The 97,094-nt window shown below is 52.6% G+C and carries 87 protein-coding genes (1 of these 87 only partly in view); 71 read left to right on the top strand and 16 right to left on the bottom strand.

All coding sequences use genetic code 11. The annotated features are described in order from the left end of the window. Positions 1-345 precede the first annotated feature (345 nt). The 3 genes from HY282_07635 to HY282_07625 all read right to left on the bottom strand — a co-directional run bounded on the left by HY282_07635 (position 346) and on the right by HY282_07625 (position 3,353). On the bottom strand, positions 346-1,482 hold the full coding sequence (locus tag HY282_07635; protein MBI3803621.1) for a M20/M25/M40 family metallo-hydrolase: 1,137 nt from the start codon (positions 1,480-1,482) through the stop codon (positions 346-348). Positions 1,483-1,525: 43 nt separating this feature from the next. Further along, complete coding sequence (locus tag HY282_07630; protein MBI3803620.1) at positions 1,526-2,251, bottom strand: dienelactone hydrolase family protein; 726 nt, start codon at positions 2,249-2,251, stop codon at positions 1,526-1,528. 91 nt (positions 2,252-2,342) lie between these two features. After that, positions 2,343-3,353 carry a hypothetical protein gene (locus tag HY282_07625; protein ID MBI3803619.1) on the bottom strand — a complete coding sequence of 337 codons (1,011 nt, stop codon included), beginning with the start codon at positions 3,351-3,353 and terminating at the stop codon, positions 2,343-2,345. Between the two features lie 252 nt (positions 3,354-3,605). Between HY282_07625 and HY282_07620 the strand changes: the two genes are divergently transcribed. After that, on the top strand, positions 3,606-4,124 hold the full coding sequence (locus HY282_07620) for a gamma carbonic anhydrase family protein (protein MBI3803618.1): 519 nt from the start codon (positions 3,606-3,608) through the stop codon (positions 4,122-4,124). A 34-nt stretch (positions 4,125-4,158) separates the two neighbouring features. Next, positions 4,159-4,524, top strand: a complete 366-nt coding sequence (locus HY282_07615; GenBank protein ID MBI3803617.1) for a phage holin family protein — start codon at positions 4,159-4,161, stop codon at positions 4,522-4,524. A gap of 125 nt (positions 4,525-4,649) precedes the next feature. Here HY282_07615 and HY282_07610 read toward each other — a convergent pair whose 3' ends face one another. Genes HY282_07610 through HY282_07600 form a run of 3 tightly spaced genes read right to left on the bottom strand, consistent with a single transcriptional unit; the run spans position 4,650 to position 5,862 of the window. Continuing rightward, complete coding sequence (locus HY282_07610) at positions 4,650-5,186, bottom strand: DUF3341 domain-containing protein (GenBank protein MBI3803616.1); 537 nt, start codon at positions 5,184-5,186, stop codon at positions 4,650-4,652. A gap of 12 nt (positions 5,187-5,198) precedes the next feature. Beyond that, complete coding sequence (locus HY282_07605; GenBank protein MBI3803615.1) at positions 5,199-5,606, bottom strand: BON domain-containing protein; 408 nt, start codon at positions 5,604-5,606, stop codon at positions 5,199-5,201. A 16-nt stretch (positions 5,607-5,622) separates the two neighbouring features. Continuing rightward, a complete protein-coding gene (locus HY282_07600; protein MBI3803614.1) occupies positions 5,623-5,862 on the bottom strand; it encodes a hypothetical protein in 240 nt (79 codons plus the stop codon). A gap of 371 nt (positions 5,863-6,233) precedes the next feature. Between HY282_07600 and HY282_07595 the strand changes: the two genes are divergently transcribed. From HY282_07595 to HY282_07525, 15 genes are all read left to right on the top strand, one after another. Continuing rightward, positions 6,234-8,126, top strand: coding sequence for an ATP-dependent metallopeptidase FtsH/Yme1/Tma family protein (locus HY282_07595; GenBank protein MBI3803613.1), 1,893 nt, complete (start codon positions 6,234-6,236; stop codon positions 8,124-8,126). A gap of 9 nt (positions 8,127-8,135) precedes the next feature. Beyond that, the gene (locus HY282_07590; GenBank protein MBI3803612.1) at positions 8,136-8,564 is read left to right on the top strand and encodes a hypothetical protein; all 429 of its coding nucleotides are present in this window, start codon (positions 8,136-8,138) and stop codon (positions 8,562-8,564) included. A gap of 69 nt (positions 8,565-8,633) precedes the next feature. Then, positions 8,634-9,080 carry a DUF1284 domain-containing protein gene (locus tag HY282_07585; GenBank protein MBI3803611.1) on the top strand — a complete coding sequence of 149 codons (447 nt, stop codon included), beginning with the start codon at positions 8,634-8,636 and terminating at the stop codon, positions 9,078-9,080. A 7-nt stretch (positions 9,081-9,087) separates the two neighbouring features. Beyond that, positions 9,088-9,645 carry a DJ-1/PfpI family protein gene (locus tag HY282_07580; GenBank protein ID MBI3803610.1) on the top strand — a complete coding sequence of 186 codons (558 nt, stop codon included), beginning with the start codon at positions 9,088-9,090 and terminating at the stop codon, positions 9,643-9,645. Between the two features lie 35 nt (positions 9,646-9,680). Beyond that, entirely contained in the window at positions 9,681-10,463 is a 783-nt protein-coding gene (locus HY282_07575) for a hypothetical protein (GenBank protein ID MBI3803609.1), read from the top strand. A 1,095-nt stretch (positions 10,464-11,558) separates the two neighbouring features. After that, a complete protein-coding gene (locus tag HY282_07570) occupies positions 11,559-12,335 on the top strand; it encodes a hypothetical protein (GenBank protein MBI3803608.1) in 777 nt (258 codons plus the stop codon). Then, complete coding sequence (locus HY282_07565; protein ID MBI3803607.1) at positions 12,332-12,976, top strand: hypothetical protein; 645 nt, start codon at positions 12,332-12,334, stop codon at positions 12,974-12,976. Before HY282_07570 ends, HY282_07565 begins: the two co-directional genes overlap by 4 nt. A 7-nt stretch (positions 12,977-12,983) precedes the next feature. Next, positions 12,984-16,403 (top strand): UvrD-helicase domain-containing protein, encoded by a 3,420-nt coding sequence (locus tag HY282_07560; protein ID MBI3803606.1) that lies wholly within the window; start codon positions 12,984-12,986, stop codon positions 16,401-16,403. Positions 16,404-16,578: 175 nt separating this feature from the next. Beyond that, a complete protein-coding gene (locus tag HY282_07555) occupies positions 16,579-17,100 on the top strand; it encodes a hypothetical protein (GenBank protein MBI3803605.1) in 522 nt (173 codons plus the stop codon). Next, positions 17,097-17,570, top strand: a complete 474-nt coding sequence (locus HY282_07550; GenBank protein ID MBI3803604.1) for a hypothetical protein — start codon at positions 17,097-17,099, stop codon at positions 17,568-17,570. Before HY282_07555 ends, HY282_07550 begins: the two co-directional genes overlap by 4 nt. Further along, on the top strand, positions 17,518-18,036 hold the full coding sequence (locus HY282_07545; GenBank protein MBI3803603.1) for a Mov34/MPN/PAD-1 family protein: 519 nt from the start codon (positions 17,518-17,520) through the stop codon (positions 18,034-18,036). Before HY282_07550 ends, HY282_07545 begins: the two co-directional genes overlap by 53 nt. Before the next feature lie 11 nt (positions 18,037-18,047). Then, positions 18,048-19,433 carry a thiamine biosynthesis protein ThiF gene (locus HY282_07540; protein ID MBI3803602.1) on the top strand — a complete coding sequence of 462 codons (1,386 nt, stop codon included), beginning with the start codon at positions 18,048-18,050 and terminating at the stop codon, positions 19,431-19,433. 276 nt (positions 19,434-19,709) lie between these two features. Further along, complete coding sequence (locus HY282_07535) at positions 19,710-20,846, top strand: hypothetical protein (protein MBI3803601.1); 1,137 nt, start codon at positions 19,710-19,712, stop codon at positions 20,844-20,846. Between the two features lie 325 nt (positions 20,847-21,171). Next, a complete protein-coding gene (locus tag HY282_07530) occupies positions 21,172-22,896 on the top strand; it encodes an N-6 DNA methylase (GenBank protein ID MBI3803600.1) in 1,725 nt (574 codons plus the stop codon). Further along, positions 22,893-25,958: an N-6 DNA methylase gene (locus HY282_07525; protein ID MBI3803599.1), complete on the top strand. Its 3,066-nt coding sequence runs from the start codon at positions 22,893-22,895 to the stop codon at positions 25,956-25,958. The genes HY282_07530 and HY282_07525 overlap by 4 nt, the downstream gene beginning before the upstream one ends. 120 nt (positions 25,959-26,078) lie before the next feature. On the opposite strand, the gene HY282_07520 is transcribed toward HY282_07525, so the two are convergent. Beyond that, positions 26,079-27,089 (bottom strand): hypothetical protein, encoded by a 1,011-nt coding sequence (locus HY282_07520; protein MBI3803598.1) that lies wholly within the window; start codon positions 27,087-27,089, stop codon positions 26,079-26,081. Positions 27,090-27,758: 669 nt separating this feature from the next. Between HY282_07520 and HY282_07515 the strand changes: the two genes are divergently transcribed. The 17 genes from HY282_07515 (at position 27,759) to HY282_07435 (ending at position 48,378) form a co-directional block, all read left to right on the top strand. Continuing rightward, on the top strand, positions 27,759-29,759 hold the full coding sequence (locus tag HY282_07515; GenBank protein MBI3803597.1) for a S9 family peptidase: 2,001 nt from the start codon (positions 27,759-27,761) through the stop codon (positions 29,757-29,759). Continuing rightward, positions 29,689-31,842 (top strand): TonB-dependent receptor, encoded by a 2,154-nt coding sequence (locus tag HY282_07510; GenBank protein MBI3803596.1) that lies wholly within the window; start codon positions 29,689-29,691, stop codon positions 31,840-31,842. The genes HY282_07515 and HY282_07510 overlap by 71 nt, the downstream gene beginning before the upstream one ends. After that, positions 31,842-32,816, top strand: a complete 975-nt coding sequence (locus HY282_07505; GenBank protein MBI3803595.1) for a hypothetical protein — start codon at positions 31,842-31,844, stop codon at positions 32,814-32,816. The genes HY282_07510 and HY282_07505 overlap by 1 nt, the downstream gene beginning before the upstream one ends. Further along, on the top strand, positions 32,813-34,357 hold the full coding sequence (locus tag HY282_07500) for a HAMP domain-containing histidine kinase (protein ID MBI3803594.1): 1,545 nt from the start codon (positions 32,813-32,815) through the stop codon (positions 34,355-34,357). The genes HY282_07505 and HY282_07500 overlap by 4 nt, the downstream gene beginning before the upstream one ends. Then, complete coding sequence (locus tag HY282_07495; protein ID MBI3803593.1) at positions 34,350-35,729, top strand: sigma-54-dependent Fis family transcriptional regulator; 1,380 nt, start codon at positions 34,350-34,352, stop codon at positions 35,727-35,729. The genes HY282_07500 and HY282_07495 overlap by 8 nt, the downstream gene beginning before the upstream one ends. A 237-nt stretch (positions 35,730-35,966) precedes the next feature. Next, entirely contained in the window at positions 35,967-36,353 is a 387-nt protein-coding gene (locus HY282_07490; protein MBI3803592.1) for a hypothetical protein, read from the top strand. 492 nt (positions 36,354-36,845) lie between these two features. Then, entirely contained in the window at positions 36,846-38,219 is a 1,374-nt protein-coding gene (locus HY282_07485) for a sigma-54-dependent Fis family transcriptional regulator (protein ID MBI3803591.1), read from the top strand. 84 nt (positions 38,220-38,303) lie between these two features. Beyond that, a complete protein-coding gene (locus tag HY282_07480; GenBank protein ID MBI3803590.1) occupies positions 38,304-39,173 on the top strand; it encodes a hypothetical protein in 870 nt (289 codons plus the stop codon). A 57-nt stretch (positions 39,174-39,230) separates the two neighbouring features. Further along, on the top strand, positions 39,231-39,782 hold the full coding sequence (locus HY282_07475; GenBank protein MBI3803589.1) for a hypothetical protein: 552 nt from the start codon (positions 39,231-39,233) through the stop codon (positions 39,780-39,782). 2,322 nt (positions 39,783-42,104) lie between these two features. After that, positions 42,105-42,452 carry a hypothetical protein gene (locus HY282_07470; GenBank protein ID MBI3803588.1) on the top strand — a complete coding sequence of 116 codons (348 nt, stop codon included), beginning with the start codon at positions 42,105-42,107 and terminating at the stop codon, positions 42,450-42,452. Then, positions 42,449-42,631 carry a hypothetical protein gene (locus HY282_07465; GenBank protein MBI3803587.1) on the top strand — a complete coding sequence of 61 codons (183 nt, stop codon included), beginning with the start codon at positions 42,449-42,451 and terminating at the stop codon, positions 42,629-42,631. The genes HY282_07470 and HY282_07465 overlap by 4 nt, the downstream gene beginning before the upstream one ends. Before the next feature lie 610 nt (positions 42,632-43,241). Beyond that, complete coding sequence (locus HY282_07460; GenBank protein MBI3803586.1) at positions 43,242-43,391, top strand: hypothetical protein; 150 nt, start codon at positions 43,242-43,244, stop codon at positions 43,389-43,391. 34 nt (positions 43,392-43,425) lie between these two features. Continuing rightward, the gene (locus HY282_07455) at positions 43,426-43,737 is read left to right on the top strand and encodes a hypothetical protein (protein MBI3803585.1); all 312 of its coding nucleotides are present in this window, start codon (positions 43,426-43,428) and stop codon (positions 43,735-43,737) included. A gap of 327 nt (positions 43,738-44,064) precedes the next feature. After that, the gene (locus HY282_07450) at positions 44,065-44,478 is read left to right on the top strand and encodes a hypothetical protein (GenBank protein MBI3803584.1); all 414 of its coding nucleotides are present in this window, start codon (positions 44,065-44,067) and stop codon (positions 44,476-44,478) included. A 292-nt stretch (positions 44,479-44,770) separates the two neighbouring features. Then, on the top strand, positions 44,771-46,981 hold the full coding sequence (locus HY282_07445; GenBank protein ID MBI3803583.1) for a vitamin B12-dependent ribonucleotide reductase: 2,211 nt from the start codon (positions 44,771-44,773) through the stop codon (positions 46,979-46,981). A gap of 275 nt (positions 46,982-47,256) precedes the next feature. Further along, entirely contained in the window at positions 47,257-47,925 is a 669-nt protein-coding gene (locus HY282_07440) for a hypothetical protein (protein ID MBI3803582.1), read from the top strand. A 147-nt stretch (positions 47,926-48,072) separates the two neighbouring features. Further along, positions 48,073-48,378, top strand: a complete 306-nt coding sequence (locus tag HY282_07435) for a hypothetical protein (GenBank protein MBI3803581.1) — start codon at positions 48,073-48,075, stop codon at positions 48,376-48,378. 82 nt (positions 48,379-48,460) lie between these two features. Here the strand turns inward: HY282_07435 and HY282_07430 are convergent, their stop codons facing one another. Further along, on the bottom strand, positions 48,461-49,543 hold the full coding sequence (locus HY282_07430) for a phospholipase D family protein (GenBank protein ID MBI3803580.1): 1,083 nt from the start codon (positions 49,541-49,543) through the stop codon (positions 48,461-48,463). A 1,648-nt stretch (positions 49,544-51,191) separates the two neighbouring features. Here HY282_07430 and HY282_07425 point away from each other — a divergent pair. The 23 genes from HY282_07425 (at position 51,192) to HY282_07315 (ending at position 77,479) form a co-directional block, all read left to right on the top strand. Beyond that, positions 51,192-52,739, top strand: a complete 1,548-nt coding sequence (locus HY282_07425) for a hypothetical protein (GenBank protein MBI3803579.1) — start codon at positions 51,192-51,194, stop codon at positions 52,737-52,739. A gap of 63 nt (positions 52,740-52,802) precedes the next feature. After that, positions 52,803-53,831 carry a toprim domain-containing protein gene (locus tag HY282_07420; protein ID MBI3803578.1) on the top strand — a complete coding sequence of 343 codons (1,029 nt, stop codon included), beginning with the start codon at positions 52,803-52,805 and terminating at the stop codon, positions 53,829-53,831. Further along, a complete protein-coding gene (locus HY282_07415) occupies positions 53,797-55,677 on the top strand; it encodes an ATP-dependent helicase (protein MBI3803577.1) in 1,881 nt (626 codons plus the stop codon). Before HY282_07420 ends, HY282_07415 begins: the two co-directional genes overlap by 35 nt. Before the next feature lie 38 nt (positions 55,678-55,715). Beyond that, positions 55,716-56,138, top strand: coding sequence for a hypothetical protein (locus HY282_07410; GenBank protein MBI3803576.1), 423 nt, complete (start codon positions 55,716-55,718; stop codon positions 56,136-56,138). Between the two features lie 143 nt (positions 56,139-56,281). Then, on the top strand, positions 56,282-56,662 hold the full coding sequence (locus tag HY282_07405) for a DUF2384 domain-containing protein (protein MBI3803575.1): 381 nt from the start codon (positions 56,282-56,284) through the stop codon (positions 56,660-56,662). Beyond that, complete coding sequence (locus HY282_07400; GenBank protein ID MBI3803574.1) at positions 56,662-57,228, top strand: RES family NAD+ phosphorylase; 567 nt, start codon at positions 56,662-56,664, stop codon at positions 57,226-57,228. The genes HY282_07405 and HY282_07400 overlap by 1 nt, the downstream gene beginning before the upstream one ends. An 89-nt stretch (positions 57,229-57,317) precedes the next feature. Then, complete coding sequence (locus HY282_07395) at positions 57,318-57,785, top strand: JAB domain-containing protein (GenBank protein MBI3803573.1); 468 nt, start codon at positions 57,318-57,320, stop codon at positions 57,783-57,785. A 20-nt stretch (positions 57,786-57,805) separates the two neighbouring features. Beyond that, complete coding sequence (locus HY282_07390) at positions 57,806-58,936, top strand: hypothetical protein (protein ID MBI3803572.1); 1,131 nt, start codon at positions 57,806-57,808, stop codon at positions 58,934-58,936. A gap of 122 nt (positions 58,937-59,058) precedes the next feature. Further along, entirely contained in the window at positions 59,059-59,700 is a 642-nt protein-coding gene (locus HY282_07385) for a hypothetical protein (GenBank protein ID MBI3803571.1), read from the top strand. 90 nt (positions 59,701-59,790) lie between these two features. Next, positions 59,791-62,376 (top strand): hypothetical protein, encoded by a 2,586-nt coding sequence (locus HY282_07380; protein ID MBI3803570.1) that lies wholly within the window; start codon positions 59,791-59,793, stop codon positions 62,374-62,376. Between the two features lie 113 nt (positions 62,377-62,489). Further along, positions 62,490-64,142, top strand: a complete 1,653-nt coding sequence (locus HY282_07375; GenBank protein ID MBI3803569.1) for a hypothetical protein — start codon at positions 62,490-62,492, stop codon at positions 64,140-64,142. Between the two features lie 107 nt (positions 64,143-64,249). Beyond that, a complete protein-coding gene (locus HY282_07370) occupies positions 64,250-64,537 on the top strand; it encodes a hypothetical protein (protein MBI3803568.1) in 288 nt (95 codons plus the stop codon). A 13-nt stretch (positions 64,538-64,550) separates the two neighbouring features. Continuing rightward, positions 64,551-64,775, top strand: coding sequence for a hypothetical protein (locus HY282_07365; protein ID MBI3803567.1), 225 nt, complete (start codon positions 64,551-64,553; stop codon positions 64,773-64,775). 95 nt (positions 64,776-64,870) lie between these two features. Then, positions 64,871-66,046 (top strand): hypothetical protein, encoded by a 1,176-nt coding sequence (locus HY282_07360; protein MBI3803566.1) that lies wholly within the window; start codon positions 64,871-64,873, stop codon positions 66,044-66,046. After that, entirely contained in the window at positions 66,010-66,819 is an 810-nt protein-coding gene (locus tag HY282_07355; protein MBI3803565.1) for a hypothetical protein, read from the top strand. Before HY282_07360 ends, HY282_07355 begins: the two co-directional genes overlap by 37 nt. 51 nt (positions 66,820-66,870) lie before the next feature. Further along, positions 66,871-69,462 (top strand): ParB/RepB/Spo0J family partition protein, encoded by a 2,592-nt coding sequence (locus HY282_07350; protein ID MBI3803564.1) that lies wholly within the window; start codon positions 66,871-66,873, stop codon positions 69,460-69,462. A gap of 41 nt (positions 69,463-69,503) precedes the next feature. Then, a complete protein-coding gene (locus HY282_07345) occupies positions 69,504-70,031 on the top strand; it encodes a hypothetical protein (protein MBI3803563.1) in 528 nt (175 codons plus the stop codon). A 24-nt stretch (positions 70,032-70,055) separates the two neighbouring features. Continuing rightward, a complete protein-coding gene (locus HY282_07340) occupies positions 70,056-70,442 on the top strand; it encodes a PRTRC system protein C (GenBank protein ID MBI3803562.1) in 387 nt (128 codons plus the stop codon). Positions 70,443-70,486: 44 nt separating this feature from the next. Continuing rightward, positions 70,487-71,428, top strand: coding sequence for a hypothetical protein (locus HY282_07335; GenBank protein MBI3803561.1), 942 nt, complete (start codon positions 70,487-70,489; stop codon positions 71,426-71,428). After that, positions 71,421-72,188, top strand: coding sequence for a PRTRC system protein B (locus tag HY282_07330; protein ID MBI3803560.1), 768 nt, complete (start codon positions 71,421-71,423; stop codon positions 72,186-72,188). Before HY282_07335 ends, HY282_07330 begins: the two co-directional genes overlap by 8 nt. After that, on the top strand, positions 72,127-72,759 hold the full coding sequence (locus tag HY282_07325; protein MBI3803559.1) for a PRTRC system protein A: 633 nt from the start codon (positions 72,127-72,129) through the stop codon (positions 72,757-72,759). Before HY282_07330 ends, HY282_07325 begins: the two co-directional genes overlap by 62 nt. Further along, positions 72,759-73,562, top strand: coding sequence for a PRTRC system ThiF family protein (locus HY282_07320; GenBank protein ID MBI3803558.1), 804 nt, complete (start codon positions 72,759-72,761; stop codon positions 73,560-73,562). The genes HY282_07325 and HY282_07320 overlap by 1 nt, the downstream gene beginning before the upstream one ends. 86 nt (positions 73,563-73,648) lie before the next feature. After that, the gene (locus HY282_07315; GenBank protein MBI3803557.1) at positions 73,649-77,479 is read left to right on the top strand and encodes a hypothetical protein; all 3,831 of its coding nucleotides are present in this window, start codon (positions 73,649-73,651) and stop codon (positions 77,477-77,479) included. 95 nt (positions 77,480-77,574) lie between these two features. Here the strand turns inward: HY282_07315 and HY282_07310 are convergent, their stop codons facing one another. From HY282_07310 to HY282_07290, 5 genes are read right to left on the bottom strand one after another with little or no spacing between them, the layout of a single operon-like run. After that, positions 77,575-78,054: an arsenate reductase ArsC gene (locus HY282_07310; GenBank protein ID MBI3803556.1), complete on the bottom strand. Its 480-nt coding sequence runs from the start codon at positions 78,052-78,054 to the stop codon at positions 77,575-77,577. Next, positions 78,051-78,719: an MIP family channel protein gene (locus HY282_07305; GenBank protein MBI3803555.1), complete on the bottom strand. Its 669-nt coding sequence runs from the start codon at positions 78,717-78,719 to the stop codon at positions 78,051-78,053. Before HY282_07305 ends, HY282_07310 begins: the two co-directional genes overlap by 4 nt. After that, entirely contained in the window at positions 78,716-79,129 is a 414-nt protein-coding gene (locus HY282_07300) for an arsenate reductase ArsC (protein ID MBI3803554.1), read from the bottom strand. The genes HY282_07305 and HY282_07300 overlap by 4 nt, the downstream gene beginning before the upstream one ends. Positions 79,130-79,178: 49 nt before the next feature. Next, complete coding sequence (locus HY282_07295) at positions 79,179-79,580, bottom strand: VOC family protein (protein ID MBI3803553.1); 402 nt, start codon at positions 79,578-79,580, stop codon at positions 79,179-79,181. Between the two features lie 16 nt (positions 79,581-79,596). Then, positions 79,597-80,157, bottom strand: coding sequence for a MerR family DNA-binding protein (locus HY282_07290; protein ID MBI3803552.1), 561 nt, complete (start codon positions 80,155-80,157; stop codon positions 79,597-79,599). Between the two features lie 16 nt (positions 80,158-80,173). On the opposite strand from HY282_07290, the gene HY282_07285 reads away from it, so the two are divergent. The 14 genes from HY282_07285 (at position 80,174) to HY282_07220 (ending at position 94,423) form a co-directional block, all read left to right on the top strand. Then, the gene (locus HY282_07285; protein MBI3803551.1) at positions 80,174-80,500 is read left to right on the top strand and encodes a YnfA family protein; all 327 of its coding nucleotides are present in this window, start codon (positions 80,174-80,176) and stop codon (positions 80,498-80,500) included. Between the two features lie 487 nt (positions 80,501-80,987). Then, entirely contained in the window at positions 80,988-82,241 is a 1,254-nt protein-coding gene (locus HY282_07280) for a TolC family protein (protein ID MBI3803550.1), read from the top strand. Then, positions 82,238-83,461 carry an efflux RND transporter periplasmic adaptor subunit gene (locus tag HY282_07275; GenBank protein ID MBI3803549.1) on the top strand — a complete coding sequence of 408 codons (1,224 nt, stop codon included), beginning with the start codon at positions 82,238-82,240 and terminating at the stop codon, positions 83,459-83,461. The genes HY282_07280 and HY282_07275 overlap by 4 nt, the downstream gene beginning before the upstream one ends. Before the next feature lies 1 nt (position 83,462). Continuing rightward, positions 83,463-86,645, top strand: a complete 3,183-nt coding sequence (locus HY282_07270; protein ID MBI3803548.1) for an efflux RND transporter permease subunit — start codon at positions 83,463-83,465, stop codon at positions 86,643-86,645. Continuing rightward, on the top strand, positions 86,632-86,982 hold the full coding sequence (locus HY282_07265; protein ID MBI3803547.1) for a P-II family nitrogen regulator: 351 nt from the start codon (positions 86,632-86,634) through the stop codon (positions 86,980-86,982). Before HY282_07270 ends, HY282_07265 begins: the two co-directional genes overlap by 14 nt. Before the next feature lie 9 nt (positions 86,983-86,991). After that, positions 86,992-87,510, top strand: a complete 519-nt coding sequence (locus tag HY282_07260; protein MBI3803546.1) for a DUF2231 domain-containing protein — start codon at positions 86,992-86,994, stop codon at positions 87,508-87,510. After that, positions 87,494-88,402, top strand: a complete 909-nt coding sequence (locus tag HY282_07255; protein ID MBI3803545.1) for a cation transporter — start codon at positions 87,494-87,496, stop codon at positions 88,400-88,402. Before HY282_07260 ends, HY282_07255 begins: the two co-directional genes overlap by 17 nt. 124 nt (positions 88,403-88,526) lie before the next feature. Next, positions 88,527-89,135: a cation transporter gene (locus tag HY282_07250; GenBank protein ID MBI3803544.1), complete on the top strand. Its 609-nt coding sequence runs from the start codon at positions 88,527-88,529 to the stop codon at positions 89,133-89,135. A gap of 221 nt (positions 89,136-89,356) precedes the next feature. Beyond that, entirely contained in the window at positions 89,357-90,316 is a 960-nt protein-coding gene (locus tag HY282_07245; GenBank protein ID MBI3803543.1) for a cation transporter, read from the top strand. A 52-nt stretch (positions 90,317-90,368) separates the two neighbouring features. Next, entirely contained in the window at positions 90,369-90,773 is a 405-nt protein-coding gene (locus HY282_07240; protein ID MBI3803542.1) for a hypothetical protein, read from the top strand. Positions 90,774-90,993: 220 nt separating this feature from the next. Next, entirely contained in the window at positions 90,994-92,820 is a 1,827-nt protein-coding gene (locus HY282_07235) for a copper resistance system multicopper oxidase (GenBank protein ID MBI3803541.1), read from the top strand. A 20-nt stretch (positions 92,821-92,840) separates the two neighbouring features. After that, entirely contained in the window at positions 92,841-93,626 is a 786-nt protein-coding gene (locus HY282_07230) for a copper resistance protein B (GenBank protein MBI3803540.1), read from the top strand. A gap of 66 nt (positions 93,627-93,692) precedes the next feature. After that, positions 93,693-94,214 (top strand): DUF2231 domain-containing protein, encoded by a 522-nt coding sequence (locus HY282_07225; GenBank protein ID MBI3803539.1) that lies wholly within the window; start codon positions 93,693-93,695, stop codon positions 94,212-94,214. An 11-nt stretch (positions 94,215-94,225) separates the two neighbouring features. After that, positions 94,226-94,423, top strand: a complete 198-nt coding sequence (locus tag HY282_07220; GenBank protein ID MBI3803538.1) for a DUF1232 domain-containing protein — start codon at positions 94,226-94,228, stop codon at positions 94,421-94,423. Between the two features lie 10 nt (positions 94,424-94,433). Here the strand turns inward: HY282_07220 and HY282_07215 are convergent, their stop codons facing one another. From HY282_07215 to HY282_07205, 3 genes are all read right to left on the bottom strand, one after another. After that, positions 94,434-94,718 (bottom strand): MerR family DNA-binding transcriptional regulator, encoded by a 285-nt coding sequence (locus HY282_07215; protein MBI3803537.1) that lies wholly within the window; start codon positions 94,716-94,718, stop codon positions 94,434-94,436. 116 nt (positions 94,719-94,834) lie between these two features. Next, positions 94,835-95,131, bottom strand: coding sequence for a FixH family protein (locus HY282_07210; GenBank protein MBI3803536.1), 297 nt, complete (start codon positions 95,129-95,131; stop codon positions 94,835-94,837). Positions 95,132-95,190: 59 nt separating this feature from the next. Continuing rightward, positions 95,191-97,094 carry the 3' portion of an efflux RND transporter permease subunit gene (locus HY282_07205; protein MBI3803535.1) on the bottom strand. 1,369 nt of this gene lie beyond the right edge of the window, so only the last 1,904 of its 3,273 coding nucleotides appear in the window; its start codon lies beyond the right edge, outside the window — the gene reads right to left on this strand; its stop codon occupies positions 95,191-95,193.

Genomic DNA, 97,094 nt, shown 5'->3' with positions numbered 1-97,094 from the left:
CAAATCAGGTCACCTGTCGAAGTACCATCCGCGGTGCTCTTCCGCGCGTGGTACAAGTTGTGACCGTAAGGGGGGAGCGGGGGGGATCTCCCCCCGGCTGCACGGGGAGGCCGGAGGGGGCCGGGCAGTCGGCCCCCACGGTGGGGGGTGGGGTAAAACCCCACGACCTTAAGGCAGTCAGGTCAAGAGCAGCGCTTCATTCCAATGCCCTTGCCCCAATGAACAGAGATCAAATTTTCTTCTGCCCGCTTCAATATTACGTCTGATAGAAAGAACCCAGAGAGAAAGAACCCCAAGCCGCGACGCGCAAGCCTCTCTCGCTGGGCCTCTCATTAGGAGAGGGTCCTAACATTGCTGGAGGGTTTCGAGGACGATTTGGGCGGCTTGGGCCATTTCATCGATGGCGAGCCACTCTTTGACCGTGTGGATGTCGTGCATGCCGGTGCCGAGGTTGGCGACGGCGATTCCTTTTTTGTTGAAGACGTTCGCGTCGCATCCGCCGCCGGTCGCCTTCGTCTGGACCGAATAGGAGAGGGCCTGGGCGGCGCGTTTCACCGCCTGAACGATCGGGGCGCTCTCGGGGACGTTCATCCGGTCGTAGTCGCGCCAGACCGCCGCTTCGACCCGTCCGGTGATCCGCTTCCCTTCCAAGTCGATAAAAAACTTCTCGGCCGCTTTCTGGAAACAGTCGCGCATATGTCCGGTCTGCGCTTCGAGCTTCTCTTCGCTGTGGCTTCGCGACTCCCCTTTAATATAGACGTAGTTCGGGATGATGTTGGTCGCCGCGCCTCCCTGGATGATCCCGATATTCGCCGTCGTCTCCGGATCGATCCGGCCGAGCTTCATCCGGCTGATCGCCTCGGCGGCGATCTGAACGGCCGAGACCCCCCGCTCCGGGCAGACGCCGGCATGGGCTTCAAGCCCATGGACTTTAAACTCCAGGCGGTCGGAGGAGGGAGATTGGGTGAAGAGGATGTTGACGTTGTCGCAGTCGAGGACCAGCCCGTCGCGCGCTTTCAGCTGCGCGAAGTCGAGGTGCTTCGCGCCGAGCAGGCCGAATTCTTCGCAGATGGTAAAGGCGATTTCGATCTCGCCATGGGGCCGCTGCTGCTCTTGAAGGGTACGGAGGACCTCCATGATGATCGAGATTCCCGACTTGTCGTCGCCGCCGAGGATCGTCGTTCCGTCGCTCCGGATTTTTCTCCCGTCGATCCGCGGCTTGATCCCTTCGCCGGGGACGACGGTATCCATGTGCGCCGACAGAAGCAGCGGCCGACGCGACCGGTCGGTGGCAGGAAGCCGGGCGATCAGGTTGCCGATCTCGCCGCCGACCGCTTTGTCGGCGTCGTCGAACGTTACCTTCGCCCCGAGCGCTTCGAGCTCTTTTTGGAGGACGAGCGCCACCGCCTTCTCCTTCTTGGAGAGGCTGTCGATCTGAACGAGCTTCATGAAGTGGTCGGTCATTCGTTCGGTATTCAGCATGGGAACCTCGCGTCAGAGAATCTTCCGTCTGCTTCGTTTCGTTTCATCCCGTCCTTAAATATTTGTCGAAGAAGGCGAGGGTCTTCTTCCAAGCATCTTTCGCCGCCTGGGGATGGTAGACCTCCCGGCGGGCGTCGTTAAAGAACGCGTGGGGTGCGTTGGGGTAAGTTTTGACCGCGCCCGCTTTTTTAAACTTCTTCAGGGTCTCTTTTAAACGCTGAACATCCTGCTTTTGGATCCAGCCGTCTTCTTCGCCGTGGAAATAGAGAAGCGGGACAGCCAGTTTTTCAATCTCCGAGTCGGGAGGGATCTCGCCATAAAAGGCGACCGCGCATTGAACCTCCGACGTCCGGCTGGCGAGCTGGAGCGCATAAGCGCCGCCGACAGAGAAGCCGACGAGGCCGACTCTCTCCGGCGCCACCTCCGGCGCTCCCTTGAGGAAACGGAGCGCCCCGAGCAGGTCGGCGAGGGTTTGATCCGCGTCGAGGGCATCGGCCAGCTTGGCCGCCTCCGCCCCATTTTGGGTGACGACATGGCCGAGCCGGGAGTAAAGATCGGGGGCGAGCACGACCAGGTTCTCCTTGGCGAGCCGTTGGGCGACCCCTTTGATCTGATCGTTCAGCCCCCACCACTCCTGGATCAGAATCAGCCCCGGATAGCGGCCGGGAGGCTTGGGACGGCAGAGAAAGGCCGACAGCGCTTTCCCTTCCACCTCATATTCCACCATCGTGGAGTTAAGGTCGTCGTCGGTCAAGATCTCGGTTACCATGATCGGCTCCTTGCGGTTGGGCGTTGCTGCGGTTGCTTCGGGAGATCCTTCCTGGATTCTCCCTGGAACGGTGCGGGGGCGATGCGTCTCGTCAATGTGATTCGCTCGGTGATTCGCTCGGCGATTCGTTCGTCGATTCGTTCGTCGAATCGCCTGAATCGCTCTCGCGCGATTGGAGATGTTCCAGAACGAGCCGGAGGACCTGATCGGGGGAGAGGCGGCTCAAGGCGCGGTGTCCTTCGTCGTCGACATATTTCAGCGCCGAGGTCATCGACTGGCCGGGATAGCCGCCGGTCATCCATTTTCCGACCCGGAGACCTTCGTGCCGGTTGAGGTGCTCGGCGAGCCGCTCCATCGGGATCGGCTGAATCGGAGGGCGGGTGACCGTGTCGGCCCAGGCGTAATAGCGGTATTCGAGCTCATAGCCGAATCCTCCCTCTTCCCGCTCCCGGTCTTCAATGACGAGGAAGAGGTTTCCCTGACAATGGTGATCGATCGCCTGCCGGGCCGGCCGCTGCTCGTCGATGATGACGGAGAGCCCTTCCGGCTCATGCTCTTCGACGCCGATGGTTCCTTTTTCAAACAGCTCCATCGATTGGACGATACTGTCGTACGATTCCCGCCAAAGCCCCCGGTACTCGTCTTTTCGACGAAAGAGATCGGGGAGCATCGGAAGAATCATTTTATAAAGAAAGGTCTCCTTCGGCCCGGTGTACGCTTCCCGCTGGCTGTACAGGGGGCTCTCCTTCGAGCCGGCGAGCGCCTCGATTAAGAGATTCATCTGGACCCCCTCTTCCGAGGAGAAGGAGGCGAAGTCGCCCGCTTCGGCGGCGGCGATCAGCCGGCCCGCCATCGGCTCGGCCTTTTTCGGATTGAGCAGCGCCCAGACGGAGAGGAGCCCGTCGGTGTCGAAGTGGTTATTGGTAATAATGCTCACCTGCGGAAAAAACTGCTTCGGGTTCGGATGGGCCAGATAGCGAAGGACGATTTCAGTCGAGGTATCGGCCTTCAGGGGAGGGGGCGTCTGGTTCCCCTTCCAGTGGCTGAGGTGATGGCTTTGGGGGACCAGTCCGTCGACCGAAATCTTGGGAACCCCTTTCATTGCTTCTTCGTAAAAATAAAAAACCATAGTCCTTAATGAGGTGGTGTCTGGCCGCTGTTCGAGAATCCGGTGGTAAGGGAGTGGCGCACCCGCTGTTCGACCGGCTGTCTGCCTACCATAAAACAATCGGTTTACTATATCAAAATTCGTTCAATATTTCAAAACCTCTTGCCAGGGGAAAAAGGGGCGTGTTATCCTGAGGTCCACGCCGGGGAGAAGGGTCTCGCCGCGGAAAAGAATTTCGGAGCCGAAATGATCCATCCTTTTCAAGAAAAGGTTCCCAAGCTCTCCTTGGGCGTTTTTATCGAAGCGTCGGCGCAGGTGATCGGCGACGTCGAGATCGGGGAGTATGGCTCGATCTGGTTCGGCAGCGTGGTCCGCGGTGATGTGAATTACATCCGGATCGGCGCGCGAACGAATATTCAAGATCTCTCCGTCCTCCATGTGACCCGGCGGACCCATCCGCTGATCATCGGGAACGAGGTGACGGTGGGACATCGGGTCACGCTGCACGGCTGTACGGTGCGGGACCGGGTGCTGGTCGGGATGGGGGCGATTCTGCTCGACGGCGCCGAGATCGGTGAAGGGTCGATTGTCGGGGCCGGCGCGCTGGTGACCGAGGGGGTGAAGATCCCGCCCGGTTCGCTGGCGGTCGGAATGCCGGCCCGGGTCAAGCGTCCGCTCACCGCGGAGGAGAGCGCATTTCTCGCCCAGTCGGCGCGGAACTATGTCGATCTGGCGCAGGTTTATTTGAAGTCAAACCAGACCTAAAGTAACTCTTTATAGAGATAAAAGGGAGATGGGGATGCGGGGGCTTTTAATCCGTTGGCTGATCAATGCAGTTGGATTGATCCTGATTTCCTATACGATCCGGGGAATCGAGGTCGATGGGATCGGTCCCGCGCTGGTGGCGGCGGCGGTTCTCGGGATCATCAATGCCGTCATCCGGCCGATCCTTCTGATCTTGACCCTTCCGATTAATATCCTCACCCTCGGCCTCTTTACCTTCATTATCAACGGGGCGATGTTCGCGCTGACCGCCAAGGTGGTCAACGGCTTTGTCGTCTCCAGCTTCTGGTCGGCGGTCCTCGGAGCGCTGCTCCTCTCCATTCTCAGCGGCCTCCTCTCTTTCATCATCGCCGACGCGGGCCGTCCGAATTCAGCTTATTAATCAGTTTCGGCAAAAAAAGGCGGGCCGGATTTTCCGGCCCGCCGGGACACCGCCGCATCGCTCGGGGAAAGTCGATTGTGGGGGGAATCGCCTTTCGGGGATGGATGAACGATGCGGCAGCACCACTAGGCTGCTTCGCTTTTCGATACTCCTTCTTCGCCGGTGGAGGAGATGTCCCTCGCGCCGCTTTGCTTGAAGATCTCTTTCGCCCGGCTGACCTGATCCGAATCGTCACAATGGACCGAAACGAGGATGCCTCCTTCTTTGACCTTGGCTTCGTACTGTTTCGCCTCGTATTCGGGGATGCCGAGACCGATCAACCCACCGGCGACACCGCCGGCGGTCGCACCGATGGCGGCTCCGCCGAGCGCCGCTAAAATCGGACCGGCTGCAATGAACGGGCCGACCCCCGGGATGGCGAGCGAGCCGATGCCGACGAGCCATCCGGCGATGCCGCCCAGCACCCCGCCGGTGGTCGCGCCGGTGGCCACCCCTTCGGGCGCCTTGGTCGCTTTTTCATGGATAAAGTCGCGCATCCCCTCTTTGTCGGGGGTTAAGACCGAGATATCGGTCGGAAGAAATCCCGCATAGCGAAGACGGTCAAGACAGTCTTCCGCCTGGAAGGGATTGTCAAATATGCCGATGACTGCTCTTTTTGCCATTCGTTTTCTCCTTTATCGGGTGACAGCGCCCTTGACTTCAAGCTCGTTTTGGACCTTGCCGGCCCCGGCGATCTGTTCCGCTTTTTTAGAAATATTATTCTTCTCCTCGGGGCTGTTCACCGGTCCGCGAAGGGTGACTTTTCCCTCCTGCGTGATAATTTTCACATTCTTTGCGAGCACCGATAAGGAATCATCCGACGTAATCTCTTTCCGAATTTTTCGCGTCAGCTCTACATCTCCCGGATCGTTGCTCTGCTTCTCCGCCGTCTTGGCGGAGGGGTGCTCATCCCGCGTGTTGATTTTGCTGTTGTCGGGCGCGACCGCAGGAGGGCTTCCTCCCTGCTCGTCGTGCGTCCCGGCGGCATAGGCGATCCCGCCGGCGAACAAAAATATTGCAACCATTGAGACAAATCGTTTCATTTTATCTCCCCCTCCATTAGGATGAGCGGAACGGTTTAACGAGGACATTCCCGATCTGCTCGGCCTTCTGGCTGATGACTTGGACCCCCTGCTCAATGGCCTTCGCACCTTGGCGGAGCATCTTTTTAGCCGCAGGGGTCACCTTCTTAAGCCGCGATGTGGTCCGCTTTGCATTGATCTTCGGACGCGATTTCTTTAAGGCCGGCGACCGCTTTGCACTTTTCTCTGAAGCCGACCGATTGTTTTTTCGTGGCATGGTGTCCTCCTTCATGTTTCAACGGTTCAATGTTTCTCCATCCCTTGCCCCTGTAGAAAAGTTTGCAAGTCCCGGACCCGCCGGAGTGAAAGTAATCAGGGCTACAGAAGACGACCGAAGAGAATTTCCATCGCGCGCGTTGAGAGGGTGTATATATTTTTCCCAGAAAGAGCTGTTACATTTCCTATTGAGATAGAACCGTTCTGCCGTTGAGGTCAAGGAGGCGCGATTTGGGAAAAAAAGGAACAATCCGGCTGTGTCATGAGCCGATCCGCAGCCACATGAATTGCTTAAATCATCTATGTTATAATGAGCTATCCAAAAAACAGGCTCCTTCCCGCACCGCTTTCTATTATTACGGAGGCCGCTTCATGGCTCAGAAAAAGGAATTCCCTGGCTGGATTCTCTTCATGATCCTCTTTATGATTACCGTCCTTCCCTTCTTTTTTTTCTCCCCTCAGAACCATCAAACCTCCTATAGCGATTTTAAGCGGCTTCTCCGTGAGGGAAAGGTGAAGGAGGTGGTGATCTCCCGAGAGACGATTCAGGGGACCAAAACCGAATCGACCGGGCCGGAGGCCGGGAAAGAAGAGCCGTTCAGCACCGTCCGCGTCGACGATCCGAATCTGATCTCCGAGCTGCAAGCAAAGAATATCCGCTATACCGGCGAGATACAGAATCATTGGCTGAAAGATCTGGTCCTCTTCTGGGTCTTGCCTGCGATGGTGATCTTTTTTATCTGGAGTCTTTTTGCCCGGAGAATGTCGGGCGGCGGCGGACAGGGCTTCATGGCCTTCGGCCGCGCCCGTGCGAAGGTCTTCGCCGAAAAAGAGGTTCAGGTGAGCTTCAATGACGTGGCGGGCGCCGACGAGCCGAAAGAGGAGCTGATGGAGATCGTCGAGTTTTTGCGCCAGCCGAAGAAGTTCCAGCGGCTCGGCGGACGGATTCCGAAGGGGGTCTTGCTCGTCGGACCGCCCGGCACCGGCAAGACGCTGTTGGCGCGCGCGGTGGCGGGCGAGGCGCGGGTCCCCTTCTTCTCGATGAGCGGATCGGAGTTCGTCGAGATGTTCGTCGGGGTCGGCGCGGCGCGGGTGCGCGACCTCTTTGCGCAGGCGCAGGAGAAGGCCCCCTGCATCATTTTTATCGACGAGCTCGACGCGCTCGGCCGGGCGCGCGGGCTGGGCATGCTCGGCGGCGGGCATGCGGAGCAAGATCAAACCCTCAATCAGCTTCTCGTCGAGATGGATGGATTCGATCCCCGAAAGGGGGTGATCATCATGGCGGCGACCAACCGTCCGGAAATTCTGGATCCCGCCCTGTTGCGGCCCGGCCGTTTCGACCGCCAAGTCCTCGTCGATCGTCCCGACGTCCGCGAGCGGGAGGAGATCCTCCACCTTCATACCAAGAGTGTGAAGCTCGATCCGAAGGTCGATATTAAGCTGCTTGCGGCCCGCACGCCGGGGTTCGTCGGGGCCGATCTCGCGAACGTCGTCAATGAGGCGGCGTTGCTCGCCGCGAGAAAAAACAAAGACCAGGTGGAGATGGAAGATTTCGAAGAGGCGATCAACCGGGTGACGACCGGGCTCGAAAAGAAAAAGCGGGTGATGAGCAAGAAGGAAAAAGAGTTCGTCTCCTACCATGAGTCGGGACATGCGCTGGTCGCCGAGCTGGTCCCGAACGCCGATCCGGTCCACCGGATCTCGATCATCCCGCGGGGGATTGCCGCCCTCGGCTATACGCTTCAGCTCCCGACGGAGGACCGCTATCTGATGACCAAAAGCGAGCTGCAAGACCGCCTCGCGGTCTTATTGGGAGGGCGGGTCGCCGAAGAGATTATCTTCGGCGAGATCTCGACCGGCGCGCAGAACGATCTGACGCGGGCCACCGATATCGCCCGGAGCATGGTCCGGGAGTTCGGGATGAGCGAGAAGCTGGGGCTCGTCTCCTTTGAACGGTCGGGTGGACGGATGCCGGGCGACGGCGTTCCCCCCGGCGCGAAGGACTACAGCGAGGACCTGGCGAAGGCGATCGATGAAGAGGTGAAGGAGATCATCGACAAGACCCACGTCCGCGTCCGCTCCTTGCTTCAGAAACACCGGGAGACGCTGAAAGTGCTGGCCAAACTTCTTCTGGAAAAAGAGGTCGTCGAAGGGGAGACCCTTCGAAAAATCGTCCATGGAGACAGCCGCCCCCGGAAGGGGGAGCCGCGGCACGAAGTCGATCTCCACTTTCCGGAGGAGCCGCGGCGGGCCGTCGGAGAATAAGGGGAGAGAATGGATCCGCATCGGATGGAAGCGCTCCTCCGGGAGCTCCTCGCGGGAGCGCGGGCGCTCCATCAAGCCTATGTCGATTATCTCCCGCTGCTCCGTCCCCTCCTCCTGCGGGAGAAGCTGCAGCCCGGGGTCGGAGAGAGCTGGAAGGAGATCGAGGCGCTCGAAGGGGCGCTGCAGCGGAGGGGGATGGCGCCGGATCGGACCCTGCCTTCTCCGCGGGAGATTCCGAAGAAAGCCGGGAGCCATGCGCTGCTCGATCTCTTTTTTCAGACCGAGGAGTGGCTCTACTACCGCTACCGCGACGGACTGAAGGAGATAGATGAGAGAGAAGAGGGGCCGCTCCGCGCCCTTCTGCAGTCGCATCTGAACGATCACAAGCGACGCATCTCGGTCATTCAATATCTCTATGCAGACTTTTTATATTATTGAGCGGGCCGATCTACGCCGCTCTTTGCCGCTCTTTTTGACAAACCATCCCGTCGAGACTAAAATTCGCTCATGCCTGTGGGAAATGTTGCTGTTCCAATCATCATTCGGGGTCACACGCTGCTCTGTCTCCAAGGTTTCCGCGGGGAGGGATACAACGCCGCCTTTATTGAGGTGATGGCGGGTGCACACCGGGAGCTCGCCGCCTTTCCCGAAACGCCGGTGCAGGTGGTCGCAAGAGCCGATCTCTTCTGCCGTGCCTGTCCGAATCTCGCCTCCGACGGCTGCCGTCTGAAAGGGGAGGGGTTTGAGGGGGCGATGCAGCGCCAAGATCGGGCGGTGATGGCGCGATTGCGGATCGCGGAAGGGGAGGTTCTCCCTTGGCGCGAGATTCTCCTTCGGATCTCCCGGCAGGTGAGCGGGGAAGATCTCGACGCGATCTGCGGCGCCTGTCCCTGGCTGCCGCTCGGCTATTGCCGCGAGGGGATCAACGCTTTAAACGTCGTTCCGCACAACTGAGGAGAGGATGAAAAAAGCAGTGGTTCTCTTGGCGCCCGGATTCGAGGAGATCGAGGCGGTCACCGTCGTCGACCTTCTGCGGCGGGCCGGCATCGAGGTGACGGTCGCCGGAACGGTCGAGGGCCCGATCGAAGGGGCGCGCAAGGTGAGGCTCCTCGCCGATCTCTCGATTGAGAAGGTCTCCGGGAGCGATTATGACATGGTGATCCTCCCCGGCGGCCAGCCGGGGACGAACAACCTGGCCGCCGATGCGCGGGTGAAGCGGATTTTGGAGGAGGCGCAGGGCGATCGGAAATATATCTCGGCGATCTGTGCCGCCCCGTCGCTCCTCGCCTCCGCCGGATACCTCACCGGGAAGAGGGCGACGAGCCATCCGTCCGTTCGGACGAAAATGGAGGGGGTCGACTACTCCGAGGCGCGGGTGGTGGTCGATGGAAGGTGGGTGACGAGCCGCGCTCCCGGCACCGCGATGGAATTTGCCTTTGCCCTGATTCGGATTTTGGTCGGGGAGGAGAAGGTGAAAGAGGTCAATCAAGGGGTGATGGCAGCGATTTCATCAGAATAAAACTGCGTCGACGGCGCGCATCGAAAGAGGATCGGATGTTCGTAGAGGCCTATGTGGCGAAGGTCCTGAGTGAGTATCTGGAGATGATGCAGCCGGTCATCCTGATTTTTCACCTCGCCTATCTGGTTCTGGTCAATCGCCTGGTTCTCTTCGGAAATGAATTCCGCACCCGCTTCGAGCTGTTCGTCACCCTCCACTATATAATGTTCCTTTTTTTCCCGTCGGGTTATCTCTGGGTGCAGCTCAGCAAGTTGGGCCCCGCGGCCTTCGCCCGGACCATCGATAACGGCATTCCGCTCTGGCTCCCCGGCCCGAGCTTCGCCCTCTCCGGCGTTCAGTTTATCCTGACGATGTTTCTCAGCTTCCTCTGGTTCTCTGAGGCGCGCGCCCCGCAGAACGACTATGACTTCCGCAAAATCCGCTGGTGGAGCTATGCGGTGGTCCCGGTGATCCTTTGGGGATTCGTCTATCCGTTTCAGCAGACGGCGGAGCCGGGGCGATTCATCTTCCTCGGATTCTCGGGGCTCTGGAGCTCGCCGTTCGGCGTCTTGCTCACCCCGACCTCGACCTTCCTCTTGGGATTGTTGACCCTCATCTATCCTCGCGTCAACTTCCGCCTTTTTATCGGAAGCGCATCGGCGCTGCTCCTCATCGCGCTGATGGCGGCCCGGAGCTCCCCCTTTGATTGGCCGCTGGTCGTCCTGGCCGGATTGAATCTGATTCTGGGAATGGTGTATCTGCTGATGCGGCGGGCGAAGCGGCAGCCGACCGAAAATGCCGAAACGATTTCCGATCCCCATCCCGATCCGCGCCCTTGATTCATCGATTGAACTGTGGCACAATCTGCCGACGGTCGCGCCTACAAATCCTCTAGTCCGTTATCCCGGCGCGACCCCCTTCCTCTTCAAATGCCCCCGTAGCTCAGGTGGATAGAGCAGCGGTTTCCTAAACCGAAATAAAGCTCTTCCAACGATCATCATAAATACTTGTAAAACGAATAAAGTTTAGATTTTATAAAGAGTTGTGGCGTTTCCTCAAGTTGGCCCCAGTTGGGTAGAGTTGGGTCAAGATTGGTTGAGATGGTTACAAAATGGTTACAGTCCAAAAGAGAAAGTTTCATATTAATATCCCCAGTGATAAAGGCATCAGTGTCTTGATACCCAATTAATCCCTTCTGGATATCCCCACTCATTTGAAGTGGAAGCGTGGAGTCCGATTTTTGGTCTGAAGACTTCAAGTCGGAATTCTGATAATACTAAAAAGGTATTAAAATCCTGATTATTGCCGGTAAGATCCATTACCGGCAATAAGAAGTATTGACCCTAAGGGCCCCGGAAGCGTATTTTAGGGCAAGAATTCGAGCTCAAATCCTGGGTCCCAACCGATGAAACAGGACACAAACGGCTCAATCGAATCAAAGGTCGCAGCTGAGGGGCACGATCTGGAGGTGGAATCCCTCCGGAGTGGCCCCTTAAAGAAGTCGATCTCTGCACCTCCGTCTCACATTTGGATACTGGAAAAGGAGGGGGCGTTAGCGAAATCAACCATCGAGAGTTGCAAAAAGGTCCTCTCCTGGTTCGTGGCCGATTGGGAATGCCCCCGCCTAGATCCCCTTTTCATTCGACAGTACGCGCTTAAGTTCGAGCGTTTCCATAAGCTTTCCGTGGCGGCTACCCACGCGTCCTTCTTAGCCGCAACAACTGCATGTGGTTTCTAGCCAACACGAAAGATAGTGAGCTTGCCTCCGATTTGGAATTTCCTCTTGTTCTGGGGATATTTAACCACAAGGTGGCCCCGCGCCAATTTTTTTTAATTTTCTCTTTCCGGGTTGGGCCGCCAACATCGATTAGAGGAGTAGCCCCGGCGGCATTTAGCGACCGGGAAATGCTTGATGCCGCACTAAAGGGGGAAAAATGATTCGACCTCTTGTTAAGACTAAACGCGATGGAACGCTCTATGTTCGACCACCAGAAATCGAGACGGAGATCCATGCGGTTCTTAATCAAGACCTCAACCTGTTAGTCCGCCGTGCCGAAATTCGTGATTGGAAAGCTAGTGATTTTCTTTCCTCGGAGTGCCTAGTCCACCTAATTCGCGAGGCACTCCGCCGCGGTCACGAGGAGATGTATGACAAACTATTACCTCTACTTCTCGAGCGGTGTGCGATCACTCTGCGTTCCAAAGTAGATTGGAAAATTGCTACTGCGCCCCAATTATGCCAGGAAATAATTAGCGATTTTTCAGAACTCTTTGCTGCCGATAATTCGCCGCATGGCCTGAATGAGCTCGACTTCTTTGAAGTGCGATTCAACTTAGCATTTCAAACCTTCCGAATTACACGGGTTCGGCTAGAAATTGATCGTTTGAATAGAGAAAAAGCATTACCTGACCCAGAATTTCCTGATGATCCAATCGACGAAGAGGTCTTGAGGTGCCTTTCAGACCTTTACCTTGCCACGACTGATCCCGAGCAGGTAATTTTCCGGAAGCAGGTCTATGCTGCGATTATGGCATTACCACCGGACGAGCGCAGGGCGCTGATTCTCTGCTATTATCTTGGCTTCAAGGAAGAATCCGAGGATCCAAATGAAAGGACTGCCGCGACGATATGTGGCGTCACAGGTCGTACCATTCGAAATCGCTTGGTACGGGCGATTGCTAAGGTTTCTCGCCTGAAGGAGGCTCAATGAATACCAAAAGTAACAGAGACAATAGAGTTCTTTCCGATGCATTTTATGAGCTGTCACTAGCGCAACCTGTGCCCGATGCAGCGGTGCTCGACGAACTGGTCCGCCGTTATCCTGATTATGCTGCGGAGTTGACTGAGATGGCGATCGAGCTTGCGCTCGATGCGCTCGTCCACGATGAGACCGATGAAATTTCTTCGGCGACACCAGAGGAAGGGATTATGGTTTTAAAGGCGATGAGTCGCTTTCATAATCGGCTGTATGCTGTCAAAGCGGAACAACGTGGCTCAGAAAAGACAGTTACGAACAGGGAACCATTAAATCCATTTTCATCTTTGGACAGGGCCGGAATGCGCGCATTAGGCCAGCGTTTGCACGCAAACACGGTTTTTGTCTTAAAACTTCGCGACCGACTAATAGACGTCGAAACGATGACGGAGGGATTCAAAAGACGGGTCGCGGATGAGTTGAAGGTATCGCTCGATACTGTTGTTGCGCACTTCTCGGGTCAAGCGAGCCTCGCTGCGCCCGCACACTACAGAGCTGAACAAAAGCCCGTGACCGCTATTAAACAAACATTCGAGGAAGCCGTACGAAGCTCAGGATTTACGAAAGAGCAGCAGAGCTATTTACTATGCCTGTGAGGATTCTATGGATGCGTTTGAGCCAGTGCGCGTTGCTGCCTTACAATTGCACGCCGAGCTGCTTACTAAAGGTGCTGATTCTAACCAACTTATGGAATTAGTGCATATAGCGGTAAGGCATCTTGAGATCGAGTTGGCATGGCTTCCTGCCGGTGATCCAGCGTTGAAAGGAGCGCGTGCGCTATTTGATGAGCAGGCTGGTCTCATCTGTTGCGTTGATGAAGGTGACCCTGGGGTGCGGGCTTGCCTGGTCGCGCATGAACTTGGGCATGTTTGCGTTCATGCTGGTTCCGGCAAGTGCAGGATTGAGGACATCGACCCATCACGCTCGACAGAGGCTGCCCCGGTTGGACTGCAGCGTGTCGAAGATTACGGTGTCCGCGAACGCCGCGAGCTGCAGGCCAATGTTTTTGCGCGCGAACTCCTCCTGCCCCGAGACGTGGCGCGTCACCGGTATCTGGCCGGTGAAAACGCTTCCGCCATCGCTCAAGCGTTAAAACTGCCGAAAGACATTGTGCGCCAACAACTCTTGGATGCGTTGTTGCTTCCTCCCGCACCGCAGGAAGCGAGGCGAGTTCCGGAAAAGCAAGCGCGACCCGATCCTTCGCAGGATCGCGCCTCGGAGCATCGCGGCTCCGCTTTCCAACTCCAGGCCGGACCTGGTACGGGCAAGACCCGTACTCTTGTAAAGCGCGTGCTCTCCCTCCTTCGCGATGGGGTCGATCCGAATTCCATTCTTGTGCTGACCTTTTCGAACCGCGCCGCTGGAGAATTGTCAGAACGATTGACTGCTGTTGTACCGAACGAGGCGCCAAAGCTCTGGATCGGGACCTTTCACGCTTTCGGCCTTGATCTAATCCGCCGCTATCATGATAAGCTCGATTTACCACAGGACCCCCCTCTGTTTGACCGAAGTGACGCGATCGAAGTCTTGGAGGAAGTGCTCCCTACGCTGCCTCTCGTTCATTATCGCAACCTTTGGGACCCGGCGTTCGAGTTGCGCGACATCGTTGGCGCTATCTCGCGCGCCAAGGATGAGATGGCAGGCGCTGATCGTTACTACGTGCTGGCTCAAGCGATGCTGGATCGTGCGACCGACCCGGACAGCCAAGAGCAAGCTGCAAAAGCCCTCGAAGTTGCGCATGTCTATAAAATCTATCAGGACACGTTGCGTTCTCACCAGGCGGTGGATTTCGGCGACTTGATTATGCTTCCGACTCTCCTCTTGGAACGTGACGAAGCTGTGCGCACCTCGATCCGCCTCCGCCACCGCCACGTGCTCGTCGATGAATACCAAGATGTGAACCGTGCGAGCTCCCGCCTTTTGCGCGCTATCTCGGGCGATGGACGACGCCTCTGGGTCGTCGGGGATGCCCGCCAATCGATTTACCGTTTCCGCGGCGCCTCCTCGATCAATATGACTCGTTTCACGGAAGAATATCCGGACGCTGTCGTTGACCGTCTTACCGTGAATTACCGCTCTAGCAAGGAAATCATCGATGCCTTTGAGGCGGTTGCGCTCCATATAGGAGCTTCAGAAGGTATGCTTTCGCTTGAGCTCGATACGGAGGCCGGTTTCTCCGGAATTCATCCTCAACTCCGAATTACTGATACCCTGGACGACGAAGCGGCGGGCATTGCCGCCAGTATTCGCGAGTTGGAAACCAGGGGTGTTCGCCTTCGTGATCAGGCGGTGCTCTGCAGAACAAATTCACGCCTAAATGACATCGCCATGGCGCTGGAACTGTGCGGAATTCCGGTCCTTCACCTCGGCAGTCTGTTCGAACGGGACGAAGTCCGCGACCTGCTCACCTTGCTCACGTTAGCAATTGACCCATTCGGTGACGGGCTTGCCCGCGTCGGCGCCATGCCGCGCTATGATTTGCCGCTGCAGGACATCCAAACTGCTATCAGGCTCTTGCGCGAACTTCCCGGTACCGCTGTGGGCAAGATCCATGAAATTGCAAATGATTCAGCGCTCTCTCCGGAGGGCAAGCAGGGATTTTCCCTGCTTGCCGCTGATCTTGCAGGAATTCCGGCTGCGGCTTCCCCTTGGGAGTTTCTTGCGACCTACCTGCTCGACCGTACTGATCTACTTGCGCGCCTTGTTGTATTGGACGGTGTCTCCGACCGCATGCGCACGGTGGCTATTTGGCAATTCCTGAATTTTGTGCGGGATCGCAGCCCAATTGGAGCCGGCGCGCCGTTCCAACGCACCCTGGATCGGGTGCGTCAACTTGTGCTACTCGCTGAGGAACGTGACCTGCGCCAAATCCCGGCAGGCGCGCTACATATGGATGCGGTTCGCCTAATGACTGTCCACGGCAGCAAGGGCCTCGAATTCGAGGCGGTGCATGTACCCGGGCTGACCGTGGCGAGCTTCCCTTCTTCAAATAGAAGACAGGGCTGCCCACTGCCTGCGGGCCTGATTGAAGGGATGGAAAATCTCGATGGGTCGGAAGCGGCGTCTAGGGCTCAGACGATGGAAGAAGAGTGCCTGTTTTTTGTCGCACTATCGCGGGCGCGGAACCATCTCCACCTTTATTGTGCTCGCAAACAATCAAACGGAAACAATCGAAACCCGTCGCCATTCCTGGACTGGTTTTCGGAATCTCTTGTTACGAGAATTCTGCAACCGCCCAAACTGCCCTTGCCTCCCGATGCGTCACGGCCCAAGCCGATCCCCGTGACTTGGGGGAAGAATTGGAAGGTCACCGACTCGCTCTTGCGCAGTTATGAAAAGTGTCCGAGGCGGTTTTTCTACACGCATGTTCTCGGATTGGGCAGCGCGCGAAAGAAAACCGCGTTCGGCCAGACGCATGATTGTCTTTACGAGCTGATACGTTGGCTCGCCGGAGCGCGAAGTGAAGGCAGCGGAAGTCACGCCGAAGCCTCACTAGAGTTTGAACGACTGTGGCGAGCTAAGGGACCGGTCGATCATGCCTTTGCTGTGGATTACCGCCGGCTCGCCAACCGGCTGGTTGACGCGCTGGTCCGTTCTGGCGCAGGTCACCATTTTCGTCGCGCCGAGCCGCTTGCCATCGACTTTGCCGGAGGACGGGTCATCGTCCAACCCGACGAGACGAGAGAATTGCCAGACGGTACCGTCGTCCTGCGCCGAGTTCGCACTGGTTATAGACGTAAAGAAGAGTATGACGAACTCGAATATACGCTTTATCACTTAGCCGGACGCGCTCGGTATGGAGCTTCTTATTCCGTCGAAGCGTTGCATTTGACAGACGAGATCTTTGAGCCAGTATCTGTTACTCCCCAGAAAATTAAAAACCGAAGGGATAGGAGCGAAGCAATGGTGGCCAGCATCGCTGGAGGCCATTTCCTCCCGAAACCCGACGCCATTACGTGTCCGCGCTGTCCTCACTTCTTCGTGTGCGCCGCAGTGGGAGGCGGTCCCATCTCCCTCACTTAATTTTCCAATCTGCCTTTCCGGTTTACTACACTGTCACGATTAATAGAGCAAGGACGAACGTCATTGACTCGGATTTGGAAAGAGCCTTTCCGGGTTGGCCGTGCCGTTACGATTAACGTGGTATGGGACGCCTCGAGCATAATGCCAGAGCGCCGCTCCTTAGGAGACCAAAAACATGGAGACATTGGACATCTTTTACCAGGGTTATGGCATCAAAGAGATGGAACATATTGAAGTTAAACCGGATCATACCGTTGCGATGATCAAGAAAATCCTTTTCGAGAAACATGGCTGCGAAGCTGGAACCTTGATTTTTCTCGAGGACAACGAGAACCCCCTTGAGGACCACATCATAATAAAGGAGTTATCCGGTCCGGCCGGCGCCAAAATGCACCTGCATCGTTGTCGTCATATTGAGGTCGCGGTCACATTTGGGGGCGACACCGTGCACCACCGATTCCCTCCTGGGGCGACCGTGGCGCGTATAAAGGTTTGGGCTGCGGTCACAAAGTTTGGTATGACCGAGGTGGAAGCGGGTGAGCATCGGTTGCAGATCGGCGGTACGCAAGAACGCCCGGCTCCGGGTATCCATGTCGGCACACTCGCGTCCTGTCCGGATTGCCAAGTCCGATTCGACCTAGTGCCCGACGAGCGGGTCAATGGCGCGCCACCCAACTCCAATAGCGGATTCTGTTGATGGCGCCTGACGAAAACGCCCTGCGGGCGGACGTGGCCAAGGCCACGTTCCGCCTGGGCGCAGCTGAAAAACGCTGGAGGCTTCTCAAAGTCGAGTGGCCGTATGTTTTCATCGCGATTACGGCAAAGGACAGCCGTGAATATCTGCTGCGGTTTAACTGTGCAGGCTTTCCGGTGACACCGCCGACCGCAGGTCCATGGGACGTTGGGCGCAATGCTGTGCTGGCACAGGACCTCTGGCCGCGCAGCAGCGGCGGCCGACTCGGCGCGGTATTCAACCCCGGCTGGAAGGGTGGAATCGCGCTGTATTTGCCATGCGACCGGGAAACCATCGTCGGACACGAAGCCTGGACCACTCAGATGCCCTCAAAAATCTGGCGTCCCTCATCCGGCCTTGTTCAATACTTGGAGATCGTTCATGAACTTCTCAATTGCAGCGATTACACGCCTCCTGCTCGCGCCGCGACATGAGCTGTCCTGCCCATTCTGGATTTGGCAGAGGCTTCTGAAAGAGCTTCGGGAGCGCGGCCGAGGAATTCGCGAAAGTGGTGCGTTCCTGCTCGGAAACCAGAACCCTTCTGGCCGGCGGACCATCGTCGACTTTCTGCTCTATGACGATCTGGATCCTCATGCCCTTGATACCGGAATTGTGCACCTCGACGGCCGCCATTTCGGCAAGCTGTGGGATCTGTGCAAAGCCCGCAATCTGACCGTCGTCGGTGACATTCATACGCACCCAAGCTCTGCTAGCCAGAGTGATTCAGATCGTGCACATCCGATCATCGCCCGCGCCGGCCATATAGCGCTGGTTGCGCCGAATTTCGCCGCGGCTCCGGTAACGCAGCTGGCGCTGGGTATATATCGTTATAGTGGTGGAGGTCAATGGGAAGTCGTACCCATTGAGCGCCGCCGAAAATTCTTCCACATTGGATTATGAGGTGTACGATTATGAAGGCATTCACAATAGCGGAGACCCTGCATCGCCTCGTCAAGCAAGCGATCGACAGCGGGATTGCCGCCAACGTCGAGGAGGCCGAGGCGCTCTTTCGAGGCTACCGTTTGTGTTTCTCCATCGAAGCAGCAGAGGCCTGTCATCCCAATCATCAGGCAGCATTACTGACCGGCATCGCACTGGCACGCCGCGTCTTCCTGGGCGGCGTTACGGTCGTTGGTAATCTCGATGTGCCGCTTCGAGTTCCGCTACCACTCGGCCATACCTTGCAAGAGGCCGCTTTGGCTCTCGGTGCGCAATACGGCCAAAGCGAAATAACTGACCTCCCGTGTGTGTTTATCGGAGGTACCCCGCGTGTGCGAGGGGAGTCCTTCCGTGTGCGTGCTGTATTCGCAGGATGGCGGGGTGGCGTTATCCCAGCGCATTCCGAATTTCCTTTCAGCGAAGAAGGGACGATGTCTCTCGCTCCTATGCTCGCCTCGGCGCTGGCGGTCAGTGAAGCGTTCTTCCATGTGCAGGGTCGGACTCCAGTTGCAGGGCGCAGGTCCGTAGGCCTTTCCCTCTGGCAGCCCAGCCGAACTCATTGGCTCGAAGGCAACGAAGAAGCGCCGCGGTTGCAATATCTGCCTTCAAGTCTGTGGCTCATCGGACTCGGCCATCTTGGGCAGGCATATTTGTGGGCTCTTGGTCTCCTACCCTATCCGGAACCCACAGGTGTCTCGTTGGTATTGCAAGACGTCGACGTCATTACTCCTTCCACCGAAAGCACTTCAATCTTGTCTACCTCGAGCATGATTGATGTAAAAAAGACGCGTGCTATGGCGGAATGGGCGGAGCGGCGGGGATTTAAGACCGCAATTATCGAGCGGTTGTTTGATGCATCATTTACCCGGAACGATAATGAGCCGGCGATCGCGCTCTGCGGTCTTGACAATTCCCTTGGGCGGCGCGCACTTGATCAAGTAGGATTTCCGTTCGTGGTCGAGGCTGGTCTTGGGCGAGGACATCGCGATTTTCAGTCCATTCGTGTGCACACCCTGCCGGGGAGTCGAAGTGCGGCGGAAATTTGGAAGTTCGCGTTTGAAAAAGAAGATCTGGCGGACCGCGCCGCCTATAGAAAGATGTTGAATGACGGCGACCTGGATCGATGCGGAGTCACGTTGCTTTCGGGCAAGGCAGTCGGTGCCCCTTTTGTTGGAGCCGTAGCCGCATGTCTTGCGATCTCGGAGGTTCTCCGTCTCCTGCACGGCGGTCCCCTCAATCAACTGATTGATCTCGACTTGCAAAGTCCCGATCATCGGACCATTGTTCGTCAGATCAGCGATTTCGGCAATCTGAACCCGGGTTATGTCCGGGCATCAACTGGGAGTTCATTTTTTTGATCCAGTCGGAATCTCTGTGGCTGACCGCTTTCAATTGAGGAGCAGATTTGTTGGTATGATCATTGAAATTGCGAATAGGATGTCTTATTCTATTTCGTCGACCTAAGAACGAATATATATCGTCATAGCCTTCTTTGAATGAGATCTCCGAGAGTTCTTATTATCAAATGGTCGCCGCTTTACAATCGATCCATCAATCTGAAACGATTTTCGGATCATTTATGTAAAATTCCCAGTACTGGAAAGGGGATGCGAAGGAGACGGAACTAAAAAACGGTGCGGATAAACAAAACAAAAACTGGACTCTCCAACAAAGAAAAGGATATCCCGGTCAATCGCCCTCGTGGCGGACTGCCTCTCGCGAATCAAATCCTGACTTTTCTTCCCGACTTAAAAAGTGTATTTGGAGATTTGTTGCAGGTTCATGCAGTGATTGATACAAGCCGGCTTATTGAAGAGATCCATTTTCTTGCTAAAAAGCGGCGAGAACCTGGTGCCAAAACCAGCTTTCTCGAGCTTCTTGAGGCAGGTACCATTGTAGGGTATTTTCCAGAAGAGTCCATTCCTGAGTTAAAGGCCAAGATCAAAGAACTGTCCGACAGGTATGGTTTTACATTACACCACTTGAACAAACTTCTTGATCCATTCATGCATAAGTTACATATCTGCAGAGTTGGGGTCTTTCTCCCCTTGCTATCAGATGATCTAAAGATATTGCGGGATCCTAATGACGCGCCATTTCTTCGGCTTAGACATTACATCGGTGCTGACGCGGTGATAACGAGCGATCTGGACATACCAACTGCGGGAGTTCCGACAATTCCTTGGGTCAAGATCCATCTTAGTTTCCGTAATTATTCACGTGGAAAGGATGTAGAGTTATCAATCACCCTCGGTGGCGTTCTTATTACCGGGGTTGGGATGGCGAGTGTGATTGGATTACTTTATGTTATCGCAGTCGGAGTCTCCAAGCTGCCGCCCTGGCTACAATTATTATTAGTGGTTGGAGTCGGATCTGTGCTGATTCACCCGGAATCGCGCGCGGCAGTCGCAAAAAAGATCAAGAATCTTGGCGCGGGTTTGGCTGACACTTGGGAGATAGTCGAACCTGGTGTGAACGAAATGATAAAAATTGCTAAAGAGTCAAGGACTGATGCGGAACACGCTCTGAATCAGTTCCAGGGAGAAATCCCCCCAAATCCGAAACTCACACTTGCCCAATATGTGTATCGGCTATGTGTCACCGTCAAAATACCTTTGGCTACGAATCATATCTGGGATATTCTCCAATTGATGGGAGTAACAATAGAAGCGCGCGATCCGATTAGGGAATTGGAGATACTTCTCTCATCTAACCCCAACTTCATCCGCTACACAGACGGAAAATGGGGTCTCTTAACCATCTATCCATGAAATCGGGTCCACCTCAGACGGATGTTAGGAGGGCGGAACGGACCATTATGACGGAATATTCTATAAGCGATCATAAGAAATAAGGTTGGGGTTCTTTACAAATTCCTCGAATTTTTATAGTATGACCCTGGAAGGAAGATCGACAGTCTTTTACTGGCAATGACTTCTTGAGAAGAAGGCCTAGCTCTCCTTGGTTCGTACATTCCCTAGTGACGTGGTGCAAATATTAGGAGTTCTGAGTTTCTAAATTGTTATTATAGAATCTCTTGGGCCGGGGTTGCCGCTGGCGCGCTGTCAAAAGTCAACAAGGAGGAATTTAATCTCAATGAAAGCGACTGTTCTTAAATCTAATGCGAACAACGGTCGTTTTTCCGATCTTGACCCGGATAAGTTGCGGGGTGGTTATTACACGTCGTCTGAAATGGCGAGCTGGTTATGTTCCTGGGCAATCCGTTCTTCTATGGATTATGTTTTAGAGCCGAGTTGCGGTGACGGTTCATTCCTGGTAGCCGCTGCAAAACGCTTTGTCGCGTTAGGCGCGCGCGAGTCGACGATTGCAAAACACCTAACGGGAATTGAGATTGTCTCTGATGAAGCTGACTGCGCACGCACTCGATTGAACGGGGTGATAGGCCTGCGTGCTCGAAACGTGGTAATAACTGCCGATTTCTTTGGATGGTGGCAGGATACCAATAAGCTTGCCTTTGATGTTGTCGTCGGCAATCCCCCATTTATTCGCTACCAGACCTTTCCGGAACCGCATCGCAGCCGGGCCATGGCGATCATGAATGAGCTGGGGCTTACCCCGAATAGACTTACCAATATTTGGGTGCCATTCGTGGTTGCCGCAGTCTCCAGCCTAAAGCCAGGTGGCCGGCTGGCCCTAGTTCTTCCAGCAGAACTGCTTCAAGTGACTTATGCCGCGCAACTTCGCTCATTCCTGACAGACCGATTTGCCCGTATCGACATAGTGGCTTGTAATGAGCTGTTTTTTGAGAAAGCAGAACAAGAGGTTGTGTTGCTGCTGGCAGATGGTGCGTTGCCTTCAGCATCGAAGGCCAATCCTTGCCGCGTAACTTTGACAGAAACTCACACTCTGGCTGAAATCACAAACCGTTTGCCGTCTGCCGTGCTGTCCGGTGCTCAGCCGAAGACGGTCAGCCATGATAATGAGAAGTGGCTGAAATACTTTCTTACCGAGCACGAAATCACTTTTATGCGAGCACTGCGCGCCGCAGGTATCACCTCTAATCTTTCCAAGCATGCCAGTGTCGACGTTGGTGTAGTGACCGGCAAGAATGAATTCTTTGTGCTCACTGGTGCACAGGTTTCCGAGTTAGGGTTGGAGAAGTATACCGCGCCGTTGGTATCACGATCGGTACAGCTCAAGGGTGCGCGGATCGGAAGTGATGACTGGAGAGCCCTCGCTGCTGCAGGCGACCGTGTCTACCTACTGCATATCAAAGATACAAGGGTGTCCGGGGCGCTCGCCCGCTACATTCGCCATGGTGAGAGTAGTTCAGTTCATAAGGGCTATAAGTGCTCGATTCGAGTACCCTGGTATTCTGTACCCTCTGTATGGATTCCGGACGGATTCACCTTCCGGCAGATTTACGATTTTCCACGGATGGTGCTGAACAAAGCTGGTGCCACTTCAACCGATACAATTCACCGACTTACCTGCAAGAAAGAAAAGCCAGAACGTGTCATCGCCAATACTTATACGTGGCTGACAGCCGCCTCCGCCGAGATTGAGGGCCGTAGTTATGGTGGTGGTGTGCTTGAGCTGGAGCCAACCGAGGCCGAGCGACTGATGATGCCTGCGGAGATCAACGGTGCCTTGCCGCTCACCGAATGTGACCGGCTGACTCGGGCCGGCCAGTTGGATAAGGTGTTGGAAGAGAACGCCCGCATTGTCCTCATGGGCCACATGGGCTTGTCGGGGAACGACTGCATCCTTTTAAGGGATATATGGACGAAGATGCGTGACCGGCGAATGGCTCGCCGTCGGCGAGGCCGTGTCGCAGTACCTGCGGACACGAACCGATGACGGAAGATCCTGTCAAACTCGCCGCGCGTATTTGGGTGGCCGAGCTGGTCAGTAACTTCCAACGGAATGAAGCTGATTACCTGAGCGCAACTTACAACGAGACCCAGGCCCGTACCGATTTCATCACGCCGTTATTGGAAGCCTTCGGCTGGGACGTTCACAACGCATCCGGCCAGCCGTTGACGTTGCGCGAAGTGATCGAGGAGGCGACTGTCGAGGTCGCCGAGGAACGACTATCAAAAAAGCCGGACTATGAACTTCGGCTGGCCCGGCAGCGCAAGCTGTTCGTTGAGGCCAAGAAGCCGAGTGTGCGGATCGACCGTAACCGTGAAGCAGCCTTCCAGGTTCGCAGATACGGCTATTCGGCGAGCTTGCCCATCGCTATACTCACCAACTTCCACCAGCTTGCCATCTATGACTGCGTGCCGACGCCAGCGGTGATAGATGAGGCCAACGTCGCCCGGCTGCTGTTAGTCAGCTACAAAGAATTCGAGTCTCGTTTTGATGAGTTGTGGCCCCTGCTATCGCGCTCCGCGGTTTATTCAGGCGACTTCGATAGACGTTTTGCCGTCGATGCTACCCGACATGGTGCCGAGCAGTTCGACGATTTCTTTTTGCGCCAAGTCCGGTCCTGGCGTGCGCGCCTGGCCACAGATATCCACACGAACACTCCCGGTCTCAGCCCTGCCGAGTTAACCTATGCCGTTCAGCTTTTCCTGTCGCGCATAGTCTTCCTGCGCATCTGCGAAGATCGGGAGATCGAGCGCTATGAGACGTTGAAGGATCTGCCGGCGGCTAATACGTTCGACGCGCTGATGGCTGAATTGCGGCGAGCCGATGAATTCTATGATTCCGGCCTGTTCCGCTTGTTAGACGATGCCCGTCTTGCCATCCGTATTTCCGATGCTGTTCTTCAGGGTATTATCGCCGAGTTGTATTATCCACAGAGCCCGTACACTTTTGCAGTTGTCGAGACCGAAGTACTTGGCGAAATCTACGAGCAGTTTTTGGGCGAGGAGATCACGGTCACCGGTGATGTTGTCGAGATCGTCCGCAAGCCGGAAGTACGTGAGAGCGGGGGCGTGGTGCCAACTCCACGCTACATTGTGGATGCCATTGTCGAGCGCACGCTGGTGCCGGCGCTGGTTGGAAAAAGCCCGGCCGAGTTGGCGACCTTCACAGTGGCGGACATTTGCTGTGGATCCGGCGTCTTCTTGCTGTCGGCCTATGAATTCATCCTTGACCATCACCTAAGCTGGTATCTGACTAACAATCGCGCCGACTACATCGGGCGAACCATTTATGAGGCAATAGCAGGACAGTGGCGGCTTACATTTGAGGAGGAGCGGCGCATTCTGCTGGCACATATTCGCGGCGTCGATATCGACGCAAACGCTGTAGAAGTTGCCCGCTTCAGTCTTCTCTTGAAGTTGATCGAAAATGAGACAGTTGCCGACTTGCGGGATTACGTCAACCGACGACATACCCCTGCTCTGCCTGTTCTGGACAATATTATCCGGTGCGGCAACAGCCTAGTTAGCCAACCTGAGTGGACAATTTCACTCGGCGCCATGACGCCGGCATTGATTGATAAGGTGAACCCTTTTACATGGTCAGCCGGGTTTCCTACTGAGATGAGCCGTGGCGGTTTCGACGTGATTGTCGGCAACCCGCCCTATATCCGGATCCAGAATATGACGGCCTATTCACCGGAAGAGATCGCGTTTTACCAGAGTCCGGTTTCGCCATATTCGACGGCCCGCCAAGACAATTTCGATAAATATGCTCTCTTCATCGAGCGCGCGCTGACTTTGTTACGGCCCAATGGCCGGCTTGGCGTCATTACTCCCCACAAGTTCATGACCACCCAGGCAGGCAGGACGCTTCGGCGACTTATAGTTAATGGCCGGTTTCTGGAGAAGGTGGTCCATTTCGGAGTGAAGCAGGTTTTCGGCCGGAACATCGCCAACTATACCTGCATCCTGGTGCTTAATCGACAGGGTCGGGACGTGGTGCACGTGGAGAAGGTCGGGCCGCTCGAGGCCTGGCGCTACGGTGAGCCTGGAGCTGCCACGGAGATTTCGGTTGCTAATTTGGGTGAAGAGACATGGCAATTCGCTGATGCAGAAACCCGTCTCCTTTTCGACCGGGTTCGATCCGCCTTTCCTGATCGGCTGGGGCAACTCGCTGAAATTTTCGTCGGCGTGCAGACCAGTGCAGATGATATTTACATCTTCCGCGCCGCTGGCGAGGATGCCACTACTGTTATACTACACTGGAATGATCGGGATTGGCCGATTGAACGCGGCGTCCTGCGCCCTTGTTTGTATGACGTTCAGCTCTTCGCCTATATTCGGCCCCAACCGAATGCCTGGATGATCTTTCCCTACGAGTTGAGTTCTGGTCGTGCCAGAAACAAAGCGCGGCTGATTCAGCCTGAAGAGATGGCGCGCCGGTTCCCTGGTTGTTTGGCCTATCTGGAAGCCCGTCGCGGCGAGCTGGAAAAGCGCAATGTAACCGGCGGCCCGGCCAATGAACGTCAATTCTACCAGTTTGGCCGTTCACAGAGTCTTACCAAGTTCAACAGCCCGAAGATCATTCTTCCGATCCTCTCAATCGAACCCCGTTACGCTTATGACGACACCAACATCATGGTGACGGGTGGCGGCAACGGCCCCTACTATATGATCCGCCCATGCTCGGGCGTGGCAGTCAGCAACCATTATCTGCTAGCCGTACTCAATCACCCTTTGAGTGAGGCGTTCGTGCGGGCCAACACCAGTCCGTTCCGTGGCGGTTACTACTCGCATGGCAAGCAGTTCATCGAAAACCTACCGGTGCCGATATCCGATGATAGGAAGCGTGCCGACGTTGAGGCGCTGGTGGCGCAATTGATCGGCGCTCTGGATGCTGTCAGGGCAGCCCGCACTCCGCATCAGAAGGGTCTTTGTGAGCGTCAAGCCATCGCTCTACGAGCGGAAATCGAGGCCCGCGTCACCACCCTGTTTGGTCTCTCGGCTGCCGATATGGATGTTGTCCGGGCTGTGCCCGTGCCAACCTAGAAGGATTCTCCTCCGGGTTCTTGCCGTTTACGACGGTAGCGACACCCAATATATAAATTTTAGCTTTGGGATAAATCTCACAGGTGCTCAACCTCTTTTTAGCGTTCAAAGATAAAAATTTTAAAGATAGTGTCCGGAAATCAATTTGGCTCTTTCTTTTATTTCATTAGAGCCGTGAGTGTACGGGCTTATAGCAGCGGTATAATAATTCGAAGCTTTCTCTTTCCAACTCGTTTTTTCGGCAGAATCTTTGGAATATCTGAACATAACCACACAGTAGAGGAAAGCTGAGTATCGTGCAATTGCAGGATTGAATAGCACCTTAGTAGCATATTTAATAAACGCTTCGTCATCACTGAAAATTGCTTCTGCAATTTCGAGCCAATTTTTATCGTTACTCTCTAAGGCGACCTCAAGAGAATCCCTCCAAAATTTGATTCGCGCAAAACCTTTGTGGGATTCCGTGTTTGTATCCCAATTGCCTTCTATCTTGGAAAGCGCTTCCTTAAACCTTGTAGCGGCTGGCAAAAACTGTCCTTCGCGTTCTAATTCCTGCGCTTCGTCGCGCAGACGTAGAAATTCAACAAGCCGCGCCTCTTCTTCTGCTGACTGGCTTTTGCTTTCGGCGGCGGAATCCTCGACTTCAGACCCGTCTAAAGGAGGGGATAGCGTAGGATAATGCCTTTTCAGAACCTGAGGAAGGTCTTCCAGTTGTTTCAAAATGTCATCCCAACTAAATATGTGGACGGAAAATAAATTTTCGCGATGATGATTATCTGTTATTTTTCTGGCCAATTTCTCTAACTTTGTATCCTTCGGTCCTGTTGTCGCAATTATGTAAAATTTAAGTTTAGGCTCAAACCGTTTTGCCTTTTCAACTTCTCCCAGTAATTCCACTTCGGTTAGTGTTTTATTTTTCAGCTTGTCTTTAACCTTACATTGAAGGCCTGCCCAGTGATCACCCTGATCTAGTCTTCCAAAAATATCAACTCCCTGTTGGGCTTGCCCAGCGCCTCCATTTTTTTGAATATTCGGATCTCTCCATATGTTTTTCCACAGGTCAAGACAGAGATCCTCAAAATCCTGCCATTTAGAGGGAGGAGGGATTTGTAAATTTGAAAAAGTTGGCATTTTGGTTCTCATTTACCAATTTTGAGTCTTGGCGCATCTTCATCGTATTATCGCACGGGCTGTACGAGGATGCACATGATGAAAAAAGAGGAAAGAGTCATTCTTAACTTCTACTGGGAAAGCGAGTTTCCGTGTTATTAAAGCCGATATCATATCAGATCAGATGTAGATGTAAATGGCAATCGCAAAACTGGTGAATCGTTATTACGTGGAAGCTGACTTCTGCGCAAACCCTCCTGATAAGCTTTTCAAGCTCCGTTTATGTTTCGGAATAATTTGTAGCTCAATCTGACCCTTTTGTCTGAGATTTGTCAAATTCCTAATGTGTAGAAGGTAGGATAAACCTAAACAAAATAACTTATGCAAATTTGATCGTTGCTTGATCAGATTTGATCATGTAATTAATCTTATTGATATTATTTGTAAAATCATAATAATGCTTTCAACTTTTTACATTGTGTTATTGAATGACTGTATCAAAAATACTCTACTAATATTGTATTTTTCCAGTACACATGATATTTATTGTCCGATTTCAGAATCCTCCACTTTACTTGGGTTAAGCTCTGTGCGAAACAATAAGCAAAGAATTACAACCTCTTAGATTTTTGTCCTCTCAAATCAATGAGCTAAGAAATATAGACGAGTAATGTTTTGAGCCTGCAGGGTATGATATTTGCTCTTAACAATATTCTACTAAGGAGGCCTAACTTGAACCGTCCACTCCTACCATTGGCGATCATCCTTGTATTGTTTTCCGGTAGCACCGATGCCTTCGCGGAGCTCCCGCCTCTTATTCCAAGAGATCTTCTCTTTGGAAATCCCGAAAGAACAACCCCCCAAATTTCACCAGATGGAAAGCGGATCGCATTCATTGCACCTGACGAGAAAAATATTCTTCAGATATGGGTCCGAACAATGGGCCAGCAAGATGACAAGATGATCAGTTCTGATAAAAAGCGCGGGATCCGGCGATATTTTTGGACGTATGATAGTGACCAATTAATGTATCTCAAAGATAATGATGGAGACGAAAACTATCATCTCTACGCCGTGAATATGAGAACGAATGTGGTCCGGGATATGACACCCTTCCAGGGGGTGCAGGCCGACTTGGTTGCTCTAGATCCCAACTTTCCAGACGAAATGCTTGTCGGTTTGAATTTAAGAGATTCTGAGAAACAGGACGTATACCGCGTCAATCTTAAAAATGGCGCGGTTGAATTGGATACGGAAAACCCGGGCAATATGGTCGATTGGATTACAGACGCTCAATTCAAAGTACGCGCTGGAACAGCAACCACCCCTGAAGGAGGCGCTCAATTCCTCTACAGGGATTCTCCAGAAAAGCCATGGAAAATATTGCGAGTCCTCCAACCGACGGAGGAGGGTCGGGTCGCGAGTCTCTCACTCGATGGGAAAACTCTTTTTGCAATCAGTAATCAGAATGCAAACGCGGAGCGGCTTCTGGCCATTAATATTGAAACAGGAAAAGAAGCCATTGTTGCCGAAGATCCTATCTACGACATTGGAAATGCTGAATTCGGAGCGCAAGGGATACTAATCCATCCAGGTAAAAAAACAATTCAGGCGGTGGCATTTTATCGAGACCGGCTGCAATGGCAAGCGCTGGATAAGAGTATCTCCGCTGATCTTGAGGCTCTTGAAAAAATACGCAAGGGCCAAATCAATATTATCAATCGCGACCTCTCCGATAAGCTCTGGGTTGTGTCATTCACTTCCGATGATGCGCCGGTTTACTATTACATTTACGATCGTAGTCTACGGACCGCTAAAGCACTATTCAGTAATCAGCCGAAAATAGAAGGCCTAACCCTGGCCCAAATGAAGCCGATCTCATTCGGATCCCGGGACGGCCTGACCATCCACGGATACCTGACAGTCCCTCCAGGCATTCCAGCCAAAAATTTGCCGACCGTTCTTCTGGTTCACGGCGGGCCCTGGGTCCGAGATACTTGGGGGTTTAATCCCCAGGCGCAATGGCTCGCAAATCGAGGCTACGCGGTTTTGATGATTAACTACCGCGGCTCGAGTGGGTATGGCAAAAAGTTCCTGAATGCGGGTGATCGTGAGTGGGGAGGGAAAATGCAAAACGATCTGACAGACGGCGTCAATTGGATCGTTAAAGAGGGCATAGCGGATAAAAAGAAAATAGCAATCATGGGGAGATCGTACGGCGGCTATGCTGTTCTGGCAGGGTTGGCCTTTACTCCTGATGTCTTCGCTGCAGGAGTCGATATCGTCGGTCCGAGTAACATTATCAGTTTGCTAAAAAGCATTCCTCCGGATTTCGTTCCGATGAAGGCTATGTATTTCCGTCGAGTGGGTGATCCCGAGAAGGATATGGAATTTCTAAAATTACGTTCTCCTCTATTCTCAGTCGAGCAGGTAAAAGCCCCACTCCTGGTTATTCAAGGGGCGAATGATCCACGCGTAAAGAAAAAAGAAAGCGAGCAGATGGTTGAAGCGCTGCGAAAAGCAAATAAGGTTGTTAATTATTTCGTTTATTCGGATGAAGGTCATTATTTCTTGCGTTCCGAAAACCGGCTTCATCTGAATTCAAAAATAGAAGAATTTCTTGCTAAACAACTTGGAGGTCGCCTGGAACCGGTGGGTGAGATTAAAGGACATTCAGCGGTGGAGAAATGAGCGCTTTCATCATGAGATCGTTCTGCTAGTAGAACAGTACCACGCAAAGTTCCACATGAACAGAGGATACAAGAAGATGATCCCTATTGCAGGATCTAGGTCAAAGGTTACCGTTCTTGTGTCATTCTTGATAGTAAGTTCAATGGAAAGCTACAGTGCGTCAGCTCAAACCTTAGAACAAAAGACCGGAAATACGACTGAGCAGGTAAAGGGCCTGGAAGATACCCCTGCAAAAGGAGACGTTGTAGCAGCAACCGATCTCGCGCTGGATCCGAGCGGCATTTATAATGATCTTAAACTATTGGATTCAGAAAATCGTGTTTACACAGCCTCCAAACGGCTGGAGGCAATAGGAACAGCCCCCATTCCCGTCACCGTCATACCAAGATATTATCTCTCCGCTCTTGACGGGGAGAACATACCCCAGATCTTACGTCTCTTCCCTGGAATCGATGTCGTCCAATTGACAAGAACAGATTACAGCGTGGATATCCGAGGTTACTTTACTCGGAGTAATTTCAGGCCGAAGGATGTGTTGGTTCTCATTGATAATAGGACGGTCTATGATGATTATTCTGGGAATGTGGAATGGGACACACTCTCCATCTTACCTGAAGATGTCGGGAAGATCGAAATTATTCGCGGCGGCGCCTCTGCAATCTACGGCGCCAATGCCTCACGCGGAGTCATAAACATCATCACAAAACCCCCAGAAGGATTACCGTATCTTGAGAGCGACACCTCTTTCACCTCGAGAGGAATCCGAGAGCGTGTGGCCACAAGCCAACCCATTGGCCCAGTGGCATTGACTCTCTCGGGAAGTTATGATCATGCAGATATTTGGAATCGGTTTGAGGAGGGGGTTAGAATACCTGATCCGAACGGGATTCGAGTCTGGCGATATAATCTCGGCCTATCAAAGAATGTTGGTGAAAATGGAATTTTGAAGTTAGACGCCGGAGGAAATACTGGCGAGGTACTCCAACACACATCGGGGGGGACCCTCCTGAGGAATGATCAACAGACGGAACATGTGATGATTGAGTATGAACATCCATCTTTATCTGTTCGCTCGTTTTGGAACTATCATGATTTGGAATCCTTTGGCGCGCTGTCTGGAAAATTTGGAAGCCGAAGAACACAAAACCTCTATGATTTGGAGGTCGTAGGGCGAGTGGCGCAATTTGGGCGAAGTCATTTTTCTTGGGGAGGTGATCTGAGGTTTACGGAGGTAAAATCTGACAGGATTGACGGAGACCAAGGGCAGTGGACCACAGGAATCTTTTTTGATGAGCAGTATAACTTTACAAACGACCTTCTTTTTCGTTTGGCAGGGCGCTTTGACTATCAGGAGGAATCGGGGTCCCAATTCTCTCCGCGAGTAGGAATAACATACCAGATTAATCCTGAAAATATAGTTAAGGCCTCAGTGAGCGAGGGATACCGGAGTCCTACCTTATCCGACAACTTTCTTCTTCTTAAACTCGGCGGAGCTACTGTTCTTGGAAATCCGGATTTAAAACCTGAGCGCTCGATCTGGTATGAAACGGGATACCTGGCGCAGCCCATTCCTGATCTGAGAATGGGGATAGACCTATTCTACGTGGTCACGAATAATCTAATCCAAATAGTGGAGTCTCCGGTTGACCCAGACATTTTTAATACTGTCAATGTCAATGAGCACGTATTAGGAAGAGGGGGTGAGATTTGGGCGGACTATCGAGTCGTCAGAAACGTTCGCCTTCTCGCGAACTATGCCTATGCTGGTTACACAAAAACGAGCGATATTGCTACGACCGCTCCACATAAAGTGAACTTGGGTATCTTATTTAATGCAGTCCGGAACCTTACTGGGGCGTTAACGTTTCACTATGTTGGACACGCATCAGGATATTTCGATGATCAGACGGTTTCCTCCCCTTCTTATTACACAGTAAACCTCTTTCTCGGTTATGAAATAACCAGCAACCTAAGCGCTGGAGTCCATTTGACGAACCTGACCAATAGAAGGCATCGAGAGGCGCCGATCATCGGAGAGGAAATCGGGTCCGACTACTATGCGACGATCGTGTTGAGGATTTGATGAAACTGGGATATAAAATAAGTTCCTTTGAGAGATATATCGGAGCCATTTCTATTACGATTGTTCTGCTTGGCGGTTCTCTGTTTTTTATGAGCGCATCGGTCGAAGCGGAAGAGCGGCCTATAGTTGTCTTGCTGAGCCCTGAAATAGAGGCCTATCAGACTGCAGCCAAGGGAGCATACGAAACATTAAAGAATTACAAAAGGATTACATATACTCTCGACCGAAATCCGGAGCAGTTCAGATATGTCATGGAAAAGGTGTCTCTGGTAAATCCTGAGGCTGTGATCGCGATTGGGAGTCAAGCGATCCTGGCGCTAAAGATACATCCGATCAATTCACCGGTTATCTTCTGTTTGGCCCTGAACCATACCGAAGCTCTCGAAATTCCCGATTCCTGGGGAATCTCCATGCATATTCCGGCTAGAGACGTTTATGAGAGGATCCGATCTGTTTTTCCGAAGGGCCGTATTGGAATTCCCTTTAATCCCGACCGGACGGGGACTCTAATAAAAGATCTCGTGAATTTCTTTAGTGATACTCCGATTCAACTGATTCCGATCAGCGTCCATGCGCCCTCCGAACTTAGCCCCGCGTTAAAAAAGATGAGATCCCAATTTGACATACTATGGATACAGCCCGATTCAAGTATTATCGACTTCTTTACCGTAAAATTTATTATCGACTATTCAATTTCAGAACGGATTCCCCTGTTAGGGTATTCGGAGGCTTTTGCTAAAAATGGGGCGGTACTATCGCTTACCGGAAATTATGAGGACATGGGCCGGCAAGCGGCTGAGACGGCAATGCGAATTATCGCAGGTGAGAGGCCGGAACGGATTCAGGCGCCGAGAAGGGTCAGTACTTTTTTAAACCTACGTGTCGCCCGAATATTAGATATTTCTATAGGTCAAGATTCCGTTGCAATGGCGGACAGGATATACCCAAAAGATCCTGAATTGAGAATACCATGATATCTAAACTAAGCTTTCGGAAACGTTTGGTCATCTTCGGCGCAGCGTGGTTAATAGTCTGTACCGGCGTATTGGCTTATTATCTAATCTCTCAAGCGGAATGGTCCCTTCTTGAGAGCGCTGTACAGCGCTCCAAACTTTTGGCCAACCATTTGGCCGATCAAGCGGGCAGCGCTCTCTTTAGTGGAAATCAGGAAGCCCTCGAGTCTTTAATCAAAAGCGTAAAAGAACAGCCGGATATTCTAGGTGTAAGGATCTTGTACAAAGACAGGAACTATGGAGGACCTGAAACAGCGCCGCCGGCGGTCGGAAAATCTATAAAGTCCATGGGCAGTAATTCCAGTTTAATCGAAGTCAATCACGTGCGGGCCATAGAATCGTACAAGATTATTGGGGATATATCCCACAACGCTCCTATTTCCGAGGAGGGCGTATTCCGGAAAGTCGACGGGGGTCCTCCAATCGGGCGGGCCATCGTGTCCCTCTCTGTTGAACCAATTTACGATCAAATCGATGCGCTTAGGGTCAAGGCGATCACTTTTCTCATCGCTGTTCTGATCATCGGAATATTGATGGCTTGGGCGGCATCCGGAGAAATGATTTCTCCCTTACGTCAACTGGCTGCTCATGTATCAAGCATGGCAGACGTTTCTGAGACTGGAGCCGATGGGATGTCGTCGACTATGGACGAAGTCGATTTGGTACGAGACAGTTTTTTAAGGTTAAAAGAATCGTTGGATGAGAGAACGGCCGAACTTGCCCTGACTCGTTTCAACCTGGAGGATAACATCCGAAAACATATCACCCTAGAAGCAAGAAACAGTGAGCTCGAACAGATCCTTAACCTGAAGAGCGATCTAATATTACAGCTATCACATGACATCATGACACCACTCGGCGCGCTGTCAACGCATATCGCTAACTTTAACGAGATATCGAAGCCTCAACTCACCAAGCAGGAAAAAAACCGTCTTCTCCGAATGCTCGATCTTTGCGAACGCCTTAAGAGGATGCTTGGGGAAGTTCTTGAGTTTGCTGTCAGAGAAACCGGGAAAATCGAATTGAGGCGCCGTAAAGTCGATTTGGGTGAATTGGCGGGTCAGGTCCTTTTTGCCTTAGAATCTATGCAGGAGGAGATGAAAGTTCGCTGCAATTTGGCGAACGATTTTAAAGGGAAATTCGCCTATGCAGATCCAGATCATGTGGAACAGATCTTAATGAATTTAATTCACAATGCGATCAAAGCAAGTCCTCCGGGATCATGCATCGTGATCACAGCCGACGAGAATCGGTCACAAATTGAAATTGGGGTAAAGGATACGGGATTTGGAGTCGCTCGCGATTTCCAGTCCAAGCTGTTCGAAAAACCGGTGAATCCGAAAGGCCCGAACGGGAACGGTGTAGGTCTTTATATCTGCCGATTTTTGGTAGAGCTACAGGGAGGAAAAATCTGGTTTAAAACGGAAGACAAAGGTTCGACATTTTTCTTTACTCTACCGAAATGCCCGTCAAAAATTGAAGCAGGAATCTCAGATGCCTGAAGAGAGCAAACGCTTTGGCCGAATCCTTATCGTTGATGATGACGAAGAATTTCGACTCGGTCTCAAAGACCGCTTCGTAGCAGCCGGATACCGCGTGCTTGAGGCCGATTCTTGTGCAGATACAAAAGAGGTCTTAAAAACGCACGAGGTTGATCTGGTCCTTTTGGATATTCAGTTGCAGGATGGGAATGGCCTTGAGATGCTGGAGCAGATAAAGACTTTCGACGAAGCCCCAGAGGTAATCGTCTTAACGGGTCACGCGACTATTGATAAGACCGTCGAGGCGATGAAAAAAGGCGCGTGGGATTTTGTGCCAAAGCATTGCTCGATCGAAGATTTGGAAATTCGCGTTGTAAAGGCATGCCAGCACCACGGCCTGAAACGGGAAACAGTCGTTCTTAAAGCCGCCCAGAAAGAGGAGATACCCGTTGTCGGAAGGAGCAAAGAAATTGTCGACTGTCTTGATATGGCAAGGCAGCTAGCCAACACAGACCGGAGAGTGTTAATTCTCGGAGAGACTGGTACGGGGAAGGAGGTCCTAGCACGATTTATTCATGCTCAGAGCGGGAGGGCTGGTGGACCCTTTTTGGCGATTAGCTGTACGAACTTGACTGCAGAACTCGCTGAGTCGGAACTCTTCGGGCACGAGCGAGGGGCTTTTACCGGAGCAAGTCACCAGAAATTGGGAAAAGTTGAGTTGGCGCACGGGGGCACTCTTTTTTTCGATGAAATTGGAGATGCCCCGCCAATCATACAGGCAAAACTGCTCCGCTTCCTGGAGACAGGCGAATACGAGCGTCTGGGAAGCAACAAGAATCGGCAGTCGAATGTGCGAATCCTTGCAGCCACCAACCGGGATTTATTGGAAGATGTAAAAACTGGGGGATTCCGGAAAGACTTATTTTACCGGCTGAATGTGATGAAAATCATGCTTCCACCATTGCGTGATCGGAAACAGGACATTCTGGATTTAACGAAGTATTTTCTAACCGAGGTCGCTCTAAAAACAAAGTCCAATGAACTGTATACGGTGACAGATGAAGCACAGAATGCCTTGATAGCCTATGACTGGCCGGGAAATATCCGGGAGCTTCGAAACGTGATCGATCGGGCCACGGCCCTCTGCGATGGCCGTCTCATCAGAGCAAAACATCTTCAACTAACCGTGGAAGAGGACCTAACTTCAACGAATAACTGTACTTGCCATCGAGGATCTGGGTCGTATCACGATAAGATAGCTGAATGTGAAAAGAAGATACTTACGACGGTATTCAAGGAATCTAATGGAAATAAGAATGAAGTGGCAAGACGATTAGGCCTGCACCGCACACATCTCGTGAAGAAATTAAGGGCATTGGGTCTTTTGAAATAAGTTTGTCCTCTAAATACAAAATCTTTTTTCCGATAAAATAAATATTCCTCCTTCCCGGATCAAATCTGATCTATTTCTATATCAAATTTGATTTGCCAAAACTTTTCTCTGATGAATCCGTCGCAATATAGAGGGTGCCGACGTTCCCACGACTCCAAGCAGTGGTTTTTTAGATTTGGTATGACCTTTGCTCTATACCACCTATGTATAGCCCAAAATCTGGTAAGGGAGTCCTCAATGAATATCGTACTCATTGCACATCCGGATATCCATACTGCTACTGCAATAGAAGAAATGATAGAGGCGATTCTGGAAGAGCTTTCAGTATCTCAGACCAAAACTATCGTTGCAACTTCCTTGAATGAGGTGATGACGATGGTTTCCCATGCCTCTCTTTTGTTGATCGATGATGATTTGTTCTCTGAGGTCGGTATCCAGGAGATTCGCCAGATCCCAATTAATGGGCGAGTCAAAATAATAATGGTGGAAGATCGGCTCCTGATTGCACGCCAGATGAAATTGCGAGATGAAATTGGAGACCTGATTTCAAAACCTTTGGAAAGATCGGAATTAAAGGAAACGGTGAGAAGGGTTCTCGCTCCTCGAGAAAGGAGAGAACTTTAAATCAGGCAAGGTTCCTGTGGCAGGGAATTCGTCTCTCCTTAAAATTCAATTAGTGTTGGCGGATACTTACTTCCTTAGGAAAATCAGTATGCCGGAGTACTCTGAAAGAGATCATTCAGGCCTTGTTTGCTAAACTCACCGACGTTAGAAGCTCGTAATATAAAATCCAACAGATGATCGGTAAATGAGTTGTGATCGGTCTAAAATTAGCCCATCGTATTAGGGTTAGGTCTTTGGAAGCACCTAATCCTGAGTTAATAATTTAGTTACTAGAATGAATACCGTTTAAAAATGCTAGGAAAGGAGAGCGAATTCATCATCCATTTATCCAAAAAATTATGTCGAACAGATGTTGAGTACTCCATGTATGTTTGACTATCTTTCATTATTTTTCGTTACAAACGAGAAGTATTTTCGACCCTTTTTGTGGCAGTAGACTGATTGGCGTGATCAACCACGGGGATCGCGAATTCGACAATAAGAGAACCTTTCATGAATAATATGGTTTTAGTCATTGAAGAGAATCCTGTTTTCTCAAGCATGTATCGAAAGGTACTAAAATTCTGTGGCAAAGAGGCCATTATCGCCTCAGGGAGAAGGACCGGGTTGTACCTTTTAAAAAGACGGAATCCGGCGATCATTTTTATTGAGATCAAGATTAACGGACAATCTGAAGAAGGCCTCTTATTTATTAAGGAAGCGTTAAGAGAAAAACCAGGCCTAGTATTGATCGCGGTCAGCAGTGAAGATGAATCAAAAGTGATTGATAGTACCCTTAATCTGGGAGCCATTGATTTCCTTGTAAAGGATCACAATTCACAAGATCAGATCGAAGCCTACATACCTCAAGTAATAAAACGGGTAGAGACAGAAGTCCGCCTCACCGCTAACGTCGCGGCCAATGGCGGTCTATTGTTCGGACCGGACCAAATGATCGTCGGGAAATCACAAACGATGCTCCCAATATACAGGCTTATTCAGAAGGTGGCCGACGATAAGTCTTCTGTCCTCGTTCTCGGAGGGAGCGGGACTGGAAAAGAGCTGATCGCCAAAGCCATTCATGCCGGTAAAAGTGGGCGGCTGCCTTTTGTATCGATCGATTGCGGATGTATCCAGAAATCGCTTCTGGAAAGTGAACTTTTTGGTGTGAGAGAGAACTATCCTGGTATGCACAATAAAGAGAAGCTTGTTGGTCAATTAGAAACGGCCGGCGCCGGCACACTTTTGCTTGATGAGGTCGGGAATATGCCGGTAGACCTTCAGGCGTCTCTATTACGTGTCCTGCAAGAAAGGGAATTCCGGCCGCTGGGAGCTGAGAAACCAATACCCCTTCACGCGCAAGTTGTGGCTACAACGAATCTCAATCTGGACAATGCCATTGGATCAGGGCAATTCCGAGAAGATCTCTATTTTCGTCTCAACGCGGTCAGAATAGTCCTCCCAGACCTTAAACAACGGCAAGAAGATATTCCATTGCTCGTCCGCTATTATTTGAAACAGCATGAGTCTCGCGTTGGTTTCAAGGTTGAGGTTCTTCCGGAAGCCATGGACAAACTCATAAAATATGACTGGCCCGGAAACGTCCGAGAACTTTTCCAGACACTTCAGCGGACCCTCACCACTCACCGATCACGGTACCTGGCGCCTCGTCATTTTGACGTATGTTTAACGCCTCCCGAATCAGGAGATCTTCGGCGCAAAGTGAGTGACTACGAAAAAGAACTTCTTGAAAAGGCGCTCGATCAGTCGGGATGGAATCAATCGCAGGCCGCTAAAAAGCTCCACATCAGTAGGTCGGGATTGATTCGGGAAATGAAGAAACATGGTTTGCGAAAGGAGCGGAGCGGAACGGAACTCCCTTCTTGATGGAAAACAGTGGGGTCGAAGATTCCGGAATAAGTTGAACCGCCAAATGGCAAGAGTATTCTAATATTTATTTTGGAGAGGTCAATGTTACCAAGTGAACCTGAAAGGATTGATCAAACGATGTGGCGGCCGCTGGAACTGGTCGTCGGAGAGAGATATCTTCCCGACTTTATGTTTATGGGGAAGAAACAGATCTCTGAACGATGGATCTTTTTGTACAAACATATTTTTACGAGATGTTATCTGAATTTAGACGAAAACGGCGGCGCCTATAGATATGAAGGAGCGACTTATGTTGCCATGGATTTGGAGCAGGCCCTGGATCGCGTATTCGGATCCGATACTATCCTCCTGGGAAAAGATCGATTCAGAGAAGCGATCGACGTCGTCGAGCTATCTCGAATTTTTAGATACGCCGACAAAATTCACCTCTATTTTGTTGTACTCGATCCCGAGATTACTCTCTCCTCCTTGGCATCGGCCTGCGCCTCAGGGAGTGAGGCGCAGCTTAAAGAATGGATCAATAGAGGACAGGTCACCATTTTAGAGCATCCGGAACAAATCCCAGGCCACAGCGTCACTTCGGCCGAAGTTCTGCTATCCGAGGAGGCCTATTTTGTTAAGCCGGCGCTGGAAAGTGTTAGTTCCAATCACCGGAAGAGCGCCAACGGAGTCCTAATCCAGCGAGTATCAAGAGAATCATTACCCGCATTTTTGAAACAGGGAATCGAGGCAATCTTCATTTCCGATGGTGTTGACCTGGACGACACAGTTCAAACCCTTTTGAAAGGGGATCCTCTACCGGTAGAGTGGTTATCGAAGGACGATGAAGTGTTGGCATGTCTAAAAGACGCCACTGACGACAATAACGGCGATTCCGACTTTGATCTCGCTATGATTTCAACCTATGTTGTATGCAAGAACTCGCGTCTCTTAAACGCCAATAATGGGTAAAGCGGCTTGATCTAAATCCAAAGATGACCGTAACCATCGAAATAAAAGAGGCGAATCATGCAAGAACATGTGATTCAAATGCTCAATGAAGGAAAAAAAAATGGAAAAATTCAGCAGCTCATATTAAAAGGTATTCTATCGTTATCACAAACCCGAAGAGAGGAATTTTTAACGCACTATTACCTCACGGTTGCACAATGTATCGATAAAAATATCGAACTAATCAGCTCCATCCGAACATTTTCGCAGTATCCCGATTTGCTTTCAATGCTTCAGCCGTACACGGGTTATACGATGAACGAGCTTCAGCGCCTATCTAAATTAAGAGAAGAACTACCGCCTTCCGTGCCTACCACTCCGGAGGAGATCGTTCTGGTGGACATGGAGCTTCGACACCTACTTTGTCCTGGTAATCAGACCACCAAACAGGTCCACTCTCATTCCGAGCGCCGCCATAAGACAATGTTAAGAGTGTCCCCCGAGCGACGCAGTGAGACAAGCAAGCTGCGTCAGCTTGTCGCGGAAAAAGAAAGCGTTATCCGGGCGCTAATGATTCAGATCGTAAAATTGAAAGTTCAATTGCCTGGGGGTAGAACTTTTGGCGCGTAACAATGGTCTTCTTTCCTCAAGTGAACAGAGATTAAACGCTCATCCCGGCCTATCTTCGGATCAAAGGGATCGATTCATTTCACTTGCCAAGAAAGCTGGGATGACATGCAAACAGGTTCAACCAATCGTAAATATTTCGCCCAAATATCTCAGACAGAAATGGATAAAAGTCCCTTATACCCGTGTTCCTAGAAAGCTTAAGGTTCACAATGCTCACAAAGGGATAATCCTGGAACTATTACTCGAGGCGGAGATTGACATCTATACGATCAGCGGAATATTCAATTACACGCCTGTTACAGTCTTGCAATTTCTTGAGACCGAGGGTGAAGAAGGAAACTGGAAAGTAAGGCAATGCCGAATCTGCCGCGATCCTTTTGTTACCTTCGACGAGCGAAGAGTGTGTCAAAGGACAAGCTGTATTGAAGAAGATCGCAGCGCTAAAAAACATAGCGAGAACTTTTAAAAGCCCACCCGATATTCTTTCTTTCGCCAAATCACAAAACCCCATTTTTCAGGAACGGTTCAATCTTTTTGTGTTTCTTTTAATTTTTTCTTAAAAAAGTAATTTCTTGTTGCGAAAGCTGTTTCAGAGGGCGTCGCTGGTCACGTAGCTATATATGTTGCATACATGTTGCCACGATATGATTCATGTCGATGTTTTATTTAGCGAACTTGGAGGTACTACCCTTTTTATCTCTTTAACTGTGTTGGCGCGCCTCTTTTGTTTATCGCCGGGGTGGTATATTTATGATAGTTTTCTTGATCCGAAAATGTTTTTTTCTTGACTCGATTTTTGATTTATGATATTTTTCGAATCATAAAGATTTTTTGCAATGCCCAAATCGTGGGTGCCTGGGACGAAAGTCCAAAATATCAAGTCGTTTGACCTTTCCGGGTTTTTCTAAAAAAAGAAAAAGGCGGAAGGGTTTTTTTGCGTCTACTTCTAATCTTCCCGCCATTTGCATATAAGCTCCTGTATTATCATCCATTCTTATCCGCATCGCCCACTGATACCGAGTCATTTTCGATCTTTTAAGATTAAGGGTTTCGTAGGTTGCCGCATTAACAATTAATGCGGCCGTTGCAACCGACGCTCTTAATATCTCCTCAGCAGTTTCTCATGAATGACGGCGCCTATCAGCTTCGTTCAAATCCTCAGATCGCTTCTTTTAAGAGTCATCCGGTGTCAATCTCACGCTCGACGCATCGTTGTTTCCGCGCCTAATCCCCGCTTAAATCTGTCACGAACAGCGTCCTTCCGGTCAATCGAGACCTCTTACGACGGTTTCACCAAACGCTAAATCATGCCCTAAACGGTTTTGACTTGTCATCGCCCACGTTACCAATTGGTAGATCAGCAGCTCCGAACCAACGCAGATTTGCGACGACGTTGGTCCCACTTCGCGCTCCATCTTTGTCCCTTCCGGCCTAAGATTCCGTTTCCTGGCACACCTTCGCGTTGACCATGGTGAGCTCGGCCCCTCCTCCGATGGCGCAGTATGCCGGTTAAGTTTTGCGCGATCCTCATCTTAATTGAGGAACGCTTGTATCTTTCAGAAGCCTTTTGGGTCCTCAATCAGAACACGACTTGCCACCTGGCTATGCGATCAACCGCTACTATTCCGTCGGATCGCTTCTACTTTTAATTGGGGTTCAATCAGTCTGTTCGCTGTTCTTGTAAGACCGAACTCACATGATGCGATCAGGTCGAAGGCATTTGGATACAGTTCGTCTTCCGGCCGCGTACGTTAGAATATTGGATTTGTGTATCATTAACCGTTCAAATAGGAGGGAACGATTATTGAAGAGAGAAGGAGTATGGGCCACTTTGCATCGACATTGGTGCACGCAATGTCGAGGTTCGCAGTTGTGTATGAATCAGTGCGGTCATCGGCGGAGGATCAGACCGGGAGAACCGTCGGTCCTGAATGACTTATTCGAGGTCTGTCTCAGTTGCCGAGGGCTCAAAGAAGCGGTGAAGCGTTTCGATTCTTTGACCGTGAAGATACTCATCCTCCAGTCGCATTTGCAGGGGTCGGATCCGTTGAACGGGGTCTGTTGGAACTAAGAAATGCGAAGACTGGTTTCTCGTGTTCCATGAGTTATTGGTATACCCTTCTGAGATTCGTTTTACTCCGATCAGTGACGTTGACGTTCAAGATGGGGTTTGATATGGTCTATAAATGGGGGATAATAGATGGACTTTCTCGTAAAGCAACTTCGGGTCTATGCTGATACTTCTGTCTTCGTGGTTGTTTCGATGATGAGTTTTCAGCGGAGAGTAATCAATTCTTTGCTGAGGTGAAGTCAGGAAAGTTCTTGCTCGTAATCTCTGAAACGACGTTATTTGAATTAAAAGAAGCCCCCAAGGAAGTAAGAGGAGTACTGACCGCATTGCGTACAGAATCAGTCGAGATCATTGAAGGCGCAGAAGAAATCGCTGCGCTGCGAGATGCTTATATTAAAGCGGGAGTTTTAGGTGAGGCATCGATCCGTGACGCGGCGCATGTGGCTTCGGCGAGTGTGGCGGATGTAGATCTCATCGTGAGTTGGAATTTCAAGCATATCGTTCATTACGAAAAGATCCGCGGATTTAATGCGATAAACTTGCTCAAAGGATATCGGATGATTGAAATCTATTCACCGAAGGAGGTGATCGAACCATGAAGAAGAAGTTTGACGCTGTTGCTATGAAACATGAAATCCAGGAACGGCAACAAAGACGGTTGAAAGGTTTGTCCCCCGCCGAGGAGAGCCGGCTCATTCATGACGAGATCATGAAAGACGATGAGTTAGCGCGGTTTTTGAAGATCTCTAAGCGGACCGCCGGTTCCAAACGTTCCTAACCCCCGAGGAGATACTGGCGGTACTCGACGACGCGGCAAAGCCCCTCTCCAGCGAAGAGATCAGGGCGGTGAATTGACATGACAAATAAAGTTCTGAGAGATTGCGATAACGAAGTGAAAGATATCCGTGATCATGGCCTTCGGGGTGCGGATGATGAACAAAATATATCGATTCAGTCAAGAAAGTCAGGCTGCGCTCATACGGGTGACCTCGGTTTGGGAGCTTACAAAGGCAGACTTTAGAGGGAGTCTGGTGATTATCGATCCAGGAAGGATTAGAATTAGAAAGCGGGGTTAGCCATGATTTAAAACCTCGATAGATGTTTCCTAAGAAGACGTCAATAGGATTGGAAGAAGCCTGAGGAGGATTTCCCCAGGCTTTTTTAGTTTTTGAGGATTCGGCGAGGGGAACGCCGCCGGCGGAAGCACTTTCTTTTTCCGCCTTAATGGAATCCATCATAGATAGCCCGAAGCCCGGGACACAGTCGAAGCCCTGCGGAGATTCTGACCTCCATAGGGCTTTTTTATTGGCATGGGAGTCGATTCGTTTGGCTCGGAGCATGTCATTCCAAATCAACCAGGGCGCATAAAGCCCAAGAAAGGAGAAACCATGAAGAGAATCATCGGCGAACCGGCGAGGGAAGAGGTCCTCTACAGGGAACTGAATAAAGAGCTGCCTTACATGGACCGGGGGATCGATTGGAGCGATTTAAAGAAACACCGGCGCGACATACGGGTCGACCGGGCGATGGGGAGGTAGGGTCATTGAACAATCAAATAAGCGGGAGGTCAATATGAAGACGTATCAGAATATCTTTCACGGGACCGTTTTGTCCCTGTTGGTGTTCAGCGGGGTCATTCTGGTTTCGACCCTGGTCTTGTTTCTCTGGGCGGGGGCGGGGATGATCTTGGGCTACCCATCGGGCGCTTTGGCCAACCTGGGGGTCTCGGTGTTCATGCTCGCGCTCGCCGTGGTTCTCTTCGGATGGATCTACCAGGTGGCTCAGAAGGTCTTTATCCCTTTGAGCGATCGGTCCGGGCTTGAAGAGAGAACAAACGGGACACTCTTACAAAGAAAAAGGGATCAATCAGCGGTAACTGATTGACCCCTTCTGAAGGCCCCTTATTAGGAGACCATTCTTTCTGATACTCAAGAATCAGTCTACTGATTTGGGGCCTTTTTGTCAATCGAAAACGTCCATCATCTCACTCAAATGACAAGGAGGAACACCCATGAAGAAGAATCAATCCCGCGGAGGAAAGTTTTTGGCCAGATGGAACGGAGAAGCCCCAAAAGGACATGAGAGCTCACCCCTTTGCTATCAGCGAGGACAGAGGGAAGAAGATCGGCGCCTTCGGTATTCCGTCGGTTCTGGGTCTGGAGCTTCTAAAACGTTATCCCAAAAACCTAAACCTAAAAAAGGAGATTGAATATGCGCGGGATCAAATCGGGTCATAAAAAGAGTGAAGCAATCGGCGCCGTCGGGGCCTCCGTTCCGGCCGTCCAAGAATCGGCGGGCGGGACATTTAACAGGAGCCGGTATTCAAGGTATCTCTCCTGGAGAATGTCGGCCAGACATTACGCCCAAAGCTTCGGGTTGAAATTCAAGGCGGCCGACCGGATCTCCTTGTTCATCTATCAGGTGGTCGGCGAGGAAGACCTCCGTTTTTTGTCGGCGATGGAGAGGTGGGTCGGGGAGGTGGCGTTGGCGAAGGGATCGATCGATGAGATTCTTGAGGCGATTCTGGTCTTAAAGGTCTGCAGGATCGATCCAGGCAGCGTCAGGAGTTGCCGGAGCGTGCGGGGAGAGGTCATACGATACGTGAAGTCGCGATATACCCACTGAGGTCGAAGGACGCAGGGGGAGGGTCTCCTCTTCCTGCGTCTTACCTCGAAAAAGGGAGCCGAACTGTCCGGATTCCGAACACCCAAACAGCGGACGATCCCGATCCGGGACTCCTTGGCAGCCCGGGATATTTCGAGCGGCCGGTGATAAGTCCCTAACATCAAAGGGGGTTTGGGAGGTTGCGATTCGCCCGGATAGAACGAATCGGTTTCTTTCGTCCCCGGCATAGAAGTTGCGCTTTAGGAACCTCACGATCAATTAAATTTAGGCTATCTCAACAGGAGACACTCAAATGAAACTCGAACCTACGGAGAAAAAGAAAGGGCTCACATCGAATGCGCTTCTTGTCCTCGAGAAGCGTTATTTAATGAAGGAAGATGGGAAAGTCGTCGAAACACCGGAGATGCTTTTTAGAAGGGTCGCCTGGAACATCGCCGAAGCCGATCGACTCTATGATCCGGCCGCCGATATCGATTCAGTCTCGGAAGAGTTCTATCGGCTGATGTCGGATCTTCGGTTTCTTCCGAATTCGCCGACCCTCATGAACGCCGGCCGGGATCTGCAGCAGCTCTCGGCCTGTTTCGTCCTGCCGGTCGGAGATTCGATGGAGGAGATCTTCGATGCGATCAAGCAGACGGCGATGATTCATAAAACCGGGGGCGGCACCGGCTTCTCCTTTAGCCAGCTTCGGCCGAAGAACGATCACGTTCGGACAACCGGCGGCGTCGCATCGGGACCGATCTCCTTCATGAAGGTCTTTAATCATGCGACGGAGGCGGTCAAACAGGGTGGCACACGGCGCGGCGCGAATATGGGGATCCTCCGGGTCGATCATCCGGACATCTTGGATTTCATCCGGTGCAAGGAAGACACGGGGGAGGTGATTAATTTCAACATCTCAGTCGCGATCACCGACAGCTTCATGCAGGCGCTCGAAAAGGGAGAGGATTATCCGCTCGTCAATCCGCGGACCGGGGAGGTGGTCAGGAAAATATCGGCCCGGGAGGTGATGGAGCAGATCTCACGGCAAGCGCACAAAACGGGCGAGCCGGGACTCTTCTTCATCGATCGGGCGAACAAGACCAACCCCACGCCTCTCATTGGTTCAATCGAGGCGACCAATCCGTGCGGAGAACAGCCGTTGCTGCCCTACGAGAGCTGCAACTTGGGAAGCGTCAGTCTGGAGCGGCACCTCATCGAGGAGAATGGAAAATACAGGATCGATTGGCCTGCGCTGGAGGAAACGATTCGATCTTCCATCTATTTTCTCGACAACGTCATCGATATGAACCGGTACCCGCTGAAGGAGATCGAGAAGGTCACGAAAGCGAATCGAAAGATCGGGTTGGGAATCATGGGCTTCGCGCGGATGCTGTTTAAATTGGGCATCGCTTACGACTCGGAATTGGGACTCGAGACGGCCCGACAGGTCATGGCGTTCATTCGAGACACCGGGTATCAAGAGTCGGAACGTCTCGCGGAACAGAGAGGGGTCTATCCGAACTGGAGCGGATCCCGTCATGAAGAAAGGGGAGAGAAGGTCCGCAACTCGTACATCACCACGGTCGCGCCGACCGGGACGATCTCCATGATCGCCGATACCTCCGGAGGGTGCGAGCCGGAATTCTCCCTGATCTGGTACAAGAACGTGATGGGGGGAGAGAAGCTCTCTTATGCGCTCGACTACTTTGTTGAGGTGGCGAAGCGAGAGGGTTTTTGGAGCGACGATCTTCCGAATCAGATCATCGAGAACCATGGATCGGTCCGGGGACTCGAGCAGATCCCGCTGGAATGGAGACAAGTGTTCGTAACGGCGCATGAGATCTCGCCCAAATGGCATGTCTTGATGCAGGCCGCTTTCCAGGAATTCAGCGACTCGGCCGTCAGCAAGACGATCAATCTCGCTCCCCACGCAACCGTCGAGGAGGTGAAGGAGGCCTATCTTTTGGCTTACAACTCAGGCTGCAAGGGAATCACCGTCTACCGGGATGGCAGCCGGCCGGATCAGGTGATGAATGTCGGAAAGGTCAGCGCGAAGGAAAATGGAAACGGTACAGGAGATTTACAAGGGATGCTTCACTGGGGCGATGTTCTGGATTTGCCGGATATCGTCGACGAGAAACGGGTCCGCGTTCGAACGAAGGATGGGAACGCGTATATTCACGTCGCGTTCCTGAATGGAAAACCGCGGGAGATCTTCGCCAACCCGGCCTTAGGACAGCATCAGAGCCTGGTTGCGATCGTCGGCCGCTTTGGTTCGGAGATTCTGCGATTGGGGGGATCGATCACAAGGATCGCCCATCATCTCCATGAAGTTCATCGGGAGTACGGCGACATCCGGGTTCCTTTGATGGCGATCAACGGAGGAATTCAAAAGGTCATGGATTCCGTCGGCCAGCCGGTCACAATCACCGAGCCGTGTCCCGAATGTAAAGACACGATGCGGATGCAGGAAGGGTGCATGAAGTGTCCGAACGTGGAGTGCGGCTATAGCCGGTGCTGATCGCTCCGCTCGAATATCGCTCCGACCCGGAAGATTCTCTTTCAGTCGAGCGAAGGGTCAAAAACCTTGAGGACGTTTAAAATATGCGTTTGAAGCGAAGTGAGAAAGAGATCAATCAGCTTCGGGCCCGCGGCGCTTGCGTTCATTGCGCGACGGGAGGTCCGGAGGGGACACGTTTCGTGGTGGCGCTTTTCTGGGAAGAGAGCGAGAAAACCTATCGTTGCGTCTATTGCGGGGAAAGACAGGATGTCACATTCAAAAAGGGAGGTATCAGGATGAAAACGGAAAGAAAGGTCATTCAAATGGCAGGGGTGGCTTTATGGATCCTCCTGGCCGGGGCGCTGCAGGGTTGTTTCGGCGCCTTCCAGGCGGTGTCGGGAGCGACAAACGCCTATCACGCCGGACGCGCCGGGGTCGTAGGGTATGAGGCCGGAAACATGGCCAAAGAAATGAGCGGTATCACACCGGTCTTCGCGGGTTACGACGTGATTAAAGTCTCAGCTGAGATCACGCCGGCGAAAAAGGAACAAGAGGCGGTGATTAAGGCGGCATTTCAGACTGAAGTCGTACGCGCAACCCGGGGATACGCCGCTGGATTGGACCGGACCGTCATCGTCTGCTCGGACGATTGTCCTTCGGAAGGGAAATTGATTTTGGTCCACTTTCGCGAGGAGGGCCGTTCCGGGATGGCGATGAAAATTCTTGCGGGCGATCGCTTGAAAGGCTCCACGATGATGATCGATCGCGAAAAGGCCACCTCGGTCTCTGTCCTGAGCGTGATCGGAGAAGATTACGCGGGATTGGTCGCAATGGTCAATCGCTCCATTCTGCAGGCCTTTCTGAAGGAAAAGGAGGGAGATCCAAAATTCAAGGAGTATGCGGAGCGTTTAAACGCGATTCCTTTCGTCTCGAAAGAGGGCTTGCCTGAGTTAACGACCCGTTGAATAGGAAGAGAACGGCAGGTCGGGTGGGGTTAGCGGATTCCTTCTTGATCCGCTAACGCCCCACGCTGACTTTTAGGCAATTGAAGATGAAAACGAAACAATAAATTAACCGGAGGTGGCGCTATTTCAAAACATCTTTTCAGAACCATGCACCAGGAAGAGCCGATCGATATCTATTTTGGCTGGGATCGTCCTCTACAGGGATTTTTTATGTTCATCGAAAACCCGGAGTGCAAGGATGAAGAGGAGCGATTTCTATATTCAAATTTAAATGAAGAAGAGTCTCATCCAAAATCGATTCAGGGTTTTTTGGACGTTTTGGAATCCTTCCAAATATCTCTGCCTGCGGCGATGATTGACGAGGTGCTCCGCGATGGTCGAGAGAATTACGGCAATAAATTCGTAGAGCATCAGATCATCAATGGACAGTACCAAAGAGTACAAAAGGTCTAAAGGAACGAAGCCCGGTTCATACCGAATCGGAGATCACATCTAACCCAACCACATCCTGTGAAGGCGTCGGTTGGAAGCCTTTTTATGGACCAGCTTTGTCTAACCTCTCTCTTACAAATTTTCCGAATTCGTCGGTCACTCGGATATAACTATGACCCAATTGAATGGCGCCTTTGAAATCCTCTTTACCAGAAGGCGTGATATCGATATTCGGGAAGGCCGTTTTGAAATCGGATATAACTTGGTCATAATATAGAGGTTGGTCAAACCAAATCTTGCCATAGGCCAATGAAAGGTTATTGGCGTAGATATAGAATGGCCATCTTGCGCAGTCCGCGTCCTGCCTGCGTTCCTGGTCGGTCCGTTCACGAACGGCGCTGGCGCAGGCATAATAACTCAGGAAGCACATCTCTCCCACCGCAACTTCCAATAGACAGTCCCCGAGTCGAAGGTTCTTCGGCTGCTTGGCAAACGATAATTCAGCGTGGGGTTGGTCGAAAGGGCGTCGATCGATCGGGAGGATTGGTCGACCCGTGACCCCGGAGACCTTAATGAAATACTGAGCGCCTTTCCTAAGAACGATATTATGATTTCCCTCGCTTGGGGTGCAGTAGTGATTGAGGATGTTGTCGAGACCGATATCAATGTCGATTTCTGGAGGTTTTGTAGTTTGTTTATTGGCGCGATTAAATATATCAACTGTGTCACAGAGCATCTTCAGCCCATCTTCCCTGATCGAAACATAATCGACGCCGGCGATGATCTGGGCCTCTAGGCGAGTCAATATCTCCGGGTCGTTGATGAGAACGCCCCATTCATGATTGCCGTCGAGCCCTTTCCCAGTCAGATTCGCCGATGTCACGATACCGTCTGTGTATTTTCCGTTTTTCTTAAATAGGTAAACCTTCCCGTGTAATTTCTGATCGATATGTATAACAGGCCACCTGATAGAGCTGCACGATCGAAGCGAGTCGACAAAACTTCTAATCGAGTACGGCTTAACGAGTTGGTCGTCTTTCCAGGGCCTGCATGTTGTCACGAGGGTTAAATCTTTAAGCCCCGAAAGAGTTAAGTCTTTAAAGAGGGGACCGAAGTCGCGATACAAAAATGGGCTTGCGATTAAAACCTGGTCGGAGGAGGCCAAAAATTGGCGGATCATTTTCAAATGATTTCCAATAAATTGCTCCGCAGTGTTCTTAGTGAGGTCTTCGGGATTTGAGGAGTCGGTGTTTGAGATTAATTGCATCGCTAAAAGTATGCAGTGGAGTCGAGATGAGTAATAGCTGACCCAAGAAAGTGTAAGACAGTATCTTCAGCGACGAATCAATGAATTGTACAAGCAGTAGCTTCGATTCTTATACCGCACCCTGGACAAACCGGCTCCAGGAGGGTGTATCTCCTGCCAAATGTAGACACTTCCTTAAAGAAAACCTTGGTTTTAAAAAGATCGATTCTCGGCCACAACAGACCGGAGGGTCTTGCCGAATTCGGCTCCCCTCAAAGACTTCTTTGGAATAAACGGCAATTAAGAATTTCTCTTCGGCTGTCATGCCCAGAGTTTATCAACCGTTCCGCTTGGCTGTCAAGCGGTCTAACAAAGCGCCCTTCTCGGATTTCCCGGGAGGCTAATTAAAGGAGGTATCAAATGAGATGCAATCGATGTGGTGGGAATGTCGTCAATGAACCTGTTCATACAGAGGAGGGATCTTTTGAGCGGGGAAGGTGCGTCCAGTGCGGGCGGGATCCCGGAACGACGAACAGACCGGCGATCCGGCTTAGCGGAAATCGCTCGCGATATCGACACGTGGGCTTTTCATTCGCCCAGTAGACAAAGCAAACTTTTAAACTTAAGGAGGTATTAAATGACGATGACTTGTACAGCAACCCCGAACGAAGATGTGTTATCGACCGAAGCGGCAAAGGCCAGGGTTTATATTCGAAGGGCCGCGGCCGGCTTGAAGCTCGTCCGAAGGGAGGAAGAGTTCGCGTTTCCTGAGGGGAAGGAATATCTGCGGGAAATTCGGATCCATCGACTCCTTCAGGGAAGCGCGAGGAAAACAAAAAGGGATCAACCAGCTCGAACTGATTGACCCCTTCGAAGGCCCCTTATTCAGGAGACCATTTTCAACTCAGATTTTAGTCTACTGGTTTGGGGCCTTCTTGTCAATCGAAATCAGTAACCACACAAAAACATGACGAGGAGGAATACCCATGAAAAGATCTTCGATCGGAGGCAGATTTCTCGCAAAATGGCAGGGGAATGGACCGACAGGGAAAGGAAGCTCGCCGCTCTGTTTTCAGAAGGGGCAGCGCCAGCCGGATCGGATCCACAACTTTTCAATCGATTCTCAAGGATGCCGGATATGGAGCTTCTAGAATAAGAGGCTCCTAACCGAAGGGGCGCAAGCTTCAACGGAGGAAACGGGAAATTGACTGGCAGACCTCGGGCGGAGAGAATCCTCCCGGGGTCTGCTTTTCTTATGAGGATCGCTCTATGAGGAAAAATAGATCAGTTGTAGGGTCAGATCAACGAATAAGCATCGCGCCAGAGCGCCTGTTTTCAGACGCCATTTGCAATATTGTATTTTGCCAATCTCTTAAGCGCGCCGATCCGAAAATTCACGATCGGATGCGGGGACATTTGGAAGCGGCGAAAAAGGAGCTCTTTCGCTTGATCCGGAAGGACCGGCGAACGCGATTCTCAAAGGTGGTAAACCGCCTTCGGCTGGATCCGAACGGACCGCTGCCGAACGGCTTGGTCGAAAAATTTGACCGAAAGTACAACTCACTAATATAAATCGAAAGGAGGGCCTGTGAAATCGACAGTCGCTGCAGCTAAACCGCAAGAAGATTTCATCCATTTCAGCGACGCGGCGGCGGACGGAAAGGTAGAGATGTTCCGCGAGCCTGAATCGATCCTGGAAGATCGCCAATCCGGATCGTGCGCCGGTGTTCTACGCCCCGGGATTAAAGTTCCGAAGGAAGAGGAGCCGAATCGTTTGACTCCGAACGAACTCGCGATTTATCAGAAGATGATGAAGGAGAATATTTCTCCGCGAGAGATCGAAAAGGTGATCGGAAAAGAGCTCAAACCGAAAAACGTCGGGTATTTTTCGGTGTACGGGACGGAGTGCAAGAGCGACCCGCAATCGGCAGACCGGATACGGGAACTCTATGCCAATGAGAAAGGGGAGATCAAACGCCTTCGGATTATTTTTACCGACAACAATTGGTGGAAGATTATTCCGCATAAGTTGATGGCGTTTAAAAAACGGGGGCTTTATTGTTCCTCCGAGCCGATCAACGGACAGTTGATCGCGACCCGGGATACGAGCCTGGACGGACCCGAAGACAATGGGAGTACGCCGAACCGTCCGTTTCGGAGAACGTTGAAGAAATTCCCCTGCGTGCCAGATGAGTGCCCGGTCTATCAAAACGGGTATTGCAGGCTCTCCGGACTGATGAACTTCCTCATCGTTGGCGTGCCTGGAACGGACATCTGGAGGCTTCCGACGAGCTCGTGGTATTCCGTCCGAGGGGTCATGGAAAAGATCGTCCGTTTCAACAAAGCGCTCTCCAAGGCGGGGGGCTCTCTCATCGGAATCCCGTTCTGGCTTTTTAAATACGAGTTGGAAGTCGCAGGTTGGGACGCAAAGAAGAAAACAAAGATCCGGCTGAAACAGTGGCTTTTCGGAATCGACTGCCCGGAACTGCCCCTGTCGGATTTAATGGTGAAACACGCGGGTTTCGACATCAGTGGATCGTTTCAATTGCCGATGGCGCCGAATCGTCCCGCTGCCGGGGATCCTGGAATCAGTGTCCCGGCCGTTTCTTCAGAGCCTAAGCCAGTGGATGGAGCCGATAAGAAAGATATTCCAACCGACCGTAAAATCGAACCCCCGACCACCGTCACACCGGAGGTCAATGAGGAACGTCCGGCGTCATCAGAGGGCGAAGACAAGGCAAAATCGATTCCGCTGTTTCCCGCGAGCCATACGGAAGGTGAGATAGAACACTTCAGAACGAAAATCCAGAACGAAGTCGAACCCCGGGGACCGGTTCCGATGGACTTTATCAATCTTCAAACGGGCCGGCTTCATAAGACGAGGATGAGCGATCTTACCCTCGACGAGCTCAGAAACCTAGAACGATCGATCGAGGAATATAAAATCTCTCCATGGGAACGCTGCTCATCTTGCCGGGGCCTTCTCTCGCCGGATGTAAAAGGATATTCACTCAAGCATTTCCAAAAAGCGCTCTGCCGAGAATGCCAAAAGAAGGAAAAGGGAGCCTCCAACCTTCCTCCACAACTTTCGGTCGTCAGAAAACCGACCGGACAAATACTGGATGCAGGATTCTAAATTGAAATCATTCAGAGAGGTAGGTCCTTGCCTTTCGCAAGGGCCTGCCTCCGGGAGGTTCATTTGATCTCACAACCATTGGATGAAATAAAGGAAATCCCGATCCAGGAGGTCGCAAGACGCCTTGGATTGGAGGTAAAGGGACAGCTGGCCCACTGTTTCTCGCATAAACCCGATCGCAACCCTTCCCTCCGGTTGAACCTCAATAAAAACCAGTTTCACTGTTACGTCTGCCGGGGTGTCGAGGGATCGGTCATTGACCTGGTCATGCAGGTCCTCGGTCTCGACTTTAAAGAGGCGATCTCCTTTCTTCAGGAAGGAAGGGAGCGGTATCCTTCAGAGAGGGTCCAGGCGCGGTCGACGGACGCAGTGTCCATCAGTCCGGAGAGGAAGAGCGAGCTCCTTCAGGCGTTCATGAATGCGGCGCCGGTGGAGGAGACGGGGGTTCAATATCTCGCGTCGCGCGGAATCCGAAAAGAGACCATCGAGAAGATGAAAGTCGGGTATCTCTCTCCCGATCGGTACCTTTCGGCTTATCGGAGGTTTCGGGATCGATATGGGTTGGAGATCCTGAAGGCGGCTGGGTTGACGCACTTTTACATTTTCGCCAAACAGCAGCTCCCTTTCCTTCTCTTTCCCTACTATATCGAGGGAAGGATTCAATCGATTCAAGGCCGGTGCCTTTTGACCAAAGAGGAAGCGGTCACACAGAGGGTGAAGCGATTTGCGATGACCGAACGGGCCGCTTATTTCTATCACCATGACCTCATCGCGGAATCGTCGGTCCTCTTCATCTGCGAGGGGGAGATCGATACCCTGACGATGCTCCAATCTGGATTTCCCGCGATCGGCAGTCCCGGAACGTGGGGTTTTGACGAGCATTGGCTCGATCTCTTTGCAGGCAAAACAGTGGTCCTCTGCCTGGACCCCGATCCCGCCGGCGAAAAAGCCGCGGCATGGGTCGGGGAGGAGCTGCACCGGAGAAACAGCTTGTGTCTAAAGCTGCATCTGCCGGCTGGATGCGATATCAACGAATACATCAGAAAGGGGGGATATATTGGAAGCGCTCAATCTGGAACGACTCAACCCTGAGCAGAAAGAGGCCGCGCTTTCTCGAGGCTGTCCGCTTTTGGTGCTCGCCGGCCCGGGAACGGGGAAGACCCATACGATCGCGACCCGGATCGCAGCACTGGTACAGGAGGGCGAGGATCCTGAAAAGATTCTCGGCATTACCTTCACCAACCGGGGAGCCCAAGAGATGCGGGACCGAATTCTCTTCTTGAGCGGCAAACGTCTCTCTTGGATCCGAACAATCCACGGCGCCTGCGCGCAGATTCTGAGAATGCATATTCACAAGCTCGCAGGATACAGCGGGGCGTTCAACATCGCTTCCACCGAGCAGTCAAACAAAATTCTCAAAGACACCATTCGGCAACTCGGTCTGAATGAGGCCGCTTTGGATCTGACCGAACTCGGCGGCCGGATCGGCCGGGTAAAGGCTCAATTTAGTTCTTCAGAAGGCCTGGCTCAGGAGAAAAGCGATTTCGTCGAAATATTCAACCTCTATCAGGAGCGGATGCGTCTTCAAGGATGCATCGACTTCAATGATTTAATCTACCTCACCCTTCGGCTCTTTACCGAGGATGCGGCGATATTGGGCGAGGTCCGCGCGCTCTGGAATCATCTGATCGTGGATGAAGTTCAGGACGTCGACCTCGCGCAGTACCATCTGATCTCCCTTCTGGGAAAGGACCGGGGGATCGTAGTTGTGGGAGACGACGACCAGTCGATTTATTCATTCAGATCGGCCACCCCGGACGTCCTAAAACATTTTGTCGCCGATTTCTCTCCGAAAATCATCACGCTGAATGCAACCTTCCGTCTTCCGAGGTTGGTCGTGACCGCGGCGGCGGCGTTGATCAAGAACAACTTTACACGGTTTCAAAAAGAGCTTTCCTCTGTCAGGGAAGAAGAAGGGACCATCGAAATTAGAGGGTTTGGGTCGGAGACCGAAGAGGGAGAGTTCGTCGCGCGGGAAATTCAGGCGCATCTTCAACGGGGCATTCCTCCCGAAGAGATCGCGATTCTTGCCCGGCGTCATGTTCAGCTGGCCCAGGCGGAAGGGGCTTTAAATCGCCTGGGTATTCCCTGCCGCAAAGCGGGAGACCGCTCCTTCTACGATCATCGGGAGGTCCGAGATATGCTGGCCCTGATCACCGCGGTCGCCCTTCCGGAAAACACATCGGCGTATGAGCGCTTACTCAAGTTGGAGTCTGGGGTCAGCGCCCGGGTTGCCGATCTCTTGGAGGACCTGGCGGAGCGGGAGGGAGTTTCCCTGAATCATGCGGCTGAAATGGCGGTCGAGAATGAATATGTCCAAGGAGAGGCGAGAGAAGGGCTCGTTCGGCTCTTCGAGCGTTTGGATCGGCTGAGAAACAGAATGGCCGACCTCTGTATTTCGGATCTCATGCGGGCCGCCGCGGTCGAATTCGGTTATGTCGCCCACCTTCAGAAATTTTGTAAAGGAAAGGAGGACGTCAATAAGAGGATTGGGTATTTAAAGGAACTCGCTCAGATGGCCGACCAATTCGAGCTGAGCGCCGGCCCGAATCTGATCAATTTCCTAAACGAGATGGCGATCTCGGCGATCCAGGGTGGGGTGCCAAAGGAGAAAAAAGGCATCAGACTGATTACATTGCATGGCGCAAAAGGATTGGAGTTTCGTGTCGTGTTTGTGATCGGCGCCCTTCAGGGAACCTTGCCTCATGTGAAAGGGAGCATCGAAGAAGAGAGACGCCTGATGTATGTCGGCATCACGCGGGCCAAAGATCGGGTCTACATCACCCATTCCCGGTATGTGCAAAACGAGGTGAGGGAACCGTCATATTTTATCCACGAGATGGGGAGAATCATCAACCCGAAGATCAAGCCGAAATAAGGCCGAATTCGGCGCAACGACATTCTGGGAGATTGGAAATGAAGATCGAGATTTTAAATAAGGTTCATCCCCTGATGGCGGAGGCGTGGACAAAGGGTTTTCGTCCTTCGATTTTGGAGGATAAGATCATCCTGACCGACCTTTTGGGCGCTTCTCCGGAATCGGCCGACTTAAGAAAAGCTGAGGCGGAGGAGCTGCGGAGCCGGATTGATCAAAACCAAGAAGAGGTGCTTATCTACCTCGACCAGCTGGAAAGTCTTCAGGTGAAGATCGACAGCAAGGTCTTAGGCGACACGGTTTGGATTGTCGGAAGCGAACACGCCTTGAAACGCTTGCCTGAAAACCAGGTGGGATATCTTCCGGAGGAGATTTACAGAATCAAGCAGGCAGGTTGGACAGAGGAGCATCTCAGGAAGGTCCATCAAGCAAAGAAATTTTTCGGGGGGACGATAATGAAGTAGAAAAAATGTCCGCTTATTTCTGTAGGATCAACGCGCATAGGGGGGTATCGATTACCCGAAGATTATTGCATGAACCTTCTATTGACGAAAATGGTGAACTATGGTATGAATATCTAAACGAACCATTTGCTAGGAGAACTACTATGGCTACGGCTCCCGCTAAGTTTAGGCTGTTCAGGCATGTCGAGCGAGGCCTCTATGATGCGACCGGCTCGATCAATCTGGATAATCTTAGAAAGGAGTTGGGGCTTACGGTTGAACAGATGGCCCAGGCGGTCGGCAAGAATTTGCGCACCCTTCAAAAGAACCCGCGTTCGCGCCCGATTCAAGAGCGGCTTACCCACATCGTGGCAGTCCTAACCCTGCTGCATGAGTTGACTGAAAATGCGGAAGAAGCGCAACTCTGGCTCAATGCTCCTAATCCTGACTACGCCGGACTGACCCCTAAACAACTCATCATCCAAGGTAAGGCCCAGGCCCTCATTGACTATCTCAATGAGATAAGGACCGGGGCCCTTCGCTGATGCTACCCGAGCATCGGGTTCTAAAATTTCTAAGACAGGTTTCACCCGAACCTCTCTCCGGCGCTTTTTACCGGATCGTCCGTGTCGATTTTATACAGGATCCCCTCGGAGCATTCGGATCAAAAAAGACGGGTGGCCGCTATAATCGAAAAGGCAAGCACGAGGTTCTCTATCTTGCCTCCGGGCCGGATTTGGCTCTTAAAGAATCCCTTCCGGGCTTCTCCGTCAAATTTCCCCCTTCGATCCTCTTCACGGTCGAGGCGAGGCTTGCTAGCATAATCAATCTGACGTCGGCCGAAGTGTGCGAAGGCTTGGGAATAACCGCAGAGAATCTGCTCACCCCATGGCGGCACGCTCAGAACGTGTTGGGAAAGGAGGCGATCACACAACGGCTGGGCCGTCTGATCCGGGCGAGCCGGCGCTTTGAGGCGATCGTCTACCCTTCGCGTGTTGATCCTAGTCGAAGCAATCTTGGGATCCTGATGGATCGGCTAAAGCAGGGATCCTCTATTGATATCTATGACCCCGAGCGGATCATGGAGTGGGTGTTCCGAGGAAAGAAATAAAATAAACTAATCGATTAAAAATAAATGAAGGCAGAGGCCTTGGGAGTTTATCTCCCAAGGCCTCTTTGTTTATCTGCATGGGAGTGTGAATGCGCTGGGTAAAGTTAAAGCTGATCAAGGAGAGTCGCCCAAGTTGGGCAACAAGGCTGATCTCTAAGGAAGCGGTCTACGAGATGCTCACGGCGTATTATAAGTTTCATGATCGGGAGGAAGCGTTGGTGATCTGTCTCGATAATAAGAACGTACCGACTTATATCCATTCCTTGGCGGTCGGCAGCCTGAACTTATGTATCGTTCACCCACGGGAGGTATTCAAAGTCGCGCTGCTTACGAATGCGTCTCAAATTATTTTTATTCATAACCATCCTTCAGATGATCCCACCCCATCAAAGGAGGATCAACAAATCACACAACGCCTTGTGAAAGGGGGGGATCTGATAGGAATCCCTCTGCTCGACTCTCTGATTATAGGAGGGGACAAGGTTATATCAATTGTCGGTCGACAACGTATCCGGACCGACATGGAGTGTTCGCCTAAACAGTGTGAGAATCCGTAATAGAAAGAGGAGGTTAGCCTATGCTTTATCATCATGGCAGTCAATCTTATGAAACGGCCGCCACCGAAGCGGAGATGCGGGCAAGATCGAAAATGGAAGAGATCCTCGAGCGCGGACGGGAAAAGGCCAAAATGGCGATCGAAGGGATTGTAGAGGAATTTAACAGCCGCGCGGACATGTTGGTCCCGACCAATGCAGTCCGATATGAAATCGATCCGGGGGCGGCGACTGCATCGCAAATACGGATCCTCCTGGGAGAAAGACCGTTCAACTTGACGGACCACGCCTTGGGCCAAACCCTTGCCCGGATGGGAATGCCAAAAGCCTATCTTGACCGGCTACGGAGGATCGACGAGCCGTGGGCCAACGAGCTTTTGCTTGGGAGCATGAAGCGGTTGATCGATCATTCGGTGGGGGTCGACCGGCTTCTGTTTCGCTCGGTAGGAAATACGGTGAAGGGCGTTCTCTCTTCGGCCTATCGCCGGTCTCTGGACGCCTCTCCCATTATTCAGGTCTTTATGGAAGAGGGAATCAAAGCGGGACTGGTCCCGGTCGACGGGTTGAACACGGAGACCCGGTTTCATCTCAAGTTGATCTACGATCGTCTTTACTCGCCGGCGCCGCACGAGGTCATTGCCTTCGGATTTAGCCTGACCACCTCGGACTATGGCGCTGGAGCGCTTCAGATCCAATTCTTTCTGATGCGCCTTTGGTGTACGAACTTCGCCATCGGAGAAAACTGCATGAGGGAGATCCACATCGGTCGAAGGTTCAAAACGGAGGACGAACTGGTTCTCAGTCAGCAGACCTACGATCTCGACACAAAGACAGTAGCGAGCGCGGTCAAAGATATCATCGCGGATGGGATCGAACGGCGAGCCGGCGCCGTTTGCGAACTGATCAAGAACGCCAACGAAAAGAAGATCGACGTTAAAGGAGCCCTGGAGAGCTTCCGCAAACGCGGGGTGATCACGAAAGAGCTGGGCCGAACCGCGGAGGCCTTGTATGAAAACGTGAACGACGTCACCTTTCTGCCGCCGGAGCGATCGGCGTGGAGACTATCGAACGTACTTTCTCTTATGGCGCAGAGTCAGGCCGGCGACAGGAAATTGGACTTGGAAGAAGCGGCGATGGAATTAGTCTCGGCCTAACTCGGATCCAAAATCAGTTAAAGGGGGACCCTGGTTTCGTCATCCAGGGATCCCCCTTTTCTTTTGAGGCTGAATCGGAAGGTTCAGTGAGGTGACGATTATAGACCGGAGGAAGAAGGAAGATGAGAGAAAGAAAGTATCATCTTCGCGAGGAAGAACGGGAGCTGATAAAACGTAAATATGATGGCAGGACAAAAACCATCGATGTAATCGATCGAGAATTGGGGTTTCGTTATCCCAGATGGTTCATCAAGCGAATGGCCGCCGATATGGGTCTGACACGTCGAAAAGAGCCCCGATGGTCGGAGCAAGAGGAAGCTTGGCTGGAGCGAAACCTGCCGAAAAAGAAATGGAGGGAGTTGGCCTCCCACCTTCGGCGCTCCGTCACGGCGGTGAGGCTCAAAGCGAAACATCTTCATCTTACGAAGAAATGCGATGGAAACCTAACCGCTGGGGGAGCGGCCGCGATCCTCGGTTGCGACCCCAAGAAAGTCGTCCGGTGGATCGAGCGAAATTTATTGGCGGCCAAACGATATTCGACCGACCGAACGGACGCTCAAGGAGGCCAACCTTACCGGATCGCTCCAAACGATTTGCGGAAATTCATAATTAAATTTCCGATGGAAATCGACCTCCGTCGGGTTGATCCCCATAGCTTTATTGATCTCCTGACCGGAGGGTTGGGATCGGGCCGATTGAAAAAAAAAGAGACCTCTTTGTCGGTCAATGATGAAACCGCCGACGTGGAGAACGGCTCGCTTTAAGAATGGCGGCGCCTTATTAGGATTTGAGCGGGGTCCGCGGAGGACCTCCGGGACCCCGCCTCTAGCAGGAAGGAGAGTATGTCGCGCAGCGTGAAACCATCAGAGCAGCTTGACCTCTTCGCGCTGATCGAAAACGGTCCGATCGCGAGCGGATCGCTTCCCGTATTGATGATCAGCGCCATAGAGGAGAATCATGACAAAAAGAAAGGTTTTGAACTACGGTTCCTATCGAATCTGGTTTTTCCGGATAGTTGGACCACGCAATTTCAAGACGCTGACGATCGAGCGTCCAAATATATCCAATCCATTTATGCCCTTCGCACGGTTGGGAAGCGGCTGAGCGATCTGATCCGGTTAAGTAAAGAGCGTCCCGGACCGGAGCTCGCGAAATCGTGGGAGGCGATGGGGCGGACTTTGAAAGAGATCTATTGCGGTTATTCGGGCGAGGGAGGCCTCCGGGTTTCCGTCGACCTGGTCCGGGCCCAGCTCACTTACCTTCGAGAACGCCTTCCTCCGATGGCGCAGCGCCGGTTGCTCCTCTCCGGCGTGCGCGCCGTCCTTGCGTCTCCTCCCAACGCAACGGTCGAGATCGTCGCGCAGTCTCTCCTACAGGACTTGGATCGGCTCTGCTCTGGGGACGTCAGCGCGGTCCAGATCGAACATTTCCTTGAACGTCTTTCGACGATTGAGAAAAACATCGACGGGGGACTGGTTCCTCGCCCGGGGCGAAAACTCAATTCCGAGGAGGGGAATGGGGCCTATTACTCCCCTGAACTCTTTCAACACCTTCTTCGTCTTCTTCAGATGCCCTCCATTTCCGGAGGCGAAATCAATGTCCTGGAGCCGAACGTCGGCAAAGGGGCCCTGATCCGGCCGATCGCTTCGCATCCTGGTTTTTTAACCCTCGGTTACGACCTAAACCCTCTCTCAGCCGAGATGGCGGAGGTCACCAGTTGGGTAGATCCCACCGCCGTGGCGGAGGCCTGCCGCAACGGGGAGCCCCTCCCCCTTTCGCGCCGCTGCGGCGTTCTATCGGGCCATGCGTTTGACCTATTCGATCAACTCCCCAACGGCCTATTCGATCTGCTGTTGGCAAATCCTCCGTTTATCAATGACATTCCAAAGAAGGGGTTGGAAAAAACCTTCCGGGGATTCGGCCTTTCTAAGCTGGCCGACGGATTTTCGTTGACCTCTTTCACACGCCAGGTTCTTCCGATGAAATTGCGCGACGGAGGTCTGACTCTCCTCGTCTCTTCGGCGCGGTCGCGTGGTTTTAAGCGGGTCCGGCATGCCACCGGGCATACGAGCCACCCGATCCTGATTCTGGCGCTCTCCGGTCAGCCGTTCTCGGCAAACGGAGCGGAACTGGCGCCGATTTCCATGTCGGCCTATCGCTTCGATGGGGAGAAATTGACGGGAAAGGAACAAGTCGAAGCGCAATGTTTCATCACGTTGAGCGCCTACCTTCCGGCTCGCGAAGCCAATGGGAAACAAACGGCCTGGTCGGAATGCGATATTCTGGCGATGGATTATGGTGTCCTGCCGCAATTCGTCGAACTCTACCTGAGTCCGGAGCGATGGGGTCCCCTGGAGCGGCAACATCTGGGGACCTCCTCGCGAATGGCACAACTGGCCAATCTCCTCCGCTTATTCATTCAAATTAAGGAAGCGGTCTTTTCGAGGATCGATAAACGGATTCAGGGGTCTAAACGCTCGTTCCAGATTCATGAAGTCGAACGATTCAGAAAAATGCGCGACGAAGCCGGCGCAAAAAGATTTCAGCAGATCGCGACGATCGCGGACCTTCAGTCCTGGGTCCGGGAGCTCGAATCAAAATGGGATTTTCCGCTGCAGGAGGAAATCCTCCTTCATCTTAAGAGAAATCCTCTTCGGGATCTCCTCTCAAAACGGAAGCGCCGGTCGAAGGGAGGCTCCGTCGTCTCAATCAGCGTGAAGCGGGCCTTCGACGCGATCCTGGCGGTTTCGAACCGTTTCTATTCTCGGTTTTATATTCTCTCCGCGATCTTTCTCTCGACGGCCGGAAAGGAGATCAAAGACATTTACGGGCCGTTCAACGGATTTTGCTTTGAATGTCATCACCCTCTCCTCAGACAAATTCCATACCCGTTTTCCCTATATCTTCTAAACGGCCGCGAGATTACGGGACTTCTGGAGGCCTTTCCGGAGGCTGAACAGAAAGCGGTTATTTCTCACATCGGAGAGCGATCGCGGATTATCAGGCGGTCCGCTGTTCAGTTCAACCAATTCGCCGAGCAGGCGGCGACTGAGATTGCGGGTGCGATCGGGAAAGAGTGGAAGGAGTCGCTTTTTGACGGGGGAATGCCCTCGGCCGGCAAGGCCTTACCTCTTACGCGATCTTCAAACGCGTTGGCGCGAGAACTCGGTCGGTTGCTTCACTCCCTGGCTCAGCAGAATCCGGAGCGGGTGAATGCGATGAATGGGGCCCTCTCTCCCCTGGAATCGATGAACCAACAGGAGCGCTATATTGGTTACCTGAAGCAGTTTTCCTCGTCGACGATATCGGAGCGGAGAATCAAAAATCTCATCGAGAAAACCGACGCGCTGATAGCGCATCTGGAGCAGGTAGAGGGAATTCTCTCCGGAGGTTTCGCGCGTTCAAGGAAGCGCGCCGCCTCCCTCGAGACTGTTTCGTAAAAACATGTTGAGAGTTCAACCGAATTTAAGCGGCCCTGAAGGGGATCCATCTCCCTCCGGGGCCGTGATGTTTTGAGGGTTAGGATGCCAACCCAAACAAGGAGATAAAAATTATGGAGACGATGGAACAACCTTCGATTGGCCTTGATGAGAAGTTTATACCCCTGATGCGGAGGTTCGGCGATGTTTTCTCGGGCGAGCGGATCTGGATCGGGGAGCTGTTGCAGAACGCCCGCCGCGCCGGCGCGACACGCATCTCGATATTGACCGATCCGTCCGATCTTCATTATTTCAGGATTGAAGATAACGGTCGCGGAATCGAGAATTTCCAGGCGCTCCTCGATCCAGGCGCCTCGGATTGGGAACCGGATATCATCGAGAAGGACCTCCCTTTCGGAGTCGGTTTTTGGTCGGCGATCGATATCGCCCGGAGGGTCGAAGTCCGCTCGCGAGGCTGGCGGGCGGTCATTCAAAAGGAGCGGCTTTTAGGAGGGGAGGCGATCCTCCTTCAACGGGATGACATTAAAGAAGGGACCGCCATCACGGTTCACCTGGTAAAACCACTCTCCCAGGTAAGTCACCGCGTCACGGAAGATTTCCGGGATTTTCTGAGCGACCTGGTCCCGGGATTTCCTGTCCCGGTCTTCCTCAACGGGCAGCCGCTCCCCAGGCCCCACGCTCTGGATGTTTGGAAGGGCCTGAAATTTCAATTTCCAGATGGAATCGCTCAGGTCGTATTGGATCGCCAGAACCATCGGCCGCTTGATCTCACCTATTATCAAGGATTGCCTTTGGGACCGTATGGCAATCGCGAGGGGCAGTGGCCGAGCCTTCATGCGGCGGGAATGGTTGTCTATCTTCACCTGATCGGCAATACCTGGAGGCTACAAGCCCCTGACCGCATTTACCTCTACGACAGCGATGAGGTCTATCAAAAGGTCGTATCCCTGCATCGGGCCGTGAAGAGAGCCGTCGCGGAACATATTATTGCGATCGGCAAAGCGGCGGAGTTTTTCGATCGACTGATTGATTGGGATTGTTCGGATCTCGTCCGAGCGCTTCCGATCCCGGCCGATCGGTGGCGGGTAATCTCGCAGCCGTTGCACCTGCCGCAGTTCGAAGCGGATGATCAGGAGCATGCGGTCGCGCTTGTTCCTCCGGGCGATATTCCTTTAAAGGGGGACGGTCGACGCTTCCTGATCGGAACACGTTATTGTTTTTGGCCTTCGGAGGAGAACATGGGCCATCACTTTGCGGCCTATCTCTTTTCCCTTCCGATTCTGGCCGCGTGGGACGATCCGAACCACTGGGTTCGGTCCGCGGAGCGAGCGGAGGAGTTGGAGGGATTTTTTCTACGGAAGCTGAGCGTCTCCGTGAACCCGGCCGAAGTCGTGGCGGAGGGCGAATGGCGTGGAAAGCGGGTCGTGATCTGCAAGCGCCATCATCTCCGTGTGTCCGGATATGGGAAAAAGGAGGTCCGGGAGGACGCGTTTCTTCAGGATACCTTCTGGATCATCGATGGACCGTACCGCGAATGTTATCCGATCGACCAGGCGTTCAGTTATCAAAACGAAGATGATGATTTCGACGCCGCGGGGTTCGAAGAGGACCATATGGAATTTCGGTCCCTATTGGCGGTCCTCAAGAATGACCACTCGAAATTGGTTTCGTGGGCGCTGGAGCGGTACCTGAAACCGCTTCAAGGATTGACGTTCGTGGTGAAAGCCGGCGAGGACAACATCATCGTTGAGGAATTGAAAGGGTAGGAACCAGAGTCAGTTGCACACAGAGGAGGCCCAGCCGATTGTATGTGGCGGGCCTCCTTTGCTTATTGGAAAGAGAAGTTCGGCCGTCATGGAGAGAGGAGCTTTTGTTGGAAAAGATAAAACCGATGTTAAAGATTTTCACACACGAAGTCGTTATTCCGGTAATCGGTTCGGAGATCATCGTATTTCGGGCCTGCGATCCGGTCTGCAAAGAGAACTACGTTGGAACGAGGTTAAATCTCCAGAGCGCTGAGATCCGCGAGGCGCAGTCCGTTAACCGCTTTTTCTGTGCATTCTGCGGACAGGGAGAGGATCGAGGGGCGGATCCTGCGCTGGAGATCGCCGTCGATTCTCATGAAGCTCCAAAGAAAAAGATAACGTTTCCAGCGGAATGAGGGATGGTCGGAAATGCTGATAAAAAAGAAAGTTCGTGAGTTCGTTCATGCCTCAAAATTCCGTATTTCGAAGGAGGCCCTTCCCGCCCTTGAGGAAGCGACGCGGATGATTCTTCGGAAAGCGATGAGCTATTCGAAGCCGTATAAAACGGTTCGATCGGTGGAGATCTTCCTAGCGCTTCGGCCGACTGACCCCGAAAAATCGAAAACAAAAAAGAGAAGAGCCGCGCCGGCGTAAGCAGGGTTAGAACGAGGCGCTGATCGCATTGGGCAACCGAAGAGGCCCTTTCCGTTGAAACCCGGAAAGGGCCTCTTTTTATGGAGATCGATTCTATGAGCGAGAAGGTAAAGTTTATTTACGAATTGACTGGCCAGACGGGCGGAACGCTTTATGAGGCGCTTCGAGAAAAAGACTTCGAAGCGCTGATCGAACGGGAGCGCGAGTACTACCTGAAGGAAACCGAGGTGGGAGGAGAGATACGGAACGCGCTCATTGAGTGGCTCCCGGACCACTTATCGGCCAGCGCCTGGGAAGAGATGAAAAAGATGGCGGGGGTTCAGGATCTTAACGGTTGGTTAAAAGAACACACTGCCGGGGAAGAGGACGAGAACCTCAGACAGGCCTACACGGATGAACAGATCGGTTGGCTGACCTCGACTCAAACAAAAAACGCCAAGGGTGTTTATCTTCCCTTGCTCTGGGAGCATCTCGATACGGAGAATGACGCCCAGGTCGCCCTTTTCTTCAATCTCATTCACTATCCGCCCGTCAATAAGAAGGGAAGGTTTGTCGATTCAAAGGATCCGCTCGAAATCCCCGCAGCCGTGGCCCGAAAGATCAAAAGACTCTCAGAACGGGCGAATATTCTCTCGAGAGAGAGCGGGCGAGGCGCCGGATCCCCCCCGCCGAAAGATAAGCAGGAAGGGAGCGTGGATGAGCGGATGCGAAAGCTCTACGGGAAGTCGACGGAATTGGAATTCCAGGCGGTGTCGGCGCTGATCGCGGTAAAAGGTTTTTACTGCGGCATTCATGGGGAACCGGTTCAATTCGAACGCGCGATGCCGCGAATGGACGTCATAACCTGCCCGAGCTGCGACCACCCGGTCTGTCCGGAATGCGCCAACGCCTATGAAAAAGATCCGAGTACGATCGAAGAGGCGAAAGCTTACATGGATTCCTGTGATGAAGTATCGGGGATGGCTTGGTGCGGCCAGTGCGGGGACTGGGGCGTCGAGTTCATGTTGAGGTTCCTTCGCTTGAAACGGTGCCCGATTCCCGGAAAGTATATCACCGATCCCCTTCCCCCGCGAGAAGCCCGGTATGTCGCTACGAACCGCGTTTCACAACTCCCGAACTTCCTTGGAATCGTGCATCGAGTCGCGAAGAGCTTTCGCGCGGGGATCTCCGGAATCATAAAGTACGAAGATCAAACAGGCGAAATCTGGGGAATCCCGGAGCGACACCCTGAAGGGTGGATCGTCACCATTTGTTATCCGGAGGAAAGATAATTCGCGTTCAAACAAAAGAAGTAGGTGAACAAATGAATTCTCTTGAGAAATTCCTTGTGACCAAGCGCGCCATCGTGAAAGCCCGTCAACCGGGATGGATCAAAGCGATGAACCTGTTGTCGTTGCATGAAAAACGGGAGAAGTTACTCGCTCAAAATGACCATCGACTCCGGACGTCTAAGACTGCGGCCTCTCACAGAAAAAAGATTGAAAAGCGGATTCTGGACCTCCAGACGTTAACCGTTGAGATAAGCCCCGTCAGGGGAGCTTTGGGGGAGTTGATCATCACGGTGAAGACGGATGATTTTCCGCGTCCGATCCTCATCAGAAGGTTCTTTACCAACGCGTTGTACCTGCCGGCGTTTCAAATTACAAAACATCATCTTTTTCGACTCATTCGTTTCATCGACTCCATCACGAACGCCGGCGCCGGGATCCAAGGGAACGGCAAGAGGGACTCTGACCGTTTCCACTTTTATGGATGGGACGGAGCGCAAGCGGTGATCAAGGTATGGAAGCCCGGGGAGAGCCGGTCCAGGAAAAGGGAAGGGCAATACTATCTTATTTCACACGTCGAAAACGGAAGTTTCACGGCGACGGAGGTCAGGAGCAGGGTGATCAGAACGGCCGTCCAAACGAATCCGGCCCCCGCGTTTGCGGTTCAACGTGCGGAGGCTTGGATATCCGGAAGCCGCTTCCATAAGCACTCGCGGGTAGGAAGCGCGGGCGAGCTACAGGCCGTTGGAAAAGCCTTCGATCGCCCTGCCGAATAAGAACGGAATTGGAGCGACCGATATGCAGACATCAATCACAGAGGACATAAAATGAAATCAGGTGTTTCCAAACATATAACGGTTTTCCGGGAGCCGATCGATGGCGGCTGGGAGAAGGTCCTCCCGTTCATCCATCAGATCGAGGAAGGATCGGTTATCGAAGTAGGTCTTCGGGCTCAGATCGGCGAACTCGCCGCGAAATGGAATGAGGTCTCAGAAGAAACCTCTTTCTATGTTCTTTTTCAGGTTCCTGAGGATCCGGAGGCGTCGGCCTCATTTTCATGGGCACTTCGCCCCTTTTTACAAGGGATGGGGTGGGATTTCGATTCGACCGGACCGATTCATCTGATCGCGAAGAGGCTTTGCGAGGATGTCGGAATCGAATTCAAGGCCCTCTATCGGGACGCTTATCCGGAGAGTGGGGATGACTATAAATGGATCGATACGCTCGAGGTCTACGACAAGGACATCGGCCGGGAAGAGGTTTTCGATCCGGTCCTGGCCATTCAGGACCTCCGATCGATCAACAAAACCTCCCTTGCCGATCTCCTTACCGAGCATTGGATAAAGAAGGGTCTGCTTTCTAAGGAGGAGGATCTTTCGTCGAATTCCTGGAATCGCGTGAGGGAGCGGGCCGGTCTCGAACCGGAAAATGCGCCTGAATCAACGCTCGAAGATTTGGCGATTGCATATTGGAAGGAGCCGACCCAAGAGCGGTGGGATCGACTGGCCGGGGTGGATACCCCGACCGGAACGGTGTGGCAACGATATTCTAAAGAAACCGGAAAGGAGTTAACCGGTCCGAAGTTCATTTTGGGAGTTCGGGTCCGGGACTGGGAACCCCTGCCGGATCCCGCGGAGGTCCTCAGCGCCTTGGAGATCTCCCCGAAGGCCGATTCAAGTGCGAGCGCAGCGCTCGCCCTGAGTCCCGCTCATCAAGCCGTCTTGGTTCCGGTGGATGCAATTCGGGTGGTTGAAAACACCCGACAATACATCGATCCGGAGCGGCTGGCGGGGCTGGCGGCCGATATCAAAGCGAGAGGGCTTCAGGGACCGATCACCGTCGCCCCGATCGGGGACGGAACCTACCACCTGGTCTACGGCGAGCGCCGGTTTCGAGCCCACCAGCTGCTGAATCTCGATACGATTGCCGCGTTTATTAAGACCGACCTCACACCTGAGCAAATTCGCGATATCCGTCGCTCTGAGAACCTACAGAGAGAGAACCTCTCCCCGATCGATGAGGCGGAGGATTTCGAGCAAGATCTGAAAAGCCGCTCGATTAAAGAGATCGCGGAAAGGGTGTTTCATGACGAAAGCTACATCCGGGACCGCCTCTCGCTTTTGTCACTTCATGGTCACGTGCGTGGAAAGCTCCGATCCGGGAAACTGAACGTGGGGATCGCCAAAATCCTGGCTTGCCTTCCTCAAGAGCGACAACTGCTTCTTCTTGAAAAGGTCGAGGCAGAGCAACTTAACACAAGACAGCTTTCAAACTATTTGAGCGAGAACAACGATCTTGATCTCACCCGGGCGCCGTTCGATACGGAGGAATGCCGCCAGTGTCCGCATAACAGCGCCGGCCAACCGGATCTGTTTGAGCGGGTGGCGTCGGGGCTTGGAAAATGCCTTCAGTCCCCTTGCTGGAGGAAAAAAGAAGAGGAAAAAGCCAACGACCTCGTCCGGCTCATCGAGGAAAGCGGTCCGAGGGCGGTCTTAACCGAAACGGTCCAGATCGGTTTGGGAGACCTTCCGAGCGACGTCGATCGTTCATTGGCGGTGCTTCACAACCGGGCCGAAATCGGAGAAGAGCAGATTAAGGAGTGCGCGTCTTGCAAGTTCTTGGTGGTCTTCGTCTCGAAGAATGGACGGCTCCTTCAGCAGAAAATCTGCGGAAATAAAGGGTGCTATGACGATTGCGCGAGCCGGTTCCGGGAGGCCAATAAAAAAGAAGAAAAGTCGGACGTAAAATCGAAGAATGCGAAAAAGACCGGTCGGGCAAAAGGAAGCGCCGGCAAATCAAAATCAACCGGAGGGGCGCCGTCACGGCCGAAAAAACTGATTCCTCAAAACGCTCCGCAACGGGTCAAAGAGATGAAGCGGCGGCGATATCGCGAGTACCTGACCCGACACCTCGTGGAAACTCCGGAAAATCTGGTCCGCGTTGTGATTCTCGGGTTGATCGATACGAGGTGGAGCCGCTCCTGGTCGGAGAATCCGAAGTTGAAAGCGTTCAGTGACGCGGTGAAGTGGAGCGATCATTCCACCGATAAAGCCTACCCGCTGATCCATAAAGCCGGGCGAGAGGAGCTGATCTCCATCGCGGGGGAGATCGCACGGCCGGTCTGCAGCCACCTTACCCTCCATCTAGAGGAAGAATTACTCTACGGCAACCTTCATCTCTCGGCCGAAGCGCTGTTCTCGGTCGATAAAGAGTATCTGGAGTTGCTGACCAAAGGGGAGATTGAAGATACGGCGAAAGAGATCGGTCTCGATCGATTTCTTCAGGCAAAAGGAAAGTCCCTTGCGAAGCTGGCCGCGCTGACGAAAAAGGAGTTCATCAAAGGCCTTCTCTCATCCGGTTTTAAGGCGGACCGGATGCCGGCCTGGCTCCAGCGCGAGACGACGCTGGAAGTGTCCTAGATCCTCGATAGCAGAATTGAACCTCAATTAAGGAGAAGTCCATGATCGATTTTAACAAGTTGGCGGAGCTGATTCCGCTTCAGGGGAAAATAACCTTCACCATTTCGAAGATTCAACTGGATCATCTCATGGTCCTCGTCCACCCGGTCTTTCCTTCGGTGGATGGATTGTCGGGCGCCGAAAAGGTCCGCTATGACCAGGCCCGGGTGCCGATCGCCATCAAGGCAACCGCGGACGAACTCAATGAAAAGTTCCTGGGGATTCTGATGCAAAATTTCGAAGAGGATGGGCGACTCTACAGAGCGATGTCTGAAAAGCGAAAAGCGGTGGACAAAGCGATTTCCGGATCCGGTAAAACCTCAGCAAAGAAGGAACAGAGCGGCAATCCAACGGCCTCCAGCGCCCCAGAGGGAAACGCGGTGACCGACAGCCCCGACGACGAGGGTTCCGAAGAGCTCGATGACAAAAACGAAAGTGAATCGGATGGGACCGCCGCCGTCACCGTTTCAGAGGTTGAAAAGGGAAAAAGCGAAGGGGGCAAGAAACAGGGATTTAGTTTGTTCGAATAACCGCAGCAATTTGGAGGAGAACAGATGATAGAAGTGAAACCGATTGAGCGGATCTTTATGCATGGTCAAATTAAGCTCGAGGATCCCGACAGCACGATGACACCGGAGCAGGTAAAGGAGTTCTATGCGGCGTCCTATCCTGAATTGTCGCAGGCGGTCATCGAGGAGCCGGAGCGTCGGGCTGAAAAGGAGGTTTATAAATTCACCCGGGCCGTGGGAACCAAGGGGGGCGAGCAATCGCCCCCCGATTTTATTACCGTCCAACAACTGGCCAAACAAGGAGACGAGTACTTTAAGAAAGGAGGTGTCGTATGGGTTCAAGAGGCGCTCACGCAATGCGTCGGAGCGCGCCGGCAAATGAATGGACCCGTAGTCTCGGTCCGAAAAGAGTGGCTCTCCCTCCTGCTCTAATCCCCCTTCCACGACTTCCTCGCCACCTGGTCACGCTGCCGGACATGGCGACCGATATCCTCAACATGAGGCTCGCTCAGATCGGCCTCTGGTTTTTTCCCGCAATCGGAAAATCGGGTGAGCGAATTCCCGGACCCTGGGAGAAGAAGACCGGATCCCAGATCATTCATGAGGAATTAAGCGGCTGGATCAGCGCGATTCTAGAGAAGAGGGCGGAGCGGTGTTTTGGGAAGTACGGCCACCAGATGCTCGTTGAACAGCATCCGGTATCGGGCCGCCTTCAGGTTTGCCTGGTCGTCGACTATCCGGCGAAGGTGGGAATTGTTTTCTGCGATATTCTCGAGCTAATCGGAAAAGAGGATCGCCGTTTGGAGGCCTTTGTCCTGGCGGCGCTGAGAACCCTTACATGGGCGAAGCCTTGCTACACCTATGAGGACGAAAGAGAACGAGTCCTCGACTGGTTGGAACAAGAGATCAATGACGAGCAGGGTCAGGAGGTGGAGAAAGAACTTCAGGAAAGAATCAAATGGCTGAATGAAGGGATCCCAAAACGGTACCGGAGCGTTCTTCGCAACGGGAAAAAGGCGGAATTTCCACGCACGCCGAAAGCGCCCCCTGAGAACTCCTGGCTCCATGGATGGTGGTCGTGGTCGAAGGAGGTGCAAAAGAGAAGCGCCGATTGGAAGGCTCCGGTCTCTTATGAATTGGAATTTCGCGACTTCGATTCCGAGAACGTCGATCCCAACTACCTGATGCCGATCCTCTGGTCCCCAACGGATCCGATCATGGACGCGTTCGATGAAATGATGCAGAACGAGTTCTGTAATTATGGACGATCAGCGGCGGCTTACTGCCTTTCCAGCGCGGAGGACTTAAAAGAGATTCTTTTTACTCTCGAAAGGTTGGGGGAAATCTACGATTTGCACGTCAAGGCATGCGGCCTCGACAGACCGCCGGAAAAAGAAAAGGAGAAAAAGGATGGTTAATCCGCTGATTCCAAAGATCGCTCTGCTCTACTACACGGCGGATCAACCCGATTCGCCGGCGATCGACTACTGGCAGATCCATAACATTTTTATAGACGAAAAGGGAATACCGCAACTAAAAGCGGGGGAACCGGTAAAGAGAAAAACCTTAGAAGCGCTCTGTCAGACGATGCTTCCGGTGATCAATCGGCGGCTCGGTTGGGTCGATCCCACGCTTCTTGCCTATGGGTGGGGCATCGACGGCCCATTGATCTTCTGGTGTCCTCCGGTCCGCAAACCGATGTATTTCGGTAAATCGGCGGACCTCAAAAGCGGAGTCGTCGAGTGGCCCTCCCTGATTCTGGTCGCTCGGCCGGATTCTCTTCTGGTTTTCGTTTCCGGAGGGGACGGGAGACCGGAGTTGAAGACCCCGCTTCTTAAGAGTCCCTTCTACAACGTAAACGCTCAGCACGAAGTCTGCTGCGGCTCGAGTCAGATCCCCGATCATTGCTGGCCGGCCGCCATCCCGGGCTGGACCACCGCCTTCTACCAAAGCGCGTTCACCCATACGAACGCGGAGGACACGGCGGTCTTGAAGAAAGGAACGATGCGACAGCTTTGGGGGGATCTCATTTCCGGAAAACGAAAGCGCTTCCCCTATCAGCTCTTAAAGCCGGCGGGTTTCACCGTCGGCGGGCTACTGGAAAGGATCGGTCTGGGTGAATCAGAAAGACGACATTCTACAACGGCAATTACCGACGATGATTGTCCCGATTTATGAACCGCTCTCGCCGATCGCGCCGGGCACCGCGAGGTTGCTCATGGCGAAGGATGGTCTCTGGATCGAGGCCGACGCGATCTGGGGGCATTTTAGAAAACAGCTCTGGGACAGTCCGAGGGACCTTCCGTATGGCCTGATTGAGGAGATAGGCGCATTACGATGCGGAAGGATCCCAACGAGGTACCTCGATCAATTCGCTTTCCAGGCGAACGAGGAAGCGGAACGAGGTTGCGAAACGGCCGCTTGGATCATCTGGCATCCGACGATCGGCTGGAAGTATCACCAGTTGGAATTTCTTGATCAGAGCGCGGTAAGCGTTTCGTATCGATGGCCACAGCTCGAACCGGAGTGGCATCTGATTCTTGATTTGCATAGCCACGGCCGGCTCCCAGCCTTTTTCTCATCCACAGACGAACGGTCGGACCAGGGAAATCCTCACTTCTCAATGGTCTTCGGCAAATGTCAGCGCGGCATGAATCGCGCCGATTTGGATTGCGAGCTGCGGCTCTGTATTGCCTCTTTCTACTTCGATGAAGACGTTTCTCTTGAAAGAGGAGAAAGGAGGTCTTAATGCGCCACTATTTCCCGCTGGCAAGCACCCATTCCCCAGTGGAAGTCGACCTGGTCGGCTGTGGAGGAACCGGCAGCGCCGTCGCCGGAAGGCTTGTTTACCTTAACCAAACTCTTCTCGCTCTGGGACATCCCGGGATCTCAGTCACAGTGTACGATCCCGACTATGTGACAGACGCAAACGTCGGCCGGCAGCTCTTTTATCGAGAAGATGTGGGCCATCCAAAGGCGACGATACTGGTCACCCGAATTAATCAGTGTACCGGCTTCTCATGGATGGCGGAGCCGCGGCGGTATCCTGGAAGCCATGATCACAGAGCGAGCCTTGTCATTACGGCCGTCGACACCGGGAAAGCCCGCGTGACGATCGGTCACTTCCTTCAGAGTGCGGGTCGCGATTTGGTCTATTGGCTCGATTGCGGAAACAGTCAACAGAACGGGCAGGTCATTCTGGGAACCCCCAGGGCGATCAATCAACCCGAACGCAAAGACGCCATAGATCGCCTGCCAACTGTTTTAGACCTCTACCCGGAGATCGCGGATCCTAAACGTGAAAAAGATTCGGGGCCCTCTTGTTCGCTTGCTGAAGCGATCGAGCAGCAAGATCTCTATATCAACCAGTTTGTTGCGTTGGAGGCGAGCCAGCTACTATGGTTCGCATTCCGCCGCGGCTACATCGATTACTCGGTTTCTTATGTGAGCCTGCAGCCGCGGAACACGCGGGTTCTACCGATCGATCCTGAAATCTGGAAACGATTTGGATATCGGATCGGCCCAAAGCAACCAAAGAAAGGTAGAAGATAGCGAAAGGCTCAAATGATAGTGAGGGCCCAGCTTTCGGCGACGGAGGCTGGGCTCTCATTTTATAACGTCCAATTGGAGTTCAATTCATGATTGACGGCAAGCGAGAGGCGATTCATAAAAAAGTTGTTGACCTCAAGGCATTCCGCGAAAAGGTCATACGGCATCGGCGCTCTCCGGATGACGTGGCGGAACTTGTCTATGATGAGATACCCCACTTCGAACAGATCATTGACCCACTGCTTCGCGGTGAAATCCCGCCGGCTCCCCAGATGGATGCGCTCTTTCCATCGGTCAAAAATAAAAAGATTTTCAAAGCAATTCAGCCGGCGCCGCATGAGGCCGGTCTCTTTTTGCTGCCTTACCAAGACTCCTTTCGGTCGCGTTTTATTGCTGCTCTGAACGAGGAAATACAACCGCTCCAAACGATGATGAGGAAGCTGCGGGACCTTGAACGTCTCTATCTGCGCTCTGAGAAGGAATGCATAAATGCAGCGGTCGAGAATGGTAAAGAAACGAAGAAGGAACCGATCATCAACCGGTATAAGCGAGATTATAATTTCTTTAAACTGTTATTCACGCTGACTATCGATAATAACCAGCTGGGGGAGCTCCTTTCGGAGGTCGGCCGGCTGGCAGAGGAGGAGGCGATCCCTCCAGGCGATCTCGTCGAAATATTTGAGGTCGCAAGAAACAATGGGCGAGCGAGCAAGGAATTGACGAGAAGCTTGCAGCAATTCGAGCGGATGGCTTCGTTGTGTGAAAATATTTATGTCTGCTCGATCGCCTCGTGGCCCTCGCTATCCAACTATATTTCAATGAAGGTGAAGGCGATAGAACGTAAATTGGTCCCTCCGGGCAATTCCTCATTCTTTCGTCCCGAGTATGTAAAATTCAACGAATTGCTCACTTCCCTTCTTGCCGGGTTGAACGGAACCCCTACTTCGATGCAAACGAAAGCGCTCTTTTATGCTTATCTCTCATTTGAGGCGTTTCTTCAAGAGAGGCGGTGTCCGAAAGATCTATATCGGCTCAACAACTTCAGTCAGGTCGGCGCCGGCAAAACCTACACCACTCCGATCTTCCTCAGGCTATTTTCATACCTCATAGGCCGGCGAGCAATCAGAGCTGGAAAACCCGGTCCCAAACTGGTTACGCTGTATTTCACTGAAGCGAACCTTGTGCAAAACGTCGTCGAGTCCATGATCGATATCGGCGTCTCAAAGGACACGCTCCACATGACCCAGATGAAAGATCTTTCCACGCTGCCCCTCAAAGAAGGGGATTGTGTCGTCTTAAGTCGCCACGAATTCGGTTTGAAAGAGAAATGGCAGATTGTCCACCCACTCGATATTCTCGTTAAACGCGGTCTTGAGTTTATCATCGTGGCCGATGAATCCAGCTTTCTGAAGAACACCGAGAGCGGGATTTCCAATGCCATGGAGCTCCTCTATACGCATCTAAAAAAGCGGCATGCGCTCTGGGTGGACTATCGGCTCTCTGCCACGCCCACAAACAACGACACAGGCGATTTTATTTATCTTCTTAACACGAACGCCGTCAATATCTCCTCCTTCCTGCATAGTTATCCGGCAATCGCAGAGAGGATGGATCGGTCCCTCCGACAATTCCAGGGAGAGGCGACGGCGGACCGACCCGTTTCGTTAGATCAGCTTCTTACCCTCCTAAAACACGGAGGCTCCCGAACCGGCGTCCTACTCTTCGGAAACGTTCTCGACGAGGGGAAAGAGGACAAAAATGGAGAGAACAAACCGAGTGAATCACAGCGTCGGCTCCGGGCGCTCTACTACTCGGATTGCGCCGGAGCAGTGTTAGCGTTGTTCTATTACGCGGTTTATTATATGGGTCTGTTTAAGATCTCCATCGATGTTGAGGAATCTACTGAAGTGGGGCTACTAGATGTCCTCAATCATCTCGGTGTCGGATATCTACAATTCACGCAGCCAGCGGTGGACCCGGTCCCTGGCATCACCGGGCTCAAACAATCGATTCATCATCCCGGATCGCGAAGGCTTTCCTGTTTGATTCCATGTCTCTTGCTTGTGAAAGAAATGACCTCCGCGATTACCTACGACCGGGCGCTCAACGCCGAAACCGACGTCCATTTTCAAATCAATGCGAAGCAATTGAAGGCGAACCTAATAGAGAGCGTCACGATGCTTGAGGTACTGGAGAAAATCAGGCAGTTTCTAAATTTAGTGATGTTCGCCAACCTGGTGCGCAAGGCAAGGGCTAACCAGACCGGATGGTGGCTTCTAAAATCGGATATTGAGAACGAGTTTTCCAAACTGAGGTTGGAATTTGCAGTCGCTTATGGCGCCGTTCGAGGTCTTGCTGTGGTCCACAAACAAGAGGAGGTCACCAGAAAAGTTCATCAAGGATTCAGCATTACCGATAAGACCGACCATTTTCCGTATCTGGCCATCGAGCCTTCCGAACGAAAAAAGCTTCTTGCAATCCTTGAAAAGCAGTCAGGCGAAGGAATTCTTGGGCCCCGACTTTTTGACGATTTAGCGCAATACTTTACCCCGATAAAATTCTTCGAGCTGGCCGAATTGCTCGAACGTCCCGCACAGGAGATAACACCGCGCGAGCGAGATCGGCTTCGGGAGGAAATTGAAAAGAAACGGACGACGATCATCGAAACTCTCGGCGATGCGTTAGGGTTCACGACGCGAATTGAGAAAAGCGATCAGCTGCTCCGAAACTTCGCGAAAGACCTGGGTGGACTTAAACCCGACGAGGACGGTCTTATTCATTTCCGGCCGTCGATCCTCGTCCGCTACCCCGCTTTTCTCCAATCGGTTCACGATATGATTCAAGGAGCGATCGGATGCCGCGCCGAATACGAGCGAGCAGAACTATGGCGCCTTCTTAACGATATTGGCTCCGCCCTTATCGATTCGGCTCAAACTCTCATCGAATTTGGGCTCATTTTTCAAGGCTCGGAGGCGCTCAATTTCCCATTAGTGCTTCGGTTTTCAGATCAGGTGCTCAGTCGTCTTTCCGCGCTCTTTTCGGGTAAGAAAATAACGCTCCAGATCGAACCCGGAGATGGAGATCGCATTCGGCGAGTGATCGCTCGGGCGTCTAGTTTTGAGAATTTCTCAAAGGGCATGGCGCAGTTGGCTCGGCGTCATGAGGTCCCACTTTTAATTGCCTGTCACTATCGATTTTCGCAAAGTAGCGTAATCGCCGCGACGGAGGCGGAGTTCGCGATAAACGGAACGATTAAAAAAGAGGAGCGTTATAGGATTCTCGAAGGATTTGATCGATTAGGGGAGAAGATGGGCCGGGTGCTCGTCGTCACGACGAAGGCGATACTCAAAGGGTTTAATATTTTCAATGCTCAATATGGATTTATGGCTGAGGGGATGAACAATGCGGAAGAGAGGATTCAAATGGCCGGTCGCCTTCGGCCGCTTTACCCTCAACATCTTGGCGAGATTGATCGATGGATGGAAGGTCTTCAGAAAAAATCTTCCGAGGCGCCTGTTCTCCGGCATCTGTCACGGCTGAAGGAGCAGGTGAAGGTATTCGATGTGGTCGCGGCCGAGTTACTTGGCGGTTTCCCGGATATCCAAGCAGGGAAGGCTTTGATGCTGAACAGCTTTCTTTTCCAGCAGATCCATCAGCGATCCTTCCCTGAGATATTTTCAGACGAGGAAACCCTTCACTATATTGATAGCGAACCGGCATTTAATTCAAAAACGGTGGTCCAATTTTGCGAAACATCTGTTGACGAGGCGATGCGGTGGTACGTCGATAAGGTCGAAGGGAAAACGGAAATTTCTTTAGAAGAGCTCATCAATATGATCGATGAAGAAATTCACGAGAAGGCAGTGGAAAACATGAAAGTCTCGAGTTATTATTCGATTTTGGAATCTGGAGAAGTGTGATTCAACATCTGATGTTGAATTTTAATGAAGGGGTCCCTCCCAAAGAGGGACCCCTTGGGGGTTGGCCTTTTTTTTTGCCTTTTTCAGGAAACATTTTATCCGATTTCTGAATATCTATATAAAAGACAAGCGTTGCCTGCTTTATGATAATAAATTTGCCCTTGCACGAACTCTTGAATGCGGGCTTTGATCTGATCTCTTATTTCACGAAATTTCTCTAATTTCTCATTATCAGATCCCTTATAAACCCTTGGATCTTCAAAGGGCCAGAACAATCGGTTCATCGCTCCTGGAAAGATTCTGGGACAATTCTTCTCTGCTTTTTCGCAGACGATAATAACGTGACGGAATGCGAGTTTCCCGAGAAACTGCTCCACCCCTTTCGATCGTTGATCATCGATATTAATCCCATCTTCTTTCATAACTGCTTTTGCCAGCGGATGAACCTCTTGCGGTTCGAGTCCGGCGCTCAAAATATTAACTCTCTCTCCGATAAATTTCTTAAAATACGCCTCCGCCATCTGACTGCGCGCGGCGGTTCCCGTGCATAGAATGAGGATATTTTCTTTTTTCATTTGTTGTCCTCTTTCCGAATAAGGCAATAAACTTGAGCGCCGGCAATGCTTCCGAAAATGGGAGCAATCCAATATATCCAATGGTATTGAAAACTGCCCGAGATAACCGCCGGCGCAAACGATCGCGCAGGATTCATCGAGGCCCCGGAAATCGGCCCTCCGAAGATCGCCTCCAAGGCGATCGTGGCGCCGATCGCTACCCCGGCCATCAACCCTTCGGCCCGGTCGTCATGGGCGACCCCCATGATCACGAACATCAGCATAAACGTCAGCACAAATTCAAGTGTGAAACTCTGCCCCCACGATCCGGCCGGCAACGTCGCTCCCAGGTTTGTTGGATGGCCCGAGAAGACAAAACTCAGCACAAAACTGGCGACGACTGCGCCCAGTAACTGAGCCATCAAATAAGGAGCGATTTCTCGTGCTGGATGTCTCCCTATGGAGAAGAATGCTAAAGTTACTGCGGGATTTAGGTGGGCGCCTGAAATAGGACCGACGGCATATATCATGGCGAGAACGATGAGGCCGAAGACCAGACCGATCCCCAATCCGGTCACTTGGCCCTCTGTCACTTGATTCACGATGACAGCGCCAGTACCCGCAAAGACAAGACAGAATGTACCGATCGCTTCAGCAAGGTAGCAACGATGGTTCAGTTGTTTCATTTGACGTCGGCGAGAAAAGATTGAACACGTTGTTGGACCGCGGAAAAGACTCTCCGAAAAACTCTCATTTTCTCTTCATCGCTTCCTTTGGCCTCGGCCGGATCTTCGAGACTCCAATGAATATTGATCGGACCGGGCCATATTGGACAGCTTTCTTTTGCGCTCTCACAGACGGTAATCACGATGTCGATCGGCTGATTTTTAAATTCATCCCAAGATTTCGAACGCAGATCTTCTGTGGGAAGGCCCGCTTCATGAAGGGTACGAATCGTCAACGGATGGACAATCCCCGTCGGTTTTGCCCCCGCGCTCAGCGCCTGATACCGGTGCTTTCCTAAATGATTTAAAAGCGCTTCCGCCATCTGGCTTCGGCACGAATTACCGGTGCAGAGAAAAAGAACCTGTTTCATCGCTCCTCACGTTACTCAAAGTATGACAACGGCCGAGATGCCTTATGACTCAGCCGCAGCAGACTGTTTGCTCCATCTTTTCGGTAACCGGAAGCTGCTCTCTGACATAAAAGACCTCCCATTCATTTCCATCGGGATCGGTAAACCAGACCTTGTCCTGACGGGCGAAACAGCATTTAGTGTCGCTCTCCACGAGCCTCACCAACCCTTTCTCGGTAAGATCCTTCTGCCATTTCATCACTTCATCGGGTGAATTGACCTCTATTCCAAAATGAGAAACCCGACTGGTCTCTCCCTCCCCCGACTGCATGGCAAAATTCAGCGGCGGATCGTTCAAATCGAACTTCGCATAGCTTGACGTCCGCTTTTGGGGCTTTGCTCCAAAGACCTTCTCATAAAAGGCGACTGATTCGGCGACGTTCGTGACGTTCATCGATAAATGGATACGCATGGGCTCCCTCCTTTTATTAACATTTCCAGCCGGGTTCGAAGCAGTTCAAAATCTGACAACGCGCCAGAGCCTCCTTGCCGTCACCGCAGGCCTCGGAAAGCGCTTTGATTGATTTCTTCATTCGCCTAAGATCTTGGAGCTTCTCTTCGATTTCCTTCAATTTGCCTTCTGCCCGAATTCTCACATCGGAACACGTGGCGCGGGGATTCGAATTCAACTCAAAAAGAGTTTTGATTTCTTTCAACGTAAATCCAAGGTCTTGCGCCCGCTTAATGAAGCGGATTCGCTTCGCATCTTCTTCAGAGTATTTTCTGAAGCCTTCCTTAGCCGACGGTCGCTTGATCAATCCTTTTCGCTCATAAAAGCGAACAGTCTCGACGCCGACGCCTGAGAATTGGGCTAACTTTCCGATGGTGAATTGTTCCATAGATCCTATAATACACTCCGTACATATGTACGGAGTCAAGAAGTATTTTATAAAAGCTAGGGAAGCCCTTTCAGTTATGAGCAATTGTAAATCTCTCTGAAATATTGTAGATTGGCAGATCCTCCTAGAAATATAATCCGCTAGAGACATCAGATAAATTACACTTATGTTTCTTCTTAAGGCTCTTGGGCTCTTCATTGTTACCGCAGTTGCGGAGATCGTTGGCTGCTATCTGCCATACCTCTGGCTTAAGAGAGGGGCATCTCCTTTGCTGCTTATTCCGGCAGCCGCCAGTTTGGCGCTCTTCGCATGGTTGCTCTCATTACATCCCTCGGCCGCAGGCCGGGTCTATGCGGCATACGGGGGGGTCTACATTACGGTTGCCATTTTCTGGTTGTGGCTCGTTGATGGTGTCCGACCGACCGCATGGGATCTGGCCGGAGTCACAATTTGTCTGGTTGGGATGGCTGTTATTATTTTAGGCGCTCGCTGAGAATTTTGGACCAAAGATTGGGTTGAATAGGACAACTTTTTTTGGGTGGTTGTCATTCAGCGAACGATATGATATATATTCTTTGTTAGGACAGGGATAACATGCAAAGAAAAAAAACATATATCATGCTTGCAGCTTTTCTCCTGGTCGCCTTTTCGCTCGGGACGGTGTATGATGTCTGCGCTTATACAGACTGGCAGACATCTAATTCACAGTTCTCTTCTTCGCTCTCAACCGATTCTGCGCCGCCTTCGTCCTCCGATTTGGGCGCGCGGGACTGTCACTGTCTTTGTCATTTTGCTTTTCAGCCAGCAAACCATGTCAGCGTCAAAACCTTTACCCGACATCAATCTCACGCATCACTCCTAAAAGAATCAATCAAAGAGCCGGCTTCCGCTGGCATCCTTAGACCTCCGATCGTCCTTCTGTAACTCTCCTTCTGAATCAATAGTTTAATCAAAATTCGATTCTAATGCCGGAGGTCTACTTGTCTACATATCGCCATTTGGGCGTATTTGTATTCACCTTGTTCATTTTCGCTCCAGTTTTGACTTGGGGAGCGGAGCAGCAAGGAAAGCGCTATACCCTCGAAGAAGTTTTAGCCCTTGCAGAAGAGAAAAACCCTTCGATAGAAATTTTCCGGGCCAATCTGGATGCCGCGCAGGGAAGCATGGCCGCCGCCCGGGCCTATCCCAATCCGGAACTTAGTGTGAGCCTCGGAAGAGGGAAGCCTTTGGGAAGTCCCGGCGCCGGGTATGAAGGGGAATATGGTTTCGGAATCGGTCAGCCGTTGGAGTGGCCCGGCAAGCGAATTTACCGTAGAAAAGCGGCGGAGGCGGAGGTCGGTGTCGCCCGTCAGGAATCGGACGACTTTAGGCTGGAGTTGCGTTCCCAAGTCAAGGAGGCTTTTTTTAATCTTTTGCTCTCGAAGCAAATTCTAGACGTCTCAAGAAAAAACAGCGAGGCGGCCCAATCGCTCATCTCGGCTGCACGGGCGCGAGTCGATTCGGGAGAGGCCCCAGCTCTAGAGCTAATCAAAGCGCAGGTGGAACTCGCGCGGGTGACAAAGGATCTCCGCCGCGCTGAAAACCGAATCGTCCTCTCCAAAGGGGCGCTCAACTCCCTTTTAGGAGGAGCATTGAGCCCTGGTGAGGACATCGTCGGCGACCTCTCCGGAGCGCGAAAACATTACAATCTCACTTCCCTTCTCGAAGACGCAATGGTCCGGCATCCGCTGATCCTCCGTCAGAAGAAAGCGATGGAGGCGGCGGGCTATACGCTCTCCCGTGAGCGACAGTCTCTGATTCCTGATCTGGTGGTAAGAGGCGGTTTCAGTGAAGAGATCGACAAGCGATCTTATTCGCTCGGCCTCTCTTTGGTTTTCCCTCTTTTCTACCAGCGGCAAGGGGAAATCGCGGTCGCACGGGCGGGAGAAGCAAGGGCAAACGCCGAACTGGACCGCGCCCGCACGGAGCTTACCCGGCTAGTCACGCAGGAATATCAGAACTATCAGATCGCCCTTGAACAACTCACGGTCTTTGAAGAAGGGCTCCTCAAACAGGCCGACGAAGCGTTACGGATCGCCCAATTCAGCTACCAACAGGGGGAGTCGGGCCTACTCGATCTGCTCGATGCGCAACGGGTTCAGCGAGCCACGCTGAGTGAATACTATGAGGCCCAATTCGAACTGGATACAGCGCTCGCCCGGCTGGAACGGGCGACAGGAGGATTGCCGCAATGAGAACAGTATCCATCGGAGTTACTTTAATTATTCTATCGATGCTTTATCTTTCCTGCGCCAGGAGTCCGGCGGGATCCGAGGAGAAAGCCTCCAAGACGGAGGTTAAAGCCGTTCAGAAGAAAGAAGAGCATCCCGAAGAAAAAACATCCGGGCACGGCGAGGTCGCCATCGCCGCGGAGACCATGACCAGAGCGAACATCCGGATAGAGGAGATCACGCTCCGTCCCTTGAAGAGGGATTTCCGGGTTTCCGGATCTATCCAGGTTAATGAGAACCGGCTGGCGCATGTGGGATCCCGCATTCCGGGGCGCGTGCTGGAAGTGACGGCGGGGCTGGGTGATCGCGTCGAAAAGGGGGCTCGACTCGCTGTCATCGACAGCCCGGAGCTCGGGCAGGCTCAGTCAGCCTATCTGATGGCCACGGCGAAGCTGCTGGTGGCCGAGAAGGGATATGAGCGGGCTAAAACACTCATTGAAGCAAAAGTCATCGGCGCCGGCGAGCTTCAACGCCGCGAGGGAGAACACCTCTCGGCCCAGGCCGAAGCGCAGGCCGCCGAGGACCGGCTTCGTTTACTCGGTGTCACCGAGCAGGAGATGGCAGAGCTTACGCGAAATAAATCGATCCGCTCTCAGGCATCTATTCTCTCCCCCCTGGCCGGAACGGTGATCGAACGGAATGTGACGGCCGGAGAGGTGGTCGAGCCGGCCAAGTCCCTCTTTACCGTGGCCGACCTTTCGCTCCTCTGGGGGATTGCCGATGTTGCGGAGAAAGACTTGGTCCGGATCCAAAAAGGGGCTGTCGCGGAGGTCTCGGTTGCCTCCTATCCGGAAGAGCGTTTCAAGGGGAAGGTCGCCTATCTCTCCGATACGATCGATCCCGCCTCCCGGACCCTCAAAGTGAGGGTCGAAGTGGAAAATGCGAAGGGAAAGCTGAAGCCGCAGATGTTCGCGACCTTCCGCATCCAGACAGAAGAAGCGGAACGGAGCCTAGCCCTTCCCGAATCGGCGGTCCAGCGGGAGGGTGAGCAGTCAATTGTCTTTGTCGAAAAAGAAGGGACGGAGAAAGAAAGGCGCTTCGAGAAGCGTCCGGTCTCCCTCGGCGCCGAAGCGCAGGGCTATTATCCAGTTCTCTCCGGTCTTCAGCCGGGTGAGCGGGTCGTCATCCAAGGGGCTTTCGTTCTGAAATCGGAATCTCTCAAAGATCAGATGCAGGAGGAGTAGCATGATCGATCGAGTTATTGAATTTGCCTTACGGCAGAAAATGCTCATCCTCATTGCCACTTTCCTTCTGGTTGGCTTCGGTCTCTATGCTTTTCACTCAATCCCGATCGACGCCTTCCCGGACGTGACCAATATCCAGGTTCAGGTCATTACCGAGGCCCCGGGCCGCTCCCCGGTGGAGGTGGAGCAGTTCATCACTTATCCTATTGAGGTCCAGATGACTGGACTTCCAAAGTTGGTCGAACTCCGCTCCCTCTCCAAATTCGGGCTTTCCATGGTCACCGTGGTTTTTGAAGATGATGTCGATATCTATTTCGCCCGGCAGCTCATTTTAGAGCGTCTCATCCAGGCGAAGGAAAAACTTCCGGCCGGCGCGGAGCCGGCGATGGGTCCAATCTCGACCGGTTTGGGCGAGGTCTATCAATATACTTTGGAAAGGCCTTCCGGAGCGGCTCGCCCTTCCGATCAGGAGGAAGACTTGATGGACCTCCGGACGATCGAGGACTGGATCGTCCGTCCGATCCTCAAGACCGTCCCTGGCGTCACCGACGTCAACGCATTCGGCGGACATGTAAAGCAGTATCAGGTCCTGATCGATCCGGACCGGCTCAAGAAATATGATCTGACCCTGCGGGAGGTTTTCGAGAGCGTCTCCCGAAACAACACCAACGCGGGTGGAAACATCCTGGAGCATTCCTCGGAGCGCTATCTGATCCGAGGGGTCGGGATGATCAAAGACCTCCAGGATATCCGCGACATCGTGGTCAAAGCCGACAAGGGAACGCCGGTCTTCATCAGAGACGTCGCCGAGGTGAGGATTGGCGTAGGGGTACGTCAGGGCGCTCTTGTAAAGGACGGCAAGGGAGAAGCGGTCGCCGGGATCGTGATGATGATCCGGGGCGGGAGCGGGAAAGAGGTTGTCGCCGGTGTAACGCGGAAGGTCGAGGAAATCAACCGCAACAAGACGCTCCCCGGCGGGGTGACCATCAAACCGTTCTACGATCGGACCGAGCTCGTTGAGAAAAGTCTGGAGACCGTTACGCGGGCCTTAGAAGAAGGGGCGGTTCTGGTCGTCATTGTCCTTTATCTTTTTTTGCGGAACTTCAGAGGGGCCTTGGTTGTGGCGCTCACCCTTCCGCTTGCGGTCCTTTCCACATTTATTGTCATGTGGAAGACGGGACTCACCGCCAACCTGATGTCGTTGGGGGGGCTGGCGATCTCGCTCGGGATGGTGGTCGACGCCGCCATCATTCAAGTCGAAAATGTCCAGAGTCATCTTTCGGACCGTCCGGACGCGGAGAAGAATAAGTTGCATACCGTCCTGCGGGCGATTCTGGAGGTCCGAAAACCGAGCCTCTTCGGAGAGCTGATCATCGCGATCACCTTCATCCCGATCATGGCCCTTCAAGGGATGGAAGGGAAGATGTTTGCGCCGCTCGCATTCACAGTCGTCATCGCGCTCATCTCGTCTCTTTTTCTCTCCATGTCGGTCGTGCCGGTTCTTTGTTTATTATTCCAGAAGGGGGGAGAAGAAAAGGAGAGCCTGCTCGTCCATTGGGCAAAAAAAGTCTACGTGCCGCTCTTGACCTGGTCGTTAGGACATCGCGCCTGGGTTGTCTTGACCGCCCTCCTTTTTCTGGTCGGCAGCCTCGCCCTCGTACCTTTCCTGGGGACCGAATTTATCCCCGCTTTGGATGAAGGTTCGCTGACCACCCAGGTGATCCGGCTTCCAAGCATTTCTTTGCCCGAATCGATCGAAATGGAGAAAAAGGTCCAACAGGCGTTGCTGAGTTTTCCGGAGGTGGAAACGGTTGTTTCGAAAATCGGCTCGGCCGAGATCGCCACCGACCCGATGGGGCCGAATGTCAGCGATCCGATTGTGGTTCTCAAACCCAAGAAGGAATGGAAGAGCGCCAAAACGAAAGAGGAATTGATCGAGAAAATTCGGGTAGAGCTCGAAAAGATTCCCGGAGTCGCCTACAATATCACACAGCCGATTGCGCTGCGGGTCGATGAATTGATCTCCGGGGTCAAATCGCAGATCGCCATCAAGCTCTTCGGCGATGACTTGGATCTGCTGAAGACAAAAGCCGAGGAGATCGCGCGGGTGGTCTCGAAAGTAAAAGGGGTCACCGATCTGCGAGTCGAACAGACGGCGGGCCAGCCATACATTACGATTGAGGCCGACCGGCGGAAGATCGCGCGCTATGGGATCAATGTCGCCGATGTTCAGGAAATCATTGAGACCGCTATCGGAGGGAAGGAAGCGACCGAAATTTTTGAGGGAGAGCGGCGTTTTGACTTGATTCTGCGGCTTCCCGAGGAAAAGAGAAACAGCCTGGAGGCAATGAGCAATATCCTGATCAGCAGCCCGAGCGGGGCGCGCATTCCTCTTTCCGAACTGGCCAAACTCTCCCTGACGGAAGGCCCGGTGCAGATCACTCGGGAGAACAGCAAACGGCGGATCGTCGTGGAGTTGAATGTGGAGGGCCGGGATATTGGAAGCCTCGTTGCCGAGGCGCAGCAGAACATTCGGACACAGGTGAAGCTGCCGGAAGGGTATTACATCACCTGGGGGGGAGCCTTCGAGAACCAGCAGCGGGCGACGAAGCGGCTTTCGATCATCGTTCCCCTTACGATCGGACTGATCTTCTTTCTTCTTTATATGACGTTCAACTCCTTCCGCTACGCGGGATTGATCGTCGTGAACCTGCCGCTCGCCCTCATTGGGGGGATCTTGGGGTTATTTTTCTCCGGACTTTATCTTTCGGTGCCCGCCTCGGTCGGATTTATCTCTCTTTTGGGAGTCGCGGTGTTAAACGGGGTGGTTCTGGTCACATATATGAATCAGCTTGTCGAAGAGGGAGTTCCGGTTCGGGAGGCGGTCCTCCAAGGATGCGAACGGCGGCTGCGGCCGGTGCTGATGACCGCCACCGTGGCAATTTTGGGGCTGATCCCGATGCTCTTCGCCACAGGCCCCGGCTCCGAAATTCAGAAGCCGCTTGCGACAGTGGTGATCGGAGGTTTGATCTCTTCCACTCTTTTAACCCTTTTGGTTCTTCCCTCCCTCTACTCCTGGTTTGAAGAGCGTCGTCAAGGAAAAGAGGGAGAAAACGGAAGAAGGGAAGATGGAATCGCTCTGAAGTCCGGTAGTCGTGAGGAGGTGAGCCATGAAAGAAGTTAAAGCATACATTAAGCATCAGCGGGTCAATCAGGTGATCGAGGCATTGGAGCGGGAGGGTTTTACCGACATGACCCTAATTGATGTCCGCGGGATCACATCAGGACTTCACGAGGAGGCGTACAAATACTCTCTCGAGCTGGCGCAGAAATACATGGATGTCATCAAGCTGGAACTCGTCTGCGCCGACGGACAGGCGAAGAAAGCGGCGGCGATCATTGCGCAGGCGGCTCACACCGGCCGTCAGGGGGACGGACTGGTCTTCGTCACCCCGGTGGAGGCGATCGTCCGGATCAAGACCGGAGAAAAGGGCAACGCCGCAATGGAGCCGGAAAAATAGAGGATGAAAATGGAAACAGCGCTCCCGGGTCTAGCATCTCTTCAGAACATTCACCCCATGTTTGTCCATTTTCCGATCGCCTTTCTTTTGGGGGCGCTCGCTATGGAAGGATTCGCCGTTCTGTGGAATGAGAAATTCCACTTCGTCGCAACCTGGATGTTATATCTAGGAACGCTTGCGGCAATCGTCACTCTCTCGACCGGATTTATTGCTGCAAATACGATTGCAGCGACTGATCCACGTGGTCATGCAGCCCCCGGCCATGACTTTATCCACGTTCACCGGAACTGGATGGTGGCTGTTACGCTGCTCGGGATACTTCTCTCCAGTTATCTTTCTTGGATCAATCATAAGGGCAAGTGGGCTTCCCATCGCTGGCGACTTCTCGCGGGATTGGTTATCTTTTCGGCGCTGGTCGCGTTGGGAGCCGATAGGGGGGCGCGCTTGGTGTTTGAGTTTGGAACGGGGGTGAACCCCGAAATCCTTAAAGCGGCGCCGGAAGGATCCGACCATGGAGACAACCACTGAAATCAATATCGATGAACGATCCGGGTATCGAAAGCGACTCTTCATCGTTTTCTCAATCACCCTTGGCTATCTAATTATAGAAGTCATCGGGGGGCTTTTGACAGGTAGCTTGGCCCTTCTGGCCGACGCAGGACATATGCTGACCGACGTCGGAGGGCTGGCGATTTCCCTCTTCGCCATGTGGTTTGCCCAACGCCCTCCGACGCCGCAGAAGAGCTATGGCTACTATCGGGTCGAGATTTTGGGCGCGCTCCTCAATGCGGTCATCCTGATTTTTATTTCGTTCTATATTCTCTACGAGGCCTATCGGCGATTCATCGATCCTCCGGAGGTCCTGGCGCTACCCATGATGGGTGTGGCCGTCGTCGGGCTGATCGTCAATGTCGTCGGCATGCGGCTGTTGCACGCCGGTTCTAAAGAGAGCATTAATATGAAAGGGGCCTATCTGGAGGCGCTCAGCGATATGCTCAGCTCCGTCGGAGTCATCCTTGCCGCGCTGATGATACTGACGACTGGTTGGAAACTCGCCGACCCGTTAATCAGCGCCGGCATCGGTCTCTTTATTCTCCCCCGAACGTGGAGTCTTCTCAAGCAGGCCGTCAATGTATTGCTGGAAGCCGTTCCGGAGCATATCGATTTGAGCGAGGTCGGCCGGGCGATGGCGGCGATGGAAGGAGTGGAGGAGGTTCATGATCTGCACGTCTGGACGTTGACTTCGGGAAAGTATGCCTTAAGCGCTCATGTGACGATCTCCAAACTTCAGGACTGGCCCGCAGTCCAACAATCCCTTGAAGGGCTCCTCTCCGACCAGTTTCAGATTACCCATACGACGCTTCAGGTCGCGGTCCCCCCTGGCCATCGGATTGGATTTCCAAGAAATAGGAGTAATTAAAAATGGCCATGGAGCATCTAAAGATAATCGGAACCACTCTAATTCTAGTAATTGTGGCTTTGAAAATAATTCCGAAGGACGTCGTAGAGGAGTGCAGGAACCTGGCGGGGAGGCAGGAAATTATATGAATGTAACGCTTCAAAGGAGGGCGCTCTGGTTAGCCTATGTGACCGTCGGGTACAACCTTCTCGAAGGGGTGGCCTCGATTGCGGCGGGGCTCATTGCTGGGAGCGTAGCCCTTCTAGGATTCGGTCTCGATAGCTTTATCGAGTCGTTCTCCGGCAGCATTATCATATGGAGGTTTTACAGAAACCGTGCAATGACCGAAAAGGAAGAAGAGCTGCGCGAGGCCAGAGCCATTCGGGGCGTAGGATATGCCTTTCTCATACTAGCGGCTTATGTCACCTATGAATCGGTCGAGAAATTAATCCGCCGCGAAGCAGCCGCTCCAAGCCTCTTCGGGATCGTTATTGCTCTTCTCTCTGTCGTGATTATGCCAGTTTTGTTTTATTTTAAAAACCAGACAGGACGGAGAATGAAGAGTCGAAGCGTCATTGCGGATTCTAAACAGACGCTCGCGTGCGTTTTTCTGTCGATTGCTCTGCTCATTGGGTTAGGGCTGAACTATCTCTATGGTCTCTGGTGGGCAGACCCGGCCACGGGTCTCATTATTGTCCTCTTTGCCGCGAAAGAGGGGTATGAGGCGCTGAAGGAAGAGAAACTGTGCTGTTAGCTTGGGGGTGCACGAAAACGGAGGGTCCCCTTTCCCTCGCGTCCTCTGTCCCTTTTTTAGTTGACCGCGTATCCGTGAAAGCAGCGATCGACCTCTTTTGTTTTCCGGTCAGAAAGGTTTAGATATTCTAGAAATAACTGAAGAGCATAGGTTGCGCTTCACGAATAAAATGTTTATTCTACTAAGTACTGGATTGATCATTTAAGAGCATAGGAGTAGCTATGGGTTTTGAAGATGACCAGGGGGAACTTAAAACAGAGGAAACGAGGCGAAGATTAAAGGCAGCCTTGCTGTTAAATACGGTTGTAATCCTCGTCGAGACGGCCGGTGGTCTGTCGGCAAACAGTCTGGGGCTATTGAGTGATGCTCTTCACAACTTCGTCGATGAGGGGACCCTTCTGTTGACGTTTTATGCTTTTGTTCAGCGATCCAAATCGGCTTCCGGGCGGCGAACATTCGGTTTCCACAGGATGGAGGTAATGGCCGCCTGGGTCAATTCTGTTGCCATGATCCTCCTGACCGTTGGCATTATGCTGATAGGATTCTACCGGGTCATTCATCCGGTTGCGGTCCATGGAAATATGATGTGGATCGCGGGCCTGATCGCCTCGCTTGGAAATTTGGGAGTGGCCCTCACTCTTCGAGAATCCTCGAGAAAGAATGTCAATATTCGCAGCGCCTATCTTCATAACCTAGGCGACGCATTGATCTCCCTCTCTCCGGCTATCGGTGGAGTATTGATTTCGGCTACAGGATGGATCTTAATCGATCCGCTGATCGGCTTCGGGATCGGCGCAGCGATTCTCTTTGGGATTGTCGGCATCCTCAAAGAAGCGAATATGGTTCTATTAAAAAGCACCCCAGCGGGCATTAATCCTGAAAACGTCTCAGAGTTCATCCGGTCCGCTCCATACGTTCGGAACGTTCACGACCTCCATATCTGGTCTGAAGGAACGGAGTTATATCTTCTTACGTGCCAGCTTCTTGTTGAGGATATGCCCATCAGTCAGGGGGATCAGCTGCTGAAAAGGCTCCGAAAGCAACTATTCGAGAACTTCGGGATCAGCCATGCGACGATTCAGATGGAGACGACCTCTTGTCATCCACAACTCCTCTATTGTGATCTCCAAAAGCGATTGGCCCATAGTATCGAACTGAGCGCTCATAGCGCGAAGACGTGAGCCTGTCTGAAAATGCCTAGATTAATATATAATATTGGAGTATAGTCACGCCATGAAAAGGAATGATCCTTCAGGACACCGACTGGTCGTCTCTCTGTTCATTCTCCTCTGGTTCTTTGTCTGGGGCGTTTGCCCCTGGGACAGGTCATCATCTGCCGCCCACGCAGGCGAGGCGACACATGCCAATCATGGCCATCACGGGGACATGGACGATACCCACCATGCTTCCAAAGGGACAGAGCACTCTTGTTCAGGATCGATCTCCTATAGCAGCAATGCACAAAAAGAACGTCTCTATGAACAAGTTGGTTCTGTCGATCGGCAGACCTTCGCTCCGGCCGAGCTTTCCTTCCGTCTAACCCAGTCCCATGGTTATCAAAAGCCTCTTTTTGAAATAAACATCCTTCCAAAATTGTTGACCGAATATTATCAGCTCTACTCCATCTACCGAATTTAAACCTTCTCTTCCGAAGTTTAGGAAAGTGATGCTCGTAGCATATCCAGCGGCGCTCTTTTTAAGCAACCGTGGATAAAAGTTCTTTCGAGCAATTTTTCGAGCCATCGAAAAAGAGGATTAATGTCCTATTTCCTATCTATTTATTTTCCTTTTAAGCGTGAGCACGCCTGCATTTGGCAGGAAGAGGAAAATGATACATGTCGGTAAGGAGGCTGTTGGGATGAAAACAGATCTTATTTCCAGACGTCAGTTACTGAAGAGCGCCGGGGCACTAGGGATGCTGGCGTTGTTGGAACGCTTCGCGCCCGCCTACGCGTGGGCGAGGCCGACGAAATTAGCGCAAACCGGGGAATTGACCGGGAACATCATCGATCTCACGATCGCCGAGACCCCTTTCCGCGTCGGGAATCGATCCGGGACGGCGGTGACGATCAACGGCACAGTGCCGGGGCCGCTGGTTCGCCTGCGTGAAGGGGAAGAGGTCACGCTCAACGTGACGAACCGCTTGAAGGAGATCGCTTCGATTCACTGGCATGGGGTGCTTGTCCCGCCTGATATGGACGGGGTGCCCGGCGTCAGCTTCGGCGGAATCAAGCCGGGAACAACGTTCACTTATCGCTTTCCCTTAAAACAGAGCGGGACCTACTGGTTTCACAGCCATTCGGGATTTCAGGAACAGGTTGGCGTCTATGCGCCGATGATCATCGATCCGCGTGAACCGGATCCGGTTAAGTATGACCGAGATTATGCAGTGGTGCTTTCGGATTGGACGTTTGAGGACCCCATGAAAATGATGGGCAAACTCAAGAAGCAGGCGGGCTATTTCAATTTTCAACGGCGAACGATGAAAGAATTCCTCTCCGTCGCGAAGAAAAACGGCTGGCGCGCGACATTTGAGGACTACCGGATGTGGGCCCGGATGCGGATGGACCCGACCGATCTGGCCGACGTGACCGGCCACGCCTATACCTACCTGATCAACGGGCTTCCCTCGGCCTCCAACTGGACGGGACTTTTTCGTTCCGGCGAGCGGGTCCGCCTGCGGTTCATCAACGCATCGGCCATGTCCATCTTCGATGTTCGCCTTCCGGGTTTAAAAATGAGGGTGGTTCAGGCAGACGGTCAGAATGTTCAGCCGGTCGAAGTGGATGAGTTCCGCATCGCGACGGCGGAGACGTACGATGTAATCGTCGAGCCGAAGGAGGATCGCGCCTACACGATCTTCGCAGAGTCGATCGATCGCGGCGGCTACACGCGCGGGACGCTTGCCCCGCGGCCCGGCATGAGCGCGGAGATCCCGGCGCGCCGACCCCGTCCGCTTCGCACGATGGAAGACATGGGGATGATCGTGGAAGGGATGGGAGAGATGCCCGGGATGCAGCATGGGAAGGAAATGGAAGGAATGCCTAATGAGCCTGGGGAGCATAATATGCGGGATATGGAAAATATGCCAGGGATGCAGATGGAAGATCAGCATCGCTCGGAGATTCCCGGCAGCGCCCCAGTCAAGCACGGTCCCGACACGCACGGCTCCGGCAATCAGATGGTCCCTGATGTCACGCGCAGCCGGTTGGACGAACCGGGCGCCGGGCTGGGGAACGACGGCCGGAGGGTGCTTGTGTATACCGACCTGAAGAGTCTGCATCCGTATCCCGACCGGCGCGCGCCGGAGCGCGAAATCGAAATTCACATTACCGGGCATATGGAGCGCTTCATCTGGTCGTTCGACGGGAAAAAGTTTTCCGAAGCGAAAGAGCCGATTCACTTTCGCTTCGGTGAGCGATTGCGCTGGACGTTCGTCAACGACACCATGATGGAACATCCGCTCCACCTGCACGGGATGTTCATGGAACTGGAGAACGGCGCCGGCGAGCACCTGCCGCGCAAGCACACGATCAACGTCAAGCCCGCCGAGCGCCTCTCAGTCGCCATCACCGCCGACGCGCCGGGGAGATGGGCATTTCACTGCCACCTCCTCTTTCATATGGAAGCGGGGATGTTCCGGGTCGTCGAGGTCTCGGAGAAAGCGTCGGAGGTGCGGTCATGAAAACTTCTCTACGAATTCTCATGCTGATCGCTCTCATCTATCTGTCGGGAGCAACGGACGCCTTCAGCGCTTCGAGCGCGCAGGTCGTATCGGACAAGGAGGGCCGTACGCCGGCGAACCTATCGCCGCAGCGGAACTGGCCCAGTCCGGTCGACGATATGGAGCCGTTTACCTTCGTCCTCGCCGACGTGTTCGAATACCGCCCGAAAGGAACGGATAGAGACTTCCGGTGGGACATCGAGGGATGGCGCGGCGGCGATTACAACCGCCTCTGGTTCAAGAGCGAAGGGGAGCGCCACACCGCGTTCAAAGCCGACTACGACATCGACTTCCAACTGCTTTACGGACGCTTTATCCGGAAGTATTACGACTTTCAGGCCGGTCTCCGCGCCGAAACGCAGACCTTCAGCGATCGCAACGTGACCCGCGCGCATGCGGTCATCGGTTTTGAAGGACTGATTCCTTATCGCTACGAGATCAAGTCTGCGCTATTTATCAGCCAGAACGGCGACCTGTCTGCCCGCTTCACCATCACAAAAAACTATCTGGTGACACAACGGCTGGTTTTCCAGCCTCGCTTTGAGACCAACGCCGCCATTCAGAGGGTCGAAAAGTTCACGACCGGCAGAGGGTTGAACAACATTGAGCTGGGACTCCGCCTTCGCTATGAGATCCGGCGCGAGTTCGCCCCCTACCTCGGCGTCTCGTTTGACCGGAGCTTCTTCGGCACAGCCGACCTCGTGCGGCGGGAAGGGGGCGACCCCCGGCAGGTTCGCTTTGTGGCCGGTGTGAGAATGTGGTTCTGAAAATTGTGGAAATAGAATGAACATCAGGTAGGTTGAACGTATCCGGTTACCAATAAGGAGAGAAAAATGGAAACGCTGCTTCCAGGAATGGCTACGCTCCGAGGAAATATCCACCCTTTGCTGATCCACTTTCCAATCGCTTTTTTTGTGGGGGCGCTTGCGATGGAAGTGCTTGCTGTTTTGCGTGATGAGAAATTCCATTTCGCTGCAACCTGGATGCTTTACTTGGGAACACTCTCGGCCTTGATCGCTCTTCCGACCGGATTTATCGCCGCCAATATTGTCGCGGCGACCGACCCGCGAGGGCATGACGCGCCGGGCCATGATTTCATCCACATTCACCGGAACTGGATGGTCGCCTCTACCGCTGTAGGAATCCTTTTGACGGGTTATCTTCTCTGGATCAACAAAAAAAAGAATTGGGTTTCTCACCGCTGGAGACTCCTGCTGGGGCTGGCGGTCTTGTCGGCGCTAGTCGCTCTGGGAGCTGATCGGGGCGGCCGGCTCGTATTTGAGTCCGGGACAGGAATAAATCCCGAAGTTCTGAAATCGGCGACAGAGAAATCGACTCATGAGGATAACCACTGAAATAGATATCCATGAACGATCCGGACATCGGAAGCGGCTCTATTGGCTATCTCCTTTTTCCGTTCGATCTCATTGCCGATTTTATTCCTCTGATCGGCCACCTCTACGACATGATCATCGTCCCGGCTCTTATCTTTGTGGCTCTGAAAATGATACCCAGAGAGGCGATCGAGGAATGCAGAATGCCGGCGGAAAAAGAGGGAGGTTGATAGGATGGATTCAGCACTTCAGCGCAGAGCGTTGCGGCTGTCCTATTTCACGGTAGGGTATAACCTGATCGAAGGGATCGTCTCCATTGCGGCCGGGCTCCTTGCCGGTAGCGTCGCCCTGGTGGGCAATTCCTCTTTTCACTCGTCGTTTGGATCGGTGCTGCAGGTTGAGCAGGGGTGCATCCCGGATTCCCTTCGCAGGGGCCGGGATCAACCCACGCTTTTCATAATAGCGGAGGGTCTGGACATTTACATCCGCCTCCTTTGCTGCCTGCCCGATCGAGAGCGTTTTCATTTCATTCCCCTCATCTTCTTTATAAACCCTCTCCCTAGATATAGAGTCAAGTCTTTTTAATTCAGGGAAATCACGCTGGATAAGCGATTCATTCGTTTTGATAGCACTCTTATGAGCTAGTACGGCCCAGCATCGATGATAAATTTTTCCCGGATCTTCTTAATACCAGGTCGTTCTATTTCGATGGAGATCGTCCACTCGCCTCCCATCATCAAATCGATCTCCACCTCATAGTTCCCATTGTCGGTGAGCGCGCCTTTTTCGGCGCCGCGCATCCCGTGCATGGAATAGTGAAAGGTGATCCTTGCGTCGGTGATCGCCCTACCAGAGGAAGAAGGTGACAAGGTCAAAACATAATCTTCCCGCTCCCGATGTAGGACGTTAAAATCTTCGTACTGCTGCCGCACGTACAAGACGGCAAAACGCCCAGTAAAAGGAACAAAATGATCGAAGGCCTCATATTTCCTTCTGCTTATCGGGGTTCTTCTTTTCGGTCTGTTTCATGAATACTCCTCTCATCTGAGAGCAAAACCGACACAGGTTCTACATTTGCGTCCTTTTCAAACGTCGTTCTTCTTAACCCGCGCTCCCGCCAGATCTCGTAAATGACAGGATAGATCAGCAGCTCCATGATGAATGAAGTGAAAATGCCGCCGATCATTGGCGCTGCAATCCGCCGCATCAGATCGGCGCCGGCGCCAGCCGACCACATGATCGGAACCAGACCCATAAACATGACGCTGACCGTCATCACTTTCGGCCGAAGTCGATGGACCGCGCCCTCAATGATGGCTTCTTTTAAGTCCCGTATGGTTCGCATTGTTCCGTTCCTTAGCCGCTCCTCATAAGCAAGGTCGAGATAAAGGAGCATGAAGACACCGGTTTCGGCATCGAGCCCCATCAAGGCGATCAGTCCGACCCAGACCCCGATGCTCATGTTGTAACCGAGGAAGTATAAAAACAGAATGGCGCCGACCGCTGAAAAGGGAACGGCGAGAAAGACGATCAGGGTCTTTACCGCAGAACCGGTGTTCAGGTAAAGGAGAAGAAAGATAATAAAAAAGGTGAGCGGCAAAACAATTTTCAGATGCTCTTTGGCCCGCAGAAGATATTCATATTGGCCGGCCCAGACCAATGAGTATCCTGCTGGAAGCTTGACCTTCTCCGCAACGATTCTCTGAGCCTCTTTGGCATAGCCCCCCATATCAGACCTCGTGGTATCGACAAAGACCACCCCCGCCAGCATGGCGCTCTCATCCTTCACCATCGGAGGGCCTTCGGTATATTTGATCTCAGCCAGCTGAGCCATCGGAATTTGCGCTCCGGCGGGAGTCGGCACGAGAACACGCTTTAACTTTTCGATATCATCCCGGTATTCGCGCGCGTAGCGAACGTTGATCGGGTAGCGCTCCCGGCCTTCCACGGTTTGCGAGATATTTTTCCCTCCAATCGCCGTTTCAATGATCTCCTGAATCTCTTCAACCCGAAGCCCATAACGAGAAGCCGCCTTCCGGTCGATCACGAAATCGAGGTAATAGCCGCCTGTCACCCGCTCGAAGAAAGAAGATCGCGTATCCGGAATCTTGGCCATCACCCCTTCGATCTGTTGCCCGATCTTCTCGATCTCATTTAAATCGGCCCCTAAAATTTTGATCCCGATATTGCTTCGAATGCCGGTGGCGAGCATTTCAGTCCGGGTCTGGATCGGCATCCACCAGATGTTCGGGACGCCGGGGAACTTCAGCTTCTTGTCCATCTCGGCGATCAGCTTTTCCCAGGTCATTCCAGGCCGCCATTGGTCCTTCGGTTTTAAAGTGATGACCGTCTCTCCCATGTTCAGCGGCGCAGGGTCGGTGGCACTCTTCGCCTCGCCGATCTTCCCGAAGACCCGCTCCACCTCCGGAAATTCCTTTAACATCTGATCCTGGATCTTTAAAATCCGCGTTGCTTCGGTGATTGAAATCCCAGGGAGGGTGGTCGGCATATAAAGGATCGTCCCTTCGTTCAAAGGAGGCATAAACTCTGAGCCGAGGCGAAGATAAACGGGAATAGTGAGAAGAACGATCAAAACGGCCGAAATCACCACCGGCCAACGGTGCCGAAGCATGAATTCGAGCACAGGATGATAAATCCGCTGGAGCGGCCGGCTGATTGGATGCTTTTCTTCAGCGTAGTACTTTCCAACCAAGGCATGATTACCGATCCAGGAGAGCCATTTGGGTCGAAAAGTAAAAGGATCCATCCGGGTGAAGAGCATCCGCATCGCGGGATCGAGCGTGATGGCTAGCACGGCCGCGATTGCCATCGCCAGATTTTTGGTAAAGGCGAGCGGCTTAAAGAGACGGCCCTCCTGCGCTTGTAAGGTGAAGATCGGAA

The sequence above is a fragment of the Candidatus Manganitrophaceae bacterium genome (genome assembly GCA_016200325.1).
In the GTDB taxonomy this organism is placed as follows: Bacteria; Nitrospirota; Nitrospiria; order SBBL01; family Manganitrophaceae; genus Manganitrophus.
The sequence above is the reverse complement of the archived record's forward strand: the minus strand, read 5'-3'. Positions and strand labels throughout refer to the sequence as shown.

Bases quoted from the DNA above. Each gene is read 5' to 3' on its own strand.
- HY282_07260 (MBI3803546.1), top strand. From the start codon at position 86,992: ATGGAAACAGCGCTCCCGGGTCTAGCATCTCTTCAGAACATTCACCCC.
- HY282_07490 (MBI3803592.1), top strand. From the start codon at position 35,967: ATGAATATCGTACTCATTGCACATCCGGATATCCATACTGCTACTGCA.
- HY282_07335 (MBI3803561.1), top strand. From the start codon at position 70,487: ATGGCGACCGATATCCTCAACATGAGGCTCGCTCAGATCGGCCTCTGG.
- HY282_07225 (MBI3803539.1), top strand. From the start codon at position 93,693: ATGGAAACGCTGCTTCCAGGAATGGCTACGCTCCGAGGAAATATCCAC.
- HY282_07620 (MBI3803618.1), top strand. From the start codon at position 3,606: ATGATCCATCCTTTTCAAGAAAAGGTTCCCAAGCTCTCCTTGGGCGTT.
- HY282_07290 (MBI3803552.1), bottom strand. From the start codon at position 80,157: ATGTCTCTAGCGGATTATATTTCTAGGAGGATCTGCCAATCTACAATA.
- HY282_07230 (MBI3803540.1), top strand. From the start codon at position 92,841: ATGCTGATCGCTCTCATCTATCTGTCGGGAGCAACGGACGCCTTCAGC.
- HY282_07565 (MBI3803607.1), top strand. From the start codon at position 12,332: ATGAATACCAAAAGTAACAGAGACAATAGAGTTCTTTCCGATGCATTT.
- HY282_07250 (MBI3803544.1), top strand. From the start codon at position 88,527: ATGAATGTAACGCTTCAAAGGAGGGCGCTCTGGTTAGCCTATGTGACC.
- HY282_07410 (MBI3803576.1), top strand. From the start codon at position 55,716: ATGAAGATCGAGATTTTAAATAAGGTTCATCCCCTGATGGCGGAGGCG.
- HY282_07570 (MBI3803608.1), top strand. From the start codon at position 11,559: ATGATTCGACCTCTTGTTAAGACTAAACGCGATGGAACGCTCTATGTT.
- HY282_07530 (MBI3803600.1), top strand. From the start codon at position 21,172: ATGAAAGCGACTGTTCTTAAATCTAATGCGAACAACGGTCGTTTTTCC.
- HY282_07350 (MBI3803564.1), top strand. From the start codon at position 66,871: ATGAAATCAGGTGTTTCCAAACATATAACGGTTTTCCGGGAGCCGATC.
- HY282_07515 (MBI3803597.1), top strand. From the start codon at position 27,759: ATGATATTTGCTCTTAACAATATTCTACTAAGGAGGCCTAACTTGAAC.
- HY282_07400 (MBI3803574.1), top strand. From the start codon at position 56,662: ATGCTACCCGAGCATCGGGTTCTAAAATTTCTAAGACAGGTTTCACCC.
- HY282_07365 (MBI3803567.1), top strand. From the start codon at position 64,551: ATGCTGATAAAAAAGAAAGTTCGTGAGTTCGTTCATGCCTCAAAATTC.
- HY282_07605 (MBI3803615.1), bottom strand. From the start codon at position 5,606: ATGAAACGATTTGTCTCAATGGTTGCAATATTTTTGTTCGCCGGCGGG.
- HY282_07590 (MBI3803612.1), top strand. From the start codon at position 8,136: ATGGATCCGCATCGGATGGAAGCGCTCCTCCGGGAGCTCCTCGCGGGA.
- HY282_07455 (MBI3803585.1), top strand. From the start codon at position 43,426: ATGAAGACGTATCAGAATATCTTTCACGGGACCGTTTTGTCCCTGTTG.
- HY282_07340 (MBI3803562.1), top strand. From the start codon at position 70,056: ATGATAGAAGTGAAACCGATTGAGCGGATCTTTATGCATGGTCAAATT.
- HY282_07245 (MBI3803543.1), top strand. From the start codon at position 89,357: ATGGGTTTTGAAGATGACCAGGGGGAACTTAAAACAGAGGAAACGAGG.
- HY282_07360 (MBI3803566.1), top strand. From the start codon at position 64,871: ATGAGCGAGAAGGTAAAGTTTATTTACGAATTGACTGGCCAGACGGGC.
- HY282_07540 (MBI3803602.1), top strand. From the start codon at position 18,048: ATGAAGGCATTCACAATAGCGGAGACCCTGCATCGCCTCGTCAAGCAA.
- HY282_07580 (MBI3803610.1), top strand. From the start codon at position 9,088: ATGAAAAAAGCAGTGGTTCTCTTGGCGCCCGGATTCGAGGAGATCGAG.
- HY282_07630 (MBI3803620.1), bottom strand. From the start codon at position 2,251: ATGGTAACCGAGATCTTGACCGACGACGACCTTAACTCCACGATGGTG.
- HY282_07495 (MBI3803593.1), top strand. From the start codon at position 34,350: ATGCCTGAAGAGAGCAAACGCTTTGGCCGAATCCTTATCGTTGATGAT.
- HY282_07435 (MBI3803581.1), top strand. From the start codon at position 48,073: ATGCACCAGGAAGAGCCGATCGATATCTATTTTGGCTGGGATCGTCCT.
- HY282_07235 (MBI3803541.1), top strand. From the start codon at position 90,994: ATGAAAACAGATCTTATTTCCAGACGTCAGTTACTGAAGAGCGCCGGG.
- HY282_07315 (MBI3803557.1), top strand. From the start codon at position 73,649: ATGATTGACGGCAAGCGAGAGGCGATTCATAAAAAAGTTGTTGACCTC.
- HY282_07500 (MBI3803594.1), top strand. From the start codon at position 32,813: ATGATATCTAAACTAAGCTTTCGGAAACGTTTGGTCATCTTCGGCGCA.
- HY282_07625 (MBI3803619.1), bottom strand. From the start codon at position 3,353: ATGAAAGGGGTTCCCAAGATTTCGGTCGACGGACTGGTCCCCCAAAGC.
- HY282_07480 (MBI3803590.1), top strand. From the start codon at position 38,304: ATGTTACCAAGTGAACCTGAAAGGATTGATCAAACGATGTGGCGGCCG.
- HY282_07295 (MBI3803553.1), bottom strand. From the start codon at position 79,580: ATGCGTATCCATTTATCGATGAACGTCACGAACGTCGCCGAATCAGTC.
- HY282_07330 (MBI3803560.1), top strand. From the start codon at position 71,421: ATGGTTAATCCGCTGATTCCAAAGATCGCTCTGCTCTACTACACGGCG.
- HY282_07440 (MBI3803582.1), top strand. From the start codon at position 47,257: ATGAAAACGGAAAGAAAGGTCATTCAAATGGCAGGGGTGGCTTTATGG.
- HY282_07345 (MBI3803563.1), top strand. From the start codon at position 69,504: ATGATCGATTTTAACAAGTTGGCGGAGCTGATTCCGCTTCAGGGGAAA.
- HY282_07595 (MBI3803613.1), top strand. From the start codon at position 6,234: ATGGCTCAGAAAAAGGAATTCCCTGGCTGGATTCTCTTCATGATCCTC.
- HY282_07615 (MBI3803617.1), top strand. From the start codon at position 4,159: ATGCGGGGGCTTTTAATCCGTTGGCTGATCAATGCAGTTGGATTGATC.
- HY282_07450 (MBI3803584.1), top strand. From the start codon at position 44,065: ATGCGCGGGATCAAATCGGGTCATAAAAAGAGTGAAGCAATCGGCGCC.
- HY282_07220 (MBI3803538.1), top strand. From the start codon at position 94,226: ATGAACGATCCGGACATCGGAAGCGGCTCTATTGGCTATCTCCTTTTT.
- HY282_07265 (MBI3803547.1), top strand. From the start codon at position 86,632: ATGAAAGAAGTTAAAGCATACATTAAGCATCAGCGGGTCAATCAGGTG.
- HY282_07575 (MBI3803609.1), top strand. From the start codon at position 9,681: ATGTTCGTAGAGGCCTATGTGGCGAAGGTCCTGAGTGAGTATCTGGAG.
- HY282_07405 (MBI3803575.1), top strand. From the start codon at position 56,282: ATGGCTACGGCTCCCGCTAAGTTTAGGCTGTTCAGGCATGTCGAGCGA.
- HY282_07460 (MBI3803586.1), top strand. From the start codon at position 43,242: ATGAAGAGAATCATCGGCGAACCGGCGAGGGAAGAGGTCCTCTACAGG.
- HY282_07520 (MBI3803598.1), bottom strand. From the start codon at position 27,089: ATGCCAACTTTTTCAAATTTACAAATCCCTCCTCCCTCTAAATGGCAG.
- HY282_07255 (MBI3803545.1), top strand. From the start codon at position 87,494: ATGGAGACAACCACTGAAATCAATATCGATGAACGATCCGGGTATCGA.
- HY282_07585 (MBI3803611.1), top strand. From the start codon at position 8,634: ATGCCTGTGGGAAATGTTGCTGTTCCAATCATCATTCGGGGTCACACG.
- HY282_07475 (MBI3803589.1), top strand. From the start codon at position 39,231: ATGCAAGAACATGTGATTCAAATGCTCAATGAAGGAAAAAAAAATGGA.
- HY282_07465 (MBI3803587.1), top strand. From the start codon at position 42,449: ATGAAGAAGAAGTTTGACGCTGTTGCTATGAAACATGAAATCCAGGAA.
- HY282_07600 (MBI3803614.1), bottom strand. From the start codon at position 5,862: ATGCCACGAAAAAACAATCGGTCGGCTTCAGAGAAAAGTGCAAAGCGG.
- HY282_07285 (MBI3803551.1), top strand. From the start codon at position 80,174: ATGTTTCTTCTTAAGGCTCTTGGGCTCTTCATTGTTACCGCAGTTGCG.
- HY282_07555 (MBI3803605.1), top strand. From the start codon at position 16,579: ATGGAGACATTGGACATCTTTTACCAGGGTTATGGCATCAAAGAGATG.
- HY282_07445 (MBI3803583.1), top strand. From the start codon at position 44,771: ATGAAACTCGAACCTACGGAGAAAAAGAAAGGGCTCACATCGAATGCG.
- HY282_07375 (MBI3803569.1), top strand. From the start codon at position 62,490: ATGGAGACGATGGAACAACCTTCGATTGGCCTTGATGAGAAGTTTATA.
- HY282_07485 (MBI3803591.1), top strand. From the start codon at position 36,846: ATGAATAATATGGTTTTAGTCATTGAAGAGAATCCTGTTTTCTCAAGC.
- HY282_07635 (MBI3803621.1), bottom strand. From the start codon at position 1,482: ATGCTGAATACCGAACGAATGACCGACCACTTCATGAAGCTCGTTCAG.
- HY282_07525 (MBI3803599.1), top strand. From the start codon at position 22,893: ATGACGGAAGATCCTGTCAAACTCGCCGCGCGTATTTGGGTGGCCGAG.
- HY282_07395 (MBI3803573.1), top strand. From the start codon at position 57,318: ATGCGCTGGGTAAAGTTAAAGCTGATCAAGGAGAGTCGCCCAAGTTGG.
- HY282_07320 (MBI3803558.1), top strand. From the start codon at position 72,759: ATGCGCCACTATTTCCCGCTGGCAAGCACCCATTCCCCAGTGGAAGTC.
- HY282_07390 (MBI3803572.1), top strand. From the start codon at position 57,806: ATGCTTTATCATCATGGCAGTCAATCTTATGAAACGGCCGCCACCGAA.
- HY282_07300 (MBI3803554.1), bottom strand. From the start codon at position 79,129: ATGAAACAGGTTCTTTTTCTCTGCACCGGTAATTCGTGCCGAAGCCAG.
- HY282_07275 (MBI3803549.1), top strand. From the start codon at position 82,238: ATGAGAACAGTATCCATCGGAGTTACTTTAATTATTCTATCGATGCTT.
- HY282_07610 (MBI3803616.1), bottom strand. From the start codon at position 5,186: ATGGCAAAAAGAGCAGTCATCGGCATATTTGACAATCCCTTCCAGGCG.
- HY282_07385 (MBI3803571.1), top strand. From the start codon at position 59,059: ATGAGAGAAAGAAAGTATCATCTTCGCGAGGAAGAACGGGAGCTGATA.
- HY282_07305 (MBI3803555.1), bottom strand. From the start codon at position 78,719: ATGAAACAACTGAACCATCGTTGCTACCTTGCTGAAGCGATCGGTACA.
- HY282_07545 (MBI3803603.1), top strand. From the start codon at position 17,518: ATGAACTTCTCAATTGCAGCGATTACACGCCTCCTGCTCGCGCCGCGA.
- HY282_07310 (MBI3803556.1), bottom strand. From the start codon at position 78,054: ATGAAAAAAGAAAATATCCTCATTCTATGCACGGGAACCGCCGCGCGC.
- HY282_07505 (MBI3803595.1), top strand. From the start codon at position 31,842: ATGAAACTGGGATATAAAATAAGTTCCTTTGAGAGATATATCGGAGCC.
- HY282_07560 (MBI3803606.1), top strand. From the start codon at position 12,984: ATGGATGCGTTTGAGCCAGTGCGCGTTGCTGCCTTACAATTGCACGCC.
- HY282_07270 (MBI3803548.1), top strand. From the start codon at position 83,463: ATGATCGATCGAGTTATTGAATTTGCCTTACGGCAGAAAATGCTCATC.
- HY282_07240 (MBI3803542.1), top strand. From the start codon at position 90,369: ATGAAAAGGAATGATCCTTCAGGACACCGACTGGTCGTCTCTCTGTTC.
- HY282_07215 (MBI3803537.1), bottom strand. From the start codon at position 94,718: ATGAAAACGCTCTCGATCGGGCAGGCAGCAAAGGAGGCGGATGTAAAT.